The 110,499-nt window shown below is 68.4% G+C and carries 110 protein-coding genes and 1 pseudogene (1 of these 111 running past the window's edge); 43 read left to right on the forward strand and 68 right to left on the reverse strand.

Annotation, left to right across the window (positions count from 1 at the left end; all coding sequences use genetic code 11):
- Positions 1–78: 78 nt before the first annotated feature.
- On the reverse strand, positions 79–486 hold the full coding sequence (locus ASG27_RS01485; RefSeq protein WP_056410581.1) for a tautomerase family protein: 408 nt from the start codon (positions 484–486) through the stop codon (positions 79–81).
- Positions 487–655: 169 nt separating this feature from the next.
- Between ASG27_RS01485 and ASG27_RS01490 the strand changes: the two genes are divergently transcribed.
- Together ASG27_RS01490 and ASG27_RS01495 are read left to right on the forward strand one after the other, a co-directional pair.
- Entirely contained in the window at positions 656–1,603 is a 948-nt protein-coding gene (locus tag ASG27_RS01490) for a LysR substrate-binding domain-containing protein (RefSeq protein ID WP_056410584.1), read from the forward strand.
- Positions 1,604–1,669: 66 nt separating this feature from the next.
- Positions 1,670–2,293 carry a flavin reductase family protein gene (locus ASG27_RS01495; RefSeq protein ID WP_200912361.1) on the forward strand — a complete coding sequence of 208 codons (624 nt, stop codon included), beginning with the start codon at positions 1,670–1,672 and terminating at the stop codon, positions 2,291–2,293.
- A 15-nt stretch (positions 2,294–2,308) separates the two neighbouring features.
- On the opposite strand, the gene ASG27_RS01500 is transcribed toward ASG27_RS01495, so the two are convergent.
- From ASG27_RS01500 to mnmG, 15 genes are all read right to left on the reverse strand, one after another.
- Positions 2,309–2,758, reverse strand: a complete 450-nt coding sequence (locus ASG27_RS01500) for a DUF4952 domain-containing protein (protein WP_056410589.1) — start codon at positions 2,756–2,758, stop codon at positions 2,309–2,311.
- A 6-nt stretch (positions 2,759–2,764) separates the two neighbouring features.
- Positions 2,765–3,901, reverse strand: a complete 1,137-nt coding sequence (locus ASG27_RS01505; RefSeq protein WP_235503862.1) for an alpha/beta hydrolase — start codon at positions 3,899–3,901, stop codon at positions 2,765–2,767.
- Between the two features lie 149 nt (positions 3,902–4,050).
- Entirely contained in the window at positions 4,051–5,013 is a 963-nt protein-coding gene (locus tag ASG27_RS01510; protein ID WP_056410592.1) for a hypothetical protein, read from the reverse strand.
- A 169-nt stretch (positions 5,014–5,182) separates the two neighbouring features.
- A complete protein-coding gene (gene lpoB / locus ASG27_RS01515) occupies positions 5,183–5,797 on the reverse strand; it encodes a penicillin-binding protein activator LpoB (protein ID WP_056410595.1) in 615 nt (204 codons plus the stop codon).
- Positions 5,798–5,972: 175 nt separating this feature from the next.
- Positions 5,973–6,386 (reverse strand): YcfL family protein, encoded by a 414-nt coding sequence (locus ASG27_RS01520; RefSeq protein WP_056171663.1) that lies wholly within the window; start codon positions 6,384–6,386, stop codon positions 5,973–5,975.
- A 35-nt stretch (positions 6,387–6,421) separates the two neighbouring features.
- Positions 6,422–7,960: a COG3014 family protein gene (locus ASG27_RS01525; RefSeq protein ID WP_056410598.1), complete on the reverse strand. Its 1,539-nt coding sequence runs from the start codon at positions 7,958–7,960 to the stop codon at positions 6,422–6,424.
- 327 nt (positions 7,961–8,287) lie between these two features.
- Complete coding sequence (locus ASG27_RS01530; protein ID WP_056410600.1) at positions 8,288–9,034, reverse strand: hypothetical protein; 747 nt, start codon at positions 9,032–9,034, stop codon at positions 8,288–8,290.
- Between the two features lie 531 nt (positions 9,035–9,565).
- Positions 9,566–10,483 carry a ParB/RepB/Spo0J family partition protein gene (locus ASG27_RS01535; RefSeq protein ID WP_056410603.1) on the reverse strand — a complete coding sequence of 306 codons (918 nt, stop codon included), beginning with the start codon at positions 10,481–10,483 and terminating at the stop codon, positions 9,566–9,568.
- 50 nt (positions 10,484–10,533) lie between these two features.
- Positions 10,534–10,830: a cupin domain-containing protein gene (locus ASG27_RS01540; RefSeq protein ID WP_056410606.1), complete on the reverse strand. Its 297-nt coding sequence runs from the start codon at positions 10,828–10,830 to the stop codon at positions 10,534–10,536.
- Between the two features lie 72 nt (positions 10,831–10,902).
- Positions 10,903–11,181: a hypothetical protein gene (locus tag ASG27_RS01545; protein ID WP_200912362.1), complete on the reverse strand. Its 279-nt coding sequence runs from the start codon at positions 11,179–11,181 to the stop codon at positions 10,903–10,905.
- A complete protein-coding gene (locus ASG27_RS01550; RefSeq protein WP_056410609.1) occupies positions 11,178–11,729 on the reverse strand; it encodes an RBBP9/YdeN family alpha/beta hydrolase in 552 nt (183 codons plus the stop codon). Before ASG27_RS01550 ends, ASG27_RS01545 begins: the two co-directional genes overlap by 4 nt.
- Before the next feature lie 34 nt (positions 11,730–11,763).
- Positions 11,764–12,588 (reverse strand): ParA family protein, encoded by an 825-nt coding sequence (locus ASG27_RS01555; RefSeq protein WP_056410612.1) that lies wholly within the window; start codon positions 12,586–12,588, stop codon positions 11,764–11,766.
- A 24-nt stretch (positions 12,589–12,612) separates the two neighbouring features.
- Complete coding sequence (locus tag ASG27_RS01560; protein WP_056410615.1) at positions 12,613–13,227, reverse strand: LysE family transporter; 615 nt, start codon at positions 13,225–13,227, stop codon at positions 12,613–12,615.
- Positions 13,228–13,357: 130 nt separating this feature from the next.
- Entirely contained in the window at positions 13,358–14,038 is a 681-nt protein-coding gene (gene rsmG / locus ASG27_RS01565; protein WP_056410616.1) for a 16S rRNA (guanine(527)-N(7))-methyltransferase RsmG, read from the reverse strand.
- Between the two features lie 2 nt (positions 14,039–14,040).
- On the reverse strand, positions 14,041–16,029 hold the full coding sequence (mnmG, locus tag ASG27_RS01570; RefSeq protein ID WP_056410619.1) for a tRNA uridine-5-carboxymethylaminomethyl(34) synthesis enzyme MnmG: 1,989 nt from the start codon (positions 16,027–16,029) through the stop codon (positions 14,041–14,043).
- Between the two features lie 158 nt (positions 16,030–16,187).
- On the opposite strand from mnmG, the gene ASG27_RS01575 reads away from it, so the two are divergent.
- From ASG27_RS01575 to ASG27_RS27770, 9 genes are all read left to right on the forward strand, one after another.
- Positions 16,188–16,781, forward strand: coding sequence for a Crp/Fnr family transcriptional regulator (locus tag ASG27_RS01575; protein WP_156370397.1), 594 nt, complete (start codon positions 16,188–16,190; stop codon positions 16,779–16,781).
- Positions 16,782–16,841: 60 nt separating this feature from the next.
- Positions 16,842–17,405 (forward strand): DUF1772 domain-containing protein, encoded by a 564-nt coding sequence (locus ASG27_RS01580; protein ID WP_056410622.1) that lies wholly within the window; start codon positions 16,842–16,844, stop codon positions 17,403–17,405.
- Between the two features lie 68 nt (positions 17,406–17,473).
- Complete coding sequence (locus tag ASG27_RS01585; protein WP_056410626.1) at positions 17,474–18,082, forward strand: NADPH-dependent FMN reductase; 609 nt, start codon at positions 17,474–17,476, stop codon at positions 18,080–18,082.
- A gap of 44 nt (positions 18,083–18,126) precedes the next feature.
- Positions 18,127–18,402 (forward strand): YkgJ family cysteine cluster protein, encoded by a 276-nt coding sequence (locus tag ASG27_RS01590; protein ID WP_056171634.1) that lies wholly within the window; start codon positions 18,127–18,129, stop codon positions 18,400–18,402.
- Between the two features lie 213 nt (positions 18,403–18,615).
- A complete protein-coding gene (locus ASG27_RS01595; protein WP_056410629.1) occupies positions 18,616–19,524 on the forward strand; it encodes an RNA polymerase sigma-70 factor in 909 nt (302 codons plus the stop codon).
- A 220-nt stretch (positions 19,525–19,744) separates the two neighbouring features.
- Entirely contained in the window at positions 19,745–20,200 is a 456-nt protein-coding gene (locus ASG27_RS01600; protein WP_056410631.1) for a carboxymuconolactone decarboxylase family protein, read from the forward strand.
- A gap of 301 nt (positions 20,201–20,501) precedes the next feature.
- Positions 20,502–22,091, forward strand: coding sequence for a tail fiber domain-containing protein (locus tag ASG27_RS01605; protein WP_056410634.1), 1,590 nt, complete (start codon positions 20,502–20,504; stop codon positions 22,089–22,091).
- Between the two features lie 14 nt (positions 22,092–22,105).
- Entirely contained in the window at positions 22,106–23,875 is a 1,770-nt protein-coding gene (locus tag ASG27_RS01610) for a tail fiber domain-containing protein (protein ID WP_156370398.1), read from the forward strand.
- A complete protein-coding gene (locus tag ASG27_RS27770) occupies positions 23,872–24,603 on the forward strand; it encodes an Ig domain-containing protein (protein ID WP_156370399.1) in 732 nt (243 codons plus the stop codon). Before ASG27_RS01610 ends, ASG27_RS27770 begins: the two co-directional genes overlap by 4 nt.
- 13 nt (positions 24,604–24,616) lie before the next feature.
- On the opposite strand, the gene ASG27_RS01620 is transcribed toward ASG27_RS27770, so the two are convergent.
- From ASG27_RS01620 to ASG27_RS01650, 7 genes are all read right to left on the reverse strand, one after another.
- Entirely contained in the window at positions 24,617–25,825 is a 1,209-nt protein-coding gene (locus ASG27_RS01620; protein WP_056410645.1) for an FAD-dependent oxidoreductase, read from the reverse strand.
- On the reverse strand, positions 25,822–26,772 hold the full coding sequence (locus tag ASG27_RS01625; protein WP_056410648.1) for an ornithine cyclodeaminase family protein: 951 nt from the start codon (positions 26,770–26,772) through the stop codon (positions 25,822–25,824). The genes ASG27_RS01620 and ASG27_RS01625 overlap by 4 nt, the downstream gene beginning before the upstream one ends.
- An 89-nt stretch (positions 26,773–26,861) precedes the next feature.
- Entirely contained in the window at positions 26,862–27,761 is a 900-nt protein-coding gene (locus ASG27_RS01630) for an amino acid ABC transporter substrate-binding protein (RefSeq protein ID WP_056410651.1), read from the reverse strand.
- Positions 27,762–27,807: 46 nt separating this feature from the next.
- Positions 27,808–29,226 carry an amidase gene (locus ASG27_RS01635; RefSeq protein WP_235503863.1) on the reverse strand — a complete coding sequence of 473 codons (1,419 nt, stop codon included), beginning with the start codon at positions 29,224–29,226 and terminating at the stop codon, positions 27,808–27,810.
- Positions 29,223–29,909, reverse strand: coding sequence for an amino acid ABC transporter permease (locus ASG27_RS01640; RefSeq protein WP_056410657.1), 687 nt, complete (start codon positions 29,907–29,909; stop codon positions 29,223–29,225). Before ASG27_RS01640 ends, ASG27_RS01635 begins: the two co-directional genes overlap by 4 nt.
- The gene (locus ASG27_RS01645; RefSeq protein ID WP_235503864.1) at positions 29,906–30,571 is read right to left on the reverse strand and encodes an amino acid ABC transporter permease; all 666 of its coding nucleotides are present in this window, start codon (positions 30,569–30,571) and stop codon (positions 29,906–29,908) included. The genes ASG27_RS01640 and ASG27_RS01645 overlap by 4 nt, the downstream gene beginning before the upstream one ends.
- Positions 30,568–31,476: an amino acid ABC transporter ATP-binding protein gene (locus ASG27_RS01650; protein ID WP_396504209.1), complete on the reverse strand. Its 909-nt coding sequence runs from the start codon at positions 31,474–31,476 to the stop codon at positions 30,568–30,570. The genes ASG27_RS01645 and ASG27_RS01650 overlap by 4 nt, the downstream gene beginning before the upstream one ends.
- A gap of 51 nt (positions 31,477–31,527) precedes the next feature.
- Here ASG27_RS01650 and ASG27_RS01655 point away from each other — a divergent pair, with 51 nt between their 5' ends.
- From ASG27_RS01655 to ASG27_RS01665, 3 genes are all read left to right on the forward strand, one after another.
- A complete protein-coding gene (locus ASG27_RS01655; RefSeq protein ID WP_082485703.1) occupies positions 31,528–32,664 on the forward strand; it encodes a GlxA family transcriptional regulator in 1,137 nt (378 codons plus the stop codon).
- A gap of 288 nt (positions 32,665–32,952) precedes the next feature.
- A complete protein-coding gene (locus ASG27_RS26430) occupies positions 32,953–34,122 on the forward strand; it encodes a hypothetical protein (RefSeq protein WP_156370400.1) in 1,170 nt (389 codons plus the stop codon).
- A gap of 102 nt (positions 34,123–34,224) precedes the next feature.
- Positions 34,225–34,821 carry a PIN domain-containing protein gene (locus ASG27_RS01665; protein ID WP_056410664.1) on the forward strand — a complete coding sequence of 199 codons (597 nt, stop codon included), beginning with the start codon at positions 34,225–34,227 and terminating at the stop codon, positions 34,819–34,821.
- Positions 34,822–35,086: 265 nt separating this feature from the next.
- On the opposite strand, the gene ASG27_RS01670 is transcribed toward ASG27_RS01665, so the two are convergent.
- The gene (locus ASG27_RS01670; RefSeq protein WP_156370401.1) at positions 35,087–35,962 is read right to left on the reverse strand and encodes an ABC transporter substrate-binding protein; all 876 of its coding nucleotides are present in this window, start codon (positions 35,960–35,962) and stop codon (positions 35,087–35,089) included.
- Between the two features lie 244 nt (positions 35,963–36,206).
- Between ASG27_RS01670 and ASG27_RS01675 the strand changes: the two genes are divergently transcribed.
- The gene (locus tag ASG27_RS01675) at positions 36,207–36,977 is read left to right on the forward strand and encodes a class II aldolase/adducin family protein (RefSeq protein WP_056410667.1); all 771 of its coding nucleotides are present in this window, start codon (positions 36,207–36,209) and stop codon (positions 36,975–36,977) included.
- Positions 36,978–37,089: 112 nt separating this feature from the next.
- Positions 37,090–37,698 (forward strand): glutathione transferase GstA, encoded by a 609-nt coding sequence (gstA, locus tag ASG27_RS01680; RefSeq protein ID WP_056171625.1) that lies wholly within the window; start codon positions 37,090–37,092, stop codon positions 37,696–37,698.
- A 170-nt stretch (positions 37,699–37,868) separates the two neighbouring features.
- Here the strand turns inward: gstA and ASG27_RS01685 are convergent, their stop codons facing one another.
- From ASG27_RS01685 to ASG27_RS01700, 4 genes are all read right to left on the reverse strand, one after another.
- The gene (locus tag ASG27_RS01685; RefSeq protein WP_156370402.1) at positions 37,869–38,780 is read right to left on the reverse strand and encodes an ABC transporter permease subunit; all 912 of its coding nucleotides are present in this window, start codon (positions 38,778–38,780) and stop codon (positions 37,869–37,871) included.
- Positions 38,773–39,606 (reverse strand): taurine ABC transporter ATP-binding protein, encoded by an 834-nt coding sequence (locus tag ASG27_RS01690; RefSeq protein ID WP_235503865.1) that lies wholly within the window; start codon positions 39,604–39,606, stop codon positions 38,773–38,775. The genes ASG27_RS01685 and ASG27_RS01690 overlap by 8 nt, the downstream gene beginning before the upstream one ends.
- Complete coding sequence (gene tauA, locus ASG27_RS01695; protein ID WP_056410672.1) at positions 39,596–40,615, reverse strand: taurine ABC transporter substrate-binding protein; 1,020 nt, start codon at positions 40,613–40,615, stop codon at positions 39,596–39,598. The genes ASG27_RS01690 and tauA overlap by 11 nt, the downstream gene beginning before the upstream one ends.
- Positions 40,616–40,803: 188 nt before the next feature.
- On the reverse strand, positions 40,804–42,066 hold the full coding sequence (locus ASG27_RS01700) for a YbfB/YjiJ family MFS transporter (protein ID WP_056410675.1): 1,263 nt from the start codon (positions 42,064–42,066) through the stop codon (positions 40,804–40,806).
- 209 nt (positions 42,067–42,275) lie between these two features.
- Between ASG27_RS01700 and ASG27_RS01705 the strand changes: the two genes are divergently transcribed.
- A complete protein-coding gene (locus tag ASG27_RS01705; protein WP_056410680.1) occupies positions 42,276–43,379 on the forward strand; it encodes an alkene reductase in 1,104 nt (367 codons plus the stop codon).
- A gap of 233 nt (positions 43,380–43,612) precedes the next feature.
- On the opposite strand, the gene ASG27_RS01710 is transcribed toward ASG27_RS01705, so the two are convergent.
- The 3 genes from ASG27_RS01710 to ASG27_RS01720 all read right to left on the reverse strand — a co-directional run bounded on the left by ASG27_RS01710 (position 43,613) and on the right by ASG27_RS01720 (position 48,525).
- Entirely contained in the window at positions 43,613–44,191 is a 579-nt protein-coding gene (locus ASG27_RS01710; protein ID WP_056410683.1) for a hemerythrin domain-containing protein, read from the reverse strand.
- 233 nt (positions 44,192–44,424) lie between these two features.
- Positions 44,425–46,104 (reverse strand): methyl-accepting chemotaxis protein, encoded by a 1,680-nt coding sequence (locus ASG27_RS01715; RefSeq protein WP_056410686.1) that lies wholly within the window; start codon positions 46,102–46,104, stop codon positions 44,425–44,427.
- Positions 46,105–46,215: 111 nt separating this feature from the next.
- Positions 46,216–48,525 carry a heavy metal translocating P-type ATPase gene (locus ASG27_RS01720; RefSeq protein ID WP_056410688.1) on the reverse strand — a complete coding sequence of 770 codons (2,310 nt, stop codon included), beginning with the start codon at positions 48,523–48,525 and terminating at the stop codon, positions 46,216–46,218.
- 259 nt (positions 48,526–48,784) lie between these two features.
- Here ASG27_RS01720 and ASG27_RS01725 point away from each other — a divergent pair, with 259 nt between their 5' ends.
- The 5 genes from ASG27_RS01725 (at position 48,785) to ASG27_RS01740 (ending at position 52,647) form a co-directional block, all read left to right on the forward strand.
- A complete protein-coding gene (locus ASG27_RS01725) occupies positions 48,785–49,894 on the forward strand; it encodes a flavodoxin family protein (RefSeq protein ID WP_056410691.1) in 1,110 nt (369 codons plus the stop codon).
- Positions 49,895–50,110: 216 nt separating this feature from the next.
- Entirely contained in the window at positions 50,111–50,344 is a 234-nt protein-coding gene (locus ASG27_RS01730; RefSeq protein ID WP_056410694.1) for a heavy-metal-associated domain-containing protein, read from the forward strand.
- Positions 50,341–50,829, forward strand: coding sequence for a Cu(I)-responsive transcriptional regulator (gene cueR / locus ASG27_RS01735; protein ID WP_268751086.1), 489 nt, complete (start codon positions 50,341–50,343; stop codon positions 50,827–50,829). The genes ASG27_RS01730 and cueR overlap by 4 nt, the downstream gene beginning before the upstream one ends.
- A 250-nt stretch (positions 50,830–51,079) precedes the next feature.
- Positions 51,080–51,385, forward strand: coding sequence for a helix-turn-helix domain-containing protein (locus ASG27_RS25675; protein WP_082485704.1), 306 nt, complete (start codon positions 51,080–51,082; stop codon positions 51,383–51,385).
- Positions 51,382–52,647 carry a HipA domain-containing protein gene (locus ASG27_RS01740; RefSeq protein ID WP_056410696.1) on the forward strand — a complete coding sequence of 422 codons (1,266 nt, stop codon included), beginning with the start codon at positions 51,382–51,384 and terminating at the stop codon, positions 52,645–52,647. Before ASG27_RS25675 ends, ASG27_RS01740 begins: the two co-directional genes overlap by 4 nt.
- Before the next feature lie 46 nt (positions 52,648–52,693).
- Here ASG27_RS01740 and ASG27_RS01745 read toward each other — a convergent pair whose 3' ends face one another.
- Complete coding sequence (locus tag ASG27_RS01745) at positions 52,694–53,452, reverse strand: TetR/AcrR family transcriptional regulator (RefSeq protein ID WP_056410699.1); 759 nt, start codon at positions 53,450–53,452, stop codon at positions 52,694–52,696.
- Between the two features lie 171 nt (positions 53,453–53,623).
- On the opposite strand from ASG27_RS01745, the gene ASG27_RS01750 reads away from it, so the two are divergent.
- The gene (locus tag ASG27_RS01750) at positions 53,624–54,421 is read left to right on the forward strand and encodes an enoyl-CoA hydratase/isomerase family protein (RefSeq protein WP_056410702.1); all 798 of its coding nucleotides are present in this window, start codon (positions 53,624–53,626) and stop codon (positions 54,419–54,421) included.
- A gap of 61 nt (positions 54,422–54,482) precedes the next feature.
- Here ASG27_RS01750 and ASG27_RS01755 read toward each other — a convergent pair whose 3' ends face one another.
- Positions 54,483–55,559 carry a recombination-associated protein RdgC gene (locus ASG27_RS01755; protein ID WP_056410705.1) on the reverse strand — a complete coding sequence of 359 codons (1,077 nt, stop codon included), beginning with the start codon at positions 55,557–55,559 and terminating at the stop codon, positions 54,483–54,485.
- A 341-nt stretch (positions 55,560–55,900) separates the two neighbouring features.
- Between ASG27_RS01755 and ASG27_RS01760 the strand changes: the two genes are divergently transcribed.
- Positions 55,901–56,506 carry a Spy/CpxP family protein refolding chaperone gene (locus ASG27_RS01760; RefSeq protein ID WP_056410707.1) on the forward strand — a complete coding sequence of 202 codons (606 nt, stop codon included), beginning with the start codon at positions 55,901–55,903 and terminating at the stop codon, positions 56,504–56,506.
- A gap of 1,265 nt (positions 56,507–57,771) precedes the next feature.
- Here ASG27_RS01760 and ASG27_RS01765 read toward each other — a convergent pair.
- Positions 57,772–62,661: an EAL domain-containing protein gene (locus ASG27_RS01765; protein WP_056410710.1), complete on the reverse strand. Its 4,890-nt coding sequence runs from the start codon at positions 62,659–62,661 to the stop codon at positions 57,772–57,774.
- Between the two features lie 277 nt (positions 62,662–62,938).
- Here ASG27_RS01765 and ASG27_RS01770 point away from each other — a divergent pair, with 277 nt between their 5' ends.
- Positions 62,939–63,427, forward strand: a complete 489-nt coding sequence (locus ASG27_RS01770; protein ID WP_056410713.1) for a MerR family DNA-binding transcriptional regulator — start codon at positions 62,939–62,941, stop codon at positions 63,425–63,427.
- A gap of 95 nt (positions 63,428–63,522) precedes the next feature.
- Entirely contained in the window at positions 63,523–63,912 is a 390-nt protein-coding gene (locus ASG27_RS01775) for a PaaI family thioesterase (RefSeq protein WP_200912377.1), read from the forward strand.
- Between the two features lie 40 nt (positions 63,913–63,952).
- Here ASG27_RS01775 and ASG27_RS01780 read toward each other — a convergent pair whose 3' ends face one another.
- The 3 genes from ASG27_RS01780 to leuA all read right to left on the reverse strand — a co-directional run bounded on the left by ASG27_RS01780 (position 63,953) and on the right by leuA (position 67,595).
- The gene (locus ASG27_RS01780) at positions 63,953–65,053 is read right to left on the reverse strand and encodes a 3-deoxy-7-phosphoheptulonate synthase (protein WP_056171595.1); all 1,101 of its coding nucleotides are present in this window, start codon (positions 65,051–65,053) and stop codon (positions 63,953–63,955) included.
- A 190-nt stretch (positions 65,054–65,243) separates the two neighbouring features.
- Positions 65,244–65,768: a C40 family peptidase gene (locus tag ASG27_RS01785; RefSeq protein ID WP_056171593.1), complete on the reverse strand. Its 525-nt coding sequence runs from the start codon at positions 65,766–65,768 to the stop codon at positions 65,244–65,246.
- A 138-nt stretch (positions 65,769–65,906) separates the two neighbouring features.
- Positions 65,907–67,595, reverse strand: coding sequence for a 2-isopropylmalate synthase (gene leuA / locus ASG27_RS01790; RefSeq protein ID WP_056410716.1), 1,689 nt, complete (start codon positions 67,593–67,595; stop codon positions 65,907–65,909).
- Positions 67,596–68,041: 446 nt separating this feature from the next.
- Here leuA and ASG27_RS01795 point away from each other — a divergent pair, with 446 nt between their 5' ends.
- Positions 68,042–68,407, forward strand: a complete 366-nt coding sequence (locus tag ASG27_RS01795) for a YciI family protein (protein ID WP_056410719.1) — start codon at positions 68,042–68,044, stop codon at positions 68,405–68,407.
- 36 nt (positions 68,408–68,443) lie between these two features.
- Here the strand turns inward: ASG27_RS01795 and ASG27_RS01800 are convergent, their stop codons facing one another.
- From ASG27_RS01800 to ASG27_RS01810, 4 genes are all read right to left on the reverse strand, one after another.
- Complete coding sequence (locus ASG27_RS01800; protein ID WP_156370403.1) at positions 68,444–69,004, reverse strand: hypothetical protein; 561 nt, start codon at positions 69,002–69,004, stop codon at positions 68,444–68,446.
- Positions 69,005–69,081: 77 nt separating this feature from the next.
- Positions 69,082–69,882: a hypothetical protein gene (locus ASG27_RS25680; RefSeq protein WP_235503866.1), complete on the reverse strand. Its 801-nt coding sequence runs from the start codon at positions 69,880–69,882 to the stop codon at positions 69,082–69,084.
- Between the two features lie 96 nt (positions 69,883–69,978).
- Entirely contained in the window at positions 69,979–70,530 is a 552-nt protein-coding gene (locus tag ASG27_RS26435; RefSeq protein ID WP_156370404.1) for a hypothetical protein, read from the reverse strand.
- A 242-nt stretch (positions 70,531–70,772) separates the two neighbouring features.
- Positions 70,773–74,747, reverse strand: coding sequence for a WG repeat-containing protein (locus tag ASG27_RS01810; RefSeq protein ID WP_056410730.1), 3,975 nt, complete (start codon positions 74,745–74,747; stop codon positions 70,773–70,775).
- A gap of 242 nt (positions 74,748–74,989) precedes the next feature.
- Between ASG27_RS01810 and ASG27_RS01815 the strand changes: the two genes are divergently transcribed.
- From ASG27_RS01815 to ASG27_RS01835, 5 genes are all read left to right on the forward strand, one after another.
- Positions 74,990–75,403: a YciI family protein gene (locus tag ASG27_RS01815; RefSeq protein WP_056410733.1), complete on the forward strand. Its 414-nt coding sequence runs from the start codon at positions 74,990–74,992 to the stop codon at positions 75,401–75,403.
- Between the two features lie 29 nt (positions 75,404–75,432).
- Positions 75,433–75,972: an SRPBCC family protein gene (locus ASG27_RS01820; protein WP_056410736.1), complete on the forward strand. Its 540-nt coding sequence runs from the start codon at positions 75,433–75,435 to the stop codon at positions 75,970–75,972.
- A gap of 65 nt (positions 75,973–76,037) precedes the next feature.
- A complete protein-coding gene (locus tag ASG27_RS01825; RefSeq protein ID WP_056171573.1) occupies positions 76,038–76,445 on the forward strand; it encodes a VOC family protein in 408 nt (135 codons plus the stop codon).
- Positions 76,446–76,464: 19 nt separating this feature from the next.
- Positions 76,465–77,769, forward strand: a complete 1,305-nt coding sequence (locus ASG27_RS01830) for an RNA polymerase sigma factor (RefSeq protein ID WP_056410739.1) — start codon at positions 76,465–76,467, stop codon at positions 77,767–77,769.
- 167 nt (positions 77,770–77,936) lie between these two features.
- Positions 77,937–78,461 carry a GFA family protein gene (locus ASG27_RS01835; protein ID WP_056410742.1) on the forward strand — a complete coding sequence of 175 codons (525 nt, stop codon included), beginning with the start codon at positions 77,937–77,939 and terminating at the stop codon, positions 78,459–78,461.
- Positions 78,462–78,637: 176 nt separating this feature from the next.
- Here the strand turns inward: ASG27_RS01835 and ASG27_RS01840 are convergent, their stop codons facing one another.
- The 3 genes from ASG27_RS01840 to ASG27_RS01850 form a co-directional block, all read right to left on the reverse strand.
- Positions 78,638–79,141 (reverse strand): reverse transcriptase-like protein, encoded by a 504-nt coding sequence (locus ASG27_RS01840; protein ID WP_056410745.1) that lies wholly within the window; start codon positions 79,139–79,141, stop codon positions 78,638–78,640.
- Between the two features lie 55 nt (positions 79,142–79,196).
- A complete protein-coding gene (locus ASG27_RS01845; protein ID WP_056410749.1) occupies positions 79,197–79,466 on the reverse strand; it encodes a DUF3297 family protein in 270 nt (89 codons plus the stop codon).
- Between the two features lie 157 nt (positions 79,467–79,623).
- Positions 79,624–80,235, reverse strand: a complete 612-nt coding sequence (locus tag ASG27_RS01850) for a 3'-5' exonuclease (RefSeq protein WP_056410752.1) — start codon at positions 80,233–80,235, stop codon at positions 79,624–79,626.
- Between the two features lie 191 nt (positions 80,236–80,426).
- Between ASG27_RS01850 and ASG27_RS01855 the strand changes: the two genes are divergently transcribed.
- On the forward strand, positions 80,427–81,458 hold the full coding sequence (locus ASG27_RS01855; protein ID WP_056410754.1) for a M28 family peptidase: 1,032 nt from the start codon (positions 80,427–80,429) through the stop codon (positions 81,456–81,458).
- A 10-nt stretch (positions 81,459–81,468) separates the two neighbouring features.
- Here the strand turns inward: ASG27_RS01855 and ASG27_RS01860 are convergent, their stop codons facing one another.
- The 7 genes from ASG27_RS01860 to dinG all read right to left on the reverse strand — a co-directional run bounded on the left by ASG27_RS01860 (position 81,469) and on the right by dinG (position 87,510).
- Positions 81,469–82,833: an extracellular catalytic domain type 1 short-chain-length polyhydroxyalkanoate depolymerase gene (locus ASG27_RS01860; protein ID WP_056410757.1), complete on the reverse strand. Its 1,365-nt coding sequence runs from the start codon at positions 82,831–82,833 to the stop codon at positions 81,469–81,471.
- A gap of 38 nt (positions 82,834–82,871) precedes the next feature.
- Entirely contained in the window at positions 82,872–83,300 is a 429-nt protein-coding gene (locus tag ASG27_RS01865) for a hypothetical protein (RefSeq protein WP_056410761.1), read from the reverse strand.
- A 163-nt stretch (positions 83,301–83,463) separates the two neighbouring features.
- Positions 83,464–83,727 (reverse strand): hypothetical protein, encoded by a 264-nt coding sequence (locus ASG27_RS01870; protein WP_442854065.1) that lies wholly within the window; start codon positions 83,725–83,727, stop codon positions 83,464–83,466.
- Positions 83,728–83,801: 74 nt separating this feature from the next.
- A complete protein-coding gene (locus ASG27_RS01875) occupies positions 83,802–84,308 on the reverse strand; it encodes a pyridoxamine 5'-phosphate oxidase family protein (RefSeq protein ID WP_056410764.1) in 507 nt (168 codons plus the stop codon).
- A gap of 120 nt (positions 84,309–84,428) precedes the next feature.
- The gene (locus ASG27_RS01880; protein ID WP_200912363.1) at positions 84,429–84,914 is read right to left on the reverse strand and encodes a macro domain-containing protein; all 486 of its coding nucleotides are present in this window, start codon (positions 84,912–84,914) and stop codon (positions 84,429–84,431) included.
- Between the two features lie 6 nt (positions 84,915–84,920).
- On the reverse strand, positions 84,921–85,280 hold the full coding sequence (locus ASG27_RS01885; protein ID WP_056171551.1) for a zinc ribbon domain-containing protein YjdM: 360 nt from the start codon (positions 85,278–85,280) through the stop codon (positions 84,921–84,923).
- Between the two features lie 49 nt (positions 85,281–85,329).
- On the reverse strand, positions 85,330–87,510 hold the full coding sequence (dinG, locus tag ASG27_RS01890; RefSeq protein ID WP_056410770.1) for an ATP-dependent DNA helicase DinG: 2,181 nt from the start codon (positions 87,508–87,510) through the stop codon (positions 85,330–85,332).
- Positions 87,511–87,671: 161 nt separating this feature from the next.
- On the opposite strand from dinG, the gene ASG27_RS27110 reads away from it, so the two are divergent.
- Positions 87,672–87,959 (forward strand): hypothetical protein, encoded by a 288-nt coding sequence (locus ASG27_RS27110; RefSeq protein ID WP_056171548.1) that lies wholly within the window; start codon positions 87,672–87,674, stop codon positions 87,957–87,959.
- 146 nt (positions 87,960–88,105) lie between these two features.
- Here ASG27_RS27110 and ASG27_RS01900 read toward each other — a convergent pair whose 3' ends face one another.
- The 5 genes from ASG27_RS01900 to ASG27_RS01920 all read right to left on the reverse strand — a co-directional run bounded on the left by ASG27_RS01900 (position 88,106) and on the right by ASG27_RS01920 (position 93,235).
- Entirely contained in the window at positions 88,106–88,813 is a 708-nt protein-coding gene (locus ASG27_RS01900) for an HAD family hydrolase (protein WP_056410773.1), read from the reverse strand.
- A gap of 173 nt (positions 88,814–88,986) precedes the next feature.
- Entirely contained in the window at positions 88,987–89,652 is a 666-nt protein-coding gene (locus ASG27_RS01905; RefSeq protein ID WP_156370406.1) for a hypothetical protein, read from the reverse strand.
- A 160-nt stretch (positions 89,653–89,812) separates the two neighbouring features.
- Positions 89,813–91,693, reverse strand: a complete 1,881-nt coding sequence (locus tag ASG27_RS01910; RefSeq protein ID WP_056411601.1) for a B12-binding domain-containing radical SAM protein — start codon at positions 91,691–91,693, stop codon at positions 89,813–89,815.
- A 240-nt stretch (positions 91,694–91,933) separates the two neighbouring features.
- Positions 91,934–92,482 carry a gamma carbonic anhydrase family protein gene (locus ASG27_RS01915; RefSeq protein ID WP_056410776.1) on the reverse strand — a complete coding sequence of 183 codons (549 nt, stop codon included), beginning with the start codon at positions 92,480–92,482 and terminating at the stop codon, positions 91,934–91,936.
- Between the two features lie 99 nt (positions 92,483–92,581).
- Positions 92,582–93,235 (reverse strand): TetR/AcrR family transcriptional regulator, encoded by a 654-nt coding sequence (locus ASG27_RS01920; protein WP_056410779.1) that lies wholly within the window; start codon positions 93,233–93,235, stop codon positions 92,582–92,584.
- A gap of 139 nt (positions 93,236–93,374) precedes the next feature.
- On the opposite strand from ASG27_RS01920, the gene ASG27_RS01925 reads away from it, so the two are divergent.
- Positions 93,375–94,451 (forward strand): MBL fold metallo-hydrolase, encoded by a 1,077-nt coding sequence (locus tag ASG27_RS01925; RefSeq protein ID WP_056410781.1) that lies wholly within the window; start codon positions 93,375–93,377, stop codon positions 94,449–94,451.
- A 51-nt stretch (positions 94,452–94,502) separates the two neighbouring features.
- Here the strand turns inward: ASG27_RS01925 and ASG27_RS01930 are convergent, their stop codons facing one another.
- Both ASG27_RS01930 and pdxR read right to left on the reverse strand, forming a co-directional pair.
- Entirely contained in the window at positions 94,503–95,531 is a 1,029-nt protein-coding gene (locus ASG27_RS01930; protein WP_156370407.1) for a hypothetical protein, read from the reverse strand.
- Positions 95,528–97,072 (reverse strand): MocR-like pyridoxine biosynthesis transcription factor PdxR, encoded by a 1,545-nt coding sequence (gene pdxR / locus ASG27_RS01935; RefSeq protein WP_235503867.1) that lies wholly within the window; start codon positions 97,070–97,072, stop codon positions 95,528–95,530. Before pdxR ends, ASG27_RS01930 begins: the two co-directional genes overlap by 4 nt.
- A gap of 100 nt (positions 97,073–97,172) precedes the next feature.
- On the opposite strand from pdxR, the gene ASG27_RS01940 reads away from it, so the two are divergent.
- Both ASG27_RS01940 and ASG27_RS01945 read left to right on the forward strand, forming a co-directional pair.
- Positions 97,173–97,649, forward strand: coding sequence for an OsmC family protein (locus ASG27_RS01940; protein WP_056410786.1), 477 nt, complete (start codon positions 97,173–97,175; stop codon positions 97,647–97,649).
- Positions 97,650–97,659: 10 nt separating this feature from the next.
- A complete protein-coding gene (locus tag ASG27_RS01945; protein ID WP_056410791.1) occupies positions 97,660–98,298 on the forward strand; it encodes an FMN-binding negative transcriptional regulator in 639 nt (212 codons plus the stop codon).
- Between the two features lie 230 nt (positions 98,299–98,528).
- Here ASG27_RS01945 and ASG27_RS01950 read toward each other — a convergent pair whose 3' ends face one another.
- From ASG27_RS01950 to ASG27_RS01955, 3 genes are all read right to left on the reverse strand, one after another.
- Positions 98,529–99,938, reverse strand: a complete 1,410-nt coding sequence (locus ASG27_RS01950; RefSeq protein WP_056411603.1) for a homoserine dehydrogenase — start codon at positions 99,936–99,938, stop codon at positions 98,529–98,531.
- Positions 99,939–100,078: 140 nt separating this feature from the next.
- Positions 100,079–100,228 (reverse strand): hypothetical protein, encoded by a 150-nt coding sequence (locus ASG27_RS26440; protein ID WP_156370408.1) that lies wholly within the window; start codon positions 100,226–100,228, stop codon positions 100,079–100,081.
- Positions 100,229–100,384: 156 nt separating this feature from the next.
- Entirely contained in the window at positions 100,385–100,954 is a 570-nt protein-coding gene (locus ASG27_RS01955; RefSeq protein ID WP_056410794.1) for a WD40/YVTN/BNR-like repeat-containing protein, read from the reverse strand.
- Positions 100,955–101,256: 302 nt separating this feature from the next.
- Here ASG27_RS01955 and ASG27_RS01960 point away from each other — a divergent pair, with 302 nt between their 5' ends.
- The gene (locus ASG27_RS01960; protein ID WP_056410798.1) at positions 101,257–101,577 is read left to right on the forward strand and encodes an acylphosphatase; all 321 of its coding nucleotides are present in this window, start codon (positions 101,257–101,259) and stop codon (positions 101,575–101,577) included.
- 28 nt (positions 101,578–101,605) lie between these two features.
- On the opposite strand, the gene ASG27_RS01965 is transcribed toward ASG27_RS01960, so the two are convergent.
- The 3 genes from ASG27_RS01965 to ASG27_RS01975 all read right to left on the reverse strand — a co-directional run bounded on the left by ASG27_RS01965 (position 101,606) and on the right by ASG27_RS01975 (position 104,569).
- Positions 101,606–102,406: a DUF72 domain-containing protein gene (locus tag ASG27_RS01965; protein WP_235503892.1), complete on the reverse strand. Its 801-nt coding sequence runs from the start codon at positions 102,404–102,406 to the stop codon at positions 101,606–101,608.
- A 61-nt stretch (positions 102,407–102,467) separates the two neighbouring features.
- Positions 102,468–103,811, reverse strand: coding sequence for an ATP-binding protein (locus tag ASG27_RS01970; protein ID WP_056410800.1), 1,344 nt, complete (start codon positions 103,809–103,811; stop codon positions 102,468–102,470).
- On the reverse strand, positions 103,808–104,569 hold the full coding sequence (locus ASG27_RS01975; protein ID WP_056410804.1) for a response regulator: 762 nt from the start codon (positions 104,567–104,569) through the stop codon (positions 103,808–103,810). Before ASG27_RS01975 ends, ASG27_RS01970 begins: the two co-directional genes overlap by 4 nt.
- 178 nt (positions 104,570–104,747) lie before the next feature.
- Here ASG27_RS01975 and ASG27_RS01980 point away from each other — a divergent pair, with 178 nt between their 5' ends.
- The 4 genes from ASG27_RS01980 (at position 104,748) to ASG27_RS01995 (ending at position 108,043) form a co-directional block, all read left to right on the forward strand.
- The gene (locus ASG27_RS01980) at positions 104,748–105,293 is read left to right on the forward strand and encodes a DUF2147 domain-containing protein (protein ID WP_056410807.1); all 546 of its coding nucleotides are present in this window, start codon (positions 104,748–104,750) and stop codon (positions 105,291–105,293) included.
- Complete coding sequence (locus ASG27_RS01985; RefSeq protein ID WP_082485707.1) at positions 105,290–106,030, forward strand: cytochrome c biogenesis CcdA family protein; 741 nt, start codon at positions 105,290–105,292, stop codon at positions 106,028–106,030. The genes ASG27_RS01980 and ASG27_RS01985 overlap by 4 nt, the downstream gene beginning before the upstream one ends.
- A 26-nt stretch (positions 106,031–106,056) precedes the next feature.
- Positions 106,057–106,638 (forward strand): thioredoxin family protein, encoded by a 582-nt coding sequence (locus ASG27_RS01990; RefSeq protein ID WP_056410813.1) that lies wholly within the window; start codon positions 106,057–106,059, stop codon positions 106,636–106,638.
- Between the two features lie 82 nt (positions 106,639–106,720).
- A complete protein-coding gene (locus tag ASG27_RS01995; RefSeq protein WP_056410816.1) occupies positions 106,721–108,043 on the forward strand; it encodes a serine hydrolase domain-containing protein in 1,323 nt (440 codons plus the stop codon).
- 152 nt (positions 108,044–108,195) lie between these two features.
- On the opposite strand, the gene ASG27_RS02000 is transcribed toward ASG27_RS01995, so the two are convergent.
- The 3 genes from ASG27_RS02000 to ASG27_RS02010 all read right to left on the reverse strand — a co-directional run bounded on the left by ASG27_RS02000 (position 108,196) and on the right by ASG27_RS02010 (position 109,659).
- Entirely contained in the window at positions 108,196–108,633 is a 438-nt protein-coding gene (locus ASG27_RS02000) for an OsmC family protein (RefSeq protein ID WP_056410819.1), read from the reverse strand.
- 139 nt (positions 108,634–108,772) lie between these two features.
- Positions 108,773–109,024, reverse strand: coding sequence for an ATP-binding protein (locus tag ASG27_RS02005; RefSeq protein WP_056171757.1), 252 nt, complete (start codon positions 109,022–109,024; stop codon positions 108,773–108,775).
- Positions 109,025–109,245: 221 nt separating this feature from the next.
- Positions 109,246–109,659: a YkgJ family cysteine cluster protein gene (locus ASG27_RS02010; protein WP_056410822.1), complete on the reverse strand. Its 414-nt coding sequence runs from the start codon at positions 109,657–109,659 to the stop codon at positions 109,246–109,248.
- A 214-nt stretch (positions 109,660–109,873) separates the two neighbouring features.
- Here ASG27_RS02010 and ASG27_RS02015 point away from each other — a divergent pair.
- A pseudogene (locus ASG27_RS02015) lies at positions 109,874–110,198 on the forward strand (hypothetical protein); the annotation flags it as partial.
- Positions 110,199–110,458: 260 nt separating this feature from the next.
- Here ASG27_RS02015 and ASG27_RS02020 read toward each other — a convergent pair.
- Positions 110,459–110,499, reverse strand: partial view of a suppressor of fused domain protein gene (locus ASG27_RS02020; RefSeq protein WP_056410828.1) — the 3' portion only. Its footprint extends 1,078 nt past the window's final position; 41 of the gene's 1,119 nt are visible here — the last part of the coding sequence; the start codon falls outside the window, past its right edge; its stop codon occupies positions 110,459–110,461.

The following is a 110,499-nucleotide window of genomic DNA, read 5'->3' on the forward strand; positions in this document are numbered from 1 at the left end:
CTATTGATTTCATAGCAAAGATTGGGAGTACGTTGTGCCTCCCCGTGGTGCCGGCGGCGCGCCAGCCGCAGACTCCGCTCAGCGGGGCGCGCCCGTTTGCTGCGCCAGCTCCATGGCGAACCGGCCGTGGCCCACGGACCAGTCGGAATAGTCGTTCTCGTGCATGAAGATGAACACATCGGCCGGGGCCACGCCCGCCATCGACTGCAGGTTGCGCGCAACGGCGGCATACAGGGCGCGCTTCATCGCATCGCTGCGCCCGCGCCGCAGGGTGATCTCCACCACCACCACGCGGTCGGAGCGGGCCACGCCGTTGAAGGTGCGGCTGCAGGCGAAGTCGCCTGGCGCATAGCCGGCCACCACGTTGAACAGTTCGTCCGGCGGCATGCCGATGCTGTCCACCAGTGCCTGGTGGATACCTTGCACGATGGCTTCGCGCGTGGCGGCGGGGGTGTCTTGCGGAACGTTGGTACGGATGAAGGGCATGAAGTGCTTCCTGTATGTTCTTCAATATCAAATAATCGGAGTTCGGTGGGTCGGGGCAGTCACACGCCTTTCAGGCCGCCACCGCACCAGCCGGCGGCCATTCTTGCCATCCGCCTCTTCCATGAAAAGCGATGATTTCTCCACCCATGCGTGCCATAAACTCACATAGATGAGCCACCACCGCCTGCCCCCGCTGAGCGCTCTGCGCGCCTTCGAAGCCGCTGCCCGCCTGGGCCGCATGACCGCTGCGGCCGATGAGCTGTCGGTCACGCCCGGCGCGGTGAGCCGCCAGGTGCGCCAGCTCGAGCAGCACCTGGGCGTGCCGCTGTTCGACGGCAGCAAGGCCCGGCCCACGCTCACCCCGGCGGCGCGCGTGCTGCAGCCCGTGCTGACCACGGCGTTCGCGCACATCGCCGACGCCGTGCGCGAGGTCAGCGACGGCAGCCGCGGCCCGGTGGACGTCGCCTGCTTCAGCACCCTCACCGTCAAGTGGCTGATCCCGCGGCTGTTCGACTTCCAGGCGCGGCACCCCGGCATCGAGGTGCGCCTGCGCACCGGCCCCGGAGCCGACCCCACGCACTGCGACGTGGCCATCACCGCCGAAGCCTGCGACCACTCGGGGAACGCCCCGGAGTACGGGGGTGAGCCAGGCACCGGCACCGCCCCGCCGCGCCTGTTTGCCGAACACCTCGGCCCGGTGCTGAGCCCCGCGCTGGCACAGCGCCTGACCCTGCGCCAACCCGCCGACATGGCCACCCCGGCCCTGCCGCCGCTCATGCTGCACACCCGCACGCGGCGCAATGCCTGGGCCATGTGGGCCGCAGCCTCCGGCGCGCCGCTGCCCACGGCGGGCCCCACGGCGCCCGAGTTCGAGCACTACTACTTCACCCTGGAAGCCGCCGTGCGCGGCCTGGGCGTGGCCGTGGCGCCCTGGCACCTGGTGATGGACGACGTGCAGGCCGGCCGGCTGGTGGCACCGCTGGGCTTCGTGGCCTCGGGCTACGACTACGTGCTGCGGCGCCGCGCGGGCACCCACCCGCGGCTCGACGCGTTCTGCGCCTGGCTCCTGGCGCAGGCCGCGGCCCAGGCGATACCCCCAGGCCCGCACGCAGGCTGAGTTGGTTCTACGATGGGCCTTCCTGCGTCCCTTGCATCCAACCCGCACCCGCCCAGCGCGCCCGCCATGACCGATTCCGCCATCCACAGCTACGAACCCCGCCAGGGCCACGGCCTGCCGCACGACCCGTTCAACGCCATCGTGGGGCCGCGCCCCATCGGCTGGATCTCCACGCAGAGCGCGGCGGGCGCCACCAACCTGGCGCCCTACAGTTTTTTCAACGCGTTCAACTACGTGCCGCCCATCGTGGGCTTTGCGAGCATCGGCTTCAAGGACACGGTGCGCAATGTGCAGGAGACCGGCGAGTTCGTGTGGAACCTGGCCACGCGCGACCTGGCCGAGGCCATGAACCAGAGCTGCGCCAACGCGCCGCCCGAGGTCAGCGAGTTCACCCTTGCGGGCCTCACGCCGCGGCCGTCCGCGCAGGTGCGCCCGCCGCGCGTGGCCGAGAGCCCCGTGGCCTTCGAATGCCGCAGCACGCAGATCCTGCAGCTGCAGGGCGCCGATGGGGTGCAGGTGCCCACCTGGCTGGTGCTGGGCGAGGTGGTGGTGGTGCACATCGACCAGCGGCTGCTCAAGGACGGTGTGTACGACACCGCCAACGCCGGCCACATCCTGCGCGCCGGGGGCCCGGCCGACTACTTCACGGTGGGGCCGGAGCAGCTGTTCAAGATGTACCGGCCGCGCTGAGCAGGAGCGCCGGGGCTACGGCGACTCCAGCGGCAGCGTGACGCGCACCTCGAACCACGGGATCTGCGCCCAGTCGCTGCGGCGCGTGACCAGGGTGTCGCCGGCAGCCATCTCCACGATGTACGCCTCGGCCGGCCCCGGCAGGCTGCCGGCGCCCTCGCGGCCGCGGCGGTTGCGGGGCTCCCAGCCGCAGCACACGAAGTGCAGGCGCGCCATGCCGGTGCGGCGCACGAGGTAGCGCTCCACGGCGGCGGCCTGGGCGCCCGGCACGCGGTAGGTGGCGACCAGGGCGCGCAGTTGGTGAAAGTGGTCTTCGGTGCATCCCGTCCATTGCAGGCCCGGCGGCTTGTGCCGCTGCGCGGCCAGGAAATCACCGCACGCGGGAGCAGGCACCGTCTGGCCGACAGCGTCGGGTGCGAGCAGGGCCAGCGCAAGGCTCAGACACAAGGCAGCGGTGCGCGCCATGGCTGGTCAGCGCCCCAGGGGCCCGCACAGCCCGGCGGCCGGGGTGCGTGCCCATTGCTCGGTCCAGGCCCAGACCTGCTGCACCCCGTCGGCGGCCCCATCGGCAGTGCGGCGCTGCAGGCCGTGGTCGGCGCCGGCAAGGCTGCGCGCGCAGTACGGCACGGTGCGCACCGCGGCCAGCCCGGCAAAACGTTCGTAGGCCGCAGCAGGCACCAGCGCATCGTCGGCGCCCCACACCTGCAGCAGCGGCCAGGGACTGCGCACCAGCGGCAGCGTGAGCGGCCAGCTCCACAGGTCGCGCCAGTAGCCCAGGCTGCGGCCCTGCGCCACGGCGGTGTCGGGCTGGCGGCTGGCCACCCTGCGGGCCAGTGCGTCCCAGTCCGCCTGCGCGCCCAGGCGCTGCGCCTGCAGCGTGCCCGCCTCCTGCGGGTCGAGCCCACTGGCCGACAGCAGCACCAGGCCCGCCAATTGCGGCACTTCGGGCGCCAGGGCGGGCAAGAGCTCGGCCCCTTCGGAGATGCCGACCAGCAACTGGGGCAGCGCGGGCCCGCCTTTCCGCGCGCGCTGCTGCGCATCGGCCTGCAGGGCAGCGCGTGCATGCGCGAGCCAGGCGGACAGGCGGTCGTGCAGCACAAAGTCCCGCGCGCAATCGCCCGGGGCCGTGCGTGCCTGCGGGTCCACACCGGGCTTGTGCAGCACCAGCACCTGCGCGTGCAGCAGACCGGCGAAGTAGCGCTCGGCGATCGGACCCATGCCCGCGCAGCCGGAGCCCGGGATGACGATCACGCGGTAACGTAACGGCGCGGTGCGCGCGTCGCGCGTGAGGACCTGCAGCGTCGTGGCCCCGTCCGCACCTGGCAGCGACCGGCGCACGAAGTGCTCGCCCTGCGCTGCAGCCACTGCAGCAGCGTCGGCGTCATCGGCAGAAGCGGGTTCATACCCGCCCGCCATGGTCTCGGACACTGCCGGTGCATCAACCTGCGCCGGCCCCGCGCACCCGGTCAGCAGCCCCGCCACACCACCCAGCGCCATGCAAAAGGCCAGCGCAAGGCTGGCCCGGGGCCGCAGCGATGCGGCGAACGAACGAAAGGAAAGGGTTCGGAGCGGTGGTTGCCGGGCGTGGTGCACACCGAAGTCTGGCATGGCCGCAATGTCCTCAGAAATGCCGTCAAACACTATGGCACAGCGCCCCGCACTGGCACGCCCCAGGCCAGTGCCACCGTGGAACTGGCTTCGCCAGGCCACGGGTGGCGCCCCCTCCCTTGGGAGAAGCGGCAAAGCCGCTCAGGGGGTCACTTCAAGATGATGACTTGCTCAGGCTGCTGCTGCTGCGGCACGGGCATGGGCTGGCCGCCCTGCTGGTACACCGGTGCCGGGCGCACGCCGCGCGCCAGGTGGGCGTCGGTGTAGCCCAGTTGCATGGCCATCTGCTGGTACACGTCCTGCGCCAGCGACAGCGAGGTCTCGCGGATCACCTTGGCACGGTTGGGCGGGGCGATGTCGCCACGGATCGACAGGATCTTGGTGTCGTTGCCCTCGCCCTGGGCGGAGAACGCAGCCTTGATCTCGTACGTCTTGGTGTTGATCAGCGAGAAGTCCGCCAGGAGTTGCAGGCCGTACTGGCGCGTGGCACTGGTGGTGCCCTGCAGGGGCGAGAGCGCGTCGGTGAAGTCGATGCTCGACACCACGCCGAACAGCACGTAGTCGGCGCCGTTGAACTCGCCCTTCTTGATGCGGCTGATCACGTCGTTGACCTGGGGCTGTACCTGCGGCGTGGCCATCTTGCCGCCCTGCACCTGGTTGAGCACCTGCTCGGCCTTGGAGGGCTGGGGCTTGCCTGCGTCGAAGCCCTTGCCCTGGATCAGGCGGAAGTAGGTGCCCTGCAGGATGGCGCCCTTGATGTCGTTGGTGTAGCCGCCCAGTTCGCGCTGCTCGATGTAGCTGTAGCGGCCGGCTACGTAGGTGCCGCTGGCCTGCTCGGACGCCTGCATGGACTGCTGGCCCGAGTACGAGCCCGAGCCGCCGTACATGCCGTGGCTGTGGCCGCCGCCGTGGCTGGCCTGCGCGCTCATCTGGCTGCTGCGCTGGTAGGTGCCGGCCAGGAAGTACTCGGACACGCGCTGGGCGTAGGCCAGGTCGGTCACGGCGATCTTGGGCGCCGCGCCGGGCTGCTGCGCCAGGGCGGTGCCGCCCCAGGCCATGGTGGTGGCGGCGATCACGGCCAGGGCCGTGTGCAAAGTGGTTCTGCGTTGCATGGTGTGCTCCTTGTGAGCGTCTTCAATGATTCATTCGGACGGCGCCGGAGGGACCCCACGCCGCATGAAGTGAGCGCGCCGCCCGCCAGCGCCACCGTGGAACTGGCTCCGCCAGGCCACGGGTGGCGTCCCCCTCGGGGGAAGGCGCGCAGCGACTCAGGGGGGCTTCTTACCTTTTGCTTGTTTTGCGAATCTCTTTTTCGTCCTGCCATTCGATCGTGCCTTCCTGCACGTCAAACAGCTTCAGCGTGAACTTGTAGTACACGTCCTTGGTGGCGTTGTTCTGCTTGACGATGCTGGTCAGCTCGCCTTCCATGGTGTATTTGGCCGCCGTCATCTGGCCGACCTTGGCGGTGGTGCCCTGCTTGTACAGGCCGCTCTGGTTCTGGCGCTGCAGCTCGTCCACGCCCTGCTGCATCTCGTTGATGGAGCGCACGAAGCGCACCTTGCCCGACTTGACCAGCGCGGTCTGGATCGAGCTCATCACGTTGGTGGTGTCGATGTATTCGCTGGTCTTGTTCTTCACGGTGGAGATCGTCACCGTGGGGCGGCCCTGGAAGATGCCGGTTTCCAGCAGGCCGCCGGTCATCTTCTCGGCAATCATCTGCAGGTCGGTGGAGCCGAACTCGTTGGTCACCAGCTCGACCGCCTTGGCGTCGCCGTAGTTGACCTGGCGGTCAAAACGCACGGTGGGCGAAGACAGGTTCTGGCAGGCCGACAGGGCCAGGGTGCTGGCGGCGAAGGCCAGGACGAGCGCAGTGCGCTGAATGGTGTTGATGCTCATGGTGTTGATTCCTTAGTGATACATAGCGCTTTGCGCTGACTGCAACGCTTGAAACTGGCGTGCCCCGAGCGCGGGTAGCCGCGCAAGGGCCGCCCCGCCGCGCTGGCTGCGTCCCCCTCCCACGCGAAGCGTGAGAGAGGGGGAAGTCGCGCAGCGACTCAGGGGGTGTGTCATGTCAGCGCGGCTCGACGTTCATCTCTAGGCGCAGGTCGACCGCTGCGGCGGTAGGGGCCACGCTTTTCACGGTCTGCTGGCCCAGGCCGAGCACGCTCATCTGCTTCCAGGATTCGCCGTCGCCCACCTGGTTGCCGACGTTGTCCAGCCACTTGAAGCGGTAGAACACGGTGCGGTCGGTGCGGCCCATGTTGGCCATGTCGGCCTGCACCACCAGAATGTCGTTCTTGCGCACGATGCGCATTTCGCGCACGGCGATACTGTTGGCTTCGCCGCGCAGGGCGACCTTGGAGGCCACGGCAAGCGGGGTGGCCGGGTCGTGCAGCTGGGCGCTGGCCGCGGTGGCCAGGGTCAGGGTGAGCGCCGCGCACGCGATGGCAGGTGCTGCGGCAGCAAGGGCGATACGGGTTCTCATGCCAGAGGCTCCTTGGATATGGGACATGGTGGTTTTCAGTTCTTCGCGGCAGGCGCGGGCTTGGTCGAGGTGGACTTGACCGCCGACTTGGGCACCTGGCGGGCGCGGTTGTTGGTGGTGGTCGTCGTGGTGGTGCGGGTCGTGACGGCAGGCTCTGCAGCGGGCTGCGATGCAGCGGCCACAGTGGGCAACTGGCCCAGCATGGCCACGTCGCCGGTCAGCACGCTGTTGTCGTACATGCGCAGGGGCACCAGGGCGTACTGGCCGTCGATCTTGATGGGCTGGGGCAGTGCGCGGCCGTTCACCGTCACCACGTGCTCGCCCGGAGGCAGGTAGCCGCGGGCCACGTACACGCGGCCGGGCAGCATGCGCCACATGCGGTCGTCCGCCTGCTCGGTGGCCACCGAGGCGGCTGCGCCGATCAGGCCGCCGACCAGGCCGCCGCGCTTTTGCAGCTCGTTTTGCAGCACGCCCTTGGCCACCGCGCGGGTGAAGCCACGCAGCACCATGCCGGGCATTTCGTCCTTGAGCGCACGGCGGGCCATCACGTTCACATCCACCACTTTTTCCAGCTTGAGGTTGGTGCCGGCGGCCGAGATCGTGGTGAGCAGCGCGTCCTTGGAGGGCTCGATCACCGGGTAGGAGATGCTGGCCGTGACCAGGCCCCGGCCCGTGGGAACGGGCAGCGTGAACGCCTTGGGCTTGCGGGCGGGCGCGTCACCGGCTTCGACGATGAAGAGCACGTCCGTCATGCGCTGGCGGCGCTTCCAGGTGAAGCCGGTGCGCGTGTCCAGGCCGCGCAGGCCTTCTTCGAGCACGCCGGTTTCGGGCTTGAGTTCGATGGCCTTGCGGTAGCCAGGTGCTGCCAGGCCGGGCTCGTTGAGCATTTCGTACAGGAAACCCGCGAGGTAGTGGCTCAGTGCGTTGGAGTAGCCGTTCTTGAGCGCCAGCACTTCGGGGTCGTTGAGCGTCTCGACGGGGTAGCCGTTGAGCTCCTTGCCGCCCGAGGTCGCGCCCTTGGACTTGGCTTCTTCTTCGGCCGCCAGGGTCTCCTTGGCGCGGAACTCGGCAATGATGGCTTCGCGCTCGTGCGTGCGCTTGATGTCCACGCGGGCGTTCTCGAAGTCGCCCACGGCCATGCGGTTCAGGGCCAGGCGCGTGGTGACCCACACCTTTTCATAGTCCTGGCCTTCGTAGACCTTCAGGCGTTCGCTGATCAGCGCGGCGCCCACGGTGCCCATGAGTTTGCTGGGGTTGGTCTTGGCGGTCTCTTCCCATTCCTTGACCTTGGTGTCGGCCAGCAGGAAGGCGTTGGTGCTGTCGGGGTAGCGGCGGTCCATGCGCAACAGCTCGCCACGTTCCATGTTGTAGAGCAGCGCTGTCTTTTCATCCTCGGTCTTGGCCGTGCTTTCCAGCTGCGCGATGGCCGCGGGAATGCCGCCCGTGCGGCCGGCGGCCTGCATGTCGGTGGCGAGCTTGTCGTGGCTCTGCATGGTGGCGCAGCCGGTCAGGGCGGCGCTCAGCGTCAGCACCCACAGCAGGCGTGGGCGAAAACGGGACAGTTGGGTGGTCATGGATGTTCCTAGCAGGACGGTCGGTTGCGCACCAGAAAACCCCGGCACGGCCCGCACGCAGGACGACCCCGCGCCACGATGGCGCCGCCGCAAGCGTGCGCACCGTGACGGCGTTGAAAACAACGGGTGTCTGCAGGGTGGGACGGCCGGATGAGGACGGTGCTGGCGGCACGTGCGCCCCCTCTCGGCGCATGAACGTGCTGCTGGCGACCCCCTCTGGCTGTGAGTTTCTTGGTTGTTTTGTATGGGGTTGTAGCCAGACACGCAATGTAGCAAAAGCTTGTATCTTTTCTGTAACCGACAGTGATCGTGTTGCAACCGCACATATCAAGCCTCCGCACGGTGTAGCGGCATGCGGTAGAGCCACACCACGCGCCCGCCCGGCACGCGCAACTGCACGCTGGGCAGCACGCCGGGCACCGCGAACTCCAGGCTGACCAGCCACGCGCCGGGGGCCAGCTCGGCCTGGGCCTTGGCGGCGGCGCGGGCCATGCTCTCGGGCCGCTGGAACACATACACCATGCGGTAGGGGCTCCAGTCCTCGGCCCACATGTCGGCGCGGCGCACGTAGGCCCAGGGGCAGCGCAGCGCGCACAGCAGGCGCAGGGGCCAGCTCCACTCGATGCCCTCGAGCTGCGCGGCCGGGTAGGCCTGGCGCAGGGCCTTGAGGCCATCGCCCAGCCCGCTGCCGGCATCCAGGATGCGGGCATCGAGCGGCAACGGCGCCTGCGAGGCCAGCGACTTGAGCGCATGCGGGGGCGTGGGGAACACCGGGGCATCGCGCCAGGCATTGAGCGGGTAGACCAGCAGCAGCAAGATCAGCGGCACCAGCCAGGCCCAGGTGGGCAGGCTGGCCGCGCCCAGCAGCGCCAGCGACAGCGGAAACCCCGCGGCAATCAGGCCGCGGCGCCACCAGCTGCCGCCCAGCAGGCTGGCCGCCGTGCCCAGCACACAGGCCACGCCCAGCGCAGCCACGGGTGGCACGGCGGCGCGCTGCAGCGCGACGAAAACCAGCCACGCGCAGGCCCACGCGACCAACGCGGGCAGGGGCCAGGGCATGCGCAGGGACGGCATCGCTGGTGTGTCAAAGGTTGAACAACTGCCGGCGCGCAGCGTGGCCGCGGCGGGCTGCAGCACGCCCCTCAACGCGCCCGGCAGGGCCGCGCAGGGCGGAACGGGGAGCGCCTGTCTCGTTCGCGGGCGCAAAGGCGGCAAGGCCAGGCCCCGGCAGGCCGCAGGGCTTGCCCAAGGACGAACGAAGCGCGAAAGAGAGCATGGTCTGTGGATTCCAGAAGGTGGATCGATCACCCGGCAAACCATCGTGGACTGCAGCACGCACGCCATGTGCGTGGCGGTTCTGAAGCGGCCTGGCCATCGTCCACCCGGGGTGTTGAACGCAGCGCAGTGTAGGCCTCGCACACACGCATTTTGCCTGTGCAAGTTACGTGTGGAAACTGCTTGTGTGCGCTATTTCACGCATCGCACCGGCAAGACGGGGCGCGCCACCCTGCCGCGCCCCTGCCGGGAACCTGCCGGGCCACCGGGCGGTGGCGCATCCGCTCGCCGCAGGGCGCCACCCGCCGCCCGGGCGGGCATCTACTTTACTTATTTTCGCAGCCGATCGATCAGGCCGTTGAGCGCCTCGAGCGAGCCGAACTGGATCGCCAGCTCGCCCATGTCTTCCACGCGGCCGTGGCGCTTGACGCGTTTCTTCACGCGCACCTCCACCTCGGCCATGAGCAGGTCGGACAGCTCTTCTTCCACCCGCTTCAGGTCGCGCGACTTTTCCTTCTGGGGCTTTTGCGGCACCAGGCTGAACTCGGCGCCGATCTTCTTGACCAGGGCCTCGGCCTCGCGCACCGACAGCTTCTTGGCCGCGATCTGGTTGCCGGCCGTGATCTGCGCGGCGCGGTCGAGCGACAGCAGCGCGCGCGCGTGGCCCATGTCGATGTCACCCGCCATCAGCATGGTCTGCACCGGCTCGGCCAGGTTCAAGAGGCGCAGCAGGTTGCTGGCCGCGCTGCGCGAGCGGCCCACCGCCTGTGCGGCCAGCTCGTGCGTGAGGCCGAACTCGCGGACCAGGCGCTGCAGGCCGTGCGCTTCTTCCAGCGGGTTCAGGTCCTCGCGCTGGATGTTCTCGATGAGCGCCATGGCCGCGGCGGACTCGTTGGGCACGTCGCGCACCAGCACCGGCACGGTGTCCAGGCCCGCCAGGCGCGCGGCGCGAAAGCGCCGCTCGCCCGCGATGATTTCGTACTTGCCGGCGTTGTCCCCATCGGCCAGGCGCCGCACCAGGATGGGCTGCATGATGCCCTGGGCCTTGATGGACTCGGCCAGCTCGTACAGCGCGCCTTCGTCCATGCGGGTGCGGGGCTGGTACATGCCCGCCACCATCTCGGTCAGGGGCAGGGTGCTGGGCAGGCCGGCTTCGGCGGCCTGCGCCTGCTCTGCTTTTTCAGCGACTTTGGGGCCCAGCAGGGCTTCGAGGCCGCGGCCGAGGCCCTTGGGTTTCTTGGTGACCATGGGTGAGTTCCGGAAGATGGATGGAAAGAATGGGTGCCGATCAATGCCGCTCAGCGGTCGATGATCACCAGCGTGCCGTGGCTGCCCTCGGCCACCGCGTGCGGGACGCCGGCCGGGACGATGTAGACCTCGCCCGCGCCCACCTGCACGCGCCGGCCCTGCAGGTCCAGGTTCATCTGGCCGTCCAGGACGAGCAGCGCTTCGTCGAAGTCGTGGGTTTCGTCGGGGTAGGCCTGCGCGTCCATGCGCAGCACCTTGACGTTGGCGCCCGCCGCCCGGCCCACGACGGTGGAGCGCCAGGCATGGGGCAAGGTATGGGCGACGGAAGGCAGATGGATCTGGGACATGCGGCAAGGTGGGTCAGCGGGAGGATGTTCGCGAAGGGAATGCGGGGGCCAGGCGGCGCTGTGCGTGCGGCATCAGCCCTTGGGGCGCCCTGCCCCGCGCCCCCGCACCCGCCCGCGCCACAGGCGCAGCCAGATGCCACAGGCCACCACGCACAGCACGGCGGCCAGCACGAACTGGCCCAGCGCCGCCACCACCACGGCGCTGCTGGGCAGCAGCCAGGCCAGCACCGCCTGCAGGGCATCGCCCAGCCAGAAAGGTGTCGCACGCCGCCGGGGCGTTGCAGGGGCGGTGGCTGCGGGCTGCGCAGCGCCCCGGCGCCCGAAGAAGAAGGGCCATCGCATGAACTTCATGCCACCGGCTGCGCCTGCAGCAGTGGTTGCAGCCAGCCATGGCCTTCGTCCCAGTCGGCAAGGCCCGACTCGGCATTGATGTGGCCGCGCTCGCCGTAGTCGACGAACCGGGCGCCCCAGGCCTGCGCCATGCCCTGCGCGCGCTCCAGGCTGCAGTAGGGGTCGTTGCGGCTGCCCACCAGCAAGGCCGGAAACGGCAGCGGCTGGCGCGCGATCGGTGCCCAGCCGTGGATCTGCGCGGCCAGGTCGGGCCGCTCCACATCGCCCGGCGCCACCAGCAATGCGCCGCGCACGCGGTGGGCGTTGGACGAATGCGCCGCCCACCACGCGGTCAGGATGCAGCCCAGGCTGTGCGCCACCAGCACCACGGGGCTGTCGGCATCGACCACGGTCTCCTCCAGCCGGGCCGACCAGTCTCCGCGCAGCGGCCGCATCCAGTCGTGCTGCTCCACGCGGTAGTAGCCGTGCACAGCCTCCCAGCGGCTTTGCCAATGGCCGGGGCCGGAGTTCTGCCAGCCAGGCAAGAGCAAGATGTTGGATGCCTTCATTGCTATTAATTTAGTAGCTGCTAGCGCTCGCCTATCAAGCGGTAGGGGCCATTTTGACCACCGAATCGGCCGTTGCCGCCCCCGGTGCGGGCATGGTCTGCACGCGCTCGACCATCTCTTGCGCGAACTCGACAAACGCCTGGCTGCCCTTGGCCGCCGGGTCGAACACCACGCCGGGCAGGCCGTAGCTCGGCGCCTCGGCCAGGCGCACGTTGCGCGGGATCACGCTGTTGAACACCTTGTCGCCAAAGTGGCCCTTGAGCTGGTCGCTCACCTGCTGCTGCAAGGTGATGCGCGGGTCGAACATCACGCGCAGCAGGCCGATGATCTGCAGGTCGGCATTGAGGTTGGCGTGCACCTGCTTGATGGTGTTGACCAGGTCGGTCAGCCCTTCGAGCGCGAAGTACTCGCACTGCATCGGCACGATGACGCCGTGCGCGCTGCACAGGCCGTTGAGCGTGAGCATGGACAGCGACGGCGGGCAGTCGATGAGCACGAAGTCGTAGTCGCCGTCCACCTCGGCCAGCGCGGCCTTCAGGCGCTTTTCGCGGTGCTCCAGGGTCACCAGCTCCACCTCGGCGCCCGCAAGCTCCCGGTTGGCGCCCAGCACCCAGTAGCCACACTTGTCCGAGTGCACCGCGGCTTCCTTCACCGAAGCGGATTCGAGCAGCACGTCGTACACCGTGAGTTCCAGGCTGCGCTTGTCCACGCCCGAGCCCATGGTGGCATTGCCCTGGGGGTCCAGGTCGACCATCAGCACCCGCTGCCCGATCTTGGCCAGCCCGGCGGCCAGGTTGACGGTGGTGGTGGTCTTGCCGACCCCACCTTTCTGGTTGGCAACGCAAAAGATCTTGGCCATGTGGATGCAGCAGTCCGTGTAGTTTTATTTGGAGATGGCCAGCTTGATGCCAAAGCCGATGAGGAACACGCCGGCCAGCTTTTCCAGCCCGCGGCCGATGCGCGGATTGGCGCGCATGCGCTCGGCCAGAAAGTGGGTGAGCAGCACGGCGATCAGGCCGTATGCGAACGTCAGCGCGGCCACGGTGGCGGCCATCACGCCGAAGGTCAGCATGCCCTGGTGGCGCGCCGGGTCCACGAACAGGGGGAAGAACGCCATGTAGAACACGATGGCCTTGGGGTTGAGCAAGGTGATCAGCGCGGCCTGCTTGAAGTAGTGGCGCGGCTCGATGTTCAGGACCGGCTTGGCGCCGGGCTTGGCGGTCAGCATCTTGAACCCCAGCCAGGCCAGGTAGGCCGCGCCCAGCCACTGCACCGCATGGAAGGCCGTGGGGTAGGTGGCCAGCAGGGTGGCCACACCGGCCACCGCGGCCCACATCAGCACCTGGTCGCCCGCGATCACACCCATCGTGGCGCCGAGGCCGCCCCGTACGCCGCCCTTGCTCGTCGAGGTGATCAGCGCCAGATTGCCAGGACCCGGGATGGCCAGGAACAACACGATGGCGGCGACAAAGGCGCCGTAGTCTGCGATGCCGAACATGATCTCTCCCGGTGTGCTGGGTGGGTGCCGCGGTATGCGCACCCACCGAATGAGCAGCCGAGTTTAAGCGACCACCCTGCCCTGCTCCGTCGTTCGCGTGCCACCCGCCGGTCCACACGCCCCAAAAACTTCAGGCGGGCTTCAACCAGATGATGCAGCGCTCGGCCTCCAGCCCCGGCACGGACAGTGGTTCCACGCGAAACACCGATGCACCCGCGGGCAAGGCGGCGATCTCGTCCTCGGGGTGCTTGCCCTTCATGGCCAGCCACACGCCGTGGGGCGTGGCCAGCGCGCCCTGCGACCAGGTCACGAAGTCGGGCAGCGAGGCAAACGCGCGGCAGCTGATGATGTCGAACGGTGTCGTCAAGGTCTCCACGCGTGCATGCACCCCGTGCAGGTTGCGCAGCTTCAAGGACACCGCCGCCTGCTGGATGAAAGCCGCCTTCTTGCCCACGGTGTCCACGCAGCTCACATCCACCCCCGGGCAGCAGATCGCAAACACCACTCCGGGCAGACCGCCGCCCGAGCCCACATCCAGCAGGCGCACCGTGCCCGCCGCCAGGCCCTGCGACTCCAGGGTGGCGAGGTGCCGGCGCAGCGGCGCCACTGCCGCCAGGCTGTCCAGCAGGTGGTGCGTCATCATCTCCTGCGGGTCGCGCACCGAGGTCAGGTTGTAGACCTTGTTCCACTTCTGCAGCAGTGCCAGAAAGTCCATCAGCTGGCCGACCTGCCCATCCTCCAGGCCCAGGCCCAAGGCCTCGGCGCCCGCCTGCAACTGGCTGCGCAACACGTCGTTGTGGGATACCGTCATCGTCATGCCGCCACTTCGCCTTCGGCCTTGGACGGGGCCACGGCAAACTCCTTGAAGCCGCCCTTCTTCAGGTGGACCATCAACAGAGAAATCGCCGCCGGGGTGATGCCGGTGATGCGCGACGCATGGCCCAAGGTCTCCGGCCGGTGGCGGCTCAGTACCTGGCGGGCCTCGAAGCTCAATGCCGTGACCTGCAGGTAGTCCAGGTCGGGCGGCAGGCGCAGCTTCTCGAAGTGCGCGGCACGCTCCACCTCGCCCTTTTGCCGGTCGATGTAGCCCGCGTACTTGGCGGCGATCTCGACCTGCTCCAGCACCGAGTCGGTCAGCGCACCCAGCGTTTCACGTGAAACATCGGCCGAGGCATGCTTGCCGCCGTCCAGCGACATCAGGTTGGCGTAGCTCACGTCGGGGCGGCGCAGCAGTTCGAACAGGTTGTACTCGTGCTCGATGCGCTTGCCCAGCACGCGCTCCGATTCGGCCGCAGGCAGGCTGCGCGGGTTCACCCAGGTGGCCTTCAGGCGTTCTGTTTCACGTGAAACAGCGTCCCGCTTGCGGCTGAAGGCATCCCAGCGCGCGTCGTCCACCAGGCCCATGCGGCGCCCCGCTTCGGTCAGGCGCATGTCCGCGTTGTCTTCGCGCAGCTGCAGACGGAACTCGGCCCGGCTGGTGAACATGCGGTAGGGCTCGGTCACCCCCTTGGTGATCAGGTCGTCCACCAGCACGCCCAGGTAGGCCTCGTCGCGGCCGGGCAGCCAGGGGGCATCGCCCCGGCACTGCAGCGCGGCGTTGATGCCGGCAAACAAACCCTGCGCCGCCGCTTCTTCGTAGCCGGTGGTGCCGTTGATCTGCCCGGCAAAGAACAAACCCTGGATCTGCCGCGTCTCGAAGCTGCTCTTGAGCGAACGGGGGTCGAAGTAGTCGTACTCGATGGCGTAGCCGGGGCGCAGGATGTGCGCGTTCTCCAGCCCCGGCATGCTGCGCACCAGCTCGTACTGGATGTCGAACGGCAGGCTGGTGGAGATGCCGTTGGGGTAGAACTCGTGGGTCGTCAGGCCTTCGGGCTCCAGGAAGATCTGGTGGCTGTCCTTGTCGGCAAAGCGGTTGATCTTGTCTTCCACGCTCGGGCAGTAGCGCGGGCCCACGCCCTCGATCTTGCCGGTGAACATGGGGCTGCGGTCGAAGCCGCTGCGGATGATCTCGTGCGTGCGCTCGTTGGTGTGGGTGATCCAGCAGGGCATCTGGCGCGGGTGCATCGCGGCACCGCCGTGCGCATGGGCCATGTAGCTGAACACCGGCACCGTGCCCTCGTTCACGCCACCGGGCATGCCGTCACCGGGCTGCTCCAGGCACTTCGAAAAGTCGATGCTGCGTCCGTCCAGGCGGGGGGGCGTGCCGGTCTTGAGCCGGCCCTGCGGCAGCTGCAGCTCCTTGAGCCGCGCCGACAGCGACACGGCGGGCGGGTCCCCTGCCCGGCCGGCCGCGTAGTTGTTCAGGCCCACATGGATCTTGCCGTCCAGGAAGGTCCCGGCGGTGAGCACCACCGTGCGCGACCGGAAGCGGATGCCCACCTGCGTCACGGCGCCCACCACCCGGTCGCCCTCCACCATCAGGTCGTCCACCGCCTGCTGGAACAGCCACAGGTTGGGCTGGTTCTCCAGCATGCGGCGGATGGCGGCCTTGTACAGAATGCGGTCGGCCTGGGCCCGGGTGGCACGCACGGCCGGGCCCTTGGAGCTGTTGAGAATGCGGAACTGGATGCCGCCCTCGTCCGTGGCCAGCGCCATGGCGCCGCCCAGCGCGTCCACTTCTTTCACCAGGTGGCCCTTGCCGATGCCGCCGATGCTCGGGTTGCAGCTCATCTGCCCCAGCGTCTCGATGTTGTGCGTGAGCAGCAGGGTTCTTTGCCCCATGCGCGCGGCAGCCAGCGCGGCTTCGGTGCCTGCATGGCCACCGCCGACAACGATCACATCAAATTCCTGGGGGTACAACATGGAGAACTCCGAGAGCCTGGTGGGCCCGATAATGAAAACCCGGGGGTGTGCAGCGGCTGACTGGCAGGTGCGCGAGCCCCCCGGCCCGCCTCGGCAGCCTGGGCACAACGGCCCGGAGCCCGGCGGGTAACCCGCGATTTTCCCACTTTGCGCTGGCCGTGTCTGTTTCTACGCCCCTTACCCTGTTCCTGACCCAGTTGCTGGGCTCTGCGCCACCACCTGTTCTGGACTGGTGGGCCAGTGCCCAGCGCCTGCAATTGCAGCGCGGGCAACCGCTGCTGCAAGCGGGCGATCGCTGGCAGCACCTGTGGTGGGTGGAGCGCGGGGCCCTGCGCCTGTACTACCTGGACAGCGAAGGGGCAGAGTCCAACAAGAACTTCTTCCTGGACGGCAGCATGCTCTGGCCTGTCACCCCCTGGCTGCGCGAAACACCGGCAATGTTTCACGTGGAACCGATGGAAGACGCCACCGTGCTGTGGGCCCTGCCCTGGCCATCCACGGGCGGGCTGGCCGCCACCTGGCCCGCATGGGCAAGCCTGGAACACCGCACGATCTGCGCACTGCTGGACGGCAAGATGCAGCGCGAACAGGAGTTCCTGCAACTCGGCGCCCGCCAGCGCTACGAAAAGCTGGTGCGCGAACGTCCCCAGTGGGCCGACCGCATTCCGCTGCGGCACCTGGCCTCGTCCCTGGGCATGACGGACGTCACCCTGTCACGGGTGCGCAGCGAACTGGGGCTTATCAAAGGTTAAGGCGCTGGATGCCGAAGGTTGCGACAGTGGGCAGGTCGCCACTCCCCGCACCGCCAGACCATGCCCAACAGCCACTCTACCTTCACCACCTCCGGCCGCTCCCCGCTCGCACTCGCACCCCATGCCTTGGCCGTGCTGTGGCTGGGCCTCATGGCCGGTTTCTTCGGCACCTACAGCGCCAACGTCAACCTGGCGCTGCTGCAGATGGACGGTGCGATTTACGCCACCGTGCAGTCGGCCCTCAACCGCAACGTGCGGCATGCGCTGTTCTTCACCCTCTTCTTCGGCCCGCCCCTGTGGTGTGCACTGGCCCTGGCCACGGCTTGGCGGGAGCACCGGGCAGGCTGGTGGCGCGGGCTGGGGCTGGTGGGGGCGGCCTATGGGTTGGGCATCATGTTCTTCACCCAGCAGGTGAACCTGCCGCTGAACCACACCACCGAATCCTGGACCCCCCAGGCCCTGCCGGCCGACTGGGCGGATGTGCGCGACCGGTGGAATGCTGCCAACCTCTGGCGCGCCGGGCTCAGCCTGGCGGCGTTTGCCGCCGCGCTGGGCACGCTGGTGTGGCGCAGCGTGCCCCAGGCCCGGCCCGGGCTGCCGGCCGCACCCATGCACGACCGCTGAGGCATCCCCACCGTCGGGCACGTCTTGCAGGATTCCTGCCGCGCGCCTGTGCTCCAATCGCAGGCACCATGCCCACAACCACTCCCTCCCTCCTCGTCTTCGCCGGCAGCACGCGCCAGCAGTCCTTCAACCGCAAGCTGGCCCACGCCACCGCCGCCATCGCACGCGATGCCGGTGCCACGGTCACGCTGCTGGAGCTGTCGGACTTCGACATCCCGATGTACAACGCCGACCTGGAAGCCCAGGGCACGCCGGCCGACGTGATCCAGCTCAAGGAGATCCTGTGGCGGCACCCCGCCTGGGTGATCTGCTCGCCCGAGTACAACGGCAGCTACACCGCCCTGCTCAAGAACACCATCGACTGGGCGTCCAGCCCCGTCAAGGGCAACCCCGACTGGGAAGACGGCGGCAAGTCCTTCCGCGGCAAGGTGGTGGGCATGCTCAGCGCATCGCCCGGTGCCCTGGGCGGCCTGCGCTCGCAAAGCCACCTGGCCCCGCTGCTCATCAACGCCGAATGCTGGCTGGCGCCCAAGGCGTTTGCGCTGGGCTCGGCCGGCAGTGCCTTCGACGAGGCGGGTGCCCTGGTGCAGCCCGCCCACCGCGACCGCGTGCGCGGCGTGGTGGACCAGGTGCTGTGGGCCTCTGCCCGCCTGCACCCCGAAGGCGCCCCCGCCTGACGCCCTGCCCCGCCCAGCCCCCCCCGCCAGCCATCACAACCCCCATGGACTGCCGCCCCGGCTGCGGTGCCTGCTGCACCGCACCTTCCATCAGCTCCCCCATCCCGGGCATGCCGCAGGGCAAGCCCGCCGGGGTGCGGTGCGTGCAACTGGGCGCGGGTGAGCGCTGCCTCATTTTTGGGCAGCCCGAGCGCCCCGCGGTGTGCGGCGGCCTCATGCCGTCGGCCGAGATGTGCGGCGCCAGCACCGCATCGGCCTTCGTGTACCTGGAGCGGCTGGAGCGGCTGACCCAGCCGGGCGCGGCGCCGTCCCGGCCTTGAGCCGCGGCGTGCCGCCGCGCGGGCGCCAGGCACTGCGGTTGACCATCAAAACCGGCCCTACCGCTCATCTGGCAAGCGCCAACAGCTATCAAAACAGGAGCAATCCACTCCACACTGTCACACACCGGCAGTCTCCCCCGTCTGGTCAACATGGCCAGACAACGCGCAGCGGCGGTTGATCTGCTTCACCACCCCCAGCCCAGGCACCAGCCCATGACCTCCGCAGCCCCTCCAGCGACCTCCGGCGCTTGCGCCACCGACCCCTTCACCACCCTGCGTCCCCGCCTCTTCGGCATCGCCTACCGCATGCTCGGCGTGCGCGCCGATGCCGAAGACGTGCTGCAGGACGCCTGGCTGCGCTGGAGCCGCACCGACCCCGCCGCCCTGCAGTCCGCCGAGGCCTGGCTGGTCACGGTGGTCACGCGCCTGTCCATCGACCGGCTGCGCGCGCTCAAGGCCGAGCGCGAGGCCTATGTGGGCTGGTGGCTGCCCGAGCCGCTGGTGGAGCTGGACGGCGCGCACACGCCCGAGTCGGCCGCCGAGCTGGCGGGCGAGCTGTCGGTGGCGTTCCTGTACGTGCTGGAGCGCCTGGGGCCCGAGGAGCGCGCCGCCTTTTTGCTGCGCCAGGTGTTCGACTACGACTACCCCGAGATCGCGGCCCAGCTGGGCAAGACCGAGGCCAGCTGCCGCCAGATGGTGCACCGTGCAAGCGAACGCGTGCAGCAGGCGCGCACCCGCTTCGAGGTGCCGCGCAACGTGCACCACCAGTTGCTGCAGCGCTTCATGCTGGCCGCGCGCAGCGGCGACCGCAACGCCATCGAAACACTGCTCAGCGAAGACGCCCAGCTCATCGGCGACGGTGGCGGCAAGGTGCCATCCTTCGCCCAGCCGCTGGTCGGCCCCTTTCGCATCGCCAACCTGTACTGGGCCCTGTTTCGCCGCCTGGGCGCGCAGGTGGTCTACCGCATGGCGCTCATCAACGGAGAGCCGGGGCTGCTGCGCTACCTGGACGGCCAGCTCGAATCGGCGCAGGCCTTCGTGACCGACGGCGAGCGCATCGTGGCGATCTACGCGATCCGCAACCCGGACAAGCTCGCGGGGATCCCGCTCTCGCTGGACTGACACGGGTACGGCGCTGGGCGCTGTGGTGGCGAAGGGTTCATGGATGGATGGGTGGTTGTGTTGTGGAGTGGAGTGGAGGCTGCAAAAAACCGCCGCCCGCTGTCACACCGGACAACACGCGCACGTCTTGAAAGGTATGGAATGCGATGGCCTGTGCCGCGCACCCATCGCCCCCTTTCATCCACCACCGCCCCACCAGGGCACACCCAGGAGTTTTTTGATGTCCCAGCACACCGCCCGCCTGCCCTACCACCAGCTCTCGTCCAAGGCCTTCATGGGCCTGGTCAACGTGTCCGAAACCATCAAGAAGGGCGCCCTGGGCGCGCGCCTGGCAGAGCTCGTCTTCCTGCGCGTCTCTCAGATCAACGGCTGCGCCTACTGCATGGACATGCACTGGAACTACCTCGTCAAGGACGGCGTGGAAGCGCGCCACTTGAACGCCGTGGCCGGCTGGCGCGAGGCACCGTTCTTCAACGAACGCGAGCGCGCCGCCTTCCGCTGGGCCGAGATCCTCACCGCCACGCCGCACAGCGACGCGAGCGACGAAGAGTTCGCCAAGCTCAAGGCCCTGTTCACCGACGCCGAGATCTCCGACCTGGGCTTTGCGATCGCCACCATCAATGCCTGGAATTTGCTCAACGCAGGCATGCGGGCGCCGATTCCGCAAGCAGGCTGAACGCTCCGTCCCCAGGTGCCGGCACGTGACGTGCCGGCAACCCCCCCGCCACAGGGCAGAGAGGGGAACGCGGGAAGGGCTGGAAGGCCGGAAAGGCCGGAAAGGCCAGAGAAGGGGCGAAGGGCTGCGTCGAGCGCACGACACCCTGGCATTTCACGATTGACGCGTTAGCGGGGCTCATTCAGACTCGAATGTTTCCGCGGGTAACTGCGGCGGCGCAGCCACGCGCCTTGCCGCTGCCCCCGACGCCAGACATTCGAAAAGTTCGAAGAGCCCCCGGCCCGCTTCAGAGACCACCTCCATGCACCCTTTCCACAAAGCCTCCCTGGCGCTGGTCGCCAGCCTGGTCGCTGCGGCCTGCGCCGCCCAGGCCCCCGCGGCATCCATCACCGCGGCACGCCAGAGCGACCGCATCACCTGGACCGCCCAGGCCCCGCACGGCGCAGCCAAGCTGCGCCTGGTACGGCCCGACGGCACCGTCACGGACCAGGTCTTCCCGCGTGCCCCCATCGTGCTGGAGCCCCGGCAGGCGCGCCTGCCCGATGGGCGCTATTTCTACGAGCTGAGCCTGGATCCCCCCGCCACCATGGACCCGGCCCAGGCCCAGGCCACCCTGCACCAGCGCATCGTGTCCGGCTCCTTTGCCGTGGCGCAGGGCCAGGTGGTGGGCGCTGGGGCCGATGCCACCACCGCCGCGCAGCGCAGCACCGCACCAGCCGCCACCACGTTCACCACCAAGGACCAGGTCGTGGCCGACGACCTGGTCGTGCAGGGCAGCCTCTGCGCGGGCCTCGATTGCGTGAACAACGAAACCTTCGGGTTCGAAACGGTGCGGCTCAAGGGAGGCAACCTCGCCATCCATTTCGACGACACCAGCAGTGGCGCGGGCTTTCCCGCCAACGACTGGCGCATCAAGGCCAACGACACCTTCTCGGGCGGCGCCTCCTACCTCGCCATCGAGGACGCGACGTCCGGCAACCCGGTGTTCACCGTGAGCGCCGGGGCGCCCACCAACAGCCTCTACGTGAGCGCGAGCGGCCAGCTGGGCCTGCGCACGGCCACGCCTGCGCTGGACGTGCACGCATCCACCGGCAACACGCCCGCCTTCCGCCTGGAACAGTCCTCCGCGGGCGGCTTCACCGCGCAGACGTGGGACATCGGGTCCAACGAGGCCAACTTCTTCGTGCGCGACGTTACGAACAGCTCGCGCCTTCCCCTGCGCATCCGCCCTGGCGCGCCCACCAGCAGCGTGGACATCGCTGCATCGGGCAATGTCGGCTTCGGCACCGCATCGCCTGCCGCCGCACTGCATGTGATGCGCACCGACGGCAGCGCCCAGGTGCTGGTGCAGGAGGCCAGCGGCACCGCGGCCCAGCGCACCTTGCTGAATCTGGCGAACAACGGGCCTGCCACGCTGCGCTTCACCACCGCGGCAGCCACCGGCTGGGACATGACGGCCGGCACCGCCCTCACCCTGGCGACACAGGGCGCAGGCACGCCGCAGTTCACGCTCGCGGCCAACGGCAACCTGGCCATCACCGGCACGCTGAGCACGGGCTCCAGCCGCACGCTCAAGACGGGGATCGAACCCATCAACGGCACCAGCCTGCTGGAGAAAGTGCTGAGCCTGCCGCTCTACCACTGGCGCTACACCGCCAGCCCCGCGCAGGAACGCCACGTCGGCCCCATGGCAGAGGACTTCCGCAACATCTTCCAGCTCGGGCAGGACGACAAGAGCCTGGCCCCCGGCGACCTCGCCGGCGTGACCCTGGGAGCCGTGCAGGAACTGGCGCGCAAGGTGACCGAGCGCGAAGCCGACATCGCTGCGATCAAGGCCCGCATCTCCCTGCTGGAAGCGCAAATGGCGGCCCCCGCCAAGCCCGCGCGCTGAGGGAGCTGCCGTCCATGTCCCACGACCGAACCGCCTTTTACGGCCGTCCGCAGCCTCGCGCCGTGCGCCTGGCCGTGGCCGCGGCCATCGCCGCCTGCCTGCTGGGCCAGAGCGCCCAGGCCCAGACCACCCCAGCCGCAGGCACCCCACCGGCTGCCACCCCCATCACCGCCCGCCTGCAGGCCCAGCGCCTGGAATGGACCGTGGCCGTGCCCCATGGCCGGGCCACGCTGCGAATTACCCGCGAAGGCGGCGCGCCGCAGGACATCGTGCTGCGCGAGCCCCTGGCCCTGGCACTGCAGGACACGCCCCTGCCCGACGGGCGCTACACCTACGAGCTGACGCTCGCCCCCGCCACCGCCGCCATTCGGCGCGAGGAGGCCCCGGTGGCCCCCACCCGACCAGAAGGGCCTGTCGGCGCCGTGCTCAGCGCCAGCGTGACCATTGCCGGGGGCGCTTTCGTGCTGCCTCCGGACGTGCCTCCCCGCGGTGAGGCCGGTGCGGCCGGCGACAACGCCAGCAGCGCCAGCACCGCCCGCACCCAGGCCATCACTGCGGCCAGCGCAAGCCAGCGCATGGTGCTCAAGGACCAGGTGGTCAGCGACGACCACATCATCCAGGGCAGCGTCTGCACAGGCCTGGATTGCACCAACGGCGAAACCTTCGGCAACGACACCCTGCGGCTGAAGGAAAACAACCTGCGCATCGGGTTCCACGACACCCGCGCCGCACCCTTCCCCAACTCTCCCTGGACCTTGCTCACCAACGACAGCGCCAGCGGCGGTGCCAGCTACCTGGGGATCGCCGATGCTGCAGCCAGCACCGGCACCAACACCACGTCCAGCCAGGTCAAGGCGCTGTGGATGGCCGGTGCACCCGCCAACAGCCTGTACGTGAGCCCGCTCGGCCGCGTGGGCATACGCACTGCCGCGCCCGTGGTGGACCTGCACGTGCTGTCGTACAACACACCGGCGCTGCGGCAAGAGCAGAACGGCCTGAACGGCTTCACGCCCCAGACCTGGGACATTGCCGCCAACGAAGCCAACTTCTTCGTGCGCGACGTCACCGCCGGCTCGCGCCTGCCCCTGCGCATCCGGCCCGGGGCGCCGCACGCCAGCCTGGACATCGCCGGCGACGGCAACGTCGGCCTGGGCACTCCGCGCCCGGCGGCGCCGCTGACCCTGCGCCGCTCCGACGGCACGGGCAGCTTGCGGGTCGACAACACGACAGCCGCGGCCTCGACCGCGCGCGTGCAGATGGAGCTGCGCAACAACGGCGACATCGCCACGCGCCTTGCGCATGGCACGGGCACGGCGTACTGGACGCAGCTGACCACCGCATCGGGCGTGAGCCTTGCACCGAGCGGCAGCGGCAGCCCTGCGCTGTCGGTGCAATCCAATGGCAACCTTGCCGTGGCCGGCACGCTCAGCCAGGGCTCCAGCCGCACGCTCAAGCACGACATCACCGCCGCGCCGGTCCACGCCATCCTTGGCGAAGTGGCGCAACTGCCGGTGTATGCCTGGCGCTACCTGAGCGATCTGAGCGCCAGCCTGCACCTGGGGCCCATGGCGGAAGACGTGCACCAGCGCTTTCAGCTGGGCGCCAGCCCGAAGACGCTCGCACCCAGCGATGTGGCGGGCCTGGCCGCCGCGACGGTGCAAGCCCTGCACCAGAGGCTGGCCGCCAGGGACGAAGAGCTCCTGGGCCTGGCGCAGCGGCTGTCGGCCCTGGAAAAGCAAGCCGAAAAGCAAGCCGAACGCCAGCAGCGGGGAGGCCACCAATGACCGCCCGCGCAACACAGGCTGCATTCCCCTGGAGCCATCGCATCGTCGCCGCCGTGGGCGCCGCCTGCGTCCTGCTGTGGGGTGCTGCCGCCTCCGCGCAGAGCATCAGCGTGACGCCGGCGGCCGTTCCCGTGCCGGTGCAAGGCACGCCCTACAGCGTGACCTTCACCGCCAGCGGCGGCGTGGCGCCGTACCAGTTCCTGGTCAGCACCGGAGTCCTGCCCACGGGCCTGAACCTGTCGGCGGGCGGCGCGCTCACCGGCACACCCACCACCGCCGCCGCCTACAGCTTCACCATCACGGCCTCCGACTTCCTGGGCCGTGAGCGGGACCTGGTCGCCGCCGGCACCGTCGCCGGCGTGCTGGCCGTCACCCCGCCCTCCTCGCCGGTCACCAACACGCCCTACAACAGCCAGATCCTGGTGACGGGCGGAACAGGGCCGTACAGCTTTGCCATCAGCTCAGGCGCCCTGCCGCCCGGCATGTCGCTCGGCGCGGGCGGCCTGCTCACCGGCACACCCACCACGGCGGGCAGCTTCAGCGTGGTCATCCAGGTCACGGACGCCAATGGCCTGACTTCGCCCTTCACGCTGAACATCAACGTCCTGGCAGGACCCGGCGGCACTGCCAAGGCCATCCCGGTGGACAGCCCCTGGATGCTGGCGCTGGCAGGGCTCGGGGTGGCCTGGCTGGGGCGGCGGCGGCTTCGCGCGCAGCGCGGGAGGTGACGGCCAGGCGCTGTCACCCCTGCATCTGCCCCGCCAGCGCCACCGCGCTGCCCGCCGCCAGCGTCAGGCCCAGCGCGCCGTGCCCGACGTTGAGGTACACATTGCTGTCGCGCCAGCGGCCCACGATGGGCACCGACGTGGGCGTGGCGGGCCGCAGCCCGGCCCACACGGCCGGGGCGTCCAGGTCGCACAGGCCCGGGTAGGTCTGCGCCACGGCGTCCACCATGGTCCGCACCCGGTCCGCGGGCACGTCGAGGCCCGTGGCGCCCACCTCGGCCATGGCCGCCACGCGCAGGTGCGTGCCCAGCGGTGCGAACACCGTCTTGCGGCCCAGGTCGGTCACGCTCGCGCGGGGCCGCGCCACGCCGCCCCGAAACGGCACCGTGATGCTGTAGCCCTTGATGGGCTGGATGGGCAGGTGGATGCCCAGCCGCGCCGCCAGCGGCCCTGCAGCGGGCCCGGTGGCCAGCACGAAGGCGTCGGCGGTGATCCCGCCCTGGTCCGTGGCCACCGCGCTCACCCGGCCTGCATGCCGCACGAACGAACGCGCCACCACGCCGAACGACGCCGTGCCGCCGCGCTGGCGCAGGCTGCCCACCAGGCTGCGGCACAGGTGGTGCGGGTCGGCGATGCACTCGTCGCGGGTCCACACGCCACCGGCCCAGGGCAGGCCCGGCGCCGCCTGCAACGCGGGCTCCCTGTCCAGGCATTCGCGCACGCTCAGCACCTCCTGCCGGCAGCCCATGGCGGCCTGCACGGCCACCTGGCGCTGCTGCTGGCGCAGCGCCTGTGGCGTGGGGCACAGCACCAGCTTGCCGTTTTCTTCAAAGCCGAAGGACCAGTCCTCCTCGGCCATCCACTGCGCCAGCGCCGCGCGGCTGGCCTGCGCCAACTGCAGCAACTGCGCCGTGCCCCGCAGCGACTGCCGTGCCGAGCACGCGCGCAGAAACTGCAGGCCCCACGCCCACTGCCGCCAGTCCCAGCGCGGGTGCAAGCGCACGGCCGAGCCGCGCGACAACAGCAGCTGGGGCAACGCGCGCAGCGTGGCGGGCGACGCGAACGGCTCCACATAGCTGTAGCTCAGCTGCGCGCCGTTGGCGCAGCTGGTGACGAGGCCCGGCGCCTGCGCCGCGTCCAGCAGGTGCACATCGTGGCCCTGGCGCGCCAGTTCGTAGGCCGTGGCGCAGCCGATCACGCCCGCGCCGATCACGCAGACCTTCATGGCAGCGCACCTGCCAGTGCGGGCGCGCTCTGCAGGATGCGCGACACCGCCAGCTGCGCCACCGCCACATCGGCCAGGCCGATGCCCACGGACTTGAACACGGTGATGCCCGGCGCCTCGGGCCGCCACGGCGCACCGCCCGCGTAGAGCTGGGGCAGGTCCACCAGCGGCGCGCTGGCCGTGCGGCCCTGCCACAGCACCACCTCGCCGGCTTCGGCCAGGCTTTGCGGCAGCCATTCCAGCACGATGCGGCCCGCGCGGTCCATGGTGGTGTCGTCCAGCTCGCGGCCCTTGGGCGCGCTGATGCCCATGGCGGCCACGAAGGCGCCGGGCGCGAGCCACGCGCCGTCGAACACCGGTGTGGCCGAGCGCGTGGCCGTGACCACGATGTCCGCGTCGCGCACTGCCGCTTCGGGCGTGGTGAAGGCCGCCGGGCAGCCCGCCTGCACCGCCAGCGTCTGCGCCCACGCCGGGTCCCCCGCAGGGTCCACCAGCGCGATCTCCCCGAAGTCGAACCAGCCGCTCAAAGCCTCGGCCTGCGCGCGGCCCTGCAGCCCTGCGCCGAAGACCGCCAGCTTGCGCGGCCGCAGCGGGCCCGCCTTGGACGCCACCAGCGCCGTGATGGCCGCGGTGCGCAGCCGCGTGATCTCGTTGCCGTCCAGCACTGCGAGCGGCTGGTTGGTCACCACATCGAACAGCACGATAGAAAAGCTGAACTGCCCGCGCACCGTGGGGTACACCTTGACCCCGGCCACGCCGCGCTCGGCCCACACCGCGCCCATGGTGCTCAGCCGCAGGTCGCGGCAATCGGTGCGCTGGCGCTGGTGCACGGCGGCACCGCCCGCGGCCAGGCTGGCAAAGGCCTCGCCGAGCACGGTGGCCACCGACGCGAAATCCAGCGCCTCGGCCACTTGCCGGTCGCTGATGAAGGGAATGCTGGTGTTCATGAAAAGCTCTGGGATGAAGGGACTGAAAGGACTGAAAGGACTGAAAGGGCCGGCTGAAAAAAGACCACTGCGGCAATGCCGCCGCGCGTTCAGGGAATGCCGTACTTGTTGGGGTAGCGGATGTTTTCGCGCATGTGGGCGCTCATCGGGATGCGCAGCGTTTCGGTGTCGAACCACTTGCGGTACAGGGCGGCCAGCTCGCCCGAATGCATGAGCGCGAGCACCGTGCGGTCCACCACCTCGCGCAGCGGCGCATCGTCCTTGGGCAGCATGAAGGCATACGGCTCCACCGTAAGGTGGCGGCCGGTGACATGCAGGCCGCCCTTCTTCGGCGATGTGGCCAGCAGTGCGTAGAGCAGGATGTCGTCCTGCGCGAAGGCATCGACCGTGCCCTCTTCCACCAGGCGCACGCCCTCGGCATCGGTGGCCACCACCACGACCTGCAGCTCCTGCTCGCGCTGCACGCGCGCCATGGTCTCCTGCGCCGTGGTGCCGTTGCTCACCGCAATGCGCCGCCGCCACAGGCTGGGCACGCCGTCGATCAGCACGGCCTGGCGCGCCAGGAAGCGCACGCCCGTGGTGAACAGCGTGTGCGAGAAGTCCACGTCCTTTTGCCGGCCCACGGTGTTGGTGTTGCCACCGCACTCGATGTCGATGCTGCCGGCCTTGAGCAGCGGTATGCGCTGCGCCGCCTCCAGCGGGCGGAACTCCACGCGCAGCGCCGGCTGCGCCAGCACCTTGCGCAGGTTCTGCACCACGCGCTGGCACACGTCGATGGAGTAGCCCACCGTGTCGCCCGCCGCGTCGCGGAACGCAAAGGTGCCCGGCGTGGGGATGTAGCCCACATGCACCACCCCGCTGCGCGCGATGCGCTCCAGCGCCGAAGCGCCGCCTCGGGCCGGTGTCTGTGCAAAAGCCGCGGCCGCGGCGCACAGCAGGGTGAGCGCCAGCAGGCACGCCCGGGGCGCGCGTGGGGACAACGCAGGCATGGTGAAAAGCTCCTGGGGTGAATACAAAGGGGGTGGGGTGCGCCGCTCAGTCCCAGCCCGGCGGCACCGCGCTGTGCCAGCCGGTGGCCTGCTCGAACGCATGGCCCACGCGCAGGATCGTCGGCTCGTCCATCGGCCGGCCGATGACCTGCAGCGATACCGGCATGCCGCCCTGCGTGAAGCCCGCCGGCACGGCCAGCGAGCACAGATCCAGCAGGTTCACGAAGCGGCCAAAGCGCGACAGCGGCGTGGCCAGCTCGTCCACCGCACTGACCGGGATGGCGGCGATCGCATTGGTCGGAAAGGCGCACACATCCACACCCTCCATGGCGCGCAGCATGTCGGCCTTGGCCTGCTCTCGCAGCTTGAGCAGCGCGATGTACTGCGCTGCATCGATGTCGCGGCCCAGCAGGATGCGGCGGCGCACATGCGGGTCGAACTCCAGCCCGTCCTGCTCGAACAGCGGTCCCAGGTTGGCATAGCCCTCGGCGCTCATCAGGCTGCCCGCCACGCGCATGGATTCGGCGCAGCTTTGCGGCAGCGCGCGCTCCACGCGCTGCATGCCCAGCGACACCAGCACCTGCACAGCCGCGTCGCAGGCCGCGAGCACGTCGGCATCCACATCGTGGCGCTCGGCCTCGGGCAGCGTCCACACGCGCAGGCCCTGCACGCCGCGCGCAAGGTGCGGCAGCACCGAGCGCACGGGCGCCTGCAGCGACACCGCGTCGTGCGGGTCGGCACCGGCCAGCACTTCCAGCAGCAGCGCACTGTCGCGCACCGTGCGCGTGAGCGGCCCCACCGTGTCGTGCGTGGGGCACAGCTCGATGAGCCCGTGGCGGCTGATGAGGCCGCGCGTGGTCTTGAGCCCCACCACGCCGCACAGCCCGGCCGGTATGCGCACCGACCCGCCCGTGTCCGTGCCGATGGACGCACTGCACAGCCCCGCCGCCAGCGCCACGGCCGAGCCGCTGCTGCTGCCCCCCGGCGTGCGGTGCGTGTGCAGATCCCAGGGGTTCCAGGGTGTGCCCATCACCGCGTTGGTGCCCCAGCCGCCGAATGCGAACTCCACCGTGTGCGTCTTGCCGACCACGATGGCGCCGGCCGCACGCAGGCGGTCCACCACCGTGGCGTTCATGCCGGAGATGCGCGCCGGCTGCGCGCGCGAGCCTGCGGCAATCGCCTTGCCCTGCACCTCGAACAGGTCCTTCACAGCCACCGTCACGCCGTGCAGCGGCCCGATGAAGACGCCCGCACGGGCCATGCGGTCCAGGCCCTGCGCGGCGGCGCGGGCCTCGTCGGCGTAGACCTCGGTATAGGCGTGCAGCTGCGCGCCATGCCGGTCGATGCGCGCGAGCTGCGCCTCCACCAGTGCCTCGCTCGACAAGCGGCCCGCACGGATGGCCGCGGCCTGGTCTGCCAGCGGCGCGTAGACCATGGATGGCATCGAGAGATCGGTGGTCGTCATGCAGCCCCCAGCGTGCGGCGGCCCTGCGCCAGGCGGCGCTCCATGAAGCGCGAGAGCATGGACAGCGGGAACGCGATCGCGAAATAGAACAGCCCCACCAGGATGAAGACGTGCAGCGGCAGGAAGTACTCGCTGGAGATCGCCTTGGCGGCCAGCATGAGTTCGTTGGTGGCGATCAGCGCGCACAGCGAGCTGTCTTTCAGCAGTGCCACGTAGCTGCTCAGCAGTGGCGGCAGCATCACGCGTGCCGCCTGCGGCAGCGTGACGTGCAGGAACACGCGGCGCGGCGTGAGGCCCACCGCCAGGCCCGCCTCGCGCTGCCCGCCGTGCACCGACTGCAGCCCGCCCCGCAGGATCTCCGCCACATAGGCCGCGCCATGCACTCCGAGGCCGATGGCACCGGCCCAGTAGCCCGACAGCGTCACGCCGATGGAAGGCAGCGCAAAGTAGATCGCCAGGAGCAGCGCCAGCAGCGGTATGGCCCGCAGCAGCTCGATGAAGCCCTGCGCACTGCGGCGCAGCACGGCCACGCCGCTGCGCAGCATCCACACCAGCAGCGCCCCCAGCACGATGGCGATGGCAAAGCCGATGGCCGACAGCTCGGCCGTGACACGCGCGGCGTCCAGCAGGCGCGGCCACCACTCGCCGAGGTACTCGGCATAGGTTGCAAAGAATGCAGTCATCGTGCCCCCCTGGCAGTGTGGCGCTCCAGGCGCGTGAAGGCCCAGCTGATGGGCAGCACCATGGCCGCATAGAGCAGCATGGCGGTCAGGTAGATCAGCGGCGTCTCGAAGGTGGACGTCACCAGGTTGCGCGCATAGAACATCACTTCAGGCGCCGCGATGGCCGACGCGATGGAGGTGTCCTTGACCAGCTGGCTCGCGTAGTTGCCCAGCGACGGCAGCGTCACGCGCAGCATCTGCGGCAGCAGCACGCAGCGCAGCGTCTGCGCGGGTGTCAGGCCCACGGCCAATGCCGCCTCGCGCTGGCCCACCGGCAGGCAGCGCAGGCCCGCGGCAAACACGTCGCACAGGATGGCCGCGCCCACCAGGCCCAGGCCGACGACCGCGGCCGTGAGCGGCGACAGCCGCACGCCCACCGACGCCAGGCCGAAATACAGCACGAACAGATGCGCCAGCGCGGGCACGTTGCGCATCCATTCGATGTACGCCGCAATGGCCCATTGCAGCGCGCGGTGGCGCACGAAGACCACCAGCAAGGCCAGCAGCAGCCCCAAGCCCGCGGCGATCAGCGCGGCGCCTGCCGCCACCTGCGCGGCCGTCCACGCACCGCGCAACAGCGTGAGCGCGATCAGGGTGAAGGTATCGAGGCCGGGCATGGTCATGCACCCAGCCCTGCGCCACCGCCCACCTGGCCCAGGAAGCTGCGCGTGCGCTCCATGCGCGGCGCGTTGATCACCTGCGCGGCAGGGCCCTCTTCGACGATGTGGCCACCGTCCATGAAGATCACGCGGTCGGCCACGTCGCGCGCAAAGCGGATCTCGTGCGTCACCAGGATCATCGAGCGGCCCTCGTCGGCCAGCTCGCGGATCACGCCCAGCACCTCGCCCACGAGTTCGGGGTCCAGGGCGGACGTGGGCTCGTCGAAAAGGATCAGCTTGGGCTTTTGCGCCAGCGTGCGCGCAATGGCCACGCGCTGCTGCTGCCCGCCGGACAGCTGCTCGGGGTAGGCGTCGGCCTTGTGCCGCAGGTGCACCTTCTCCAGCATGTCTTCGGCCAGCGCGTGGGCCTCGTCGCGCCGCATGCCGCCGGCCTTGATGGACGCAAGCGCCACGTTGTCGCGCACCGTGAGGTGCGGCCACAGATAGAACAGCTGGAACACCATGCCGATCTCGCGGCGCTGCGGTGCCATCTCGGTGTCGCTCATCAGCCGCCAGCCGCCGCCCTTGCGCGCAGGCACCTGGCCGATGCGCTCGTCCTGCAGCAGCACCTCGCCGCCGTTGGGCTTTTCGAGAAAGTTCAGGCAGCGCAGGCACGTGGACTTGCCCGAGCCGCTGGGCCCGATCAGCGACAGCGTCTCGCCTTTTTTCAAGTCGAAGGAAATGCCCTTGAGCACCTCCGTCTGGCCGTAGCTCTTGGTGAGGCCGCTCACGCGCAGCAGGGGTGGATGGTCGTCGTTCACAGCATGGTTCTCCAGACAGTGGTGTGCGGGCGCTGCGGCACGCAAATTGCACCCGCATGTCCTTGCTACCCAGTGCCTCCATGCTAGGAATGGCGCCCCTCTGTTCATTGGAGGGGGACGCAGCTATATTGAACGTATGCGACATGCAGGGAAAACCCGATGCCCCCCACCACACCCCAGCGCAAAGCCCCTGGCGTCAAAAATGGCGCCAACGCGCACCAGACCAGTGCACAGAACACAGGCGACATTGGTGCATTGATCGGCAAGCTCGACGCGGCGTCGCGGCCCAGCGCGCCGCGGCGCAAGGCGTCATCGGCCTCCGAACTGCGCGTGGGCATCCTGCTGTGGCCGCAGTTCCCGCTGCTGTCGCTGGCGGGCCTGTGCGACGGCCTGCGCCACGCGGCCGATGTGGGCGACCAGAGCCGGCAGATCCGCTGCTCGTGGACCATCCTGGGCATACCCGGCCAGTCGGTGGCCGCCAGTTGCGGTGTCGAAGTACCCGTGCAGGAATCGCTCTCGTCCGACTGCGACTACGACTACATCGCCGTCATCGGCGGGCTGCTGCCGGCCATCCCCTCGGCCCACCCGCGCTACCGCGAGTTCCTGCAGTACGCCGCGTCGCTGGGCAAGCCGCTCATCGGCATCTGCACCGGCTCGTTCGCGCTGGCGCATGCGGGGCTCATGGCGCAGCGGCGCGCCTGCGTGCACCCCTACCACGTGGAGGACTGGCAGCAGGCGTTCCCCACGCTGCCCTTCGTGACGGACTCGCATTACCTCTTCGACGGCGACCGCATCACCTGTGCGGGCGGCATCTCCATCGTGGAGCTCACGGCCGAGCTGGTGCGCCTGCACTGCGGCCCCGACCGCGCGGCCAAGGTCGTGCACCAGATGACGGTGAACCCCTCCGCCGGCCACACCCACGTGGCACGCCGCCATGCGCTGGGCTACGGCACCACCGACCACGACAAGCTGCGCCAGGCCATCGTGCTCATGGAAAAGAACATCGGCACGCCCCTCGAGATCGCGGTCATCGCGCGGCTGGTGGATTCGAGCAGCCGCCAGCTCGAGCGCGTGTTCCTGGCCGAGACGCGCACCACGCCGTCGGAGTACTACCGCAACGCGCGCCTCAAATACGCCAAATGGATGCTCACCAGCACCGCCCTGCCGGTCATCACCATCGCGTATGAATGCGGCTTTGCCGACGCATCGCATTTCATCCGGCACTTCCAGCAGCTGTACGGCATGCCGCCGGGGCGCATGCGCAAGGCGCTGCAGGCTGGTACGGTGGAGGCTTGATCCAGGCGGCCGGCCGTGCCATGTCGTGCGGTGACGCGGCACGTCTTTCCCCCAGTTAGTACCGAGTCAACTCTGACACAGGAGATCAGACTGCGCGCGCGGCGCCTCCGATGCGCGTTGTGCCTCGTTCAGCAAGGTGCTCGCTCGGGTTGAACCGTATTTGCGGGGTGACTGCCACTCACCGCCAACAGTCAAGATGGCTCTTCCTCTAGGTGCCAAGTCTTTCTTGTGCCGATCCAGATCGACCCAGAAAATAACGACACAATTTTTAGAGGGAAGGGATCAGCCATGATTAGCCACAAAGCAGCGCGAACCCAAAGTATGGGCGCCGCCGTTCTTTACGCAGGGGCTGCGCTCCTGGTCTGTACCAGCACCAGCTGTGAAGCCTTCGGCCTTGCACCTATTCCGGAAAAGCCCATCAACAAGAGCTGGACCGACAATGTCCTGAACACGATTTCGGGAGGGCAGGGCAAACTTGTTGATTACTTCATCAAGAAGTTTCAAAGCCCTGTTCACGAGGAAATAACGCATTTAGCCTATGGTTGCGAACTTGGACCGGACGACTGTGAACGCGCCGTGCTCAGCGGACTGCCAGGGGCACCCCGGTACGTAGTGCAAGGGGTTCAGTGGAACGACAACCCACCATTTCAGCTGTCGTACAAACAGGCCAAGAACGCACCGACTTGCATCGGATTGCCCGTTCAGTTGCCCAACCTCTGGCCTGGCTGCTGGGGCCAAATTTTCAATACAGCCTCAAGCTTGTCGAAACCCCCAGATGACCGGGCAGTGTTTGGACCAGAGGCGCCCATCTTGCAACGCAGCCATTTTGGAGATCTCCAGTTCTTTCACGCCATGGCGGTCGAAGGCGAGCCAGCCCTGATCACACAACGGAAAATTCTGGAGTGGGCACGCTTCGCCTACGACGTTTCCGAAGGACGCATCGAGACCAACGCGATCGTTTCCACGCCGTCCGTCGGTGCAGTGAGCGCCTTGTTTCCAGTATCGGCAAACTCCCAACACTCAAAACTGGACGTGACGCGTCTTTTCACCCAAGGGTCTTCAGATACGTCACCACAGCGCGTGCGGGACATGGCGTTCGGCTCGATTCTCCACATGATCCAGGACTCATTTTCCAAAGCCCACGTGGAACGCCTTCCGGGAGATTCTGGACGACAAGCCTGGCCACCTGACCGCGTAGTGCGCTTTCATGCCTACGCACGGCAAGATCACTCCCTGCACGCCGACGCGGACGAGCGAGAAGCGTTTCTCGCGGACGATACAAGGCTTATCCTCGTCGAAGCCGTTCGGCGTGTTGTAGAGAAACGGGGTGCTAAGTGGGAAGAGTTCGAGAAAGTCTTGGTCGAGATATTCGACCCGATCGACGCAGGGACGCAAGCTGGGCCGGGTGAGAAATTCCGATACAAGCTCGCATCTCCTGTAGAAACGCAAGCACCTTGATGAGAACGTCATAGCCCACTGGCCAGATTGAAACCGCAGCAACCTATCGACGAACTTACTGGGGCCGTCAATGCTCAAGCTGTCTTCGCAACACCTATCGACATGCGCACCAACTACGTCCTGATCGACTACGAGAACGTCCAGCCTGAGCATATGGATGTGCTAAACAATGAGCACTTCAAGGTGCTGGTGTTCGTGGGCGCCAGCCAAGCCAAGGTGCGCTTCGACGTAGCCAATACGCTGCAGCAGATGCGGGATCGTGCGGAGTACATACGGATCTCTGGCAATGGCAGCAACGCGCTGGATTTTCACATCGCATTCCACATCGGTGAACTTTCGGCCAAGGATCCGACCGGGTATTTCCACATCGTCTCCAAAGACACAGGCTTCGACCCACTGATTCAGCATCTGAAAGAGCGCAAGATCTTTGCGGGCAGGGTCAAGGATGTAGCGGATATCCACCTGGTGAAGACTGTGAACGCCAGGACCGCAGACGACAAGCTCGACCTCATTGTGGCCGACCTGCAGCGGCGCGGTGCATCCAAGCCTCGCGCAGTCAAGACTCTTACGAGTACCATCGCCGCGATCTTCAACAGAAAACTCAGCACCGATGAACTTGCAGGTCTCATCCAGCGCTTGGAAGCCAATGGGTGGATCGCCGTGTCGGGTACAAAAGTCGCCTACTCCCTGCCCAGTTGACGCCGTTGATCGTGCCAGGGCAACGTGCATGACGTCAGGCTGGACGCGATCTGAACATTGAAGACTAGACACACACGCGCTGCTGCAGCTAGGCTGCTGGTGTCACGGCGCACAGAGCGCCGCCATGTCCCGATGGATGCGTTGCTGCGCCGCCTCAGTCCGCTCCACTTCCGGCGGCAGGTCACCGCACTTCTACCAAAACCGCATCGCGCAGGTGTCTGCGGTGTGCGTGAAGAGAACTGACCTCAGCGCGTGCGGCGCACCATCACTTGCACGACGGCAGCTTCCAGTCCGCCGCACGGTCCACGCCGGCCCGGGCGTTCTGGCCCACGGGTATGTACCACACGTCCTGCACCAGGCCGTAGGTCTTGCCGATCTTGCGCAGCTCGCAGCTGCCCCAGAGCTTGGCGATCTCGGCGTTCACGGCCTTCACCAGTTCGGGGTTGTCCTTGTTCAGGCCGAACACCACCTGGCCCAGGCCCGTGAGCAACGGGTAGTCGGGCGATGCGTCGCTGAAGGCGTTGAACTTGATCTTCCACTGCGGGTTCTGCGAGATCGCGTACTGCATCACCGGCGGGTCGCCGATCACCGCGTCGATGCGCCCGGCCAGCAGGTCGCGCACCGCGGCGTCCGAGGTGTCGTACAGCGCCAGTTGCAGGCCGTTGATCTTGCGCAGCTCGGGGATGAACGAGAAGCCCGTGATGGTGCCGACCTTCTTGCCTTCCAGGTCCTTGAGGCGGCTCCAGTCAGTCTTGTCCGACTGCGTGATGCCGTTCTTGAAATAGTGGATGGGGTCGCTCAGCGCCATGATTTTCGAGCGCTGCTCGGTCCAGCCCATGGTGCCGGCCATCACGTCCACGCGTTTGGATTGCACCGAGGCGATGGTGCCCGACCACTCCATCAGCGCGGGCTTGACCTTGAGCTGCAGCGCCTGCGCAATGCGCTGCAAAATCTCGCCGTCGTAGCCCACCATCTTGCCGTCCTGGTAGCCGGTGCCGGGCATGTCGCCCGAGAACGCGATGGTGAAGGCGCCCTTGTCCACGGTCTCCAGGGCGTGGGCCGACAGCCCCAGCGCCGACAGGCAGGTGGCGGCGGCGAACGAGGCCAGCAGCCTCGCGATCTTCGATGTGGGATTGCGCATGGTGGTGATCTCCAGAAGTCCGGTTATTCCGTCCCACCGACTGATGGGATGGATGAATGAACTTTAGGGACGCACCCCGCGCCGCGATTGGAGGTTCTCACAGCGCAATGGAACGGCTGCGACATTGCGGGAAAGCCCGTACCGCGCACCCCCAAACGCCGCTTGTGTAGCCTGCCTGACACCCGTTTGCGCTGCAGCGGCCTACAGTGCACCTTCGTACCCAACAACCCACGGAGACAAGCCCATGCTCAGCATTCCCTCGCTCAAGGACAGCGTGTCCGCCCCAGAATGGCAGTTGCGCTGCGACCTGGCCGCGTGCTACCGGCTCGTGAGCCTTTACGGCTGGAGTGACCTGGTCTTCACCCACATCAGCGCCAAGCTGCCCGAGTCGGTCTCGGGCCCCGAGCACCAGTTCCTCATCAATCCCTACGGCCTGATGTTCGAGGAGATCACCGCGTCGAGCCTGATCAAGGTGGACATGCAGTGCAACAAGCTGCACGACTCGCCCTTCCCGGTGAACCCCGCGGGCTTCGTGATCCACAGCGCCGTGCACGAGGCCCGGCCCGAGGCTGGCTGCGTGCTGCACACCCACACCCGCGCGGGCGTGGCGGTCAGCGCGCAAAAGGGCGGCGTGCTGCCCATCAGCCAGCAGAGCACGTTCGTGCTGGGCTCGCTGGCGTACCACGGGTACGAGGGCGTGGCCTTTCGCGACGAGGAAAAGCCGCGCCTGCAGGCCGACCTGGGCGAGGCCAACTTCCTCATGCTGCGCAACCATGGCCTGCTCACCGTGGGCAAGACGATTGCCGATGCGTTCCTGTCGATGTACACCTTCGAGAACACCTGCCGCATCCAGATCGATGCGCAGGCCGGCGGCGAGCTCACGGCCGTGAACCCGCAGATCGTGAGCGGCGTGGCGCAGGCCATGCGCGTGCAGACAGGCGGCCTGGGCGGTGCGTTTGCCTGGCCCGCACTGCTGCGCAAGGTGCAGCGCGAGGCACCGGGTTACGACAGCTGATGCCGCAGGGGCCGTCCCACACAACCGCGCGCACCCGAACGACAGCAGGCGTCACGCACAAGGCATAGGATGGCGGGTTTCTCCGTCACTTTTTTGGAAGGACCTTTTCATCATGAAGCTGTACTACTCCCCCGGCGCCTGCTCTTTGTCCCCGCACATCGCCCTGCACGAGGCGGGCCTGGCCTTCACGCCCGTGCTCGCCAGCACCAAGAGCCACAAGCTGCAGGACGGCACCGACTACTACAGCATCAACCCGCTGGGCTATGTGCCCATGCTGGAGCTGGACGACGGCACGCGCCTGCGCGAAGGCCCGGCCATCGTGCAGTACATCGCCGACCAGGTGCCCCTGAAGATGCTGGCGCCCACCAACGGCTCGCTGCAGCGCTACCGCCTGCAGGAATGGCTGACCTTCATCGGCACCGAAATCCACAAGGGCTTCAGCCCCCTGTTCAACCCCGCCACGCCTGAGGAATACAAGACCATGGCGCGCGAGAAGCTGCTGCAGCGCCTGCAGTGGGTGGACAGCCAGCTGGCCGACAAGCAGTACCTGATGGGCGACCAGTTCACCGTGGCCGACGGCTACCTGTTCACCGTGACCAACTGGGCCAAGCCGACCAACGTGGATATTTCCGCTCTGACGAACCTGGCCGCCTACCGTGACCGCGTGGCCGCCCGCCCTGCGGTGCAGGAGGCCATGAAGGCCGAAGGCTTGCTGAAATAGTAGGCACCCCCTGAGGCGCTGCGCGCCTTCCCCCTCTCTCGACTCGCTGCGCGATTCGGGAGGGGGACGCACCCAGCGCGGCGGGGCGGCCCTTGCGCGGGTGCGCTGGCCTTGGGCCGCGCCAGTTTCATGCGCTGTGGCGGGCCACAGTTCCGAGACTGACTCAAAGACTAACGCCCCTTCCAGGGCACGAAGCGCTGCTCCAGCCAGCGCATGAACCAGTCGAAGGTCCACGCCACCAGGCCGATGACCAGGATGCCCATCACCACCACGTCGGTGCGCAAAAAGTTCGAGGCATTCAGCACCATCTGCCCCAGCCCCACGGTGGCTGCCACCATCTCGGCGGCCACGAGCGTGGTCCAGCCGAAGCCGATGGCGATGCGCAGGCCCACCATGATCTCGGGCAGTGCAGCGGGCACGATGACGTGCCGCACCAGCTGCCAGCGGCCCGCGCCCAGCGACAGGGCGGCGTTGATCTGTTCTATGCTGGCGCTGCGCACGCCGGCCTTGGCGGCCAGCGCGATGGGGGCAAAACAGGCCAGGTAGATCAAGAGGATCTTGGCGGTCTCGTCGATGCCGAACCAGATCACGATCAGCGGCAGGTAGGCCAGCGGCGGCAGCGGGCGGTAGAACTCGATGGGCGGGTCGAACACGCCGCGCGCCACGCGGCTCACGCCCATGGCGATGCCCACCGGCACGGCCGTGACAGCCGCCAAAGCGAAGGCGCCGAATACGCGGATGGCGCTCCATTGCAGGTGCTTCCACAGCGGCTCACCGCCCTGGATGGTGCCGCGCCAGGCATCGCCGAACGCACGCAGCACGGCATCGGGTGCGGGCAGGAACAAGGGCGGCACCCAGGCCAGGTGCGTGGCCAGCCACCACAGCGCCACCAGTGCGGCCACGCAGGCAGCGCTGATGCCACGGCTCGGCCCGCTGCCGGGCAGACGGAACGGTGCCACGGCACGCAGCGAGGACGCTGCGGGTGCAACGTGCGGCGCGGCAGGTGCATCGGACACGGCTGCGCCGGGCGCATCGCGTCCGATGCCCGGCACTACCAGGATCTGGCTCATCGCATCAGGCATGGGCGGGCTCCGCATTTGCCACGACGCCGGGCGCGATCCAGTCCAGCACGCGTTCGCGCCAGGCGATGAATTGCGCATCCGATTTCACCGTGCGCGCAGCCCGGCCACCCAGGTATTCGGTGTTGAACGCCAGCGCATGCTGCTGCGCGATGCGGCCCGGGCGCGGTGTCATCACGATGAGGCGCGAGGCCAGGAACAGCGCCTCCTCGACATCGTGGGTGATAAAGAAAATCGTCTTGCCTGTGCGCTGCCACAGCTGCAGCACCAGCTCCTGCAGCGACTCGCGGGTGAACGCGTCGAGCGCGCCCAGCGGCTCGTCCATGAGCAGCACGTCGGGGTCGCTGGCCAGGGCGCGGGCCATGCCCACGCGCTGCTGCATACCGCCCGACAGCTGCCACACGGGCGCGTCGGCAAAGGCCTCCAGGCCCACCAGGGCCAGCTTCTCGGTAGCCAATCGACGACGCTCGGTGCGCGGCACGCCGCGCAGGCGCAGGCCCAGCGCCACGTTGTCGACCACGTTGAGCCAGGGCATGAGGGCATGCTTTTGGAACACCACGCCGCGCTCCGCGCCCGGCCCGGTGACGGCGCGGCCGTTGAGCGTGATGCTGCCGGACGATGCCTCGGTGAAGCCCGCGATGCAGTTGAGCAGCGTGGTTTTGCCGCAGCCCGAGGCGCCCAGCGCCACCACCAGCTCGCCGCGGGCGATGTCGAGGTCCACGTCCTGCAGCGCGAGCACCGGCGACGCCTGGCGCGCACCGGCATAGCGCACGTTCAGGCCCCGTATCTGCAGGCCATGTTCTGCGCCGTCACCGTGCCTACTTGGCACGCCGCACCCAGGCGGGGTTCACACCGACGGAATAGTCGGGCAGCACGTTCTGGATGGTGCCCTGCTCTTTCAAAAAGGCCGCAGTGGCCGCCAGCGACTTGGCCACGCCCGAGTCCTTGCCGCCACCCAGCCACTGGTTGGATGCCTGCTCGGCAGGCGGCACGAAGGCGTACAACGCCAGGCTCGCAGGCACGGTGGGCGCCTCGGCCCCGCTCCACTTGGCGACGGACTTGACCTCGGCCGACTCGGCGGTCCAGGCAGCCTTGTGACCGGTGTAGGCCTTGTCGGCATCGGCCAGCACCTGCACGAACTGCGCGAGGAAGCCGTCATGCTCCTTGGCAAAGGCCTTGGTCACGGCCAGTCCGTCGAAGGTGGCCTTGCCGGTCTTGGCCGCGATCTGGCCCGAGGTCACGATGACCTTGCCGTTGGCCTTGGCCTTGGCCAGCACCGGGTCCCACACGAAGGTCGCGTCGATGTCGCCGCGCTCCCAGGCCGCCAGGATCTCGGGCGGGCGCAGGTTCACGATCTGCACGCTCTTGGGGTCCACGCCCGCGTCCTGCAGCGCCACCAGCGCGTGGAAGTGCGTGGTCGACACGAAGGGCAGGCCGATCTTCTTGCCCTTGAGGTCCGCCAGCGTGTTGACGCCCGAGCCGTTGCGCGCCACCAGGGCCTCGGCATCGTTGATGTTGTCCAGCACCCAGAACACCTCGATGGGCACGCCCTGCGAGATGGCCGATGCGAAGGGCGACGAGCCCGCCTCGCCGATGTGGATGGCGCCGGAGGCCAGCGCGCGCACCACCTCGGCGCCGCTGCCCAGCTTGCGGTAGGTGACCTTGTAGCCCGTGCGCTTTTCGACCTCGCGCGTTTCCTGTGCATGGCGCCACGGCACGACCATGTCCTGGTAGCCGATGACCACCTCGCGTGTCTGCGCCAGGGCACTGAAGCCCAATACCGTGCCTACCAGCAAGGCCGCGGCCTGGATGCTTTTTCTGCGTGTTGTCGTTGCCATGGGGGGAATGTCCTCTCGGGATGCGTCGGATGCGGCCACGGTGCGGCGCGGGTCCGCCCATGGCATGAGAGAAAAATTCTAGGCAGCGGGCCGTTGGCGGCTTGCACTGGTTTCGCACTTGGATATGCGAAAACCAACTAACCGCCAGCGCGGCATCTGTGCAGGGCCCTGCTCGCCCTACACCCCGGTCAGCCGCCTGCGCCAGACCCCGCCAGCGGCCTTTGCCGCGACGCCACCAGCGCCCCCGCCCACAGCGCACAGGCCGAGAACACCAGCCCGCGCGCCAGGCCGCCCGGGCCGTCGGCGATCCAGCCGACCACCGTGGGCCCGACAATCTGTCCAGCCGCGAACACGATGGTGAACGCGCTGATGCCGCTGGCCCACAGCACCTGGGGCAGGTTGTGGCGCACCAGCGCCGTGGTCGATGCGACCACCGACAGGAACACCCCGCCGAACAGCAAGCCCGATCCCAGCACCACCGGCCACGCGGACGTGAGCGCCGGCAGCACCGTGGCCACGCCCAGCAGGCCGTTGAGCAGCGCCAGCGCCTGCCCGCCCCGGCTGCGGTCCAGCAGGCCCGCCCAGATGCGCGAGGACAGCAGCACGGCCAGCCCCAGCAGCGCATAGAACCAAGTCACCGCGGTGCCGCTGGCGCCCTGCTCGCGCAGCAGCGCCACCACAAAGGTCATATAGCCGATGTAGCCCACGCCGAACAGGCCATAGCCCAGCAGCGCAGGCCCCAGGGCCCGCCAGCTCACCCGGGCGGGTGGATGCTGCAGATTGAACGGCGTGGGAGGCGCTGCCGGTGCGGCCAGCGCCTGCAGGCGGCGCGCGGGCCACAGCAGCACCGCGGTGGCACCGGCGCAGGCAACGGCCAGCGCCCACCAGGCCCACGCCCAGGCATGCGGCCCGGGTGCGCCCGCCAGCACCGCAGGCACCAGCAGCGCCGACAGGCTGATGCCCCAGCCCGTGCCGCCGTAGTACAGCCCCAGCAGCAGGCCTGCGCGCCCCGCCGCATGCGCCCCCAGGCGCGCCGCCAGCAGCCCGCCCGCGATGAACACCAGCGCGCTGGCACCACCGGCCAGCAGGCGCTGCAGCAGCAGCGGCACCGCATCCACAACAAAGCCGCTGAGCCCCATGAACACCGACGCCAACACGGCGCCCGCCACCAGCACCTTGCCCGGCGCCACGCGCTGCAGCAGCCACGGTGTGGCCAGCGCGCCCAGCAGGTAGCCCAGCGCATTCACCGTGTTCATGGCCCCGGCCAGCGTGTAGGTCCAGCCCAGGTCCTCGCGCATGGGGGGCAGCAGCAGCGCATACGCAAAGCGTGTGATGCCCAGCGACACCGCAGCGCCCATGGAGAGCGCCACCGCCAGCCACAGCGCGGGCAACGTGGCAGGCAACGTGGCCAAGGGCCGGACCGCGCCGGGCGGTGCAGGATGGGAGGGCATGGCGTGCAATTTTGCCGCAGCCGCCTTTCGCGCGCTGGCCGGGCAGCGCCACGGCCCGCAGCGGGGCCGCTGGGGCCAATAGCACAAAACCAGAGCCCTTGTTGACGCCAGTGCGCTGCACGTTTTGCGCTGCAGCATTAACCTTCGGCCTTCGACCGATGGCCCCTGCCGACGTTTTCATCCCACGCTCTATCCGGAAGTTTCATCCCATGCCATTCCTGTCCGACCCCGTCCAAGCTGGTGACCTGCAACTGGCCAACCGCATCGCCATGGCGCCGCTCACGCGCAACCGCTCGCCCAATGCCGTGCCCACCGACCTCGTGGCCACCTACTACACGCAGCGCGCCAGCGCCGGTCTCATCATTTCCGAGGCCACCGCCATCTCGCACCAGGGCCAGGGCTATGCCGACGTGCCGGGCCTGTATGCGCCCGAGCAGATCGCGGGCTGGAAGAAGGTCACGTCGTCCGTGCATGCCGCGGGCGGCAAGATCGTGGTGCAGTTGTGGCACGTGGGCCGCGTCTCGCACACCGACCTGCAGCCCGGCAACGCCGCACCCGTCGCACCGTCGGCCATCCAGGCCAAGACCAAGACCGTGCTCATCAAGGACGGCGTGCCCACCTTCACCGAAACATCGGTGCCCCGCGCGCTGGAGCTGTCCGAGCTGCCCGGCATCGTGCAGGACTACCGCCGCGCCGCGCGTGCCGCCATCGACGCGGGCTTTGACGGCGTGGAAGTGCACGCCGCCAACGGCTACCTGATCGACCAGTTCCTCAAGACCGGTGCCAACCAGCGCACCGACGCGTACGGCGGCAGCATCGAGAACCGCGCCCGCCTGCTGCTCGAAGTGGTCAACGCCATCACCGCAGAGATCGGCGCCGGCCGCACCGGCATCCGCCTGTCGCCCGTCACGCCCGCCAACGACGTGGTGGACGCCGACCCGCAGCCGTTGTTCGACTACGTGGTGCGCCAGCTGGGCCCGCTGGGCCTGTCGTACATCCACGTGATCGAAGGCGCCACGGGCGGCCCGCGCGACATTCCGGACCGCCCCTTCGACTACAACGCGCTCAAGGCCGCATACCGCACAGCCGGCGGCCAGGGCGCGTGGATGGTGAACAACGCCTACGACAAGGCACTGGCCGAAACGGCGCTGGCGAACGGCGCGGACATCGTGGCCTTCGGCCGCCCGTTCATCGCCAACCCGGACCTGGTGCAGCGCCTGCAAAAGGACGCGCCGCTGAACGAGGTGAACCGCGCCACGCTGTACGGCGGCGGTGCCGAGGGGTACACGGACTACCCTGCGCTGGCGGCGTGACGGGAACAGCCCGGCGGGCCGCTTGACGCTCCGCACCGTTCGCTCAGTCCACGCCATCCACACTGTTGCATCGTTCTGCAGGGTGGCATCTCACCCACCGTTCGGGCTGAGCCTGTCGAAGCCCTGCGCGGCGCTTCGACATGCTCAGCGTGAACGGTGTGGGGTGATTTGGCAGCGCGGTGCGGGAGACTGCGAGTCCGTACAACCTCCGGCACTCTGACGCCGTCCTGCGCTCAACCCAGCCCGATCGGGCTCGGCGCCCGCATCACGATGCGGGTGAACAGGCGGTCATAGGCCGGGTCGCGCGCAGGTCCGTGCGCCAGCGGGTTGGCGTTGCCTGCAAACGCGGCGTCGATGGCGGTCCAGTCGGCCTCCGCCAGACACTTCTGCGCGGCCGGCAGCACCACGGCCTCCTCCAGCCGCATGTGCTCCAGGTAGAAGCCGACATACCTGCGCAGCGCATCCGCAAACACCTCGCGGCGCGACTCGCCCATCAGTTCCCAACCCAGCAGCAGGTGCTGCAGCTCGCGCACCGCCGCCTCGCCGCCTGCGTGTTCACGCTCCAGCTGCGCAATGGCGGCAGCGGCATCGGGCGAGCGTTCGGCCACCTTGGGGAACAGCCATTGCGATTCCTTGGGGTGGTGCTGGCGCTCGGGAAACTCGTCGATGTAGAACAGCATCGCGCGCATCACGTCGAAGAACGCGGCGGGTGCGTCGCCCGGCCCCTGGTCGAGCAACAGGCGCAGTGAATGCAGCACCGCCGCCAGCGACGCATGCTCTTCGCGAATGGTGCGCAGGCTGATGGACGGCATGGCAACTCTCCCGGGTGGACAACACAACAACAGCCCGAGAATGGCATGCAGCCGCGCCGCGGCGCATGACGCAGGTCAAACACTCCGCAACCAGCCGCGCCACCGGCTCGGCAGCCGAGGCCAAAGCCAGAACGAAAGCGCTGGTGCGGCCCGCCCATGAAAAAAGCCCTGCAAGCCAAGAATGCCTGCAGGGCCTGGGTGCCCGGTCGTGCGGGCCGCGTCGGTGCGCCGTATCAGCGGGAGAGCAGTGCCCGGCCCGACGCACCGCCCGCCAGCGCCTGCCGCTGCTGTGCCGGAGCTGCCACTGGCGCAGGGTGTGAGCCGTGGTGCGCCCCACCGTGCCCCATCGAATCGGCCAGGCGGAACTGCTGCACCACCTGCGACAGGCGCGCGGCCTGCTCGCGCAGCGACTCGGCAGCGGCGGCGGACTGTTCCACCAGCGCCGCGTTCTGCTGCGTCATGCGGTCAATCTCGCCCACCGACTGGTTGACCTGGCCGATGCCGGCCGACTGCTCGGACGCCGCCGCGGTGATCTCGCCGATGATGTCGCCCACGCGCTGCACGCTGGCCACGATCTCCTTCATGGCCGTGCCCGCGCCTTCCACATGGCGCACGCCGCCGTCCACGGCCGCCACGCTGTTGTTGATCAGGCCCTTGATGTCGCTGGCCGCGGCCGCGCTGCGCTGGGCCAGGCTGCGCACCTCACTGGCCACCACCGCAAAGCCCCGGCCCTGTTCGCCCGCACGGGCGGCCTCCACCGCGGCGTTCAGCGCCAGGATGTTGGTCTGGAAGGCGATGGAGTCGATCAGGCCGATGATGTCGCCGATCTTGCGGCTGGACGCCGAGATTTCCTGCATGCTGGAGACCGCCTGCTGCACCACCGAGCCGCCGTGCGTGGCGGTGTTCGATGCCGATGCGGCGAGCTGGTTGGCCATCTGCGAGGACGACGCCGTCTGCTGCACGGTGGACGTGAGCTGCGACAGCGAGGACACGGCCTCCTGTGCATTGCTGGCGGTCTGCTCGGTGCGCTGCGACAGGTCCTGGTTGCCCGTGGCGATCTCCTGGCTGGCCGTGGCGATGTTGCCGCTGGCATCACGCACCTGCGCCACCAGCGACCCCAGGCCCTGCTGCATCTCGCGCAGTGCGCGCTGCAGGTCGGCCACTTCGTCCTTGCCTTCGGCCTCGATCTTCTGCGACAGGTCGCCGCCCGCAATCGCCTGCGCCATGCGGCGGGCTTCTTCGAGCGGGTTGCAGATGGAGTTCATGTTCATGAGCGTGGTCGGCACCACCACCACCACGGTGATGAGCACCGCCAGCACGAAGAGCCACTTGGTCTCGCTCGATACGCGCGCCTGCTGCGCAATGGCCGTGTCCACATCGGCGCGCAGCACGGTGTCGAGCTCGCTCACGAGCTTGTCGGCCTGGTCGAACTCGGCCACGGCCTTGCCGCTCATGCGATTGGCGATGGTGGCGGTGTCATAGCCGCTGGCTTCGAGCTGGCGGGCCACGTGCCCGAAGAGATCGCGGTAGCTGTCCAGCTTGGCGATGACCTTGCGCACCACCACGTTGTCCGCGTCTTCCTCGCCTTCCAGGAACTTCGCGGCGATCTTCTTGGCCTTCTCCTGGCTGGCCAGCCACTTGGCGTGCGCGGCCTTCACGGCCTCGGTCTTTTCATAGCCGATGATCATGTCCTTTTCGTGCTGGCGGATGGCCCCCATCTCGCCGCGCAACTCGGCCATGTAGCCCACCTTGGCGAACGAGTTGTCCACGAAGTCCTGGCTCATGTCGTGGATGCGGAACATGCCCAGCATGCCTGCGCCACCGAGCAGGCCCAGCAGCCCCAGGACCACCGCAATGGCCCCCAGCATGCGCATTCGGATGGTGAACTGCCGCATGAACGAAAAGAGATTCATGATGTGTCGTCCTTGTATCGGTATGGAGAAGCCGCGAGCCGCGCCCCCGCGCTGCTCTGCAACAAAAAGTTGCAGTTTGCCAGACATCGATGACCGTGCTGTACGTATTTATCACATGCGCCACCGCTTCAGTAAGAGGGCATTCGCCATCACACTGACCGAGCTCAAGGCCATGGCCGCGCCGGCGACCACCGGGCTCAGATAACCCAGCGCCGCCAGGGGAATCCCGGCCACGTTGTAAGCGAAGGCCCAGAACAGGTTCTGGCGGATCTTCATCACCGTACGGTGCGATATGTCCAGCGCCGCCGCCACCAGCCGGGGATCTCCGCGCATCAGGGTGATGCCGGCTGCATGCATGGCCACATCGGTGCCGTTGCCCATGGCCATGCCCACATCGGCTGCGGCCAACGCCGGTGCGTCGTTCACGCCATCTCCCACCATAGCCACTGTCTTGCCGCCCGCCTGCAAAGCCACGACCTGCGCCGCCTTGTCCCCCGGCAACACCTCGGCCATCACCTCGCCCGCAGCGGGGTCCAGGCCCAGCCGCCGGGCCATGGCCTCGGCCGCGCCCCGGTTGTCGCCCGAGATCATCACGGTGCGGATGCCCCGCGCCTTCAGCTGCGCCAGCGCTTCCCGCGCGCCGGGCTTGGGTTCGTCGCCAAAGGCCATCACGGCGCGCAGCACCAGGCCCCCTGCTCCGTGTGTGCCTTCTGCGCCCTGCGTACTGCGCTGGGCCACGGCCGACACGGTGGCGCCTTCGGCCTGCAATGCCTGGGCGCGCGCGGCCAGCGGACCCAGGTCAACGCCCAGCTCCTGCATCCAGCGCAGGCTGCCCACCAGGTAGCTCGCCCCCTGCACCTCACCCTCCGTGCCGCGGCCGGGCACGGCGCGCACGGCGTGCACTGCATCAGGCTGCGCCATGGGCAGGTCGCGCGCCCGGGCAGCGGACACCACGGCGCGGGCCAGCGGGTGCTCGCTGCCGCTTTGCACCGCGGCCACGGCCGCCAGGACAACGCTTTCGTCCTGCCCCGCCACCACCTCGAACGCGGTGAGGCGCGGCTGCCCCACGGTGAGCGTGCCGGTCTTGTCGAAGGTCACCGTGTCCACCTTGTGCGCCAGCTCCAGGGCCTGCGCATCCTTGATGAGGATGCCGTGCTTTGCCGCCACGCCGGTGCCCGCCATGATGGCCGCGGGCGTGGCCAGGCCCAGCGCGCAGGGGCAGGCGATCACCAGCACCGCCACGGCGTGGATCAGCGCCACCTCCCCGCCCGCGCCGGCCCACAGCCAGCCCAGCAGGGTGAGCAGCGCCACGCCCAGCACCACCGGCACGAAGATGGCCGAGACCTCGTCCACCAGGCGCTGGATGGGCGCCTTGGCGGCCTGCGCGTCTTCCACCAGGCGGATGATGTGGGCCAGCACCGTCTCGGCGCCCACGGCGGTCACCGCCATCACGATGCGGCCGTCGCCGTTGATGGAGCCGCCCGTCAGGCCCGCGCCCACATCGCGCGCCACGGGCAGCGGTTCGCCGGTGAGCATGGATTCATCGACCTGCGTGTGGCCCTCGTGCACCGTGCCGTCCACCGGGATGCGCTCGCCCGGGCGCACCACCAGGCGGTCGCCCACCATCACCTCGGCCACGGGCACATCCACCTCGCCGGCCTGGGTCAACAGGTGCACCACCTCGGGCCTGAGCGCGTGCAGCGCGCGGATGGCCGCCGTGGTCTGGCGCTTGGCACGGGCCTCCAGCCACTTGCCCAGCAACACCAGCGTGATCACCACGGCCGAGGCCTCGAAGTACAGGTGCGGCACATGCCCAGATTGCCCCGGGTGGCCCGCGGGCGCCGTGAGCCACAGCCACACCGACAGTCCCCAGCCCGCGCTCGTGCCCAGCGCCACCAGCAGGTCCATGTTGCCCGCCAGCGCCTTCAGCGCATGCCAGCCGGCCTTGTAGAAGCGTGCGCCCAGAATGAACTGCACCGGCGTGGCCAGCGCGAACTGCACCCACGCGGGCAGCATCCACTGGTGGCCGAAAAAGTCTCCCAACATGGGTACCACCAGCGGCGCCGACAGCAGCAGGCCGATGCCCACAGGCAGGAAGCCCGCCCAGGGCGACAGGTCTTCGGCAGTATCGGCCTGCCCGGCGGCACGCGGCTCGTAGCCGGCGTTGCGCACCGCGCGGCGCACCAGCGCCTCCATGGCCGCCGCGTCTACAGCACCGGCCGCCCCGCCCGGCGCCCAGGCCACGCGCGCGGACTCGGTGGCCAGGTTCACGGTGGCGTCCTGCACACCGGGCACCTTGCGCAGCGCGCGCTCCACGCGCGACACGCAGCTGGCACAGGTCATGCCGCCGATGCCCAGGTCGAGCGAGTCCGTGACCGCGGCGAGGGATGTAGGAGAGGTACCGATAGTGTTTGTCGTCATGTATTTATGAGTTCTGGGTTGCGTATGTCGCCCGCTGCCAACGCACCAGCGCGGCCGATGCCAGTGCACCCGTGGAACCAGCTGTGCCGGGCCACCGGGTGCGTCCCCTTCCCGAAGGAGAGCGGGGAAATGCGCAGCATCTCAGGGGGGTGCATGCTCTACCGTACACCTTGACATGATGGCAAGGTCAAGCGGCTCCGAGTCCTTCACGGCATGTTGTCCGATAGCACCGCCTTGCCGTGCAGCGCTCAATGGCCGCATGACGACCGGCCCCACACCCACCCAAAACACCACGCCCCCGCAACCCCGCACCGGCCAGGCCCCGCCCCCACTGGAGCGCGCCGAATTCCGCGAGCGGTTCCTGCAGGACTTCCGCGACCCGCGCTTTGCCGACGAGGCCCCCGATGCGCTCGACCGCATCGAGGCCATCGCCTGGCGCAACTATGACGAAGGCCGCAAGGCCCCGCGCACCCGCAAGGCCGGCCCGGGCTATGCCGACCCGGACTACGACCTGTCGGTGGACTGGATCGAGGCCAAGGAGCGCATCGACGCCGCCCGCACCCGCTGGGCCGACAAGGCAGCGCCATCCCGCGCGCTGCTGGTGTGCGGATCGGCCCGCAACGACGGCACCTGCCCCGGCGAGATCTCCAAGAGCTGGCGCATGCTGAACATGGCGCGCGACGTGCTGGCGGGCGCGCAGATCAAAGTCGACCTGCTCGACCTGAGCCGCGTCACCTCCGACTACGGGCGCCACATCCATCCGTGCAAGGGCTGCGTGTCCACCGCCATGCCGCTGTGCCACTTTCCGTGCAGCTGCTACCCCAACCATGCCGAGCGCCAGACCGGCGACTGGATGAACGAGATCTACGAACGCTTCACCGCCGCGCACGGCGTGATGATCATCACCCCCGTGTACTGGTACCAGGCCCCGAGCCCGCTCAAGCTCATGATCGACCGCCTGGTGTGTGCCGACGGCGGCAACCCCGACCCCACCACCACCCACGGCAAGAAGGCCACCGAGGCCAAGGCGCTGGAACTGGCGGGCTGGGACTACCCCAAGCACCTGGCCGGCCGCGCCTACGCGCTGGCCGTGCACGGCGACGTGGCCGGCATCGAGATGACGCGCCGGGGCCTGTCGGACTGGCTCGACTGGATGGGCTTCATCGACGCCGGCCCCAAGGCACGCCTGGACCGCTACATCGGCTACTACGAAAGCTACGCCCAAAGCCACGAGGTGCTGGACCGCGATACCGCCATGCAGGCCGAAGTGCGCGGCGCCGCCGAGGCGCTGTCCGTGGCCATCACCGAACTGCGCGCAGGCCGCCTGGTGCAGCCCGACGCCGGCGTGCGCCGCCCCCGGCCCAAGTAGTTCGTTCAAACAAAAAGGCCCCTACCGCTGGATGGAAGTGCGCTGGCAGCTATATTTTCAATAGCAGACAGTCCGCACAGCCGCGCCCGGCCTGCCCACAGGCCGTGGGGTCGTTGCATGGGCCTTGACCTTGCCATCGTGTGAAGGTTTACGCTGGCGCCCTGACACCTTACCGATACCCGTCGGACCACCCCCACAGGACTTCCAGGAGCCACCATGACCACGAACGACACCCCCCATGCCGCTTCCTCCACCCAGCTCTTTGACGTGCAGGGCATGACCTGCGGCCACTGCGAGCGCGCCGTGACGCAGGCCGTGCAATCCGCCGACCCCGGCGCCACCGTGCGCATCGACCGCAGCACCGGCCGCGTGGAAGTCGGCAACGCCACCACGCCCCGCGCCGCCCTGGCCGCGGCCATCGCCGAAGAAGGCTATACCGTCGCGCCATGAGCGCCGCCACCGCCTCCCGCGCCCCGGGCCTTGCGGACAGCAACAGCAAAGGCACTGGCAAAGCAGCCATCCCCCACGGCCGGCCCCTGACCATCGGCGAGGCCGCCCGCAGCGCCGGCATCTCGGCCCGCATGGTGCGCCACTACGAGTCCCTGGGCCTCTTGGCCGCCGTGGCCCGCACCGACAGCGGCTACCGCCAGTACACCCAGGCGGACGTGCACACCCTGCACTTCATCCGCAGAAGCCGCGACCTGGGCTTCTCGATGGAAGAGATCGCCGAGCTGCTCGCCCTGTGGCACGACCGCAGCCGCGCCAGCAGCCAGGTCAAGCGCATCGCCCAGGCCCACATCGACGACCTGAGCGAGCGCATTGCCTCGATGCAGGCCATGCAACGCAGCCTGCAGACGCTGGTGTCGTGCTGCAAGGGCAACGAGCGGCCAGATTGCCCGATCCTGGATGACCTGGCGGGGGCGGCGGAGCGTTGACAGGGCGCGCTCGCGGCTCTGTTGGCACTGGCGTCCGGCACTGCAACCACGGCATCTGAGGCGACAGGGAGGCCACCGGCGATCCTCTGGGCTCAGTCCATCCATCGATTCAGCGGAAAAATCGTTTTGCTCCTATAAGGTCAATTTCACGAAACGGCACTCACGAAAACTGCAAATTGACCTCATGAGGTCAAAAATAGCGCAATCAACGGTATCTGTGATGTAATTTGCCCCTATAAGGTCAAAAACCATGCAGCTCAACTTTCGCAACCTGCCCGACTTCGCGGCGCGGCTTCAGGCCGAGCGCAGGCGGCAAGGGCTGTCACGCTCCCAAGCTGCAGCCGTCTGCAACGTGAGCCCTTCATTCATCCGCGATGCTGAAAGTGCGCCAGAACGTTGTTCATTGGGCAAGCTGCTGCTGCTGGCGGAGGGACTGGGGCTGACACTGGACATCACATGGCCGGCAGTGTGGCACCCGCACGAAGACCCCGCCGCTTTGGAGATGGGCAACGCCTCCATCGTGCAGGGCCCGTCCCCCGAGGACAGCGCGCCATGATCCGCCTGCGCGTCTGGGCGAATGCCCGCCCCATGGGCTGGCTGGGCCACGCTGCAGCGGACTTCTTTTTCGAATACGACCCCGAGTGGCTGGCCCAACCGGGCGCATTCGCGCTGGCACCGCAGTTCGCCCTGCAGACGCAGCGCTACACCGGCGTGCTGGTGCGCCATTTCTTCGACAACCTGCTGCCCGAGGGCAACGCGCTGGAAGACATCATGGCCGCGCTGCAATTGCGCCACGCCTCTCGCTTCGACCTGCTGGGCCGACTGGGGCAGGAGCTGCCAGGCGTGCTGGCACTGCTGCCCGACAACGCGCAACCCGAGCAGCATCAGCAGTACCGCCCGCTGCCCCCCGCCATATTGAGCGAGCGCCTGACAGCGCGGCAGACCGTGCCCCTGCTGGTGTCGAACACGACCACCACCATGTCCCTGGCGGGCGCGCAAGACAAGATGGGCCTGCGCCTCGACGAAAAAACCCTGCAGCTGTACGACAGCGTGGGAGCATCACCCACCACGCACATCCTCAAGCCCGACACACGCCAGCCCCGCTATGCGCCCAGCGCCGTTAACGAATACGCGTGCATGCAACTGGCCAAAGCCCTCAAGCTGCCGGTACCGCCCACGTGGCTGGTGCGCGTGCCCGAAGCCGCGTATGTGGTGCGTCGCTATGACCGCACGCTCATCGCCGGAAACATCGTCGCCCTGCACCAGATCGACGGCTGCCAATTGCTGGGCCAGGGCGACGGCTGGAAGTACGAACGCTCTGGCGGCCTGGTAAGCCTGGCCAAGCTGGCCCACGCACTGCGCAGCGTGCGTGTGCCCGGCGCAGACATGCTGCAGTTCCAGCGCTGGGTGATGTTCAACTACCTCACGGGCAACGCGGATGCGCATGCCAAGAACATGTCGGTGCTCATCGACGAACACGGCTACCGGCTGGCACCCTTCTACGACCTGCTGTGCGTGCGGGCCTACGGCGACACAGGCCTGGCCCTGTTCATCGGGGATGAAGACCACTTCGACGCCGTGGGACTCCATTCCTGGGAAGCCTTCTGCGACGACTGTGGCTTCGGGCTGGCCGATACGCTCAAGGTCTTTCGCGCCATAGCCACGGCCCTGCCTGGCGCATGGAAAAAGGTGCGCACGCGGATCGAGGCCGAGCTGCTGCCGACCGCGCCTGAACAGGCCCTGCTGGACGCCATGGAGCAGACCTTTGCAGCGCACTGCCGCAACGGCCTGTCCATGACAGCGCCCGCAGCGCCCTAGTAGTCACCCGCTGGCAAAGCCCCAGGGTGCTGTGGGCCTGCAGCCGTCAGGCAGCGCTCGCCTTTCTCTTTTTGGAGGGCACCACCACCGCTACCGCAGGCGGCGCCGCATCCACCCGCCGCACCACCCCACCCATCAACGTACCAATGCACTGCGCCGCCACCTGCTCGGGCGTGTACTGCCCGCCGGGCTGGTACCAGCGGCCGATCCAGCTCAGAGCGCCCGCAATGACAAAGGCCGTCATCTTCGGGTCGCAGGGTGCGAGCGAACCTTCTGCCACGCCCTCGGTCACCAGGCGGCGGAACTCCTGGTCGACGGCGGACTTGAGGCGGCGCAGCTCCTTGCGGGCCGCGGGGGGCAGTTGCTCGTCGCCGATGCGGATCAGGCACATGCCGAAGTCCTGCGTGACGATGCGCGCATAGACCTGCATGCAGGTGATGAGCTGGTCGATGGCCTGGCCGCCGGCTGCGCGCGAGGCGTCGATGCCCTCCAGCATCATGGTCAGGCCCTGGCTCACGCACTGCAGCAGGATCTCGTCCTTGTTCTTCACGTAGTAGTACAGCGTGGGCTTGGTCACGTTCAGGCGCGCGGCGATGTCGTCGAGGGAGGTGGCGTGAAAGCCGCGCTCGTTGAACAGCTGCGCGGCCGCCTGCAGCACGGCGTTGCGCTTGGCCTCGCGCTGGCGCTCGCGGGGCGACACCGGGGCCGCCATGGCGGGGGCGGCGGCGGTCGCGGCAGCACCACTTTTGCGCCGGGGCGTGGGGGCCGTCGCGGCCGTCGCGGCAATGGTCGTCGTCTTGGTCATGTGCGTATTAGAGCCTTTTCGACGACCGGTCCGCCCGGGGCCCAGGCGCCGCAGCGCCTGGCGGCGGCGCCCGACCGCGGGAAAACCCCGATGCCGCGGGGCCGGCCGCGCCGCCACTATCAAAACAGGAGCTATCAGCGCTCTGCCACCAAGCACCACAAGCCCTTCGACATGACCAACACCGCTACCGACCCCACCGCGTCCGTGCTGCTGGAACGCGACGGCCCCATCGCCACGCTGCGCTTCAACCGGCCCGACGCGCTCAACGCCATCGACGTGGCCATGGCCAACGCTTTTCTGGCCGCGGTGCAGACCGTTGCCGCCGACCCTACGGTGCGCGCCGTGGTGCTGCGCGGCAACGGCCGGGGCTTCATGGCCGGTGGCGACCTGGCCACGCTGCGGGCCCACCCGGTGCAAGGCGCCATCGACATCCTCACCCCGCTGAACCAGGCGCTGCCGCTGCTGGCGCAGATGAACGCCCCCGTCATCGCCCAGGTGCACGGCGTGGCCGCAGGCGCGGGCCTGAGCCTGCTGCTGATGGCCGACTACGTGCTGGTGGCCGAAGGCACGCGCTTCAACCTGGCCTACATCAACCTGGGCACCAGCTGCGACGTGGGCGCATCGTGGGCGCTGCCCCGGCTGGTGGGGGTGCGCAAGGCGCTGGAGATCGCCCTGCTGGGCGACGCCTTCACCGCCGACGAGGCCCTGCGCCTGGGCCTCGTCAACCGCGTGGTGCCGGCGGCGGAGCTGGACGCGGCCACCGCCGCGCTGGCAGCGCGCTTGGCGAGCGGCCCGACCCAGGCCTGCGGCGCGATGAAGCGCCTGATGCGCGATTCAATGGGCCGCACGCTGCCCGAGCAACTGGCGGCCGAGGCCGCTGCGTTCGTGCAGTGCGCGGGCACGCAGGATTTCCAGAGCGGGGTCGACGCGTTCCATGCGCGCCAGAGCCCGCGGTTCACCGGGCGCTGAGAGCGATTGCGGGGCGTTGAACTCGCCTCCCCGGTCTTGAACTCGCCTCTGGCGAGGGTCGTCAGAACGGCGCCGATTCCGGGTCTGTGTCCACCGGTGCCGTGGCCGGCCCGGTGATCGCGCGGCCCGTCACATCCTTCCCTGGGGGCGGTGCCGGCACGGCGGCCGCCAGGCCGGAGCCTGAGCCCGGGGCCGATGACGGAGCGCTGTCGCCACCCGCCGCCACCGCCTGCGCAGCGCTGGCCACGCCGCTTTCCGCCTCGCCGCCCAGGGCCTCGATCAGGTCGGGGATCAGCTTGACCAGTTCGCCCGTGGCAATGGCCACGTCGGTGTCGAAGCCGCTGTCGTCGGACTTGGTGCCCTCGAACACCGTGTCGAGGAACGACACCTTCTTGATCTGGAAGCCCTCGGTGAGCATGAAGGACACGCGGTCGTCCCAGGTCATCGCCAGCTTGGTGGGCAGCTTGCCGGCGTCGATGTGGGCCTGCACCTCTTCGATGTCGAGCGCGTGGCGGGCGTAGCGCACCACGGACTTTTCTTCGCTGGCGCTTTTGAGCTCGCACTCGCGGTCCACGGTGAAGCCCACGGGCGGCTCCTGCTCCTTGAGCCAGTGCGACATCGCGGCCTGCGGGCTCGTCTGGGTGTTGATCAGCGACACCGACAGGCCGGGCAGCGACTCGACCAGCAGCGTGACGACCTCATCGGCGCGGCCCTGGCTGGAGGTGTCCAGCACCAGCAGGCGGGACGCTGTGTCGATCCAGATCCACATCGAGCCCTGCTTGGTGAAGGCCATGGGCAGCAGGTCGAGCTTGGCCTCGTCCTTGAGCTCCTTGCTTTCCTTCTTGCCGGGCTTGCGGCCGGTTTCCTGCTCGATGCGCTCGGCCTTTTCCTTCACCCGACGCGCCAGCACGCTGCCAGGCAGCACCTTGGACTCGACCATGAAACGCAGGATCCACTGGCCCCCGACCGACTCGGCCAGCGGGCCGTGGGCGTCGCCGCGCGGCGGCACCCAGCCCAGGGACTTCTCCTGCGTGGCGCCGCACTCCATGAAAGGCGCCTTGGCCAGCGCTTCCTCGACCTGGGTCAACTCCACCTGCCATTGGGGGGCAATGCGGTACACGATCATGTTCTTGAACACGGGACAACCTTCTTCTCTTCTAGGCGTTGAGCGAACAACGGGCAAACGGCGAATCCGCCATTGTCGGGGCTGCGGGCACCGGTCTCGCGCCGCACCGCAGGCTTCGGCGCATCCGGCGGGAGCATTGCTACATATTTCATAGCTGTCAGCGCCGGATGGACGAGCGGTAGAGGCGGATACCGCCCCAAGGTCCGCGCCGCGTACGGATCTTCTTGTCACAACTTTACACAGCCTCACCCAGTGGGCACGGCGGCGATACATGGCAGGCGGACACTGACCCTCAACCGCTGAGCCAACCTGGCACAGCGGGCTGCCACCTCCACCGTGAAAGGACTCACACCATGGCTTTCCAACTCCCACGCCGCTTTGTCGCCACCGCTGTTCTGGCTGCCCTGGCCCTGCCCGCTCTGGCACAACCGGCACCTGCCAGCCCCGCAGCCGCCCCGGCGGCCGCCAGCGCCACCGCCCCCGAGGGCCGCCACGCCCGCCAGGCCGGCGAGCCACGCCGGGACCACCACGAACGCCACCAGGCCCGTCAGGCCCACCAGGCAAAACGCATGGCGGCCTTGAAGGACCAGCTCAAGCTGACGCCCGCACAGGAATCCGGCTGGACCACCTTCACCACGGCCCTGCAACCGGGCGAGCGCACCGCGCGCCTGGACCGCAAGGACATGGACAAGCTGACCACGCCCGAGCGCATCGACCGCATGCGAGCCCTGCGCGCCCAGCACGCCGCCGAGGCCGACCGCCGTGGCGAGGCCACCAAGGCCTTCTACGCCACGCTGACGCCCGAGCAGCAAAAGACGTTTGACGCCCAGGCGCACCGCCACCACCGCGGCGGCCCCCACGGCGAAGGCCGCCCCGGCAAGGGCGGCGAGCGCCACCACCACGGCGACGCGGGCAGGCCCGCACCCGCACCGGCCGGTGCGGCCATGCCTGCCAAGTAAACCAGCGGCAGCCGCAAGGCACGCCACCACCCACGGCCCGGGGTCCTGCAAAGGACCCCGGGCTTTTTCCTTGGGAGCACGGCCCGCTGTTTTGGGTCGGCGCAAAGCAGCGCGGTGCGGCACACAGGCTGGCCGCACCAGTGCGCCTGTGGATAAGTCTGGGGAGACTTCTCGAACAACCGGGCAGTTATCCACACAAAGATGCCGGCGGCCGAAGTTGTTGTCTGCCGGCCCCGAAGTTCAACCCCGGCGTCCCACAGTGTTTGCAGCGACGCAAGTGCGCGCCAGCATTGGCAAATCCGGCCTTGTCCACAGAAACAGGGCGGCTCTACTACTACTGCTATTTATATATAGATCTATCAATGAATAACAGAACACCCCGAATCCGGGACACCGGGACCGACTGCTGACGCCTTAACGACCGTCTTTGCGCGCCCGGTAAAGCGGCCGATGCCATGGCCCGAGCGGCAAATCTGGCGCACATCGCTTCCCTGAGGGTGGGGGCGTCCAGAGGGCGTCCATCAGCGGGTGCCTGCCCATGCACAGCCGGAACTCGCGAGACGGCCCGTCACGCGCCCGCCCAGCCACACCGCAGCGGTGGCGAGGGCCTCACCGACAACGACTTCGAGCGCCTGCCGCAGGACTTCCTGGCGGCACAGATCCCGGTCAGCGGCACCGGTGCGTCGAATTTGCTATGTTTTCAGTAGCTGCTGGCGCTTGTCCATAGGGCGCCAGGACCACTTTTCCAGCAGATTCCCGGGCACAGCGACCCCGGTGGGTAAAACTGGGGACAGTTTTGGCACAAGTACCCGGTTGTCCACAGGCCGCAGCGATTCCTGGCTTTTGTCCCCGCCGGCGTGACAGCGGAAACAGGGGCTGGCCCACAGGGTTGGGCTGCGCGCAAGTGCTTGCCGCGTCTGGGAAAAACACGGTTGTCCACACCGCAAGCCGTCCTCTACTACTACGACTATGTATTTATAAAAAAGATAAAGAAGAAGACAGGGACAACTTCCCGGGGCCCGGCACCGCACGGGTGAGATCGCCTTGCGCCAGGCATGCCGCTGTCGTGGAGGGGGCTGATGCTGGGAAGAGGCGCAGCCAATGGCCTGAGAGGGGCCTGGAGGCCTGCCGGACGGTGGGCACACCCCCTCCTCCTGCCGGCGCGTTGCCAGCCAGCCCTGGAGGCTCTGGGCGCGCCGTGGTGTGCCGGGCTGGCGGCCCGGAGACGGCAACGCGCACGGGACTGACTGCCCGTGGCCTGTGGATCAAGCCTCGGCGGGCTTGTGGAGGAAGGTCGCCAGCACGTCGGCCGAGAGCGGCCGGCTGAACAAATAGCCCTGGTAGTGCATGCACCCGGCATGGGCGAGCAGCTCGCGCTGCTCGGGCGTTTCCACGCCTTCGGCGATCACCTGCAGGCCCAGGCTGCGCGACAGGCCGATGATGGTGTCCACGATGGCCGCATCGTTGGGGTCGGTGAGCAGGTCGCGCACGAAGCTCTGGTCGATCTTGAGCTGGTCGAGCGGCATGCGCTTCAAGTAGCTCAGGCTCGAATAGCCGGTGCCGAAGTCGTCCAGCGAGAACCCCACGCCGTAGCTGCGCAGCGCGGCCATGGTGGCGATGGTGGTTTCCATGTCTTCCACCAGCAGGCTTTCGGTGAGCTCGAGCTTGAGCAGGTGGGCCGGTGCACCGGTGATGGCCAGCACCCGCGCCACGTCGTCCACGAAGCTCGCATGGCGGAACTGGCGCGAGCTTACGTTCACCGCCATGGTCAGGTGCGCCAGGGCCGGGTCGTCCTGCCAGCTCGACAGCAGCTTGCACGCGGTGTGCAGCACCCAGCGGCCCAGCGGCAGGATGAGCCCGGTTTCCTCGGCCAGCGGGATGAACTGCGCGGGCGAGACCATGCCGCGCTGCGGGTGGGCCCAGCGCACCAGCGCCTCCACCCCCACGCACAGGCCGGTCTGGTGCATCTGCGGCTGAAAGTGCAGCAGGAATTCCTCTTGCGCCAGGGCCGCGCGCAGGTCGGTCTCCAGGCCCGCGCGGGCCGTCACGACCGCCTGCATGTCGGGGTCGAAGAAGCGTAGCGTGTTGCGCCCTGCGGTCTTGGCCTGGTACATGGCCAGATCCGCCTGCTTGAGCAGCTCGCCCACGCTCGTTTGCTCGCCGGTGAAGGGCGCCACCCCGATGCTGGGCGTGCTGCGGTACTGGTAGCCGGCCAGCGCGTAGGGCACGGCCAGCATGGTCAAAATCTTCTCGCCCACGCCGCGCGCGTGCAGCGCCAGTTCGTGCGGCTTGGCGCTCAGCTCTTCCAGCATCACCACGAACTCGTCGCCACCCAGCCGCGCCACGGTGTCCACGCTGCGCACGCAGGTGTTCAGGCGCTGCGCCACCTGCTGCAGCAGCAGGTCGCCCTGGTCATGGCCCAGCGTGTCGTTCAGCGTCTTGAAGTTGTCGAGGTCGATGAACAGCAACGCCCCGCCGTGGTGGCGGCGCTGCGCGTTGGCCAGCGCGTGGCCGATGCGGTCCATCAGCAGCATGCGGTTGGGCAGGCCGGTGAGCGCGTCGTAGAACGCCAGGCGCTGGATCTCGCGCTCGCTGGCCTTGCGCTGGCGGATGTCGGTGTTGATGGCCAGGATGGAATGCGGCTGTCCGTCGTCGCCGCGCACCAGCGTCCAGCGCCCCTCCACCTCGATGGTGCTGCCGTCGCGGTGGTACTGCACGATCTCGCCCGTCCACTCGCCCTGCTCCAGCACCGCCTGCGTGGCGTGCCGAAAGTGCGTGGGGTCGTCGTAGAGCAGCGTCTCGATGGACTGGCCCAGCGCCTGCAGCTGCGACCAGCCGTACAGCCGCTCGGCGCTCTTGTTCCAGAAGATGATGCGGTGCGTGAGGTCGCGCACCAGGATGGCGTCCTGCGCTTTGTCCAGCAGCGACGCCTGGTGGCGGATGCGGATGTCGGCCAGCTGGCGGTCGATCTCGGCCGAGGCGCGCGCGGCAAAGATCTGCAGCGTGGAGGTGATGAAGTCCGTTTCCGCGATGGGCTGGCGGAACAGCACGAAGACGAAGCCCACCACCTCGCCGTCGCCGTTGCACAGCTGCTGGCCCGCATAGCCCTGCGCGCCCACCAGGCGCAGCATGGGTGCGGACGGAAACGCCTGCTGGACCTTCTCGGCCACCACGAACTCGCGCTGGTTCAGCAGCATCTGGCTGGGCGTGCCCTCCAGCATGTATTCGTCGTTGGACAGCATGTGGCCGTCCAGCACGGCCGCGAGCGTGGTCACCCGGTCGGGCTGGCCCTCGCTGCCGGGCAGCAGCCGCACCACGCAGCCGCCCTGCGCACCGAGCGCATCGGCCATGTTGCGCACCAGCTGCACGAAGAACTCGGTGCCCGTGCTGGCCGACACGGCCGCTGCCACCTTGAGCACCGAGGCCTGCAGGCGCTGCTGCGCCTTGTGCGCGCGCAGGCTGGTGATGCCGAAGGCCACGTCGTTGGACAGCTCCTGCAGCAGCGCGGCCTCCTGCGCGCTGATCTGCAGGATGTCGGGCGCGTACAGGTACAGCAGGCCGAAGGTGCGGTCCTGGTCGTGGTCGCGCTGCTGCAGCGGCAGGCAGATCACGCCGTGGAACCCGTGCTCCAGCATGCGCTCGGTCCAGTCGGCGAAGTCGCCTTCGGCGCGGATGTCCTGCACGATCACCGGCTTGCCCGAGCGCACGGCCGTGCCCGCCGGGCCGCGGCCGTACGGGTCGTCGGCCGACCACGACAGGTGCAGGTTCTCCAGGTAGTTCTGGTTGTAGCCGGCGTGGGCCACGGGCTCGATGGACTTGCGGTCATCGTCCCGCGCAAAGCCCACCCAGCCCATGCGGTAGCCGCCGATGTCCACCGCGATCTGGCAGATGGCCTGCAGCAGCGCGGTCTCGGACGTGGCGCGCACCAGGGTCTCGTTGCAGGCGCTGAGCAGGCGCTGCGCACGGCCCATGCGCGCGAGTTCGCGCTCGGTGCGCAGGCGCTCGGTCACGTCGGTGGCCAGCACCTGGCGCGCGGGGCGGCCATTGAAGCTGATGCTGCCGGCCGTGATCTCCACGTCCATCATCGAGCCGTCCTTCTTGAGGTGGCGGCTCACCACGGGCCGGTTGCGCTGGTCCATCGGGATCGCGTCGATGCTGGCCTTGATGGCCGCGCGGCGCTCGGCGGGCCACAGGTCGGTCATCTGCATGGCCAGCAGCTCGGCCTCGGTGTAGCCGTAGTGCGTCACCATCGACTGGTTCACCGCCTGCAGGCGCAGCGTCTCCTTGTCGTACACCCACATCGGGTGCGGGTGCTCGTCGAACAGCATGCGGTACTGCTGCTCGGACGCGCGCAGCTGCGCCGCCACGTGCCGCAGCTGCACCATGGAGCCGAGCGACTCGGTCAGGATCTCCAGGTGGGCCACGTCGCGCCGCGAGAACGCCTGGGGCTGGTCGGACGTGACCTTGAGCGAGCCGACCACGCCGCTGGCCGTGCGCAGCGGCACCGCCATCACCGAGCGCACGCCGTGGCGGTGCGGCATCGAGCTCATGTCCCAGCCCGCGGCCTCGGTGTCGTTGCACACCACCGTGCGGCCTTCGCGCAGCGAGGGCCACAGCAGGCTCTGGTCCACGGGCAGCAGGTGGCCCACCGGGCGCACGTGGTCGCCCGCCGCGGCCTGCGCCACCAGCTCCTGCTCGCGCAGCAGCTCCACCAGCGCGCCGCGCGCCCGCGTCTGGCGCAGCACCGTGTCGGCCACGAGCTGCAGCGCCTCGTGCAGGGGCAATGCCATCGACGAGATGCGCTGCTGCACCTGCAGCAGCTCGGCATGGTTCTGCGCATCGCGCTGCGCATCGATCTCGGCGAGCTTTTGCCGGCTGATGTCGGCCATGCCGCCCACCATGCGCACCGCCTTGCCGCTGGCGTCGCGGATCACGAAGCCGCGGTCCAGCACCCAGGCGTAGCTGCCGTCGTGGCGGCGAAAGCGGTATTCGCTCGACCAGTGCGTGCCCTTGCCGTCGATCACCGCGTGGATGCCGGTGACCACCGCATCGCTGTCCTCGGGGTGCAGGCGCGACGTCCAGGAGCTGCTGTCGGCCTGCAGCTGGTCGGGCGGCACGCCGAACAGGGTCTGCATGCCCTCGTTCCACCAGATGTGGTCGGTGAACAGGTTCCAGTCCCACACCGCATCGGCCGTGGCGCGCGAGACCAGGTGAAAGCGCTCCTCGCTCTCGCGCTGTGCCTGGTGGGCGCGGCGCTGGGTGGTGATGTCCTGGAAGGCGCCCTGGATGCGCAGGATCTGCCCGTCGGCACCGCGCACCGCCTGCCCTGCGGTGCGCACCCAGAAGTGCCGCTCGCCCGGCATCAGCGCCTCGGCCTCGATGTCGAACGGCGTGCCGTGCTGCAGGCAGTCGTCCAGCACCCGCTGCATCACGCCGCGGTAGGGCGGCGTGTACAGCTGCAGCACCTGCGCCAGGCCGCTTTGCCGCTGCGCAAGCCCGTAGGTGGCCGCGATCTCCTGCGACCAGGTCCACTGCTGGCCGGGCAGCTCCACCGTCCAGCCGCCGATGCGCGCGATGCGCCCGGCCGCGCGCAGCGCCTCGCCCTGGGCCACCATCTCGGCGTGCATCTGGTCGCGCTCGCGCACCAGGTGGGCCAGCAGCCGCTTCTGGCGGCGCAGCTCCAGCTGCACCATGGCCTGGCCCGCCAGCATCTTGAGGGCGTCGATCTGTGCGTCCTGCAGCGTGCGCGGCACGGTGTCGACCACGGCCAGGGTGCCCAGGGCAAAGCCCTCGGGCGTGACCAGCGGCACGCAGGCATAAAAGCGCACATGCGGATCGCCCACCACCAGCGGGTTGCTGGCCAGCACGGGGTGCAGGGCGGCGTCGGGCACCACCATCGGGTCGCGGCGGCCGTCCAGCGCATGCGCGCAGAACGCGATGGCGCGCTCGGTCTGCTGAAACGCCAGGCCCACCGACGCCTTGAACCACTGGCGCTCGCCGTCGAGAAAGTTGACCACCGCGATGGGGCAGCCGCACACCTGCGCGGCCAGGGCCGCCAACTGGTCGAAGCCTTCCTCGGCAGGGGTGTCGAGGATCGCGTAGGACTGCAGTGCCAAAAGCCGCGCTGCCTCTTCGGGTGCGTGGGCTGATGACATGGTCAGGCAGCTATCGTGCAGCGACCCAGCGGCGCGCACCCCGTCCCGGCGCCTGGAGCGGCCTGGGTGGCATTGCCGTGGAGCTCAAGCATCGTCAAGGGTCTTCGCAGTGGGGATGAAAACCGTCGCCGCAGGCCGCAGTGCCCAGGCCAGGACGGTAAAAGGTGAATGCTACACCGCGACGCGCTCTGCCCGCGGCGCTGGGCATGGGGGTTTGCCCCAAAAGCAGTCGCACAGGCAACCTTCGTGCAGCGCCAGGCTTGCTAGGCTTTGCGCCATGCAGATCTCTGAACTGGCCCAGCGCACCTCGGTCTCGGTCCATGCCCTGCGCCACTACGAGCGGCTGGGGCTGCTCACCCCGCGCCGGCGGGCCAACGGCTACCGCGACTATCCCGTGGCCCTGCAGCGCGAGGTCGTGTTCATCGCCATGTCGCGCCAGCTGGGCTTCACCCTGCCGCAGATCGCGCCGCGCCTGGCCGCCTACCGCGCCGGCACGCTGTGCACCGACGCCATGGTGCAAGACCTGCGCGAGCGCGCCCTGGCGCTGGACCAGCAGATCGCCGGGCTGCAGGCCCAAAAGCAGCGCGTGCTGGAGCACGCAGCGTGGTTTCGGGCAAAGCAGGCCACGGCGCGGCGTGCCCAGGCTGCGGCACCCAAAGCCAAGGCCCCGTGGCCCCGCGTGCGGCCCGCCCCTGCGCCGGCCGCACCTGCACCGCCGCCACCACCGGCTTCACGATCCCCCCGCCCCACCAGGAAAACACCATGACCCCCTCTGCACCTGCCACTGGTCCCGCCACGGCGTCCATTTCATCAGTCCCATCCTCCACTTCATTGACCCAGCTGCAATCGCTGGTGCTGGCCATGCCCATGGCGCGCACGCTGGGCCTGCGCTTCGTGCGCGTCGAGCCGGGCGCGGTGGAGGTGGAAATCCCGGTGAGCGACGCGTTCTGCTTTCGCCCCGGCCAGCTGCAGGCCACGGCCGTGTTTGCGGTGGCCGACTTCGCTGCGGTGGGGGCGGCCGGCAGCGTGCTGCCGCCGGGCTGGGTCAATGCCACGGTGGATGCCACCGTGAAGCTCGTGGCCCCGGCGCGGGGCGTGTGCCTCAGGGCGCGCGGGCGCGTGATCGACGCGGCGCGGCTGCTCACGGTGTGCGCGTCGGACGTGTTCGCGGTGGATGCGGATGGCCAGGAAACCCTGTGCGCCACGCTGCTGGCCACGGCGCGCAACATCGACACCACGGCAGCGCGGTAGTTGCTGCTGTCGGCCCACCGCAGAGCGCAGAGCCGGAAGGTCAGCCGCGTGCGCGCCGCGCCCGCACCGCCGCCGCCAGGCCTTCGAGCACCGGAATGGTCTGCGCCATGCTGATGCAGGCATCGGTCACCGACACGCCGGGCGCGAGCGGCTGGCCGGGCACGATGTCCTGGCGGCCTTCCTGCAGATGGCTTTCGATCATGAGGCCGGTGATGCGCTGGTCGCCCGCGGCGATCTGCTGGGCCACTTCGCCCGCCACGGTGATCTGGCGCTGGTGCTGCTTGCTGCTGTTGGCGTGGCTCACGTCGATCATCACCTGCTCGCGCAGGCCCGCCGCCTGAAGCATGGTGCAGGCGGCATCCACATCGGCCTTCTGGTAGTTGGGCTGCTTGCCGCCGCGCAGGATCACGTGGCAGTCCTGGTTGCCGCGCGTCTCGAAGATCGCGGCCTGGCCCATCTTGGTCATGCCCATGAAGGCGTGCGATGCCTGAGCGGCCTGGATGGCGTCGCTCGCCACCTTCACGCCGCCGTCGGTGCCGTTCTTGAAGCCCACGGGGCACGACAGGCCGCTGGCCAGCTGGCGGTGGCTCTGGCTCTCGGTCGTGCGCGCGCCGATGGCGCCCCAGCTCACCAGGTCGCTGATGAACTGCGGCGACAGCAGGTCCAGGAACTCCGTGCCCACTGGCAGGCCCAGCGCCAGCACATCCAGCAGCAGCTGGCGTGCCAGCTCCAGCCCTTCGTTGATGGCAAAGCTGCCATCCAGGTGCGGGTCGTTGATGTAGCCCTTCCAGCCCACGGTGGTGCGCGGCTTCTCGAAGTACACGCGCATCACGATGAGCAGGTCCTGCTGCAGCGCATCGGCCTGCACCTTCAGCTGGCGCCCGTACTCCATCGCCTGGCCATGGTCGTGGATGGAGCAGGGCCCCACCACCACCACGAGCCGGTCGTCCTGCCCATGCAGCACGCGCGAGATGGCGGTGCGGCTGGTCTCCACCAGCGTCTGGGCGGCATCGGGCGCGGGCAGCCATTCCTGCAGCAAAGCCGGCGTGATGAGCGGCCGCACGGCCTTGATGCGCGTGTCATCGACGCGCGTCGTATCGTGGGTGGAAATCGGGGTGGCGGAGCGGTGTGCGTGGGTCATGGTGGCCCCGATTGTCGCGCGGCGCTGGACAGCCGCTGCTGGCAGATTCGGGCGAACACCTTTCTACCCATGGGCGACATTGGTAAAGACTGGCGCGCCCCAGGCGAGAGACGCCAAGCAAGGGCCGCCCCGCAGCAAGGGCGTCGTCCCCCTCAGGGGGAAGGCGCCGAAGGCGACTCAGGGGGAGCCGCTACGGTCTGCGGAACGCCGCATTCTGCCGCGACCAATGCCGCGACTGCAGCTGGTCGAGCCGCACCGTGCCGCCGGTGGACGGCGCGTGCACGAAGCGCCCTTCGCCCACATAGATGCCCGCATGGTTGGGCTGGCGGCCGGTGCCGAACACCACCAGGTCCCCGGCGCGCAGCTCGCTGCCGTCGATGGGGTAGCCCCAGCTGTTGAGCTGCGCCACCGTGCGGGGCGGCGGGGTGCCCACCTGGTTGCGGTACACATAGCCGATCAGCCCGCTGCAGTCGAAGCCAGAGTCCGGCGTGTTGCCGCCGTAGCGGTACGGCGTGCCCACCAGGCCCAGCGCGTGGATGGCGATGTCGTGCGCCTGCTCCGCGGTCAGGGGCGGCGTGGTGCGCACCGGCGCCGACGACGATGATGACGAAGGGAACGAAGAAGACGAGGGGGGCCGCGAGGTACCGCAGCCCGCCAGGGCCAGCAGGGCGGCGGTGCAGGCGGCCAGGGCCAGTCTGTGAGAAACAACGCGCATGGCCCGAAGGGTAACGGATGGACCCCGGTGCCTGCCCGGACTCCGCCCGCGGCCTGGGGCTATTGGTCCGGATGGCCACCAGCGATGGAAGGACCAGCGCTGGCAGCTATCCTTTTTGCAACGGCCGCAACCACAAGGTTACGCCGCTGTCACCGTCCCCGTGGCGGCCACGCCCTGGCGCCGCTCGGCCAGCCGGTTGGCCACGCTCACGATGGCCAGCACCGACGCCGTCACGATGTTGTGGCTCATGCCCGCGCCAAAGGTGGAGCCTGCCACGCCTTCCATCGCAGCCTCCACGATGGCCAGCGCCTGGGCGTTGGCGCCCGTGCCGGTGGCGCGCTCTTCGTAGTGGTCCACGCGCAGCGGCAGGCCGAGCGCATCCACCGTGGCCGCGATCGGCCCGTTGCCCTGGCCGCGCAAATGCTGGCGCGTGCCGTCGATGGTCACGTCGAGCTCGATGCCCTGCCCGTCTTCATCGAGCCGGTGGCTGTGGCAGATGATGGCCGCCCGGGCCGGGGCGCGCAGGTAGGTGGCCTGGAACAGGTCCCACAGTGCCTCGCCGCTCATCTCGCCCTCGCTCGCATCCGTCTGGCGCTGCACCACGGCGCTGAACTCCACCTGCATGCGGCGCGGCATCACCACGCCGTGTTCGCGCTCCAGCAAGAAGGCGATGCCGCCCTTGCCCGACTGGCTGTTCACGCGGATCACGCTGTCATACGTGCGGCCGAGGTCCGCGGGGTCGATGGGCAAGTACGGCACCTCCCACAGTGCGTTCGGGTCCTGCGCGGCAAAGCCCTTCTTGATCGCATCCTGGTGCGAGCCCGAGAACGCGGTGAACACCAGGTCGCCCGCGTAGGGGTGGCGTGGGTGCACGGGCAGCGAGGTGCATTCCTCGGCAATGCGCGCCACCGAGGTGATGTCCGAAAAATCGAGGTTCGGGTGCACGCCCTGCGTGTACATGTTGAGCGCCAGCGTCACGATGTCCACGTTGCCGCAGCGCTCGCCGTTGCCAAAGAGGCAGCCTTCCACGCGGTCGGCACCGGCCATCATCGCCAGCTCCGCCGCGGCCACGCCGGTGCCGCGGTCGTTGTGCGGGTGCACCGAGAGCGTGATGTGCTCGCGGGGAGCGAGGCGCCGGTCCATCCATTCGATCTGGTCGGCGAACACGTTGGGCGTGGCGTTCTCCACCGTGGTGGGCAGGTTGATGATGATGGGGCGGCCGGGGCCCGCGTTCCAGGCCGCAATGGCCGTCTGGCAGGCCTTGAGCGACACGTCGAGCTCGGTGGCGCTGAAGGTCTCGGGCGAGTACTGCAGCGTCCACTGCGTGGCGGGCTGCGCGTCGGTGAGCTGCTTGAGGTAGCCCACGTGGTGTGCGATCAGCTGCATCACCTGCGTCACGTTCATGCCGAACACGATGCGCCGCCAGGCAGGCGCCGTGGCGTTGTACAGGTGCACGATGGCGCGGGGCGCGCCCTGCACGGCCTCCACCGTGCGCGCGATCAGGTCCTCGCGCGACTGGGTCATGACCATGATGGTCACGTCATCGGGAATCAGGTCCTCGTCGATGAGGCGGCGTACGAAGTCGAAGTCCGTCTGCGACGCGGCCGGAAAGCCGACTTCGATCTCCTTGAAGCCGATGCGCACCAGCTCATGGAAGAGCTTCATCTTGCGCTCGCCGTTCATCGGCTCGAACAGCGCCTGGTTGCCGTCGCGCAGGTCGGTGGAGAGCCACACAGGCGCGCGGGTGATGCTGCGGGTGGGCCACTGGCGGTCGGTCAATGCGACCGGGGCGATGGGCTGGTACTTGGTGGCGGGCTTGGCAATCATGAGAGGCTCCACGAACGGTGTGTGCGGTGCGCTGAAGACAAAAACGCGCGGTGCACGGGTCAGACGAAATGAATGGAAAAAACAAAACGTGTGACATCCCCTGCAGCCCTTTGCAAAGTGCAAAGGCTGGTTCGCGGGCCGGGGTCAGGGGGAGATCAGGTGTTGCGCTGAGCGGGTCAGGCAACGGTGGCGAACGCAGGCAGACCCCGGCCAAGCACTAGTAGGCTTAGCGATAGGGTGGATAGGATCATGCTGCGTTGCATAGGGGGCCAAAGATAGCACAGGCTTGCTGCGGTGCGCAAGAATATGAATGAAAAAGGCTGCTACCGCGCTCTGGATGAGCGCAAGCAGCTACTGAAACAATAGCAAACTGCCGCTGTTAGCATGGCGCACTCCCGCCAGCACAGTCTGCTGCACGCCCCGTCGTCATCTTCTGGAGACCATTCATGCCCTACATGCTGCTCATCATGGAACCCCACGGCCAACGCGCCGAGCGGGGGCTGGCCGGCGGGCAGCAGGCCTATGCGCGCATGCTGGAGTTTGGCGACAGCCTCAAGGCCCGCGGCCTGCTGCGCGCCACCGAGTCGCTGGCCTCCACCGACCAGGCCGTGCGCCTGCAGGTGCGCGAAGGCCAGTCGCGCCTGGTGGACGGGCCGTTTGCCGAAACGAAGGAAATGGTGGGCGGCTTCTTCCTGATCGACTGCGCCACCCGCGACGAGGCCGTGGCCATCGCGCAGGCGTGCCCGGCCGCGGAGTGGGCGACCATAGAGGTGCGCGAGGTAGCGCCTTGTTATCACGGTGCTGAGGGCTGAGGGCTCGGGATCGAAGCTCTGTGCAAGGCACACGGGTCAGTGCGTGCCCGTGCCTTTTCTCAACGGTGCGACAACGACCGTACGTCCCGCTTTCTGACAGGTGCTGAGGGTACGGTGGACCCAGGCCCGGTCCACCAAAAAGGTGCTGCCCGCGATTTGCGCTTCGGACTCCACGACGTCGGTGGCCAGATGGACCGACTTCGCAAGCGCTTCTGCTCGCCCTAGAGACGCTGCCGCTTCTCCCCTCACCGCGCGGCCCCCACTGTCCAGTATTTCCCCACCGTTATGCCAGATCATCAAGATGCCGCCTGTATCGCCGTACACGCTGGCACGGGGCGCCTGCTTGAGAAAACAAAAGCGATTGATTTGCCGCGCATACCGGCTGTTGTGGACTTCATCCTTGGTGCTCAGATAGGCCCGCAGCACGGCTGGGGAACTGATTTCCGCAAGTGATGGGCGAGAAACGGCGGCCTCGGGAATGGCCGTAGCAGCTTGCTCGGTGGAGGCGGCAACGGTTGCTGCGTTGGCAAAGCTGCATGCGGCAAGACAAGTTGCGGCCCAGCAGGTTCTGGCGTGAACGGTGTTCATGAAATTCATGCGACGCGGTTAAGGAGCGCAGGAGCTAAGAACTTTCGACGCGAAGACCTCTTTCCCACCCCTTGCCAAAGCTTCGCTCAGTCCTTCTTTTTCAGACGTGAGTGGGTATAGAACTGGTTTCCTGCCAATACGGCATAGGGAATGAAGGCTGGCCCGGGAGAAACAGCATTTTCTGTCTTCCAGGCAAAGAGACCGTTTGGTGAGGGATCTTGAGGCAAAGGTTCACTCGCGACATCAATTGCGTTCTGCAAAAACTCTACATAAGCTGCCTGCTTGGGATGCGTGCCGTTGTTTGCAATAGCCAGCAACGCATTTATGTTTCTTGTGATGCCTGCGTCCAAATTTGGGTAATTGTTGAAACCGTGAAATTGGACAGAGCCACGATCATGGGCCCTAATGATGTCGCCTACAGCTTTAGCGCCCCTTGCCATAAATTCCTCCGGCTTGTCACTGCACAGCCGATTGATAATAACGCGGCGCATCCATTGCATGCCCTTTTTTATATCTGCGACCATGCCGCTACTGTCGACACGTCCAAACGAGCGGCTTTCTGCCAATAGAAGTCGCACCAGCATCCCCACTTCGGTGTCCATGGCGGGCAAAGTCATGGCCGTTTCGATCTTGACGATGATGGCCGAGGGAGAGACCGATAGTGACGAACCTTTGGCGGCCACGATGTTGACTCGCGCCAAACCTGCCTGTTTTGCTAAAAACTCGAACTGCCAGCTATCGGAACGTGCGTTGTGCTTGGCGTCTTTTACCGTCAAGATATTCGGCTGATCTACGTGGGCCTGCAGAACGTTGCTCTTGTGGATGCCCTCGAGTTTAAGTTTGAGCGTATTGCCTTCCACCAGCGTGAGCACGCTCGGTGCGACCATGTTGCTGGGTAATTTGACTAGAGCACTCGGCATGTGGCGCTTACTAAGTTGAATAGGAGTCGGAATTGGCTTGGCAAAGCCGGCTAGGCACAAAGATCAGTGCTTACCCTTTTTCAAGGGGGGTACAACCACAGTACGTCCAGCTTTTTTGCAGTTACTGAGGGTGCGATTTACCCACGCTCGGTCCACCAGGTATGTGCTGCCGGCAATTTGCTCTTCGGACTCGACGACATCGGTGGCCAGATTGACGGACTTGGCAAGCGCTTCGGATTCCCCCAGCCACGCTGCCTCGTCTCCGGTAGCAACACGGCCCAAACTGTTCAATATTTCCCCCCCGTTGTGCCAGATCATCAACATGCTGCCTCTGTCACCTTGCAAGCCAGCACGGGGCGCAAACTTTAGAAAGCAAAAGCGGTTGGTTTGCTGCGCATACCGGCTGTTTCGGACTTCATCTTTGGTGCGCAAATAGGCCCTCAGTACCGCAGGAGAACTGATTTCTGCAAGTGACGGGCGTGATATAGCTGCCTCAGGAATTGGTGGGGGAGGTTTTTCGTCCGGGGCAGCATTTGCGGCATTGACAGAACTGCACACAGCGAGACAAATCGCGGATAAGCAGTTTCTGGCGTAAATGATGTTCGTGAAATTCATGCGGTGTATCCAAGAAACGAGGGAGTTTGGGTGCCTGCGAATCAAATAATTATCTGATCCTTTATGCAGACGAATATTGCGTTTGCAATCTCTTACTCGAAGGCGACGACGCGGTCCAGGCACCGATAATTTCGGCACACATGGTCTGCGTGTCCCCTTCAATGCCTTGCAGATAGGCGGACATGGCAACGTCTGCAGCGACCCTGTGTGCAGAGGTTGCAGTTGCCTGCTCTGTGCTGCTGCTACCCCTCAATCCCTTTCCCACGTGCCGCCAACGCCAGCCCCACCCGGCGGTACAGCCGACGCCAACCGAACACATACACCACGACCACGATGGCCGTCACTGCCAGCGCCGCGCTGGCGGGCGTGGCAAAGAGGAAGCGCCAGGCCCAGTACGCGTCGGCAAAGCCCATGAGCGCAAAGGTGAGCAGCCCGATCCAAGGCCCTTCGGCGCGCCAGGCGGCCACCGACACGAAAGCGTGGCCCACGAGTGCGGCCAGGCCCATCAGCAGGTTGGTCACCAGCGCCAGCACCGCGCGCTGCTCGAACCAGCCGGCCAGGCCGCGCAGCGTGGGCGGTTCGCTGGATCGGGCGGTCACGGCGGCCTGCACCATGAACGCGGCCACCATGCCCTTGTGTTGCAGGCGGCGTGCCGCGGTGTCCTGGCCCTTGAGGGCGGACTCGACGAGGCGGCGGCTCAGCCAGTGGCCGGCTCCGCTGGATCGGGGGCTCTCGCCGTCATCCTCCTCCCTGTCGCGCGGCAGGCGTGTGGCGGCTTCCTGGGCGTCGCTGCGCAGGGGTTCGGGCACATGCTCCAGGGCGCGGTGGCTGTCGCGCAGCGCATGCGCGCAGACCGCCACGGTGCGCAGCGCGGGCGGCACCTCGGCCAGGCGCCAGCCGCTGTCCTGCACATGCGCAATGCAGGCGTCCTCGCCCAGCATGTCGGCAGGAATCTGGTCGAACGCTTTCACGCCCTGCCGCAGGGCTGCCGCGTACCGCGCGGGCGTCATCAGGCGCTTGGGCACGAAGCGCACCGTGTCTTCGTCGGCCGCCAGGGCGGCATCGACCATGGCGTGGGTGATGCGTTCGCGCGGCACGTCGGCCAGCGTGCGCGGGTGCGAGGCCAGCTGTGCGATCAGCGTGGCGTCATCGGCCGCGTGGGCCTGGGCTTGGGCCAGGGACTGCAGCCAGCGTGTGTCCTCATCGCTGTCCCACTGCGCGCTGTAGGGCGACTGCAGCGACAGCACGGTCGAGGCTTCCAGCGCCGCCTCCTGCGTGCGGCCCAGGGAGCGCAAGGCGCTGGCCAGGATGTAGTGCGCATGCTCTGCGTGGCGCACGCGGCCTTGGCCCAGTCGGGCGTCGGCCACCGCGCCTTCGTGGTCGCCGGCCCACAGCCGCGCCCAGGCGCGCTGCACGTGCCAGTGGCTGCCTTCGCGCGGCTCGCCATCCTGGCGCGCCTGCGCGAGGTCGTCGTCGATCAGCCGCGTGGTCACCGCCTCGCGCAGCGCATCGGGCACTGCGGGGAACATGTCCCAGCGGTCCTGCAGCGCGGCCACGCACACCTCGGTGGTGCGCAGCGGCGCAGGGATCTTGTCCAGCGACAGGCCGTTGGCGCGCGCCGACGCCAGGCACAGCGCGGGCGTGAGCATGTCGGCGGGAATGTGCTCGATCAGGCAGCCGTAGTCGTGCCGCACGGCGCGCTCGGCCAGTGCGGGCGTTATTTTGTGCGGGTCGATGTAGCTGATGTTGTAGATGTCGGCCTGCAGCGCGGCCTGCTCCACTGCATCGGTGCGCAGCCAGTGCGCCAGGTCCTTGAGCGGCGCATGGGCGCGCACGGCCTTGAGCGCCAGCTCGGGCGTGAGCAGGCAGCCCCACACGTCGCACAGGCTGTTGTGGTCCCAGGCGGTGGGGATGCGGCTGTTGCGTTCGTCGCGCCAGTCCCACTCGGGCTGGCCGGCATACAGGCTGCGCGCCAGCGCCAGCGCTTCGGCGGTCATGCATTCGGGCGGGATGTCGGCCGCCTCGCGCAGGCCGCGGCGCACCAGGGCTGCGAGCCGCGCGGGCGTCTGCCAGGCGGGGGGCACGGACTCCAGCGCCGCGACGTTCGCGGTCAGCGCGGCGTCCACCAGGGCGTCGTCCAGCCATTCAACCGGCACGTGGGCGATGGCGTAGCGGTCGTCCTGCACGGCGCGCAGCCAGTCGCCGCGGGTCTGGGGCACCGGCGTGTCGGGCTCGTCATCGGGCAGCTGGCTCTGCGGTAGCGCCGGGCCATCGCTGTCCGGGCCTTCCCGTGGGTCGCTGTGAGCGGGCAGCGCGGCCGGCGTGGCGGGGGCTGCCGTGCGGGTGCGCTGCGCCAGCTGCAGCGCATCGATGCTGGGCGCGGCCATGAGCCACAGCTCCCACCACACGTCGCCGTCGCCGGAATCCGAGTGCTTGTACAGCGTGAGCCATTGTTCGCGCGCTTCGTGCAGCGCGCCGCTGTCGCCCGGCAGCGGCTTGGCCAGCGCCACGGGCCAGGCCTGGGTGTACTCGCCCCGGCGGTGCCACGGGGCGGCGTGCTCCGGGTTGGGGTCGGCGGCGCCCAGGCGCTCGGTCAGCTGCTGCACCATGGCCACGCGGGCTTCGTCGACCGCGCGGTTGAGGTCGGTGCACAGGAATTCGTACGGCCCGTTGTGCGACTCGCTCAGGTAGGCGCGCATCACGCGGCGCACGACCACCGTGCGGTCGGCCTGTACCTGGCCGGGCTCCTGGTCTTCGTCGGAATCGCCGTCGTCGCCATCGCCGTCCTCACCGTCCACGGGCCCGTCCGGCGCGAGTGCATCGCCCGCGGCCAGGCGGTGCAGCCGCGCCTCCGCGTCGGCCAGCAGGTCCAGTGCCAGGGGCACGATGCCGTCCAGCGTTTCCAGGTTTTCGAGGTGGTCGGTCAGCGGCGCGTTGAAGAACGGGCCCGGGGGCCAGCAGTTCTCGCGCACGCCGCTGCGCCACAGCGGTGTGCCGGCTGCATCGAGCAGCGCCACCTGCTGCCCGTCGTAGTGGGCGCGCCAGGTGATGGCCCCTTCGCCGTCGATGAAGGCCAGCTGCCCGTCGCGCGTGAGAAAAGGTACCAGCGGCGTGTCCGGCGGGTGCGCCACCATCCAGCCGTCGCCATCGGTCAGCGGCTCCAGCAGGTGCTCGGGCGCGGGCACGAAGCGGCCCTCGGGGTGCAGCAGGCCCCAGTGCGCCGGGGCGGTGGCACCGCTGCGGGCGGCGGCGGTGCGTGCCACGGCATAGCAGCTCTCGGTCGAAAAATCCGTGCCGTAGCTCAGCGGCGGGGTGGGCAGCGGCATGCCGTCCGCCATGAGGAAGCTCGTGCCGTCGTAGCTGTTGGCGGCCACGCCGCAGGCCATGCGCGGCGAGAGGTGGCGCCCGCCCTTGACCACGACCTTGCCGCGTTCATTGAGGTAGCCGTGGCCGTTGTCCCAGGCGTTGGGTTCGTCGAAGAAGGCCAGGCCCTCGGCGTTGAAGGCGTCGATGCGCGGGTATCGCGGCTGCAGCACCCAGTGGCCCTTGGCGTCGATGAGGCCGTAGAGGTCTACGTCCAGCGTGGCCGCGGTCGTGGCCGACTCGCCGAAGGGCCGCGCGTCGCGAAAGCGCGGCTCGATCACCCAGCGGCCCGTGCCGTCCACGAAGCCGTGGGTGCGCTCGTTGCGGGACTTCTTCCACAGCGTGGCGCGCGCCAAGCCGTTGGCACCGAAAGCGCCCAGCTCATGAAAGACCTCGTCGCAGGTGGTGCGGCCGGTGCGGTTGATGATGCGCCAGGCATCCTGCCCTACCTGCACCGCGCTCAGGCCGTGGCGAAACGGCTGGGCATTGTCGAAGGCGGGCGGGATGACGACCGCGCCGGTCAGGTCGATGAAGCCCCAGCGCCCGCCATCGCAAAAGCGCGCCAGGCCGTCTTCGGAAAAGCTGCGTGCGTTGTGCAGGGTGGGCGGTACGCGCCAGCGGCCCTCGCCGTCGATGTAGCCCCACAGCCCGTGGGCGGCCCGGGCCGCGCCGATCCATCCTCCGCGGCCGTCGGCCCAGAAACGCAGCACCTCGGCCAGGCCCTCGGGCGGCACCACCGCCCGGCCCGGGTGGACGATGAGCACTGCCAGGGTCTGGTGGCTGGGTTCCAGCGGAATGCTGGCCAGCCACGGGGGTGTCGGTTCGGTGTCGTTGTTGTTGCTGTCGCTGGTCATTGTTGGTGGGGGTCCCTCGCGGGGCATCCTAACGATGCATACGGCTGCGGCCGGTAACCATTTGCACGGCTTGGCAGTTACGCCACAGCAGCCCCTTGCGCAGGGGCATGCCGAGTTTTTTTCTACGTAGAAACCCGCAATCTGCCGACAGCGTGTCGATCTGGCGCAGGTTCGTTCGTCGTGCAGATGAAGGCCGGCCATTTGCTGCGGCCCGCACCCCGAACCCTCGCCAGGAGAACCCCATGCGATTCATGATCATCGTGAAAGCCACCGCCGAGTCCGAGCGCGGCGACATGCCCACCGAACCCCTGATGGCCACCATGGCCCGCTACCACGAGGAGCTGGCGCAGGCCGGCGTGCTGCTGGACGGCTGCGGCCTCAAGCCCAGCGCGCAGGGCTGGCGCGTGCACTACGGTGCCGCCGGTGCACGGACCGTCACCGACGGCCCGTTCACCGAGACCAAGGAGCTCATCGCCGGGTACACGCTGATCCAGGTGCGCAACCGCGACGAGGCGCTGGAATGGACGCGCCGCTTCCCCAACCCCCGCGGCGAGGGCCTGGCGGCCGAGATCGAGGTGCGCCCCCTGTACGAGATGGAGGACTTCGCCGCCGTGCAGGGCGTGGAGCACTTTCGCGAACTCGAAGCCCGCGGCTGATACGCCCCGCCTGCCCCGGAGCCATCACCATGATCAAGACCATCGCCCTCGTGCTGCTCGCCGCCCTGGCGCTGCTGCTGGCCTACGCCACCACCCGCCCCGACACCTTCCGCGTGGAACGCAGCCGCGTGATCACGGCGCCGCCCGAGCGTGTCTACGCACTCATCCAGGACCTGCGCCAGTTCAACACCTGGAATCCATACGAACGCAAGGACCCCGCCATCCAGGGTGAGTACAGCGCCACCACCGCCGGCCCCGGCGCGCGCTACGCCTGGCGGGGCGACAAGGTGGGCACCGGCAGCATGGAGATCGTGGAGGCATCGGCGCCCCGCCGCGTGGGCATGAAGCTCGACTTCGTCAAGCCCTTCGAAGCCCACAACCAGGTCGAGTTCACGCTGCAGCCCGAAGGCGCGGGCGCCACCCGAGTCACCTGGGCCATGCAGGGCCCCGTGCCCTACCTCGCCAAGATCGCGCACCTGGTCTTCAACATGGACCGCATGGTGGGGCAGGACTTCGAGGACGGCCTGGACAACCTGCAGGCCGTGGCGCTGGGCCAACCCGCAGCGTGAAACCCGCCACCCCTTTGCCAAAGCTTTCGTTTCCCTTTACCTTCACACCCCTTCAGGAGCCTCTCATGCACCAACAAATCTTCGTGAACCTGCCCATCGAGAACATGGCCCGCTCGCAGGCGTTCTTTCGCGCACTGGGCTACGAGTTCAACCCCGACTTCACCAACGAACAGGGTGCCTGCCTGGTGGTGGGCGAGAACCTTTTTGTGATGCTGCTGGTTAAGGACTTCTACCAGACCTTCACCAGCAAGGCGATCGCCGATGCGCGCACCACGTCGGAAGTGCTGCTGTGCTTCTCGTGCGATAGCCGCGAAGAGGTCGACGCCCTGGTGGCCAAGGCTGTGGCGGCCGGCGGCACCTCGCCCCGCCCGGGGCAGGACCTGGGCTTCATGTACTCGCGCAGTTTTGACGACCTCGATGGCCACAGCTGGGAGTTCGTGCACATGGTGGATGCCAGCAAGGCGCTGGGCTGAGCGTTCACCGAGGCCACCGATGCACGACCCCCGCAGTCCCGATGCCGATGCCAGCGCCGATGCCCTGCACCGCACCATCGATGCCGTCTGGCGCATCGAGGCCGCCCGCATCATCGCCAGCGTGGCGCGCATGACGCGCGACGTGGGCCGGGCCGAGGAGCTGGCGCAGGATGCGCTGGTGGCCGCGCTGGAGCACTGGCCCGCCACCGGCCTGCCCGCCAACCCGGCGGCATGGCTCATGACCACGGCCAAGCGCCGCGCCATCGACCACCTGCGCCAGCAGGCCCTGCACGCGCGCGAGCACGAGGCGCTGGGCAAGGACCTGGAGGCGCTCGAAGCCCAGTACGCACCCGACGTGGTGGACACGCTGGTCGCCGCGCAGCAGGACGATATCGGCGACGACCTGCTGCGCCTCATCTTCACCGCCTGCCACCCGGTGCTGCCCACCGAGGCGCGCGTGGCGCTCACGCTGCGGCTGCTGGGGGGCCTGACCACGGCCGAGATCGCACGGGCGTTTCTGGTGCCCGAGCCCACGGTCGCGCAGCGCATCGTGCGGGCCAAGCGCAGCCTGTCGGCCGCCCACGTGCCCTTCGAGGTACCCGGCGAGGCCGAGCGCGCGCCGCGCCTGGCCTCGGTGCTGGAAGTCATCTACCTGGTCTTCAACGAAGGCTATGCCGCCACGGCGGGCGACGACTGGATGCGCCCCGCGCTGTGCGGTGAGGCCCAGCGCCTGGTGCGCGTGCTGGCCAGCCTGGTGCCGGGCGAGCCCGAGGTGCAGGGCCTGGTGGCGCTGCTGGAGATCCAGGCCTCGCGCCTGCCCGCACGCACCGATGGCGAAGGCAAACCCGTGCTGCTGATGGACCAGGACCGCGCGCGGTGGGACCAGTTGCTGGTGCGCCGGGGCCTGGCCGCCCTGGACAAGGCCGAACAGCTGGCGCGCGCAGGCCTTGCCTGGGGGCCCTACGCCCTACAGGGCGCCATCGCCGCGTGCCATGCGCGCGCCCGGCGCGCCGAGGACACCGACTGGGCCCACATCGTGGCGCTGTACGACGCGCTGGTGCAGGTGGCGCCCTCGCCCGTCGTGGCGCTGAACCGCGCCGTGGCCGTGGGCATGGCCGAAGGCCCGGCGGCGGCGCTGCGCCTGGTGGACGACATCGCGGCCGACCCTGTGCTGGCCCAGTACCACTGGCTGCCCAGCGTGCGCGGCGACCTGCTGGCCAAGCTGGGCCGCGTGGCCGAGGCGCGTGTGGAATTCGAGCGTGCAGCGGGCCTCACGCGCAACGCGCAGGAAAAGGCCCTGCTGCTGGCGCGTGCTGGCGGCTGACAGGCGTCGCGCTGAATGCACCCATCCCAACCGCGCCCGTATGCACCTCGAACCCGCCACGCAGGCGCTCAGCGGCGGTGGTGTCAGCGTGTGCGTTGACCGCGTGATTTTGTGGCGCGTTTTCGCCAGAATGGGGCCATCCCGGGCCATCCCTTCATCGCTGCGCCATGACACACCCTGACACTGCGTCGTTTCCCCTGGAAGGCGGCTGCGCCTGCCGCCATGTCCGCTACCGCATGCTCACCGCACCGCTGTTCGTGCACTGCTGCCACTGCCGCTGGTGCCAGCGCGAGAGCGGTGCGTCGTTTGCGCTGAACGCCATGATCGAGACCGAGCGCGTGGCGCTGCAGGTGGGCGCGATCGATCTGGTGGACACACCGTCGGACAGCGGCTTCGGCCAGAAGATCGCGCGCTGCCCGCACTGCCGCGTGGCGGTCTGGAGCCACTACTCCGGCGCGGGCCCGCTGGTGGCCTTTGTGCGCGTGGGCACGCTGGACGCGCCCAACCTGCTGCCGCCCGACATCCACATCTACACCCAGTCCAAGCAGCCCTGGGTGGTGCTGCCACCCGACGTGCCCGCCGTGCCTGAGTACTACGAGCGCGACGCCCACTGGCCGCCCGACAGCCTGGCACGCCGCCAGGTGCTGCTGCCGAGGATCACGGCGTACCGGGAGGCGCTGGGGCTGGATTGAGGGTGCCTGGAGTTCCGCATACAGAACGTGTCACGCGGGACTTGTCTTCACTCTCTCTCCCCTTGCGGGAGAGGGTCGGGGAGAGGGGGTGCTTGATCGGGGCAGTGCGCCGAACTCCCCCTCTCGCTCCCCCGAGGGAAGAGGGAACAAGGCACGGACTTGCAGACGGCGCGCCCTCACCGCCGCTTCTGTCGTTTCTTCTTCGTGCGGGTGTGATGCCCCGCAGACGGCTTCGGCGCCAACCCCAGCGCTCCACGTGCCAGCGCATCGGCCTGACCGTTGCGATGGCGTGGAATCCACTGCACGCTCACATCGCCGCAGGCCTGCATCATCGCGCGCACTTCATCGAACAAGCCTGCCAGCCTGGCGATGGGAGGCACCCGCGGACTCCCGGCGGGGCTGGTGGTGCCCAGTTGCTCCACCAGCACGCTGTTGTCGCTGTAGGCCACCACGGCGCGGCCGGCAGCACCACCCTGGCTTTGCAGCCAGCGCAGCGCCAGGGCCAGCGCCCGCAGCTCGGCCTCGTTGTTGCAGCCGGTGAAGGTGGTGGCCTCGGACAGCTGCTGCGCCACCGTGCCATCGGGCGCACACACCACGGCACCCAGGCCCATGCGCCCCGGGTTGGGCACCGCACTGCCGTCGCAATAGATCACCCAGGGTGCGCCGTTGTCGTCAGGCATGGAAAAAAAAGACGCGCGGCAGATCCCGGCGCGGCGCAGCCGCGCGGGCCCCGTGTCACTTGTAGAAAGCCTCGACCTTGCCTTTGAGCTTGATCATCAGCGGGTGGCCCTTGCGGTCCACCGTCTTGCCCGCAGGCACCTTCACCCAGCCCTCGCTGACGCAGTATTCCTCCACATCGGTGCGGTCCTTGCCGTTGAAGCGGATGCCGATGTCATGCTGGAACACCGCAGCCACGTGGTGCGGGCTGCGCGGGTCCACGCTCAGGTGGTCGGGGAGTGCGGGGCGTTCGGTGGTGGTCGTAGCGGCTGGCGTGGTGTCGGTCATGCGGTGGTCTGGTTGCAAAGCAAAAGCGCGGATTTTCCGGGATTTGGCCCGCGACACGGCCCGGGTGCCCCTGAAGCACGGCAGGAATATGAATCAAAATGCCGCCTGCCGCGCTCTGGTCAAGCGCTACAAGCTATCAAATATGTAGCAAACGTCTTCAGGGCGCCGCGTGCCGCGCCAGCAGCGCGCCCACCGCCGGCTTGGCGCAGCGCTGCACCCGTTGCAGCAGTGCGTAGTCCGGTTCGGCCACGCGCCACTGGGTGCGCAGGTCGTGCTGGATGCGCGCCAGCAGCGCGGCGGCCATCTCGGCATCGGCCAGCGCCCGGTGGGCCTGGCCGGTGCGCGGCAGGCCGTGGTAGTCCACCAGCGTCCCCAGTTTGTGGCTGGGCGCCTGGGGATACAGGCGGCGCGACAGCAGCACGGTGCAGGCGAACGGGTGCGGTGCGGCAACGCCAGCGAGTGCCAATTCTGCCTGCCAGAACTTGCTGTCGAACGACGCGTTGTGCGCCACCATGGGCGCGTCGCCCACAAAACGCGCCGCGTCGGCCATGACGCCTGCGGCATCGGGCGCCGCGTTCACCATGGCGTTGGTGATGCCGGTCAGTTGCGTGATGAACGCCGGAATCCACGCGCCCGTCTTCATCAGGCTCTGAAACCGGTCCACCACCTGGCCTTTTTCCAGCAGCACTATGGCGACTTCGGTCGCGCGTGCGCCCTGGCCGGGCGAGACGCCGGTGGTTTCAAAGTCGATGACGGCGATGGGGGGCATGGGTGTGTGTCTGGGTGATGTGCCAGGCTGGTGGGTGGCGAAGGTCAGGTGGCTGCGGATGCAGGTTTGGCGCCTGCGTGGTGAAGCAGCGGCGCGCAGCCGTCGGGGGGCCTGGCCATTTTCGATCATCATTCTCGTTCACGCGGCCGCACAGCCCGCGCCAGAAACCATACTTCACTGCCACCCTTTCCATGATCCCTCGAACCATTGCCCTGCGCCTGGGAGCGAGCCTGTTGCGCATTGCCGGCGCGCTGCTGTGCGTGGCCTTGCTGGCGCTGGCCGCCGTGCTGGTCCTGACCCAGATGCCGTCGCGCTCTTTCAGTGGGCCCCTTGCAGCCGCGACGGCCGAGGAGCAAGCACTGGCGCAGCGGCTGCGCCATCACGTGGCGATGGTCGCGTCCGAAGAGCACAACATTCGCACGCATGCCGCGCTGGAGGCGGCGGCACGCTATCTGGAAGCGGAGCTGACGTCGTATGGCTACACCGTGCAGCGCCAGGAATTCGACGCATCGCGCCAAAAGGTTCGTAACCTGCTGGTCACGCTGCCCAGCCAGAAAGCCCCGGGCAAGCGCTTGCTGGTCATCGGCGCGCACTACGACTCCGCGCACGAAACCCCGGGTGCTAACGACAACGGCACGGGCACTGCGGCGGTGCTGGAGCTGGCGCGCAGCCTCAAGGACCTGGGTGAGACGGCAACGTCCGATGTGATGTTCGCGCTGTACACCAACGAAGAGCCGCCCTACTTCAAGACACGGCTCATGGGCAGCCGGGTGCATGCCGAGGCATTGAAGGCGGCGAATGCGCCTGTGCAGGCCATGCTGTCGCTGGAGACCATGGGCTACTTCTCCGACGAAGCTGGGTCGCAGAAGTACCCGTGGCCGCTGAACCGCTTCTACCCTGCGCAGGGCAATTTCATCGCCTTCGTGGGCACTGCTGCAGACCTGGGTTTGGTAAGGAAGTCGGTCAAGTCCTTCCGTACCCATGCCAGCTTTCCGTCCGAAGGCATCGCGGCGCCGCGCTTCGTCCCCGGCGTGGACTATTCGGACCATGCGCCGTTCATCGACGAAGGCTATCCCGCGCTGATGGTGACCGACACGGCGCCCTACCGCTATCCGCACTACCACACGCGCCAGGACACGCCTGACAAGGTGGACTACGAGCGACTCGCGCGGGTGGTGCGCGGCCTGGAGGGCGTGGTCCGCGATCTGGCCACGCAGCCCTGACGGGCTTGCGCTACGCGCCAGAGGGGCGCGGTTGCTCCAGAAAGAACCGCAGCATCTCGCCCGTGGCATTGACCCCGCGCGGGTCGGTGTGGCTGCCCTGCGCGCTGCCACCGGCCCAGGCGTGGCCCGCGCCGTGGAGGACCCAGTGCTCCGCGATCACTGCGCCGGTATCCCCTGCGCCACCCCCGGTCGTTGCACGGCGGCGGTGCACGGTGCGCGTATAGCCCTGCCCGCTGGCAGACCGGCCTGGCTGCACGCTGGTGTCCAACGCCGCGGCACCGCCTGCCACCGCATTCAGCGCGGCTTGCACCACCTGCTCTCCGTTGCGCGCGCTGACCGTGGGGTCGGCATCGCCATGGAAGACGATCACCGGTGTGACCGGCTGGCCTGGCGCTGCCGCCGGGGTGCCGCGGGGGTTGGGCTTGGCGCCCGTCTTCATGGCCGACAGTGCGCCCATCACGCTGTGCGCGGCGCCGGCTGAGAGGCCAGAGTGCACGCCCACGGCGGCAAATACGTCCGGGTACTCGCGGCCGAGCAAGGCGGCCATGGCGCCGCCGGCGGACAGGCCTGCCACGTAGACGCGCTGGGCATCCACCGGGTGGCGTGCCATTACGTCGCGCACCATCGCCACCAGCAGTGCGGGCTCGCCGCCGCCGCGGCGCTGGTCTTCGGGGCGAAACCAGTTCCAGCAGCCGTTGGGGTTGGCGCTGTTCGGCTGCGCGGGGTACAGCACCAGTGCGTTGGCGGGTGCGGCAGCGTGGTTCATGCCGGTGCCGGTGGCAAAGTCCGTGGGGTTTTGCGTACAGCCATGCAGCATCAGCACCAGGGGCATGGGCGTGCCGGTGGCCGCGCCGGGCGGCACGTACAGGTGGTAGTGGTGCAGGTTGTGCGGCGCGCCGGGGTGGCTGAAGGCCACGCGGGTGAAGCTGCCCGGTGCCTCGGCGCTGGCGGAGTTGCCCGCCGGTTCAGCCTTTGAGGGGCCCGAGGGCGTTGCAAAGGGCGCAGTGGATGGAGCGCTCGCTGGGCTGGCTTGCCCGGTGCTCGCGCTCTGGCGGCCTGTGTGGTCGGTGGCGGCGCGGCCCTCGCCGGGGCGGGTCTCTCGCTCGATGACCACTGCGTCTTCCACATCCTGCGCCACGCCGGTGCGCCACGGCGTGGTGGTGCGAAAGCTGGCACCGGGCGCTGGCGGCTGCCCCGCGGTGGTGCTGGGGGCGGGGGCATTCGGTGTGCCGGGGGTGCCTTGCGCCGCGGCAGGCGCCGTCGCTGGTTGGCCCAGCGCCTGTTGAATGGCCCGGGTGGCATCCGCCAGATGGCCGGTGCGCACCAGCTGGGTGGCTTCACCCATCAGTTGCTTGAGTTTGTGGTTCCAGTCCATGGGGTTCCTTGTGGGTGGTGTGGAGGGCGCCCCGCGCCCTAGTGGATGCGCCCGTCCAGCGCGGCTTTGACCGCTGCGCTGGCATGAAAGGCCCCCAGCACCGTGACGGAGCTGATGGTCGCCTGTGCCAGCGAGGCCGGGACGTCGTGGTCGATGCTGACGAGGCCCAGCACGCGGATCTCCAGCACCTGGCCTGCCGCCTGCACGGCCTCCAGCTCGGCGCGGCCGAATCGCTGCAGACCCAGCACAAGCATCTTGCGGGCCACCACCTGCCGAACCGCATCGCTCTGGGTGGTGAGCTGGTTGCGGATGGCGGTGCGGATGAAGTCGGTGCGGTTGGCATAAAAGCCTTCGGACACCAGCAGGTCGATGTGACCAAGATCCACGAAGCCCAGGTTGATGGTGATCTTCTCGGAGTCGGGGACCTTGCCGCGCACTGCGGCAGGAGATGTTTGCGTGGAGGCCATAGCTTGTTGAAACTTGTTTGCCATCCAAGGGGATGGTAAAAGGATGGTGTATGGATGCCATTTGGATGGCAAATCCATCGTTTCAAGAGCTTGGGGCAAAAGAAAAGAGCCCGAAGGCTCCTTCTGTGGGGGAAAGGGACTGATCCCCGCGTGCGGTGAACGCTCAGCCCGCGCCGCGGCTGCCGCCGCCACCGGTGCTGCCTGCGGCACCCCGGCGCGACTGCACCTGGTTGCCGCTGCCGATGTGGGCGTCGCGGTCGTGGCGGCTCTCGGGGGAGCGGCGGCCCTGGTTCAGCTGCGTGGCGGGTTTGTCGCCGGTGCTGTTGTGGGCCTGGGCGACCTTGCCGGAGCCTTCGTTGTCCTGGGTGGTGCGATCGGCCTCGGTACTCATGTCGCCATCGTCACGGCGGTTTTCCTTGCTGCTCATAAAGCCTCCTGGGTGTTGGTGCTGGATGTGGGTGTGCAGAGGTGGCGCGCCGGCGGTGCGGCAGCGCCTGCGGATCAGGACAGGGTCAGTTCCTTGTGCTCGCCCAGCTCGCGCGGGGGCTCGCCGGTGACGGCCGCCTTGGCCATCTTGAACAGCTGGACCATCTTGCTTTCCTTGACGTCCCAGTACTCGGCGTGGCGGATGCGCACGGCCAGCAGGGCCAGGTCGGCATCGTTGTAGCCGCCCGGAAACCAGGCCTTGGCCATGGGCGACCACAGCGCTTCCTTTTGCGCCAGGTCATCGATGAAGCGGGCCTGGCCCGACAGCGAGACATAGCTGTCGTCGCCCGGGTCGGCGTACGACACGTTGACTTCGCCATCGGTCAGCAGGCGCTCGTACAGCTCGCCGGACTTGGAGATGAAGAAGTACAGCTCGTTGTGCTCATCGATGCTGCGGTTCTGCGTGGTGAGCGGGTGTGCGTGCAGCATGCCCGACGCGGTGCGGTGGGTGAGCATCCCGAAGCGGATGTCCTTGATGAGTTTCCACAGGGTGTCGTGGGCGGGTGTGCTGTTGCTAGGCATGAAGGGGCTCCAGTGCGATGAGGTATGAAGCGACTGTCCGCCCGTTAGCGTGTGCGCGGCGTCGTCTGCCTGCCCGCTTGTGCGTGGGAGCTTGTCTGACATGGGCTGCACGCCCCCGCGTCAGGGTCGCCTGGTGTACTTCACGATGGTCACTGCAGCTGCAGAATCCACGCTCGCGAGGCTCTGTAGCATCCATTGCAGCGCCTGGTCTGCCCGGGTGCCGCCGGTCCCGCCGCCGATGATCGGGAACGCTACCGACCCGAAGCCATGCTGCTGAACCAAGGCCATGGCCGACAGCACGGACTGCTGGATGGAACGCTGCGACGACACCCACCACATGCTGATGCCCGCCACATGGATGATGCCCTGGTGGGGCAGACGGCCCGCACCCGTCAGCACGGCACCGCCCAGCGGGATGGCGCCGTGGCGGGCCAGTTCACGAAACGGCTGGTACCCGGCCCGCCGCTTGATAGCGCCCGAGACGCCCTGCGGCAGCAGCAACCACCACGGGATGATGTTGCGGTTCCAGGCGTTGACGATCACGTCGGCGTGCTGGTCCAGCAAGTCGCCCTCCACCACATTCACTGCTGCAGTGCTGCGATGCACAGGGGCTCACGCCTTCTTCAGAAACTCGGACTTCAGCAGCATGCTGCCCAGGTCCGTCTTGCAGTCCACGTTGTGGCCGTCGGCACCGTCCACCAGCCGGATGCTCTTGATCTTGGTGCCCTTCTTGAGCGTCGATGACGAGCCCTTGACCTTGAGGTCCTTCACCAGGATCACCGCATCACCGTCGGCCAGGGGGTTGCCGTTGGCATCGCGCACGGTGGCGTCGCCCGCGTCCGCAGCCTCTTCGTCGGTGGCCGCAGCGGCCTGGGGCCACTCCAGCCCGCAGTCGGGGCACACGTACAGGCTGGCATCGGGGTAGGTATTCTCCTGGCCGCATTGGGGGCAGGCGGGGGTGGTGTGGGGCATCGGGGTGTCAGGTCAGGGAATCGGTGGATGGTCGTCGGGGCCGTTGGCGCTACAGCGGCGCACGCTGCTGCAGTGCAAAGGGCGGCAGGCCCTTGAGCAGGCGCTGGCCGTAGCTCGTGCGCATCAGGCGCTTGTCGTAGCAGTACACGTGGGCTTGGTCGTCCTCGGTGCGGATGGCGCGTCCCACCCATTGCGCCAGGCGGATGGCGGTGGCGGGCACCACCAGTTCGCTGAACGGGTCGCGCCCCACGGCGCGCAGCCACTCGGCACGGGCTTCGCCCACGGGGTCGTCGGGCGGGGCGAACGGCAGCTTGGTGATGAACACCGACTCGCACAGCCGCCCGGGCAAATCCAGCCCTTCACCGAAGGACTGCATGCCGAAGATGACCGAGGGCTCGCCGTTCTCCACCCGCTCGCGGTGGCGCTTGAGCAGCTGCGTGCGCGGCAGCGCGTTCTGCACCAGCACCACGCTGCGCATGGCGGTGGGCAGCGCATCCACGGCCTGGCGCATCTGTTCGCGCGAGGTGAACAGCACCAGCGCGCCGTATTCCACGCGGGCGATGTCGTGCAGCAGCGCATCGACCATCTCGGCCGTGAACTGCGCGGCGTTCTTGGGGTCGGCGCGCGTCTCGGCCGCGATCAGCGTGCCCTGCGCGGCGTAGTTGAAGGGGCTCGGCACCTCCAGCGTGGTCGTGGTCTCGTCGCCGTGCAGGCCCGCTTCGCGCAGGAAGAAGTCGAAATTGCCGCAGCTGTTGAGCGTGGCCGACGTGAGCACCGCGCCGCGCACCGCGTTCCACAGGTGGTTGCGCAGCGTGGTGCCCGGCAGGATGGGGCTGGCGTGCCCCTTGACCACGATGAAGTCGCCGTCGACCTCCAGCGTGAACCACTTGGCGGCCGGCACGAAGCTGCGGTCGGCGCCCGGCGGGGCATCCTGCAGCAGCAGCTGCGCGGTGGCGTGCAGCTCTTCCAGCCGCGGCGCGAGCATGCCGATCTGCGCGTACAGCGTGGACAGGCGCTTGGCCTCTTCCGGCTTGTCGCGCATTTCGGCCCGCAGGGCCTTGCTGATGGCGCGCAGGGCCTCGAGAAACCCGTCGGCGCTGGCGGCCAGCAGGCCCAGCGGTGGGATGAGCGGCTCGGGCAGCTCGCCGCGCGGCACCCGCACGCGCGCCGGGCCCCAGGTGTCCTTCTGGCTCTTGAGCGCCGCGCCGTACACGTCCATCACGATGCGCGCCAGGTCCTGCAGCGTCTGGCGCAGCTGCGCCGCGTGGCGCGGGATGTCGGCAATCTCTTCGACCTCCAGCAGCGCACCAATGCGCAGGCCCCGGCTGGAGAGGCGGTCGATCCAGGTCAGGCGCGACATGTCCATGCTGCACGCGAACTGCTGCAGCGCTGTGGCGGGCAGGTGGTGGGCTTCGTCCAGCACCAGCAGACAGTTGTCCAGCTCGGGCAGCACGCGCGCGCCCAGCGACGACAGCAGCAGGTCGTGGTTGGCCACGATGACCTGCGCGCCCACCAGCTCCTTGCGCTTGTCGTAGTAGGTGCACTGGCTGAACGCGGGGCAGTGCTTGCCGGTGCACGATGCGCCCTCGGCCGCCACGGGGCTCCACACCTCGGGCTCGGGCGGGGTCTCCAGGCTGTCGCGGTCGCCGTCCCACGCGCCCTTGGCCAGGGTCTGCGCCATGGCACCGTAGAACTGGATGCGCGCCTCGGTCTCCTGCCGCGGGCGCTTGGCGCGGGCGGCGGCTTCTTCTTCGGCAAACAGATCGTCGTCGTCGGATTCGTCCTCGGCCTCGCCCGTGCCCGCCAGGCGGTCGAGCTTGAGCTTGCACACATAGCGCCCGCGCCCCTTGGCCAGCGCGAACTTGAAGGGCTGGGGCATGAGCGCGGCCAGCGCGGGCAGGTCCTTGTTCACCAACTGCTCCTGCAGCGCCACGGTGGCGGTGGAGATCAGCACCCGCGTGCCGCGCGACAGCGCCAGTGCAATGGCGGGGGCGCAGTAGGCCAGCGACTTGCCCACGCCCGTGCCGGCCTGGATCACCGCGATGGCGCGCGTGGGCGCGGCGGCGTCGCCGTCTTCGCTGTCCACCTTGCCCAGCGTGGCGGAGCTGAATGTGTGCGCCACCTGCTCGGCCATGCGCCGCTGGCCGGTGCGGCTGCGAAAACCCGGCGTGGCCTGCACCACCGCATCGAACGATTCAAGGGCCTGCGCGGCCCACACCTGTTGAGACATACAGTAGTGTCGCATGCCGCGCGGGCCGCAGATCGGTCACCGCCCCGCGCCGGGTGGGCGCACCCGCCTACATGGGCGCGCGATTGCGCTGCATAGCATGGTGCATCGGCCTCTCAGGCCGCCCCGTCGCAGCGCGACGCCCACCAGTATCCGGAGGCTCCATGGCCCAATCCCCTAGCCAAGAAAAAGACGTCACCCCATCCGCCCCCGTGCCGGCCCGCACCGAGCGCCGCACGAACACCACCAACCCGACAGAGCAGCCCGGCAGCGGCCCCGAAGACCTGGGCGGCCCCGAAGCCCGCCTGCCCCACGAACGCGACCAGTCCACCGACATGACCGACGGCGAACGCCATCCGGAGATCGAGCAGGCGTACAAGGACGTCAAACGCGGGCTGCAGGACACGGACCGCGGTGTGCCCGCGCACAACGCGTACCAGAAGCAGAAATAGAAATAGCGCGGTGGGGTAGCCGCTTTGCTTCACATTTGATAGCTGGTGGCGCTGCACACAAGCGGGCAGGCCACTTTCTGAGTGCCAGAACATGCCGCCCGGATGTGCTCCGGTCTTCCAGAGCGCCCTCCCTTCAAGGCCTGTTTTCACAGGCGCTTCTGCGTTGCTCTGGTGTCGATAAACCACCGCCCCACATGTCCGTGCGCCACCTCCAGCGACGCCAGCACGCCGTGGCAGCGTGCTGCGATGTCGTCCGCAGGGTGCTTGAGGTCGGGCACGACCACCACTGCCACGCCCGCCGCCTGCGCTGCACGCGCCCCGTTCTCGCTGTCTTCGAAAGCCAGGCACTGCGCCGGGTCCACGCCCAGCCGCGCGGCGGCCAGCCGGTAAAGCGCCGGGTCGGGCTTGCCGCGCTCCACCTCGTTGCCGCCCGCCAGCGCCTGGAAGTGGTGCAACACACCCACACGCGCGAGGCGGTGCTCGATCTCATCGCGGCGTGAAGACGAAGCCACTGCGCACGGCACTCCGGCATCGCGCAGAGTTCGCAGCAGCACGGCGGCACCCGGCTTGATGGGAAACAGCGGCTCGCTGTCGGTGTCTGCGAGCCGTGTGGCGACCTCGCGCAGCACCTGTTCGAACATCGGCCGCCCTCCCAGCATCGCAGTCAGCAGGGCGTCCGAATCCGGCGACGCGCGACCCACGACCTGCAGGTAGTCCGCCTCCGCCAGTACGCAGTTCAACGTTTTTGCCGCATCGATCCAGGCGCGAAGGGTCAAGCGCTCGGAGTCGATGAGCAGGCCGTCCATGTCGAAAATGGCGGCGCGGAAACGGGGTGCGCGTTGTGGTTCAGTCATTGAACTGCGTTGCTCCGCAGTGGGCAGCCATTTTGGATAGCCGTAGTGGATACCACGGGCATGCACTCTGTACTTCTACGCTGTCGCCATCTTGGATGTTGATACCCCTTCCTCGCGGCCAGTGCGGCCAATGTGCGGCACTCCAGCCGGCTCGGCATGCCATACCGAAGGTTCTAGCCCATGCGCGAAGGAAGTGTTTCAAGCGGCACGCCGTCGCGTGCTCTCGCGATGAAATGGAGGGCTTGTTTTGATCGGTCGAAGAACAGCTTGCGCCCATCATCCAATACGACGAGAAATCCCTGCGAAATGTTGTTGAAGGACTCTTTGGAGTACCCCGCACCCCATTGGTTGGTGCCTACGACAGCGGCGATGGTGCCGAGCGAATTGTCAAGGTCCGTCAGGGACACCCGATCGCCAACCTGAATGTCAGTTCCGTCAGCGTAGTGGCAATCAGACGCCGGAGCCGGGGGTGGGCTGCTGGGTAAAAATGCCGGAAGTACACCCAACAGCAGCGTGCCGATAAAAAGTGCCCAGGGACCCAGGAAGAGTGTTCCGAGCAGGCCTTTATCGCTCAAGCAGATCAGCGCAATCAAAGCGCCCAAACAACCGACCGTAATACCCCACGCGCCCGCTTTCCCTCGCAAAGCCATGACCACACCAGTCGCGGCCAACCCCAGCATGGGCAACCCCCACAGTTCCCACAAGACGCTGCCTCCGAAGCCGGGGCCTCCGGCCGCCAGCAATGAGCTCGGAAGCGACAGAAAAATGGATGCTATCGCAGCCCCAACAGTTGGCCTGATCCCGTTGACACAGGCCGTGGGCTGACGGGCAAGAAGCAATGGTTCTCTCCGATCCTTCATCATTTCGGCCTCCGCCGGTGCCTGGATGGGAGGCACATAGTTTTGGGCGGATTATGCGTTCTTCAAGCGCGCGCACTGCATGCTGGTGGCGAACCTCGGCGAATGGTGGAGACGACCGTCGAACAATGCTGCGTCTGCACTAACCCCGCTCCCGCAGCGCCCGCTCGATCCGATCCCGCCGCACCGTCGTCTTGGGCACCTTGAACGGGAACCACATGCGCACGTCCTCTTCCACCCCGATGCCGTGCATGTAGTTGTAGATCGCCTTCTTGAGGCCCGCGCCCAGCGCATCGTGGTCCACGCCCGTGGGGTCGATGAAGGCCACGTCGTTCTTCGCAAAGTCGCCCGGTGGCAACGGCGCCAGCGTCACGCCGTACTCCTCAGGGTTCTTGCCGACCGGTGAGTGCACCGTGCACGCAAAGCGGTGGAAGAACCCGCTCTGGATGCAGCCGTTGGCGAACAGCTGGCGCACGTATTCGAGCGCGTCCACCGTGTCCTGCACGGTCTGCGTCGGAAAGCCGTACATCAGGTACGCATGCACCAGGATGCCTGCATCGGTGAAGGCCTTGGTCACGCGCGCCACCTGATCCACCGACACGCCTTTTTTCATCAGCTGCAGCAGCCGGTCGGATGCGACTTCCAGCCCGCCCGATATCGCGATGCAGCCGCTGTCGGCCATGAGCTCGGCCAGGTCGGGCGTGAAGGTTTTTTCGAACCGCACATTGCCCCACCAGCTGATGCCGGCGTTGCGCGCGATCAGCTCGGTCGACAGGGCCTTCAGGGCCTTGGGCGGCGCGGCCTCGTCCACGAAGTGAAAGCCCGTCTGCCCCGTCTCGCGGACGATGGCCTCGATGCGGTCGGCCAGCACCTCGGCGCTCGCGCCCTCGTAGCGGCTGATGTAGTCCAGGCTCACATCGCAGAAGCTGCACTTCTTCCAGTAGCAGCCGTGCGCCACGGTGAGCTTGTTCCAGCGCCCGTCGCTCCACAGGCGGTGCATGGGGTTGAGCATGTCCAGCAGCGACAGATAACGGTCGAGCGGCAGGCCGTCCCAGGTGGGCGTGCCCACTTCGGCGAAGGCCACGTCGGCTTCCATCATGTTGATGTACTGCACCGCACCATCGCCGCCCTCGCCGTCGTTGCGCACGAAGGTGCGCACCAGGCGCTGGCGGCCGCGCTGGCCCTGCAGGTGCTCCAGCAGGGCGAGCAGCGGGCGCTCGCCCGCGTCCAGCGTCACGAAGTCGATATGGTCGAACACGCGCGGGTCGGCCAGCTCGCGCAGCTCGGTGTTCACAAAGCCGCCGCCCAGCACCGTGGCGATGTGCGGCCAGCGGGCCTTGACGGCCTGCGCGATGCGAAATGCCGCGTACACGGACCCCGGGAACGGCACGGACAGCAGCACCACCGTGGGCTGGTGGCGCTCGATGGCCTCGTGCGTAAGCTGCACCAGCAGGTCGTCCACCAGCGTAGGCGGCGCGGCCAGCGCCGTGGCCAGCGGGTCGAACGTTGGCTGGCTGCCCGCCAGCGATTCGGCGTAGCGCACGAACTCGAAGCGCTCGTCCACCGCGTCGCGCAGCACGTCGGCCAGGTCGTTCAGGTACAGCGTGGCCAGGTGCTTGGCCTTGTCGTGCAGGCCCAGTGCACCGAACGCCCAGCCCAGCGGGTCGCCGCCTTCGTCGTCCACGTACACGTCCAGCGTCGCAAAGCGCGGCCCCTCGGGCAGGTAGTGCCGCCCGGCGATACGGTGCGCCAGCGTGCTGTCGCGGCCTTGCAAAAAGGCAATGGCCGGGCCGATGGTGGCCAGGTAGCGGTCCTGCTGCGCGGCAAACGACTGCACGGCCGGGCTGCGCTGCTTGGCAGGTAGGGCCGCCACGCGCGCCGCCACGTCCTTCAGGCCGTCGGGCGACAGCAGCCGCAGCACCAGGGCCAGTGCCAGGTCTTCCTGGAACGCGGTGATGCCGCGCGAGCGCAGAAAGCCCGTGAGGTACGCGGTGGACGGATAGGGCGTGTTCAGCTGCGTCATCGGCGGGATGACGGCGAGCACGCGCGTGGTGGTGGGGGAGAGGGCGGCGGCAGGCATGGTGGAGGCCGCCATGGGGCGGATGCCGATTATCGGCGCAGGCGAAAGACATTGGCTGGGTGCACACATCGCTATGCGATCGCGGAACGGGCTGCCCAGCGGCAAACGCTGGCTGGTGCGGGCATCGTGATGCGTGTGGACTCCGCGCGGCGCCTGGGCGGCGGGACCCTGTCCGTCCGGTGGCTAGGTCCCCATCGTGGTGCCGCCCGCAAGGTAGTTGTTCTTCATCCGCACATAGTGCTCGGCCGAATACTTGAGGTACGCGATCTCCGCGTCGGTCAGCGCGCGCTGGCGCACCGCGGGCCGGCCGATGTAGAGGTAGCCGCTTTCCAGCACCTTGCCGGGCGAGACCAGGCTGCCAGCACCCAACATCACGCGGTCTTCGATCACCGCGTCGTCCATGACGATCGAGCCCATGCCGATCAGGCACTCGTCGCCGATGCGGCAGCCGTGCAGGATCACCGAATGGCCAATGGTCACGTAGTTGCCGATGACGAGCGGCGAGCCCTCGGGCTTGGCTGGATTGCGGTGCGACACATGGCCCATGGTCAGGTCCTGCACATTGCTGCATTCGCCCACCACGATGCGGTTCACGTCGCCGCGCAGCACCGCGTTGCACCACACCGAGCTGTCGCGGCCCAGGGTGACATCGCCGATGACCTGGGCGGAGTCGTGCACGAAGACGCCGGTATCGACAGTGGGGAAGGTATCGAGGTAGGAGGCAAGGGGCATGGTGGCGCTGCGGGTGGGTGGATGAAGAGACCGGTGGAGCGGCGAGCGTAACGGCTCGCGGTTTCAAAAAGGCAGGATCAAGGCGCCATCAAAACGACTTCAAACGGCTGCAGCGCCCTGGCGCGGCACTGCATAAAAGCCCAGGAACATGTCCACCGCATCGCCCAGCACCTGCTGCTGCTCGGGCGCGGTGAGCGGCGCGCCGCCCATGGCCAGCTGGGGCCAGAAGGCGAAGGACTTGACCATGCCGTGCAGCTGGTGGGCAGCGTACTGCGGGTCCACGCCCGCGCGCAGCGCGCCGTCCTGCTGCGCGGCGCGGATCCAGCGGGGCAGGCCCTCTTCCTTCTCGGACAGGCGCGCCACCATGGCCCGGGCGCGCTCGGGGGTGTGCATCATCTCGGCCATCGCCACGCGCGACAGGTCGATGAAGCTCGCGTCGTTGAGCAGCTCCATCTTCTGGTCCAGCACCGCCAGCAACTGCGCGCGCAGCGGTTGGTGCGCGTCGTAGGCCACGTCGGGCAGCGAATGGCTGCGGTCCCACAGGTGGTCCAGGATGGCGCCGAACAGCTCGTCCTTGCTGGGAAAGTGGTTGTACACCGTGCGCTTGGACACCTCGGCCGCCGCGGCCACGCGGTCCATGCTGGTGCCGTTGAAGCCATGTTCGCGGAACTCGCCAATGGCGGCCTGCACGATGGCCTCGCGTTTGCGGTCGGTCAGGCGGGTGGGGGCAATCACGGTGGCAGGCTCGGTCATGGCCCCATTTTACACCGGGGAGTTTACTTTTTATAAAAGTGAACTACACTGTGCAGTGCACTTTTCGGAAAAAGCACTTATGCTTCGCCGTATTCCACGAATTCCCCGCGTCTTTCTCATCCTTACCGTCGTCACCGCCATGGCCTACAGCATCCTTTCCTGCACCTCCCTGCCGGCAACATCGTATGAACAGTCGCCCCAGCAGGTGGACGGCAAGTTCCGCAACGCCGCGCCGCGCCAGGCGCCGGGTTTTGCCAAGACGATGGGCATCATGTGGCGCTTCATGACCGACAAGCCCGCCGATGCGGTGCCCGCAAAGCCGCCCCAGGTGCTGCCGCTCACCCAGGCCGACCTGCTGGCCGCGCCGGACCTGAGCCTGTGGCGCCTGGGTCACTCGACCATGCTGCTCAAGCTGCAGGGCCAGTTCTGGCTGACCGACCCGGTGTTCTCCGAGCGCGCCTCGCCGTTTTCCTTCATGGGCCCCAAGCGCTTCCATGCGCCGCCCATCGCCATCGACGAGCTGCCGCCCATCACGGGCGTGGTGCTCTCGCACGACCACTACGACCACCTGGACCACGCGGCCATCCTGCAGCTGGCCCCCAAGGTCGCACACTTCGTCACGCCGCTGGGCGTGGGCGACCGCCTCATCGCCTGGGGCGTGCCCGCGTCCAAGGTGCAGCAGTTCGACTGGTGGCAGGGCACCACCGTCGCCGGCGTGAAGCTGGTGGCCACGCCCGCACAGCACTTCTCGGGCCGCACGCTGTCGGACGGCAACCGCACGCTGTGGGCGTCTTGGGTGATGCAGGCCGGTGAAGGCGCCAGCGCGACGCGCATCTTCTTCAGCGGCGACACGGGCTACTTCGACGGCTTCAAGGCCATTGGCGAGCGCTTCGGCCCGTTCGACCTGACCATGATCGAGACCGGCGCCTACGATGCCCAATGGCCCGACGTGCACATGCAGCCCGAGGAAAGCCTGCAGGCCCACCTGGACGTGAAGGGCCGCCACCTGATGCCCATCCACAACGGCACGTTCGACCTGGCGCTGCATGCGTGGACCGACCCGTTCGACCGCATCACCGCGCTGGCCGGCAAGGCAGGCGTGCCGCTGGTGGCACCGGTAATGGGGGAGCGGCTGGATATCCGGCAGCCTGCGCTGTCGAAGCAGTGGTGGCGCGGGGCGGCGGTGGACGCAGGCGCGGGCACTGCAGCGCGGTAGCGGGTTAACTGCGGTACTGCGATGGCTGGGCCTGGCAACCGCCCGTGGGTGTCAGGCGCCCGGTACCGGGTCGCTGATGTCGCCCTGTCGCCGTCCGTCCTTGAAGAACTGCACGTTGGGAAGCAGACCATCCTCAAGGGTGATCAGCCCGAACTGGCGCTGGGCTGTCACAGGAATGTTGGCTGGGAAAAACCCGGCGAGCAACGGTGGAGCGAAATCCACTGCCGCCCCGGAGGCGATGTACTCGTGCAGCTGGCGCCCACCCTTTTCCGTCCATGTGGCCTTGCGATCAATCTCGTGGATGTCTCCGCTGAGCACGCGCACGTCATACGTTTCGGCCAACGCCAACAGCCACCTCAGGTCTTCGGGATAGTGCTTCCAGCCGTTGATCTCCCAGCCGTTGATGGTCGAACCGCTGGCCACCAGATGCAGCGCGTTCGGATGGTCGGCCATGCGCGCCTGCATCATGGCTTTTTGCTGGGTGCCCAACAGCGTCGGCCCGTCGCGCCACGAGCGCCCGTCCGTCAGGTGCAGCACCACCAACCCGGCAAACAGCACCTCGCAGCGGTAGCCAGGCATGGCGTCGTTGAAGCGCACTTGCCCTCGCGGCACGCCGATGTTCTTGAGCACCCGCGGGTCCATCGCGGTGACTGGGAACGGCGCAACACCCGCCAGTGCGTCGCGCCAGCACTGAAACAGATTGCTGGAGTAGACCGCGTGCTCCAGGTGGCTCAAGGCCTGCTGTTGACGCGCGTCGTTCCACAGGAAGTCGTGGTCATCCCAGATCGCGTAAGTGGCCAGTCCGTCTTGCTGCAGCAGTGTCCGAAACTCGGGCACTGCCAGTTGCTTGCGGTACAGGCGGTGCACATGCGCCGCAAAATCGCTTGGGTTCAGCAATGCGGGTTCGGTGACCATGCCGTCGGGCCCTTTGGGCCACGGGCAATCAATGTAGATCGAGTCGCCCAGCAACACCAGCACGTCGGGCTTGTGCCAGCCGATGTCTTCCCAGACGGGCTGGCGTGCGGAAAAAACCTCGGTCGACATGCACGAGGTGAACGCGATTTTCTTCAAAGTGGTCATGCCGTCTTTCTGCGGTGGCGTGGCGGGGTGGACGACACGTTTGTATGCGGCGCGCGCACGTGTGGCAAGGACAAAGCTGCCACCACCCGCGCCGCGGCCACGATCTCGGCCTCGCTGTAGCCCGCATAGCCGAACAGCCAGCCGCGCCGGGTCGACTCCATCGCGTAGCGTGACAGGGGCGCCAGCATCACCCCGGCGGTGAGCGCGCTGCGGCTCAAGGCTTCGTCGTTGCTGCCGGGCGCGGTCTCCAGCAGCAGGTGCATGCCCCGGTCGCTGGGCGCCAGTTGCAGTGCGCCGCCGCTGGCATCGGCCAGCGCGTCAATCAGCACCTGCTGGCGCTGCTGGTACAGCTCGCGCATCTGGCGCAGGTGGCGCAGCAGGTGGCCTTCGGCGATGAAGCGCGCCAGCACCGCCTGGGCGTCGCCCGGCGCGTGCCGGTCGGTGATGGCGCGGGCCATGGCAAAGGCTTCCACCAGCGCGGGCGGCACAACCACGAAGCCCAGGCGCAGCCCGGGGTGCAGGGTCTTGGAGAACGTGCCCACGTACAACACCCGCTCCGAGCCCGGCAGGCTGCACAGGGCGGGCACGCGCTGGGCCTTGCCATCGTGCTTGCCGTACTGGAATTCGCCGTCGTAGTCGTCCTCCACCACCCAGGCATCGTGCGTGCGGGCCCACTGCAGCAGGGCCTGGCGCCGCGCCAGGTGCATGCACACGCCGGTGGGGAACTGGTGCGTGGGCGTGACCACGGCCATGCGCGCACCGGGCCACTGCGCGGCGCCCTCGGCGATGCGCAGGCCCTGCGCATCCAGCGCAACGGGCCGCGCCAGCACGCCGTGGCCCAGCAGGCTGGCGCGGATGCCGGGGTAGCCGGGGTCTTCCACCAGCACCTCGTCGCCCGCGTCCAGCAGCAGCCGGGCGATCAGATCGATGCCCTGCTGCGAGCCCGAGCACACCACCACCTGCGCCGCATCGCAGCGGATGCCGCGCGACGCCCACAGCCACAGCGCAATGGCCTGGCGCAGTTGGGGGTCGCCCGCAGGGTCCAGGTACTGCGCGCGGGCGCTGCGCTGGCCGGGGCTGGCCTGGCGGGCGAGGCGGTCCCACAGCGCGAACGGAAAGGTGTCCACCTCGGGTGCGCCGATGCGGAACGCCCGCGCCGCCACATGCGGCGGCCGCCAGCGCGCCGCCGTCTCTGCGATGAGCTGCCCGCGCTTCGACAGCCCGCGCGGCGGCGCCACCAGGCCTTGCGTGGGCGCCGTACCCGCGGCCTGCGACACATAGGTGCCGTCGCCCACACGGGCCTCCACATACCCTTCGGCCTGCAGGCGCTGCACGGCCCACAGCACGGTGTTGCGCGACACGCCCAGGCCGGCCGCATGCTCGCGCGACGGTGGCAGGCGCGTGCCTGCGGGCAGCCGCCCTTGCTCGATGGCGCTGCGCAACTGCTCATACACCTGCTGGCGCAGCAGGCCCGGGCGTGGGCTGGATGCGGCTTCTGCAGCGGCGATGGAAGTCTTGGGATTGGCTCTGGCAACCGGCATGAATTGGCCCCTTGGTTGTGGCAATGCAGCCATAAACTGAAGAACCATTTTAGAAACCATCCGGGCTGCCTGCGAGGCCCGGACCCACAAGAAAGATCCTATGGCCGAGCACACCGCCACCATCGCCTGGTCCCGTGGCAGCGACGACTTTCTGGACAAGCGCTACCACCGCGCGCACAGCTGGCAGTTCGATGGCGGCGCCGTGGTGGCCGGCTCGTCGTCGCCGCATGTGGTGCCGCTGCCCTACTCCGACGCCGCGGCCGTGGACCCGGAAGAAGCCTATGTGGCCGCGCTGTCGAGCTGCCACATGCTGTGGTTCCTGGACTTCGCCTGCCGCGCCGGCTGGCGCGTGGACAGCTACACCGATGCCGCCGTGGGCACCATGGCCAAGGACGCGCAAGGTCGCCTGGTCGTCGCGCACGTGCAGCTGCGGCCCGTCACGCGCTTTGATGCCGCGCACGCACCGACCGCCGAGGTCCTGGCCGACCTGCACCACCAGGCGCATGCGGCGTGCTTTCTGGCCAACTCGGTCAAGACGCAGATCGACTGCGCGCCCGTACTGGAAGTTGAAGGGTAAGGAGCCTGACATGACCATTGCCAACCGCCAGTTCCAGGTGTCCGACGCCGCCGTCCTGCAAGGCCTGGTGCGGGACCAGCCCCTGGCCACCCTGGTCGTCTCGCACCAGGGCTCCCTGCACGTGAACCACGTGCCGCTGTACCTGGACCCCACGCGCGGCCCGCACGGCACGCTGGTGGGCCACGTGGGCCGTGGCAACGGCGTGTGGCCGCTGCTGCCGCAGCACGCGGTGGCCGTGTTCCACGGCCCGCAGGCGTATGTGTCGCCGTCGTGGTACCCGTCCAAGGCCATCGACGGCAAGCAGGTGCCCACCTGGAACTACGCCACGGTGCACGCCCACGGCACGTTGAGCGCCATAGACGGCAACCCCGAGCGCCTGCGCGCCATCCTGCACACCCTGACCGAGGCGCATGAATCGCACCGCCCGCACCCCTGGCACGTGGACGATGCGCCTGCCGACTACCTGCACAAACTTCTGGGCGCCATCGTGGGCGTGGAGCTGGCGGTGGAGCGGTGGGAAGGCGTCTGGAAGGTGAGCCAGAACCGCACGGACACGGACCGCGCGGGCGTCGTTCAGGGGCTGACGGCGGAAGGCACGCCGCAAGCGCTGGCCATGGCGGCGCTGGTGGAGCGAGGGCCGGGCATCTAGCCACTGTTTGCTATGACATTCATAGCATTTGGCGCTTGATAGGCAAGCGATGGGGCCTGCTGGGGTCTTCAAGCACCGTCGAACCCACCCATACCGTTCGGGCTGAGCTTGTCGCGGCCTTGCGCGGCGCTTCGGCAGGCTCAGCGTGAACGGTGGGGGGGGGTGGGTGCGGGGTGGTGATGGCAGGGCGCGACGTGCAGCTCGGCACCACCCGCGGCAACCCCTCGGCATCACCCCTCCAGCATCTCCACCCGCAGCGACACCACCGGCCCGGCCACTGCCGGGTGCGCGCCCAGTGCGTGCACGGCCAGGTCCACCGTGGCCTGCGCCACCGCGTCGGTCAGCACCAGCACCTGGGGCGTGCCGCCGGCGGGCAGGTGCTGGGCGCAGGCCAACTGCACCTTCGCCACAGGCACGTGCTGCGCTGCCAGCCACGCGCCCACGGCCTCGACCTGCTGGGCCTGGTGCACCGGCACGCGCAGGTAGTGGCGGGTGTGCACGGCGGCGCGGGGCAGCACGGCCAGATGGTCGTGGATGGCCGGGGCATGAAAGCCCAGGTGCGGCACGCGCTGCGCCGCGTGGGTGCCGTGAAGCCGCGCCACGTCCACCAGGTCGGCGATCACCGCCGAGGCGGTCTGCTCGGACCCTGCGCCCGCGCCGTAGTACATCGTCACGCCCGAGGCGTCGCCCTTGACCATGATGCCGTTCATCGAGCCGTTCACATGCGCCAGCAGGTGCGTGGCGGGTATCAGCGCGGGCTGCACGCGCAGTTCCACGCCGTCGGCACCATCGCCGTTGACGCCATCGCCGTGCTCGCGGCGGCGGGCGACGCCCAGCAGCTTGATGCGAAAACCCAGCTGCTCGGCACAGACCACGTCCAGGCCCTGCAGTGCGGTGATGCCCTCCACCTGCGCGTCGGCAAAGCGCAGCGGCATGCCGAACGCGTTGGCCGCCAGCAGCGTGATCTTGTGCGCGGCGTCGATGCCTTCGATGTCGAAGGTCGGGTCGGCCTCGGCATAGCCCAGCGCCTGCGCCTGGGCCAGCGCCTGGGCAAAGCCCACGCCTTCGTCGCGCATCTTGCTCAGGATGAAGTTGGTGGTGCCGTTGATGATGCCGGCCACCCATTCGATGCGGTTGGCCGTGAGGCCCTCGCGCAGCGCCTTCACGATGGGGATGCTCACGGCCACCGCACCTTCGTACGCCACGGCCACGCCGTGCTGGCGCGCGGCGGCAAAGATCTCGTTGCCATGCTCGGCCAGCAGCGCCTTGTTGGCCGTGACCACGTGCTTGCCCGCGCGGATGGCGGCCAGTACCCATTCACGCGCGGGGCCGGTGCCGCCAGCGGCCTCCACCAGCACATCCACGTCGGGGTGCGTGGCGACCTGCAGGGGGTCGTTGGTCAGGGCTACGTCCTTGCCCACCACGCTCACGGCGCGGGCCAGGTTGCGCGCTGCGACCACCACCACCTCGATGCCCCGGCCCGCGCGGCCCGCGATCAGCGCCTGGTTGCGCGCCAGCACGCGGAAGGTGCCCGCGCCCACGGTGCCAATGCCGATCATGCCCACGCGCAGGGGGCGCAGGGCCTCAGCTGTGGGCTGGAACGACGGGGCTTCTAGGGACTGGACGGGATCGCGGAACATGGGCTTCTCCAAACGACTGCAAAACAATCAAACGAACAAACAAAAAAACCCAGCTGCCAGAGCTGGGTTTCATTCACATTCGTCTTGGGGGAGAAGAGAGCGATCACCAGGTGGCTGCCGAAACGGCCACCTGCGCGTGCTCAGGTGGCCGCGGGGGTAATGGTGGTAATCATGCGTGCACCCAGTGCCCGCTGTTCACCATTGGCCCGCATGGATGCGGGCGGCATCATGCCCATGCCCTGGAAGGCAGTGGCGCGTGCGTTGGTGAAGGGGATGGCGGTGTACGACATGAAGTGCGCAGTGTAACGCAGCCGATCCGGGGGACGTCAAGTGTGCAGTGCGGTTCGCAAGTTACGCGGCTCCCCACCCGCAGGCAACCTGGTCCTGGTGGCTGTGCACGTGGCTTTCCATCCAAGGGTCGCTGGCGCTCACAAGGCCTGCAAGCGTTACTGCACGGTGAATTGGGGCCCCGCCAGCACGTAGCTGATCGGCATGAAGACGCCTGCACCGACGTACTGCAGTTGCAAGGCATCCTCTTGTCCACCCGAGAGGGAGCCTGCCACGCCGGTCGTCGTCGAGGACCTGCGTGAGCCTGCGTAGAGATTGCTGCCCGAATTGCCCGCGAGCAGCGTCAAACCGTCGCTGCTGCTGGCAACCGGGTTCCAGCTTCCTGCGCTCGCAGTTGATCTCCACGTCGCGCCATAGTCCGAGGACTCGTACAGTGTTCCCCCGGAGCTGGCCGCCACCACAAAACGGCCGTCCGAAGAGGTGGCGATCCCGCGCCAGTCGCGGGTGGCTCCCGTCGGCTGCCAGGAGGTCCCGTAGTCGCTGGAAGTCCAGATGGCTCCGGTGTCGACGCTGGCATACAGCCGTTGACCGTCGGCAGACGAGGCCACGCCCCACCAGAACTGGCTCGAGGCCCTGGCCACCCATGTGACGCCATAGTCGGTCGACACATACAGCAGTGCGCCGTTGGTGGCGGCTACCAGGACGCGCCCGTCGGAAGACGAGCTCACCGCGCGCCACGCGCGATTGCTGTCACGCGACGTCCAGGTGGTGCCGCCATCCGGCCTTTGTCCATTCAAAAATTTTGCCGTACCAGGGCCGGGTGGCCCTGCAGCCGGGCGCAGGGATGCGCAGCGATCACCATCGCGTCGAACAGGCAACACACAGACGGCGCACCACGCACATCCGGTGCGGGGTTGCGTACCGATGGACGAGATGGACGAGATGGACGACAGGGCCTTGCGGGGCGCTGCGGGGTGGCCTGGCCTTGCGCGTATCCTTCATTCCCCTGCCGCACCCACAGCCTTCCCCCATGCCCACCACGAACGCCGATCCTCGTCCTGATGACGATGGCATCACCCGCCACCTGTTCATCCACGGCCATGTGCAAGGCGTGGGCTACCGCTGGTCCATGGTGCAGGCTGCCGAACGCCTGGGCGTGACGGGCTGGGTGCGCAACCGCCAGGATGGCCGCGTGGAGGCCTGCGCCTGGGGCCCGGCATCCGCCGTGCTGGCGCTCATCGAATGGGCCCACCAGGGCCCTGAGCATGCGCGGGTGGACCGCGTGGTGGTGGGCCATGTGCCCGATGGCGGCGAGGCGCCGCAGGGCTTTGTGCAGCGCGAGACGTTGTAGCGCCCTGCTGCCGTTGTGGCGGCTGTGGCTACCCGCGCAGGCCCAGCTGCCGCAGCAACTCCATCGCCCCTGCAGGCGCGCGCTCCTTGGCGCCATTGATGAAGTACACAAACACATCGCGGGGCCGCTCGCCGCCGGTCCAGGTGCGCACACCTTGCGCCCACTGCGCAATCGCCTCGGTGGTATAGCCCGTGCGCACACCGCTCTCGCTGCGCATCAGACGCAGGTAGGCAAAGTCGGCCTCGCCATCCGCGATGGCGGGAAACTTGCTGGAGTCGGTGTACACAGGCACGCAGCGATACCGGCGCGCCAGCGCCACAAACTCTGGCGTCGCAAAACTCGGGTGGCGCACATCCAGCGTGTGGCGCAGCGGCAGGCCATCCACCTGCTGCGGCAGCAGTGCCAGAAAGGCCTCGAAATCTCCCGGATCCAACGCCTTGCTCGGCATGAACTGCCAGACGATGGGCCCCAGCTTGTCCTTCAGTTCGGAGATGCCGCTGTCGACAAAGCGCGCGATCGAATCGCCCGCCTCCGCCAGCACGCGGCGGTTCGTCGCGAAGCGGTTGGCCTTGAGCGAGAACATGAAGCCCTCGGGCGTCTCGCCGTGCCATTTGGCGAACGTCGGCGGCTTGAAGGTGCTGTAGTACGTGCCGTTGACCTCGATCGCCGTGAGCTGGCGGCTGGCGTACTGCAGCTCTTTGCTGTGCGACAGGCCCGCGGGGTAGAAGTTGTCGCGCCAGGGCTCGAAGGTCCAGCCGCCGATACCGACGCGGATGCGCGGGTTGCCGGCGCTGATATCGCTCTGGCGGGTGCTGGCAGAGGTGTCCACGGCCTTGTCCTTTTGAGAATCCACGGAGCGGCCACTGTAGCAGCGGCATGGGCGCACATGCCTATGCCGGGCTCGCCTCCGGCAGCTCCAGCCGCGCCTGCAGTCCCTGCGCGCCATCTGCGCGTGGCCCGAGCACCAGGCGGCCGCCCAGGGCCTTGGCCAGCTCGCTCGCAATCGCCAGGCCCAGGCCGGTGCCGCCAGTGCCGCGGTTGCGCGAGTCTTCCAGCCGCACATAGGGCTGCAGCACGGCGGCCAGGTCGGCCTGCGCAATGCCGGGGCCGCGGTCCAGCACGCGCAGCAGCCACGGGCATTGCGCCGGTGTCTGGTCCTGTTCCTGTTCGCATGCCTCCAGGCTCAGCTCGGCCGCGCCCGCGAACTTGATCGCGTTGTCCACCAGGTTGCACACCAGCCGGCGCAGCGCTTGCGGGCGCGTGTCGCAGGTGCCCGGGTCGGCGTGCAGCAGCGTCACCGGCAGGCCCGCATCGGCGTAGTCGAACGCAATGCTCTGCAGCAGCGCGCGCAGGTCCACGCGCTGCAGCGGCTCTTGCACGGCCTGGGACGAGCGTGCGTAGGCAATGCCCTCTTCCACCAGCGACTGCATCTCGGCCAGGTCCGCGTGCAGCTTGCCCTGCAGCGCGGTGTCGTCCAGAAGGTCGGCGCGCAGGCGCAGGCGGGTGATGGGCGTCTGCAGGTCGTGCGAGACAGCGGCGAGGATGCGCATGCGCTCCTCCAGGTGCGCCTGGATGCGCTGCTGCATGCGGTTGAAGGCCTGGGCAGCGCGCTGCACCTCGCGCGGGCCGTCTTCGGCCAGGGGCACGGCAGGGCGGTCGGCACCCAGCGCATCGGCCGCGTCGGCCAGCGTGCGCAGGGGCCGCGTGGCCGCGCGCACCGCCCAGGCGCACAGGCCCACCAGCAGCGCCAGCTGCAGCGCCAGCGCGCCCAGCACCCAGGGCGAGACCTGCAGCCGGGGCTCTGCCATGTCCACGGCCAGTGGGGTGCCGTCGGCCAGCTGCAGCTGCAGGCGCAGCTCGGTGCCGGGCATGCGCGGGTCGATCACGCGCACTGAGCGGCCCGGTGGCAGCGTGGCACCCACGGCGCCGGCAATCAGGCGGGCCATGGCGGACGGGTCCTCGGGTGCGTCGAGCGGCGCGGTCAGCGTGAAGCGGTAGTTGCGGCGTGCCAGCCGATCCACCCATTGCGCGCGCTCTGCGGCGGGCAGGCGGTCCAGCATGGCCAGGGAGCTGGCCACGTCGCTCGCCAGGTACGACACCATGGCGCGGCGCATGGTCATGCCGCGTTCGGTGATGGCCAGCACGAAGGTCAGCGCATGCGCCAGCGCCAGGCCCAGCGCCAGCACCAGCAGGATGCGCCCGAACAGCGAGCGGGGCCACCAGCGCAGCGTCATGCGGCGGCCTCTTTGGGTGTTGCCGTGGGCAACACGTCGGCGCAGAACACGTAGCCCTCGTTGCGCACGGTCTTGATGTAGCGAGAGCCGCGAGCACCGTCCCCCAGCCGCTGGCGCACGCGGCTGACCAACAGGTCGATGGAGCGGTCGAACACATCGGCATCGCGCCCCTGCGTGAGCTGCAGCAACTGGTCGCGCGTGAGGATGCGCTGCGGGTGGTCCAGCAGCACGCGCAGCAGCCGGTACTCGGCGCCCGACAGCGCCACCACCGCGCCCGTGGCATCGAGCAGGTGGCGCGCCGTGGTATCGAGCCGCCAGTCGCCAAACGCGAGGTGGCGCGCGGGCTCGGCCACCGCCAGGTTGGGAGGCAGCATGCGCGTGCGCCGCAGCACCGCGTGGATGCGCGCCAGCAGCTCGCGCGCGGCAAAGGGCTTGGTCAGGTAGTCGTCTGCGCCCAGCTCCAGGCCCAGGATGCGGTCGGCCTCGTCGCTGCGTGCGGTGAGCATGATGATGGGCAGCGGCGGCGCGCCGGGGCTGCGCAGTTCGCGGCACAGGGCGATGCCGTCGGTGCCGGGCAGCATCAGGTCCAGCACCAGCAGGTCGATGCGCTGCGTGGCCAGCACCTCGCGCATCCGCCGCCCGTCGGCCGCCACGCTGACCTGCAGGCCCTGGCGCTGCAGGTACTCGGCCGCCAGCTCGCGGATGCCCGCGTCGTCATCGACGATCAGGATGTGGTCGGGCGGGGGCGTGGTCGTCATGGGCGTTGATTGTCCAGACTTTGGCGCCGCGTGGTGATGCCCCAGCAGGCCCGCATGTATCTGAACTTGTCTGGCGCCGCTGCCGACAAGTGCGCATACCAAAAGGCCCGCGCACGACAAACCGCCGATACGTGCGCTGGCTTCAATGCAGTCTTCCTGAACTTCACGAGGACTTGCCATGAAACCCACCATCGCCATGGGTACCGCTGCTGCGCTGGCCCTGGGCCTGGCGCAGGCTGCCGGCGCGCAAGAGGCCGCCGCGCGGCCCGCCACGGCCGGGCAGTCGGCATCGGCACCAGCCCCCCACCCCCAGGCCCCGCTGGGCCGCTGGATCACCGAAAGCGGCAATCTGGAAGTGGACGTCGCCCCGTGCGCCACCGACGCCAAAACCACCGCCACCTCCAACGCCGGTGGCAGCCCCACCCTGTGCGGCAAGGTGGTGCGTGTGCTGGCCAACCGGTCCATGAGCGCCCCCGGCACCGACATGGCCGCCGCCGACGCCCGCCCCGCGCTGGGCATGACCCTGCTGTCGGCCCTGCGCGATACCGGCGGCGGGGACTATCAGGGCGAGATCTACAACCGAGAAAACGCCAAGACCTACCGCGCCACCCTCACCCCCGCCGAGCCCGACCAGCTGCTGGTGCGCGCCTATGTTGGCATCCCGCTGTTCGGCAAGACGCAGGTGTGGCGCCGCCCGGCCGCAGAGCACGGGAGTGCGCCATGACCATGGCCGCAACCGCCGTTGCCACTTCGCCCTGGCTGGCCGTGGCCGCCGGCATGCTCACCGTGGGCGCGCCCTGCGTCCTGCCCATGCTGCCAGTGGTGCTGGGCGCGTCGGTGGCGGGTGGCCCTGCGCAGCGCACGCGCCCGCTGTTCATCGCGCTGGGCTTCGCGCTGTCGTTCGCTTCCGTGGCACTGCTGTTCAGCAGCTTCACGCAAGTGCTGGGCGTGTCGCCCGAGGGTTTGCGCCGCTTCGCCGCCGTGATGTTGCTGGTGTTCGGCGTGCTCACGGTGTGGCCCCGGCCGTTCCACTGGCTCAGCCAATACGCGGGGGGCGTGCTTCACCGCGTGGGCAGTGTGGGCAGCGTGGGGCTGGGTTCATCGGGCGGCAACTGGGGCGGCCTGCTGTTGGGGCTGAGCCTGGGCGCGGTGTGGACCCCCTGCGCCGGGCCGGTGCTCGCGTCCATCCTCACCCTCATCGCCACCGAGCCGCCCGGTGTGGGCACCGCCGTGCTGCTGCTGGCGTATTCAACCGGCGCCGCGCTGCCCATGCTGGCCATCGCCTACGGCGGCCAGGCAGCGGCCCACCATGTACGCCGCCTGTCGCGCCATGCGCACTGCGTGCAGCAGGTCTTTGGCGTGGTGCTCATCGCCGTCGCGCTGGCCATGTTGCTGGAGGTCGATGGCCAGGTCACGGCGTGGCTGTCGCAGTTTTATCCATCGTTTTCTGGCGGGCTGTGAGCGGCCCGCAGCAAGGAGTTTTCACCATGACATCGCACCCCTCTTCACCCTTTGCGCTGCAGCGCCGCGCCTTCCTCGCGTCTGCCGCTGGCGTGGCCGCAGCCGTGGCGGCACCCGCCATCACCCACGCGGCAGGCTCCGCCATGCAGGCCGCCACGCTGCCCGACCTGGGCCCCGCGCCCGAGTTCACCGGCATCGAGCGCTGGCTCAACTCCGAGCCGCTCACCTTGGCCCAGCTGCGCGGCCGCGTGGTGCTGGTGGACTTCTGGACGTACGCCTGCATCAACTGCATACGCACCCTCCCCCACGTCAACCGCTGGGCCGAGCTGTACACGCCCCAGGGCCTCACCGTGGTGGGCGTGCACACGCCGGAGTTTCCGTTCGAGCGCACCACCAGCAACGTCGAGGTGGCCCTGCGCCGCCACGGCGTGAAGCACCCCGTGGCGCAAGACAACCGCTACCGTACCTGGAAGGCCTACAGCAACCAGTACTGGCCCGCCGCCTACCTCATCGACGCGCAGGGCCGCATTCGCTACAAGCACTTCGGCGAAGGCGAATACGACCGCACCGAGGCCGTGATCCGCGCGCTGCTGGGGGCGCGGGGCTAGTCCCTGCGAACCAGCAGCTCACCCTTTCTTGCCACGTCGTTGCTCTGCCCGATCCCATCCACCTTTGCAGGACTTTTGCACCATGCCCTACCCCCGCCTTCACTTCGCCCTGGTCACGCTGGCTGCCACCGCAGCCGCTGTCTGCATGGCCTCTGCCAGCCACGCCCAGGCGCCCCAGTTGCCCCCGCCCGATGCCACCCAGCCCGCCGCGCTGCGGCTGATGCAGGGCTTTCCGCCGCCGCCCGACAAGGTCGTGCGCCTGGCCAACATCCTGCAGTACCCCAACGTGCGCTGGGCCGCGCACCACCTGCGCGAGCTGGGGCCGACGGCGACTGTGTGGCGCGGTGCAGGCACGCCGAGCGCACTGCCCGCGGCAGCCCGCCCGCTGAACGACGCACTGCCCATGCCCGACGGCCAGGGCGGCACCACAACGCTGGCCGACTGGCAAAAGGCCACCTACACCGACGGCCTGCTGGTGCTGCACCGCGGCCAGGTGGTGTACGAGCGCCACCACACCGGCATGCAGCCCCACCAGCCGCACGTGCTGTGGTCCATGAGCAAATCGCTCACCGGACTGCTGGTGACCGAGCTCATTCACGAAGGCGTGATCGACCCCACAGCGCTGATCCCCCGCTACCTGCCCGAGCTGGCCACCAGCGCCTGGGCCGACGCCACCGTGCAGCAGACGCTGGACATGACCACCGCCGTGCAGTACGCCGAGAACTTTGCCGACCCCACGTCCGGCGTCTTCCAGTATTTGGCCGCCGCGGGCCTGCAGCCCGCGCCGCCCGGCAGCAGCGCACCCAAAAGCATGGCCGAGTTCTTGCCCACGCTGAAGAAAGACGGCGAGCACGGCGCCGCGTTCGCTTACAAGTCGGTGGACACGGAAGTGCTGGGCTGGCTGCTGCAGCGCGTGACGGGCAAGAGCTACGCCACGCTGCTGTCCGAGCGCATCTGGTCGCGCCTGGGCACGCAGGAAGATGGGTATGTGTTTGCCGACCCCAACGGCGGCCAGTCCACCAGCGTGGGCGTGAACGCCACGCTGCGCGACCTGGGGCGCCTGGCAGAGATGCTGCGCGCCAATGGCCGCTACAACGGCCAGCAGATCATCGCGCCCGCCACCATCGCCGAGCTGCGCAAGGGTGCGGACCCGGCCCGCTTCAGCAAGGCGCCCGGCACCGCCATGCGCGCGGGCTACTCGTACCACAACCAGTGGTGGGTGCCGCACGATGCGGACGGCACGCTGGAAGCCAAGGGCCTGATGGGCCAGCACATCCACATCAACCCGGCGGCGGAGCTGGTGGTGGTGAAGCTGTCCACCCACCCGGTACCCAACACCGCCTTCACGCATGCGGTGGACCGGCAGGCGTTTGCCGCGCTGGCCGCAGCGGTGCGGGCGCGGTGACGAAGACGATCGGGAGTGCTGCGTAGACGGCAAAACGCAGCGACAGGCGTGTGCACCTGCGCTGCGTTGTGGTCCGATCACCGCGTGGGCGTCGGAAGGATGTCGCGGGCTGGGACTGGTGTGTGGACCGTGCCGCACACTCGGCCCGGCCTTTACTGCACCAGCGTTGCAGTCAGCGTGATCTCTGGCACCGAAGCCAGTGCCTTCGACAGCGGGCAGTTGGCCTTGGCGTCGGCTGCGAGCTTTTGAAACGCCGCATCGTCCAGCCCCGGCACCTTGGCCGTCAGCGTGAGCGCAATGCGGTCAATGACGAAGCCGTCGCCGTCCTTGGACAGGCGCACGCTGGCCGTGGTGTCCACGGTTTCGGTGGCAATGCCCGCCTTGTCGGCAGCGAATGAAAACGCCATGGTGAAGCAGGCCGCATGTGCAGCACCCACGATCTCTTCGGGGTTGGTGCCCTTACGGTCGTCACCAAAGCGGCTGGCAAAGCCGTAGGGGTACTTGTTCAGCGCGCCGGTCTCGGTGCTGATCTGGCCTTGGCCGGCCTTGCCGGCGCCCTCCCAGTGAACGCTGGCTTTCTTTTCAGACATGGCGTGACTCCTTGTGCATGTGCATGCAGTGGTGGTGGGTGAACGGCCGGGCCAAAACCCGGGGCCCTGAATCACACCACAGGCACCGTGCCCCGGCTGTGGGACAAAACCGCTTCGTCCGTCCCCCCCCCGCCGCCTGTCAACCGTTGTGCACGCCAGGCGCAGCACCCGTGCGCACCATGCGGATCGCATCGAACGGGCAGCGCACGGCGCACAGCGCGCACCCGGTGCAGCCCGCCGCATCGTGCAGCGCAGACCGCTTGGGCCCCCAGCTGGCATCGCCCTGCACCTGCAGAGACAGCACATGCGGCGCACACACTGCCACGCACCAGCCGCAGCCTGTGCAGCGGTCGGTGTCGATGGCGGGCAGGGCTTTGCGGGGTGGGGTCATGCGGTGGGGCATTCAGGGCGTGGTTCGGTGCCTGGGCCTGTGTACAAGGCGAGTACGGTGTGCGGGTTGTGAAGGTCGTGCAGCGGTGGGGCAGGGTCCACGGCTGCGCCACAGCTTACCGCGCTGCACTGCCGGGGTCGAGCTTCTGCCTTGTCGCAACGCCGGCCCACCCGCTGCCTGGGCCGGGCCAGCAAGCCCGTACACGCCAGGCCGAGGGCTGGTCAGCCCTTGCGCTTCAAGTCCCGCGCCCCGTAGGCACAGTAGCCTGGCTTGGGGCTCTTCTTTTGCGGGTGCAGGCGGCACGTCTCGGGCCGCTTGTCGTACACGGTGCACCGCCGCGTTGCGGGGTCCAGAAAGTTGCAGTCCCCGCTGGCCCGCCGCGCCATCGTGAACACCGCATTCTTGTGGTTGAAGTGGTCGATGAGCCGCGCCTTCTGCAGCCGCTTGGCAATGTGCCGCAGCTCCTCATGCTCGGCCTCAAAAGGGTCCACCAGCTCCAGCCGCACCAGGTCGGGCAGCTGCACCTCCAGCGGCATCGTGCAGCAATTGGCCGCACAGGTATCGCACAGGCCCGCACGGTAGCGGGTCCAAGTGTCCAGACGGTCAACGTCGACGATGGCAATGGGGGAACGCATGGGGCTGCGATTGTGCCTGGGCGGCTGTCCGCCCGGTGGGCGCAGCCCACGCTGCCATCGCGGTCACCCGCCAGTGCCGGGTGCAGGGGCCGCCCGCGCCCCGGTCTCCAAACCTGTCGCCGCCTGTGGCGCTTGGCCTACGCCAGCGTGGCCCATTGCTGGGGAACATGAAGTTCTGGACGTATTCACGCACATCTACCCACAGGAGACCACCATGACCCATCCCCAAGACCCCACCCGCGACATGAACCTGGACCCCATCACCAAAGAACCCGGCGCCCACCCCATCGGCACGGGCATCGGTGCCGCAGGCGGCGCCGTCACGGGCGCAGCCGCTGGCTCCATCGGCGGCCCCATCGGCGCGGCTGTGGGTGCCGTGGTCGGTGCGGTGGTGGGTGGCCTCGCCGGCAAGGGCGCGGCCGAAGCCGTCAACCCCACGGATGAAGACGCCTACTGGCGCGATGCGTATGGCCGGGAGCCGTACTACTCGGATGCCTACACCTACGACGACTATGCCCCTGCGTACCGTCACGGCTATCAAAGCGTGATCGACGGACGCCACCGCGACTGGAACGACGCACGCGACCATCTGCAAACGCGCTGGGACACTGAACGCGAAAGCAGCCGTTTGAACTGGAAGGATGCGGAGCCTGCAGCCAAGGCGGCTTGGGAACGGGCGGATCGGATTTGGAAGCAGACGAAGCAAGAATAATAAGAGTGCGGCACGGGCTTGCGGTTAGCGGGATGTGGTGCCCCAGCGGCGGCGACACCGCTGCCCGCATTACAAGCCGGCATTTAATCAGCCGATGACATCGACCACCTTGCCGGCCGAATCCTTGA

Origin of the sequence: Acidovorax sp. Leaf191, from assembly GCF_001424425.1 — a bacterium.
Classification (GTDB): Bacteria; Pseudomonadota; Gammaproteobacteria; order Burkholderiales; family Burkholderiaceae_C; genus Acidovorax.

Bases quoted from the DNA above. Each gene is read 5' to 3' on its own strand.
- ASG27_RS01995 (WP_056410816.1), top strand. From the start codon at position 106,721: ATGCCCTACCCCCGCCTTCACTTCGCCCTGGTCACGCTGGCTGCCACC.
- ASG27_RS01860 (WP_056410757.1), bottom strand. From the start codon at position 82,833: ATGGACTGGAACCACAAACTCAAGCAACTGATGGGTGAAGCCACCCAG.
- ASG27_RS01885 (WP_056171551.1), bottom strand. From the start codon at position 85,280: ATGCCCCACACCACCCCCGCCTGCCCCCAATGCGGCCAGGAGAATACC.
- leuA (WP_056410716.1), bottom strand. From the start codon at position 67,595: ATGATTGCCAAGCCCGCCACCAAGTACCAGCCCATCGCCCCGGTCGCA.
- ASG27_RS01720 (WP_056410688.1), bottom strand. From the start codon at position 48,525: ATGACGACAAACACTATCGGTACCTCTCCTACATCCCTCGCCGCGGTC.
- ASG27_RS01970 (WP_056410800.1), bottom strand. From the start codon at position 103,811: ATGACGCTGCGCTGGTGGCCCCGCTCGCTGTTCGGGCGCATCCTGCTG.
- ASG27_RS01835 (WP_056410742.1), top strand. From the start codon at position 77,937: ATGACACACCCTGACACTGCGTCGTTTCCCCTGGAAGGCGGCTGCGCC.
- ASG27_RS01915 (WP_056410776.1), bottom strand. From the start codon at position 92,482: ATGCCCCTTGCCTCCTACCTCGATACCTTCCCCACTGTCGATACCGGC.
- ASG27_RS25675 (WP_082485704.1), top strand. From the start codon at position 51,080: ATGCAGCTCAACTTTCGCAACCTGCCCGACTTCGCGGCGCGGCTTCAG.
- ASG27_RS01920 (WP_056410779.1), bottom strand. From the start codon at position 93,235: ATGACCGAGCCTGCCACCGTGATTGCCCCCACCCGCCTGACCGACCGC.
- ASG27_RS01950 (WP_056411603.1), bottom strand. From the start codon at position 99,938: ATGTTCCGCGATCCCGTCCAGTCCCTAGAAGCCCCGTCGTTCCAGCCC.
- ASG27_RS01855 (WP_056410754.1), top strand. From the start codon at position 80,427: ATGATCCCTCGAACCATTGCCCTGCGCCTGGGAGCGAGCCTGTTGCGC.
- ASG27_RS01655 (WP_082485703.1), top strand. From the start codon at position 31,528: ATGCCCCCCACCACACCCCAGCGCAAAGCCCCTGGCGTCAAAAATGGC.
- ASG27_RS01585 (WP_056410626.1), top strand. From the start codon at position 17,474: ATGCCCACAACCACTCCCTCCCTCCTCGTCTTCGCCGGCAGCACGCGC.
- ASG27_RS27770 (WP_156370399.1), top strand. From the start codon at position 23,872: ATGACCGCCCGCGCAACACAGGCTGCATTCCCCTGGAGCCATCGCATC.
- ASG27_RS01505 (WP_235503862.1), bottom strand. From the start codon at position 3,901: ATGCCAGACTTCGGTGTGCACCACGCCCGGCAACCACCGCTCCGAACC.
- ASG27_RS01990 (WP_056410813.1), top strand. From the start codon at position 106,057: ATGACATCGCACCCCTCTTCACCCTTTGCGCTGCAGCGCCGCGCCTTC.
- ASG27_RS01820 (WP_056410736.1), top strand. From the start codon at position 75,433: ATGATCAAGACCATCGCCCTCGTGCTGCTCGCCGCCCTGGCGCTGCTG.
- ASG27_RS01960 (WP_056410798.1), top strand. From the start codon at position 101,257: ATGCCCACCACGAACGCCGATCCTCGTCCTGATGACGATGGCATCACC.
- ASG27_RS01665 (WP_056410664.1), top strand. From the start codon at position 34,225: ATGCGCACCAACTACGTCCTGATCGACTACGAGAACGTCCAGCCTGAG.
- ASG27_RS01560 (WP_056410615.1), bottom strand. From the start codon at position 13,227: ATGTTCGGCATCGCAGACTACGGCGCCTTTGTCGCCGCCATCGTGTTG.
- ASG27_RS01485 (WP_056410581.1), bottom strand. From the start codon at position 486: ATGCCCTTCATCCGTACCAACGTTCCGCAAGACACCCCCGCCGCCACG.
- ASG27_RS01985 (WP_082485707.1), top strand. From the start codon at position 105,290: ATGACCATGGCCGCAACCGCCGTTGCCACTTCGCCCTGGCTGGCCGTG.
- ASG27_RS26435 (WP_156370404.1), bottom strand. From the start codon at position 70,530: ATGAATTTCACGAACATCATTTACGCCAGAAACTGCTTATCCGCGATT.
- ASG27_RS01675 (WP_056410667.1), top strand. From the start codon at position 36,207: ATGCTCAGCATTCCCTCGCTCAAGGACAGCGTGTCCGCCCCAGAATGG.
- ASG27_RS01810 (WP_056410730.1), bottom strand. From the start codon at position 74,747: ATGACCAGCGACAGCAACAACAACGACACCGAACCGACACCCCCGTGG.
- ASG27_RS01780 (WP_056171595.1), bottom strand. From the start codon at position 65,053: ATGACCCACGCACACCGCTCCGCCACCCCGATTTCCACCCACGATACG.
- ASG27_RS25680 (WP_235503866.1), bottom strand. From the start codon at position 69,882: ATGGTCGCACCGAGCGTGCTCACGCTGGTGGAAGGCAATACGCTCAAA.
- ASG27_RS01815 (WP_056410733.1), top strand. From the start codon at position 74,990: ATGCGATTCATGATCATCGTGAAAGCCACCGCCGAGTCCGAGCGCGGC.
- ASG27_RS01825 (WP_056171573.1), top strand. From the start codon at position 76,038: ATGCACCAACAAATCTTCGTGAACCTGCCCATCGAGAACATGGCCCGC.
- ASG27_RS01670 (WP_156370401.1), bottom strand. From the start codon at position 35,962: ATGCGCAATCCCACATCGAAGATCGCGAGGCTGCTGGCCTCGTTCGCC.
- ASG27_RS01550 (WP_056410609.1), bottom strand. From the start codon at position 11,729: ATGAAGGCATCCAACATCTTGCTCTTGCCTGGCTGGCAGAACTCCGGC.
- ASG27_RS01710 (WP_056410683.1), bottom strand. From the start codon at position 44,191: ATGCCGTCCATCAGCCTGCGCACCATTCGCGAAGAGCATGCGTCGCTG.
- tauA (WP_056410672.1), bottom strand. From the start codon at position 40,615: ATGGCAACGACAACACGCAGAAAAAGCATCCAGGCCGCGGCCTTGCTG.
- ASG27_RS27110 (WP_056171548.1), top strand. From the start codon at position 87,672: ATGGCCCAATCCCCTAGCCAAGAAAAAGACGTCACCCCATCCGCCCCC.
- ASG27_RS01555 (WP_056410612.1), bottom strand. From the start codon at position 12,588: ATGGCCAAGATCTTTTGCGTTGCCAACCAGAAAGGTGGGGTCGGCAAG.
- ASG27_RS01910 (WP_056411601.1), bottom strand. From the start codon at position 91,693: ATGACGCAGCTGAACACGCCCTATCCGTCCACCGCGTACCTCACGGGC.
- ASG27_RS01540 (WP_056410606.1), bottom strand. From the start codon at position 10,830: ATGTCCCAGATCCATCTGCCTTCCGTCGCCCATACCTTGCCCCATGCC.
- ASG27_RS01645 (WP_235503864.1), bottom strand. From the start codon at position 30,571: ATGACCATGCCCGGCCTCGATACCTTCACCCTGATCGCGCTCACGCTG.
- ASG27_RS01685 (WP_156370402.1), bottom strand. From the start codon at position 38,780: ATGCCTGATGCGATGAGCCAGATCCTGGTAGTGCCGGGCATCGGACGC.
- ASG27_RS01495 (WP_200912361.1), top strand. From the start codon at position 1,670: ATGACCGATTCCGCCATCCACAGCTACGAACCCCGCCAGGGCCACGGC.
- ASG27_RS01605 (WP_056410634.1), top strand. From the start codon at position 20,502: ATGCACCCTTTCCACAAAGCCTCCCTGGCGCTGGTCGCCAGCCTGGTC.
- ASG27_RS01945 (WP_056410791.1), top strand. From the start codon at position 97,660: ATGACCATTGCCAACCGCCAGTTCCAGGTGTCCGACGCCGCCGTCCTG.
- ASG27_RS01595 (WP_056410629.1), top strand. From the start codon at position 18,616: ATGACCTCCGCAGCCCCTCCAGCGACCTCCGGCGCTTGCGCCACCGAC.
- ASG27_RS01650 (WP_396504209.1), bottom strand. From the start codon at position 31,476: ATGAACAGAGGGGCGCCATTCCTAGCATGGAGGCACTGGGTAGCAAGG.
- ASG27_RS01770 (WP_056410713.1), top strand. From the start codon at position 62,939: ATGCAGATCTCTGAACTGGCCCAGCGCACCTCGGTCTCGGTCCATGCC.
- ASG27_RS01525 (WP_056410598.1), bottom strand. From the start codon at position 7,960: ATGACCACCCAACTGTCCCGTTTTCGCCCACGCCTGCTGTGGGTGCTG.
- ASG27_RS01520 (WP_056171663.1), bottom strand. From the start codon at position 6,386: ATGAGAACCCGTATCGCCCTTGCTGCCGCAGCACCTGCCATCGCGTGC.
- ASG27_RS01705 (WP_056410680.1), top strand. From the start codon at position 42,276: ATGCCATTCCTGTCCGACCCCGTCCAAGCTGGTGACCTGCAACTGGCC.
- ASG27_RS01620 (WP_056410645.1), bottom strand. From the start codon at position 25,825: ATGAAGGTCTGCGTGATCGGCGCGGGCGTGATCGGCTGCGCCACGGCC.
- ASG27_RS01760 (WP_056410707.1), top strand. From the start codon at position 55,901: ATGGCTTTCCAACTCCCACGCCGCTTTGTCGCCACCGCTGTTCTGGCT.
- ASG27_RS02000 (WP_056410819.1), bottom strand. From the start codon at position 108,633: ATGTCTGAAAAGAAAGCCAGCGTTCACTGGGAGGGCGCCGGCAAGGCC.
- ASG27_RS01975 (WP_056410804.1), bottom strand. From the start codon at position 104,569: ATGACGACCACGCCCCCGCCCGACCACATCCTGATCGTCGATGACGAC.
- ASG27_RS01600 (WP_056410631.1), top strand. From the start codon at position 19,745: ATGTCCCAGCACACCGCCCGCCTGCCCTACCACCAGCTCTCGTCCAAG.
- ASG27_RS01625 (WP_056410648.1), bottom strand. From the start codon at position 26,772: ATGAACACCAGCATTCCCTTCATCAGCGACCGGCAAGTGGCCGAGGCG.
- ASG27_RS01630 (WP_056410651.1), bottom strand. From the start codon at position 27,761: ATGCCTGCGTTGTCCCCACGCGCGCCCCGGGCGTGCCTGCTGGCGCTC.
- dinG (WP_056410770.1), bottom strand. From the start codon at position 87,510: ATGTCTCAACAGGTGTGGGCCGCGCAGGCCCTTGAATCGTTCGATGCG.
- ASG27_RS01725 (WP_056410691.1), top strand. From the start codon at position 48,785: ATGACGACCGGCCCCACACCCACCCAAAACACCACGCCCCCGCAACCC.
- ASG27_RS02010 (WP_056410822.1), bottom strand. From the start codon at position 109,659: ATGCGTTCCCCCATTGCCATCGTCGACGTTGACCGTCTGGACACTTGG.
- ASG27_RS01745 (WP_056410699.1), bottom strand. From the start codon at position 53,452: ATGACCAAGACGACGACCATTGCCGCGACGGCCGCGACGGCCCCCACG.
- ASG27_RS01490 (WP_056410584.1), top strand. From the start codon at position 656: ATGAGCCACCACCGCCTGCCCCCGCTGAGCGCTCTGCGCGCCTTCGAA.
- ASG27_RS01940 (WP_056410786.1), top strand. From the start codon at position 97,173: ATGGCCGAGCACACCGCCACCATCGCCTGGTCCCGTGGCAGCGACGAC.
- ASG27_RS01795 (WP_056410719.1), top strand. From the start codon at position 68,042: ATGCCCTACATGCTGCTCATCATGGAACCCCACGGCCAACGCGCCGAG.
- ASG27_RS01730 (WP_056410694.1), top strand. From the start codon at position 50,111: ATGACCACGAACGACACCCCCCATGCCGCTTCCTCCACCCAGCTCTTT.
- ASG27_RS01925 (WP_056410781.1), top strand. From the start codon at position 93,375: ATGGCCTACAGCATCCTTTCCTGCACCTCCCTGCCGGCAACATCGTAT.
- pdxR (WP_235503867.1), bottom strand. From the start codon at position 97,072: ATGCCGGTTGCCAGAGCCAATCCCAAGACTTCCATCGCCGCTGCAGAA.
- ASG27_RS01500 (WP_056410589.1), bottom strand. From the start codon at position 2,758: ATGGCGCGCACCGCTGCCTTGTGTCTGAGCCTTGCGCTGGCCCTGCTC.
- ASG27_RS01590 (WP_056171634.1), top strand. From the start codon at position 18,127: ATGGACTGCCGCCCCGGCTGCGGTGCCTGCTGCACCGCACCTTCCATC.
- rsmG (WP_056410616.1), bottom strand. From the start codon at position 14,038: ATGACGGTATCCCACAACGACGTGTTGCGCAGCCAGTTGCAGGCGGGC.
- ASG27_RS01830 (WP_056410739.1), top strand. From the start codon at position 76,465: ATGCACGACCCCCGCAGTCCCGATGCCGATGCCAGCGCCGATGCCCTG.
- ASG27_RS02005 (WP_056171757.1), bottom strand. From the start codon at position 109,024: ATGACCCCACCCCGCAAAGCCCTGCCCGCCATCGACACCGACCGCTGC.
- ASG27_RS01800 (WP_156370403.1), bottom strand. From the start codon at position 69,004: ATGAATTTCATGAACACCGTTCACGCCAGAACCTGCTGGGCCGCAACT.
- ASG27_RS01750 (WP_056410702.1), top strand. From the start codon at position 53,624: ATGACCAACACCGCTACCGACCCCACCGCGTCCGTGCTGCTGGAACGC.
- ASG27_RS01765 (WP_056410710.1), bottom strand. From the start codon at position 62,661: ATGTCATCAGCCCACGCACCCGAAGAGGCAGCGCGGCTTTTGGCACTG.
- ASG27_RS01535 (WP_056410603.1), bottom strand. From the start codon at position 10,483: ATGGTCACCAAGAAACCCAAGGGCCTCGGCCGCGGCCTCGAAGCCCTG.
- cueR (WP_268751086.1), top strand. From the start codon at position 50,341: ATGAGCGCCGCCACCGCCTCCCGCGCCCCGGGCCTTGCGGACAGCAAC.
- mnmG (WP_056410619.1), bottom strand. From the start codon at position 16,029: ATGTTGTACCCCCAGGAATTTGATGTGATCGTTGTCGGCGGTGGCCAT.
- ASG27_RS01700 (WP_056410675.1), bottom strand. From the start codon at position 42,066: ATGCCCTCCCATCCTGCACCGCCCGGCGCGGTCCGGCCCTTGGCCACG.
- ASG27_RS01610 (WP_156370398.1), top strand. From the start codon at position 22,106: ATGTCCCACGACCGAACCGCCTTTTACGGCCGTCCGCAGCCTCGCGCC.
- ASG27_RS01900 (WP_056410773.1), bottom strand. From the start codon at position 88,813: ATGACTGAACCACAACGCGCACCCCGTTTCCGCGCCGCCATTTTCGAC.
- ASG27_RS01875 (WP_056410764.1), bottom strand. From the start codon at position 84,308: ATGCCTAGCAACAGCACACCCGCCCACGACACCCTGTGGAAACTCATC.
- lpoB (WP_056410595.1), bottom strand. From the start codon at position 5,797: ATGAGCATCAACACCATTCAGCGCACTGCGCTCGTCCTGGCCTTCGCC.
- ASG27_RS01640 (WP_056410657.1), bottom strand. From the start codon at position 29,909: ATGACTGCATTCTTTGCAACCTATGCCGAGTACCTCGGCGAGTGGTGG.
- gstA (WP_056171625.1), top strand. From the start codon at position 37,090: ATGAAGCTGTACTACTCCCCCGGCGCCTGCTCTTTGTCCCCGCACATC.
- ASG27_RS26440 (WP_156370408.1), bottom strand. From the start codon at position 100,228: ATGTCGTACACCGCCATCCCCTTCACCAACGCACGCGCCACTGCCTTC.
- ASG27_RS01775 (WP_200912377.1), top strand. From the start codon at position 63,523: ATGCCCATGGCGCGCACGCTGGGCCTGCGCTTCGTGCGCGTCGAGCCG.
- ASG27_RS01715 (WP_056410686.1), bottom strand. From the start codon at position 46,104: ATGAATCTCTTTTCGTTCATGCGGCAGTTCACCATCCGAATGCGCATG.
- ASG27_RS01530 (WP_056410600.1), bottom strand. From the start codon at position 9,034: ATGCCGTCCCTGCGCATGCCCTGGCCCCTGCCCGCGTTGGTCGCGTGG.
- ASG27_RS01580 (WP_056410622.1), top strand. From the start codon at position 16,842: ATGCCCAACAGCCACTCTACCTTCACCACCTCCGGCCGCTCCCCGCTC.
- ASG27_RS01545 (WP_200912362.1), bottom strand. From the start codon at position 11,181: ATGAAGTTCATGCGATGGCCCTTCTTCTTCGGGCGCCGGGGCGCTGCG.
- ASG27_RS01870 (WP_442854065.1), bottom strand. From the start codon at position 83,727: ATGAGCAGCAAGGAAAACCGCCGTGACGATGGCGACATGAGTACCGAG.
- ASG27_RS01930 (WP_156370407.1), bottom strand. From the start codon at position 95,531: ATGACCACTTTGAAGAAAATCGCGTTCACCTCGTGCATGTCGACCGAG.
- ASG27_RS01510 (WP_056410592.1), bottom strand. From the start codon at position 5,013: ATGCAACGCAGAACCACTTTGCACACGGCCCTGGCCGTGATCGCCGCC.
- ASG27_RS01980 (WP_056410807.1), top strand. From the start codon at position 104,748: ATGAAACCCACCATCGCCATGGGTACCGCTGCTGCGCTGGCCCTGGGC.
- ASG27_RS01840 (WP_056410745.1), bottom strand. From the start codon at position 79,141: ATGCCTGACGACAACGGCGCACCCTGGGTGATCTATTGCGACGGCAGT.
- ASG27_RS01785 (WP_056171593.1), bottom strand. From the start codon at position 65,768: ATGCGCGTTGTTTCTCACAGACTGGCCCTGGCCGCCTGCACCGCCGCC.
- ASG27_RS01845 (WP_056410749.1), bottom strand. From the start codon at position 79,466: ATGACCGACACCACGCCAGCCGCTACGACCACCACCGAACGCCCCGCA.
- ASG27_RS26430 (WP_156370400.1), top strand. From the start codon at position 32,953: ATGATTAGCCACAAAGCAGCGCGAACCCAAAGTATGGGCGCCGCCGTT.
- ASG27_RS01740 (WP_056410696.1), top strand. From the start codon at position 51,382: ATGATCCGCCTGCGCGTCTGGGCGAATGCCCGCCCCATGGGCTGGCTG.
- ASG27_RS01850 (WP_056410752.1), bottom strand. From the start codon at position 80,235: ATGCCCCCCATCGCCGTCATCGACTTTGAAACCACCGGCGTCTCGCCC.
- ASG27_RS01635 (WP_235503863.1), bottom strand. From the start codon at position 29,226: ATGACGACCACCGATCTCTCGATGCCATCCATGGTCTACGCGCCGCTG.
- ASG27_RS01865 (WP_056410761.1), bottom strand. From the start codon at position 83,300: ATGGCCTCCACGCAAACATCTCCTGCCGCAGTGCGCGGCAAGGTCCCC.